Below are 91,378 nucleotides of genomic sequence, written 5' to 3'. Positions count from 1 at the left end.
GGACCAAGAGGTCCGACAGGTTGACCAGCTTGCCCACCGCGCGCCTGCGCTCCAGCCGCCCGGCGCCGTCCACCGTGGCGACCCCGGCGCTGTCATAGCCCCGATACTCCAGCCGCCGCAGCGCATCCACCAGCTGAGGCGAAACCTCGTGACGACCCAAAATCCCGATAATGCCGCACATGGAACGCCGAAAACCGAATAAAATGACAAGAGATGCTTAGAAAACACCGATACAGCCTTCAGTTCGCGCCCAGATGGAACGCATGTCAACAGACGAATGCCGGAATGGCTTACGGCCCCGACCGCGCGGGGCCATGCCGCTCAGTCGGTCTGCGACGGGCTGCCGGTTGCGCGGCCGGTGGCGTCCAGCACGGTCGGGTCGCGCAGCAGCACGGCGTGGACCGCGCAGCCCGGCGGCGGGCACAGCGCCGGGTCCTGCGGCGCGCGGGCCAGCAGATGCGTGGTCCCCACCGCCAGCCGCAGCAGGCCGTCCGCCTGTTCCACCACCCGCGCGGGCAGGACCGTGGCCCCCAGCAGGCCGGCGGGCGGCGCGGTCGCGACCATCACCTGATCGGCGGCGATGCGCAGCTGCAGCGGGCCGGTGGCGCGGGTCGCGACATGCAGCACCCCGGCGGCGGTATCGACCCATTGCCCCGGCCCCGGCCCGTCGCGCGGCGTGGCCCGCAGCGTCACGCCCGCGTCCAGGGGCAGGGGCAGCACCGCGTCGGGCGGCCCCTGGGCGATGACGCGCCCGCCCTCCAGCCGCAGGACGGTCGTGGCCAGGGCGCGGATCTCCTGGGGGTCGTGGCTGACATGGAGGATGGGCAGGTCGGTCGCGTCGCGCAGCGCGCGCAGATAGGGCAGGATCTCGGCCTTGCGGGGCTGATCCAGGGCGGCCAGCGGCTCGTCCAGCAGCAGGATGCCGGGGCGGGCCAGCAGAGCGCGCCCCAGGGCCACGCGCTGCGCCTCGCCGCCCGACAGCGCGGCGGGGTGACGCTCCAGCAGGGGGGCGATGCCCAGCAGATCGGTGATCTGCGCCAGCGTCGGCCCGCCGCCCGGCCCCGCGAACCAGCGCCCATAGAGCAGGTTCTGCCGCACGCTGAGATGCGGGAACAGCCGCGCGTCCTGAAAGACATAGCCCACGCGGCGGCGGTGCGGCGGCAGGTTCACGCCGCGGTCGCTGTCGAACAGCACCCGCCCGTCCACCGCGATCCGGCCCCGGTCGGGGCGCAGCAGGCCCGCGATGGCGCGGATCAGCGTGGTCTTGCCCGCGCCCGACGTGCCGAACAGCGCCGTGACGCCCGGCGGCGCGGTGACGTCGACCGACAGGGCGAATCCCGGCCAGGTATGGTCGATGCGGACCGACAGGCTCATGGCGCGACCCGGCGGGCTGCGGCGCGCGACAGCCATTCCGACAGGACCAGCGCCCCCACTGACAGCGCAATCGCCACCAGCACCAGCCGCCCGGCCTGCGCCTCGGCCCCCGGCACCTGCAGGCGGGTGTAGATGGCCGAGGGCAGGGTCTGGGTCTGTCCCGGAATGTTCGACACGAACGTGATGGTGGCCCCGAATTCGCCGATCGCCTTGGCGAAGGCCAGCACCGCCCCCGCCAGAATGCCCGGCAGGATCAGCGGCAGGGTGACCGTCACGAACACCCAGGCCGGGCGCGCGCCCAGGGTGGCGGCGGCCTGTTCCAGGCGCGGGTCCACGGCCTCGATCGACAGGCGGATGGCGCGCACCATCAGCGGGAATGCCATGATCGCCGCCGCCAGCGCCGCCCCCGTCCAGCGAAAGGCCAGCACGATGCCGACCTGCTCCAGCCAGGCGCCCACCGCCCCCTGCCGCCCGAAGGTCAGCAGCAGCAGATAACCTGTCACCACCGGCGGCAGGATCAGCGGTAGATGCACCAGCATGTTCAGCAGCCCCCGCCCCGGAAAGCGCCAGCGCGCCAGCGCATGCGCGGTCAGGATGCCCAGAGGCAAGCTGCACAGCACCGCCCAGAACGCGACCTTCAGGCTGAGCCGCACCGCCTGCCAGTCCGCCGGGGACAGCCAGTCAGCGGGCAAGGGTAAAGCCTTCGGCGGCAAAGACGGCCTGCGCCTCGGGGGCCGACAGCGCGTCCATAAAGGCGCGGTCGGCGGCGTCCTGCGCCTGCGCCAGCAGCGCCACGGGATAGGTGATCGGCGGGTGGCTGTCCTCGGGGAACTGGCCGATGACGGTGACGCGCGGGTCGGCCTGCGCGTCGGTGGCATAGACGATGCCCAACGGTGCCTCGCGCGCAGCGACCAGCGCCAGGGCCGCGCGCACGTTGTCGGCCTGCGCAACCTTGTCCTGCACCGCGTCCCACAGCCCCAGATGGGTCAACGCGGTATGCCCGTATTGCCCCGCAGGCACCGAATCGATCAGCCCCATCGCCAGGAACCCGCCCGCCAGCAGGCCGGGCAGGTCCAGCCCGGCGTCGATGGCCACCGGCCCCGCCTGCGGATCGCCCGACACCAGCACCAGCGCATTGCCCAGCAGATCGCGCCGGGTGCCGGGCGCCAGCAGGTCCTGATCCTCCAGCACGTCCATCCATTCGGGGTTGGCCAGCAGGATGATGTCGGCGGGCGCCCCCTGGGTGGTCTGGCGGGCCAGCAGGCTGGAGCTGCCATAGGTCAGCACCACGTCATGCCCGGTCCGGGCGGTGAAATCCGCCCCGATCCGGTCCAGCGCCGTTTGCAGCGACGCCGCGGCAAAGACCTGCACCGTCTCGGCCGCGCCCGCGCCCGGAAGGGACAGCAGAATCGCCGCAAGGGTCAGGCGGGCAGGGGGCATGGTGGGCTCCAAAGCAATATGTCCGGCCGGAAATATCGCCCGCGCCGCATCGCGGGGCAAGGCGCATCTGGTCCTCAGGCGGGTTTTTCGGTGTTTTCGCGTCCCGGGGCGGGTTTGGCAGTTGACTTCGCCACCTGCGGGACTAAAAGGCGGCTTCAACACGAATTCCACGGGGTTTGCGGCGCGCGATTGCCCCGAAGCAGGAGCGACAACCATGGCGAAGCCGACCACCATCAAGATCCGGCTGAACTCGACCGCCGGCACCGGCCACTTCTATGTGACCAAGAAGAATGCCCGCACGATGACCGAAAAGATGTCCGTCCGGAAATACGACCCGGTCGTGCGTCAGCACGTCGAATACAAGGAAGGCAAGATCAAGTAAGATCTGCCCCTTTCGGCACCCGCATGGACCGCCATCCGCAAGGATCGGCGGTCTTTTGCCGTGACGTGACGGCGGGTCCTGTGTTGGTGCATCTTGCGGGACGGCCCGGCCTGCGGCAGGGTCGCGGCATGGAACTGATCGTCAATGGACAGCGCCGCAGCCTGGAGGCCGATCCGCAGATGCCCCTGCTGTGGGCGCTGCGCGATCTGCTGGGCCTGACCGGCACGAAATACGGCTGCGGCATCGCGCAATGCGGGGCCTGCACGGTGCATGTGGACGGCATGGCGGTGCGCGCCTGCCAGATCCGCTTGGCCGATGTGACCGGAGAGGTCACCACCATCGAAGGCCTGGGCACCCCCGACGCGCCCCATCCCGTCCAGACCGCCTGGATCGGCGAACAGGTCGCGCAATGCGGATACTGTCAGTCGGGCCAGATCATGCAGGCCGCGGCCCTTCTGTCGCTGAACGGTGACCCCACCGATGAGGATATCGACCGCGCCATGTCCGGCAACCTGTGCCGCTGCGCCACCTATCCGCGCATCCGCGCCGCGATCCGGGCTGCGGCCCTGCGCATGGGCGGGGTCTGATGAGCCGGGCCGGGCGCATCGCGCGGCGGGGCTTTCTGATCGGGTCGGTCGCGGTGGCGGGGGGCGTGGCCTTTGGCGCCTGGCGCTATACGCGGCCCTTGCCCGACCCGTTCGCGGGGACCGATGCCGGGGCGCTGAACCCTTACGTCCTGATCGACGCGGATGGCGTCACGCTGGTCGCGCCGCGCGCGGACAAGGGGCAGGGCGCGCGCTGGCTGCAGGCCGCCCTGATCGCCGAAGAGCTGGACATCGACCCCGCCACCGCTCGCATCATCCCCGGCCCGGTCAGCGCCGCCTATTATAACCGCGCGCTGATCGCGGATTTCATGCCCTTTGCGCCCACCGACACGGGCTGGCTGGCCGAAACCGCGCGGGGCGCCGCCGACATTCCCGCGCGTCTGCTGAGCTGGCAGATGACCGGCGGCTCCAGCTCGACCGCCGATGGGTTCGACAAGCTGCGCGAGGCGGGTGCCGTCGCGCGAGAGACGCTGAAGCAGGCCGCAGCCACGCGTCACGGCCTGTCCCGCGCCGATCTGAACACGGCGGACGGCGCGGTGATCCTGCCCGACGGCACGCGCATCCCCTATGCCGATCTGGCGGTCGAGGCCGCGCGGCTGGAGCCCGTGACCGACATCGTGCTGCGCGACCGGTCGCAATGGCGCTGGTTGGGTCAGCCGATGCAGCGCGCCGATGTGGTCGCCAAATCGACTGGCACGCAGGTCTATGGCATCGACCTGGTCCTGCCCGAGATGCTGCACGCCACCGTGCGGATGGCGCCCTGGGGCGGCACGGTCGCCCGTCTGGACCCGGTCGCCGCCGAAGGCATGCCGGGCGTGCTGCGCGTGCTGCCCATCACCGGGGGCGTCGCGGTTCTGGCCCGCGACACCTGGTCGGCGATGCGCGCGGCAGCGGCGCTGGATGTGGCGTTCACGACACCCGACACGGCGGGCGATCAGGACGCCATCTGGGCCGCGCTGGAGGCGACCCATGACGCGGGCGCCATCGACACGCGCCGCCGCGACGATGGCGATGTGGACGCGGCCATCGCACCCGGCGATTTCGCCGCCGAATACCGCGTGCCGTTCCTGGCCCATGCGCCGTTGGAGCCGATGAACGCCACGGTTCTGGTCACCGATGACGCCTGCACCATCTGGGCCGGAACGCAGGTGCCCGATTTCGCCGTGGCCCGCGCCGCCGCCCTGACCGGCCTGCCCCAGACCGCGATCCGGCTGGAGAACCAGATGATCGGCGGCAGCTTTGGCCGGCGGCTGGAGATCGACTTCATCGCCCAGGCCGTAGAAATCGCGATGGCCGTCCCCGGCCGCCCGGTCAAGCTGACCTGGTCGCGCGAGGAGGATTTCGCCCATGACCAGCCCCGCCCCGCCCAGATCGCCCGCGTCCGGGGGCGCGTGACCGCCGATGGCGTGCAGGCGCTGGACCTGACCGTGGCCAGCCCCTCGGTCATCGCCTCCTGGTTCGGCCGCGTCAGCAGCGCGCCGCCGGGCGGCGATGTCAGCATCACCACTGGGGCCTGGGACCAGCCCTTCGCCATCCCGCATTTTCGCGTGACCGGCCTGCGCGCGCCCGAAACCGTGCCGGTCAGCAGCTGGCGGTCGGTCGGCGCGTCGTCGAACGGCTTCTTTTTCGGCACCGCCCTGGACGAGATGTTCGCCACCGCAGGCATCGACCCGATGGAGGGGCTTTTGCGCCTGTGCGACCACGCCCCCTCGCGCGCGGTGCTGGAGGCGGTGCGCGACCTGTCGGGCTGGACCGGGCGCGCGGGGGGCCAAGGGCGCGGGCGGGGCGTGGCGTTCTGCCTGTCCTTCGGCGTGCCCTGCGCCCAGGTGGTCGAGGTTGAGGACACCCCGCAGGGCATTCGCCTGACACAGGCCTTTGCGGTGGCCGATGTGGGCATCGTGCTGGACCCGGTGAACGCCGAGGCGCAGCTTTCGGGCGGCATGCTGTTCGGGCTGGGCCATGCGATGAACTGCGAACTGACCTATCGCGGCCACGCCCCCGACCAGACCAATTTCCACGCCTATGAGGGGATGCGCATGCACCAGACCCCCGCCGTGCAGGTCCGCCTGCTGGAGAACGGCCCCCTGCGCGGCCTGGGCGAGCCCGGCGTGCCGCCCGCCGCCGCGGCGCTTGGCAACGCGATCTTTGCCGCGACCGGCCAACGGCTGCGCCAGATGCCGTTCTCGCGCGCGGTGCGGTTCGCATGATCCGGGTCCTGGCACTGTTGCTCATGGCCGGGCCTGCGGGCGCGGAGGTGATGCCCTCGATCGTGGCCCCGCCCGAGGAGGGCTCGGTCAGCCCCGCCGACGGGCTGGCGGCCTGGGACCGGGTGCATCAGGTCGTCTCGCATCCGCGCTGCGCGAATTGCCATGTGGGGTCCGATCACCTGCCCATGTGGTCCGGCCCCGAATTTCCCGAACCCCGCCCGCATGGCATGGCCATCAGCGGCGGCGACAGCCGCATGGGCATCGAGACGCTGCCCTGCGCCACCTGCCATGTCACCGCATCGACGCTGGACTCGGACCCGCGCCAGGCGCCCAACGCGATGATCCCCTGGCAGCTGCCCCCGGTCGAGATGGCCTGGTTCGGCCTGGACAGCGCCGCGATCTGCCGCCAACTGCGCGACCCGGCCCTGAACGGTGGGCGCGACTGGGTCGAGCTGGCCCAGCATCTGCAGGAGGATGCCGGTCACGGCGGCTTTGTCGCCTGGGGTTTCGCCCCCGGAGGCGGTCGCGAAGCTGCGCCACTCGGGCTGCAGACCCATATCGACGACGTGCTGAAATGGGGGGCAGCCGGGCAGCCCTGTCCGGAATGACCGGACCCGTCGCTTTTCTGGCATCCAAATCGCCCCGGCCGCGTTACGCTGCCAGAACCGATTGCCGAAAGCCTGCGCCATGTCGATCTCCTCGCCCATCACTGCCCCCACCGACTGCCCGGTCAAGGCGCTGCTGCGCCGCCCCGGCGGGTCTCTGGCGCTGTTGACCGACGCGCAGGGGGGCTTTCCGCGCCGCCCCGGCGCGATGATGGCGCTGTGGCCGGATGGCGTGCGGGTCGGGCGGTTGGGCGCGGGCTGCATCGACGCGGATATCGCAGCCCATCTGGACGCGCCCGGCCCGGTGACGCGGCTGACCTATGGCGTGGGCGGCCCGCTGGACCTGCCACTGCCCTGCGGCGGCACGGTGCAGATCGCGCTGATCCACAGGCCCGACCCCGACTGGCTGGGCGCCATCTGGGACGACCGCATCCGCCGCCGCACCGGGCAGTGGTGCGTGAACCTGCGCACCGGCGCACCCTGCCGCGCGGGCGACCCCGATGCCGATGACTTTGCGCTGACCCTGCCGCCGCCCCCCGCTTTCCAGATCCACGGAGAGGGGGACGAGGCGCAGGCCCTGGCCACGCTGGTCGCCGCGATGGACCTGCCCCTGATGGGCCGCGACGCGCGCCCGGACGCCCATACCGCCGTGGTGACGCTGTTTCACGACCACGACCGCGAACTGCCCGCGCTGGCGGCGGCGCTGCGGTCGGACGCGTTCTACATCGGCGCCTTGGGGTCGCGCCGGGCGCAGGCCGCGCGGCTGGCGGCCCTGTCTGAGCAGGGCTTCGATGACGCGACGCTGCGGCGCCTGACCGGCCCAATCGGCGTGACCCAGCAGGGGCGCGACCCGCGCCTGATCGCGGCCTCCGCCCTGACCCAGATCCTGGCCGCCTACGAGGCGCTGACCGCGTGATCCGCACCGGCCTGCTGCTGGCCGCCGGAGCCTCACACCGCTTCGGCCCCGAGGACAAGCTGCTGGCCCCCGTGGTTGGCCTGCCGCTGGTGGCCCATGCCGCGCAGGCCATGCGACAGGTCGCCCTGGATCACCGCATCGCGGTCATCACGAACCCCGCGCTGCGCCCGCTGCTGCAGGGCTTCCGCATCGTGATGATCGCTCAGGGTCAGCAATCCGACAGCCTGCGCGCTGGTCTGGCCGCGGCGGGCAACCCCGACCGCCTGCTGATCGCCTTGGGCGACATGCCCGACGTGACCGCCGCGCATCTGACGCAGGTGGTGGCGATGGCAACCGCCGACCTGCCGTCCTGCAGCTACGATGGCGCGGCGCCGCTGCCTCCGGCCTGCTTTCCGCGCGCCTGGCTGCCGGCGCTGGCTGCGCTGACCGGCGATCAGGGCGCCGGACGCCTGCTGCGCGATCTGCCCACCCGGCAGCACCTCGCCGCCCCCGGCCTTCTGCGCGACATCGACCGCCCCGATCAGATCACGACCGTGCTCCGTCAGGACGACGCCACAGGGGGGTGCGGGGGGACGTGAAGTCCCCCCGCCGTCGCGGGACGCAATTCAGCCCAGCACCTCGGCCAGCGCCTCGGCCGTCACGTCGACGATCCGGTCGGCCTCTTCGCGCGTCAGGCACAGCGGCGGGGCAAAGCCCAGGATGTCACCCTGCGGCATCGCCCGCGCAATCACGCCGCGCTTCAGCATCGCCGCCACGACCTTGGCGCCCTTGCCCTCGGACGCGTCAAAGAACCGCCGCGTGTCGCGGTCCGCGACCAGCTCGACCGCGCACAGCATGCCCTCGCCGCGCACCTCTCCGACATGGGCGTGATCCCCCACGGCCGACCGCATCCGGTCGTTCAGATAGGCGCCCACGGTCCCGGCATTCTCGACCAGGCCCAGGCTGTCGATCAGCTTCAGGTTCGCCACCCCGGCCGCCGCCCCGATGGGATGCGCGGAATAGGTCCAGCCGTGGCCCATCACGCCGTTCTCATCCGTGCCGCGCGTCAGCACGTCCCAGACCCGCGTGCCGACGATGCTGGCCGATAGCGGCGCATAGGCGCTGGTCAGGCCCTTGGCGCAGGTGATCAGGTCGGGGCGCATGCCGTAATGGTCCGACCCGAACATCGTCCCCAGACGCCCGAAACCCGTCACCACCTCATCCGCGATCAGCAGGATGTCGTGGCGGTCCAGAACCTCCTGGATGGCGGGCCAGTAGCCCGCGGGCGGCGGCACGATGCCCCCGGTGCCCAGCACCGGCTCGCCGATGAAGGCTGCGATGGTGTCGGCGCCATGTTCCGCGATCAGCGCCTCCAATTGCGCCACGCAATGGGCCACGAAATCGGATTCCGACATGGCCGCATCGGGGCGGCGGAAGTAATAGGGCGCCTCGGTATGGATCACCTGCTCCAGCGGCAGGTCGAACTTGGCATGAAACAGCTGCAACCCGGTCAGGCTGCCGGTCATCAGGCCCGACCCGTGATAGCCCCGCCAGCGGCTGATGATCTTTTTCTTCTTCGGGCGGCCCAGGATGTTGTTGTAATACCAGACCAGCTTGATGTTCGTCTCGTTCGCATCCGACCCCGACAGGCCGAAATAGACCCGCGCCATGCCCTGGGGCGCGCGGTCCATGACCATCTGCGCAAGCGTGATCGCGGCCTCGGACCCGTGGCCGGCATAGGCGTGGTAATAGGCCAGCTGATGCGCCTGATCGGCGATGGCCTGCGCGATTTCCGGGCGGCCATAGCCGACGTTCACGCAGTACAGCCCCGCAAAACCGTCCAGCAGGCGGTTGCCGTCGCGGTCGGTGATATGACAGCCCTCGCCCCCGGTGATGATGCGCTGCGGCGCCTCGCCCCGCGCGAATTGCCCCAGATGGGTCGAGGGGTGGAAAAAGCTCTCGCGGTCCCAACGGGCCAGTTCGTCATTCGTCAGCATCATCGCTCCTGTTCCTGCTGGGGGCAGGATAGGGCGGCGGGACCCGAGGATTCCTCTGATCCGATGGCTCCTGCCCGAGGAAATCCCTGAAGTTCAGCCCTCAAGCCGATGATGTTCCAGCATTGCGCCCAAGGCGGGCTGATCCTTGACCGGCTTGGTCACGATATAGCTGAAATAGCGCCGCACCCCCGCGCCGCTGTCCAGCAGCGCATCCATGACGCCTTGGAACGCCGCCACGTCCGGGGCGATCACCGACATCAGATAGTCGAACCCCCCGCCGATGGCCCAGCAGCCGGTGACGGCGTCCATACGCGCGATCACCGCCTCGAACCGCTGAAAGCTTTCGCTGCGGTGCTGGTCCAGTTCGACGGTGACAAAGACCTGCACATGCGGACCCAGCAGGCCCAGGTCGATCTGCGCGCGGTAACCGCGGATCAGGCCCGCTTGTTCCAGCCGCCGCATCCGGTCCCAGCAGGGCGTGGGCGACAGGTTCACGCGGGCGGCCAGGTCGGTCTTGGTGATGCGCCCCTCGCGCGACAGCACCGCCAGGATGGCGATGTCGCGGTCGTCCAGGCGCAGGCTGCGGGGCGGGATCATGGGGCGCATGTTCCCCCGCGCGGGCCGCTTGTCAATCCGCCCGCGCCGCGCGATCCTGCGCGCCATGTCCCATTGGCCCCTGAGACGCACCGACATCACGCGCCCGGCCTATCGCAGCCTGGCCCAGGGCATCGCCGCGGCCATCGACGCGGGCAGCCTGGCGCCGGGTGCGCGCCTGCCGCCGCATCGCGACCTGGCGTGGCAGCTGGGCGTCAGCGTCCAGACCGTCAGCCGCGCCTATGAGGAGCTGATCCGCGCCGATCTGATCTCGGGTGAGGTCGGGCGCGGCAGCTTTGTCCGGTCCGGCCCGCGCGAGACGATCGAGGTGCCGTGGTTCCGCGCCCCCACCGACCGGCCGCCGATCGACCTGTCGATGATGACCCCCGTGGCGCTGCCCCAAATCCGCGCGGCCTGGGCCGACACGCTGATGCGGCTATCGGGCACGCTGCCGGACCCCGCCATGCTGTCCTTTCGCCCGCGCCAGACGATGGCGCTTTACGGCGGGATGGCGGCGGCCTGGCTGGCGCGCTGCGGGATGGTGGTGCCGGCGCAGCGCATCCTGATCACCAACGGCACCACCCCCGCCATGTTCGTGGCGCTGCAATGCGTGGCCCAGCCCGGCGACATCATCGCGACCGAATCCGTCACCTGCCACACGCTGCGGCCCGCCGCCCAGCACCTGCATTTGCGCCTGCAGGGCATCCCCGACGACGATCAGGGCATGGACCCCGACGCGCTGCTGAGGGCGGCGCGGGCCTCGGGCGGGCGGATGAAGGCGGTGTTCCTGCTGCCCTCGGGCGGGGGGCCGCGGGCGCGGGTGATGGACCGCGACCGGCGTGCGGCGCTGGCCCGCGCCGCGACCCAGGCCGGGCTGATGATCCTGGAAAGCGACCCGACCGGGCCGATGCCGCCGCGCCGCCCGCCCGCCCTGTCGGGGTTCGCCCCGGACCGCAGCTTCTATTTCACCGGCCTGTCGAAATGCCTGTCGCCGGGCCTGCGCCTGGGTTTTCTGGCGATGCCCGAAAAATTGGCAGAGGCCGCGCTGAACCGGCATCTGTCGATGGCCTGGATGGCCACCCCCCTGATGGCCGAGATCGCGCAGGACTGGATTACCGGCGGCACCGCCGACGCGCTGCTGGCCGCGCAGCGCGCCGAGCTGGCCGCGCGCAACCGGCTGGCGGTGCGCGTCCTGGGCCAGCGTGCGCAGGGGTTTCTGCACGGTTTGCACCGCTGGATGCCGCTGGCGCCGGGCACGGATGAGGGCGCGGCCCTGGCGCAGGCGCTGTCCCATCAGGTGGCGCTGGCCCCCGGCGCGGGCTTTGCCGTGCTGCCCCAGGGACCGGCGCTGCGGCTGTCCCTGGGCGGGCCGCCGATGCGCGATCTGGAGCAGGCGCTGCGCATCGTATCGGCAATACTGCCCGGCTGACGGGCGGCCGGGGGCGGGACAATTGGGCGACCTGTTTGACTTCTGCTGACCAAATTGTCATGATTTAATACATCAATTGACTTGGAATCCGCTTGTCCCGAACCATCGGGCCCAACCGGAACGGTCCGCAAGGTCCGAATCCTGCCGCAGAAGGGCCCGCGCGATCCCCGTGCCAGGCCCGCCCCAACAGGAGGTATCATGACCCACACGACCCGCCCCGCCTTTCGCCTGGCGACCGCCAGCCTGACCGCCCTGATCCTGGGATCGGGGGCAGCCATGGCCGACACCTGGCGCTATGCCTTCGAGGAGGCGCTGGACGAGGTTCAGGGCGTCTTCGCCCAGAAGTTCAAGGAAGAGGTCGAGGCCAATTCCGACCACGAGGTCCAGCTGTTCCCGTTCGGCACGCTGGGGGAATCGGACAACATCCTGGAGCAGACCCAGTCGGGCATCCTGCAATTCGTGAACCAGTCGCCCGGTTTCACCGGCGCGCTGATCCCCGAGGCGCAGGTGTTCTTCGTCCCCTATCTGCTGCCCGAGGATGACGACCAGCTGTTCGCCTTCTTCCGCAATTCCGAGGCGATCAACACGATCTTCCCCGAGCTTTATGCCCAGCAGGGGCTGGAGCTGCTGACCATGTATCCCGAGGGCGAGGTGATGGTCACCTCCGACCGCCCCATCGCCGCACCCGCCGATTTCAACGACGTCAAGGTGCGCGTCATGACCAACCCGCTGCTGGTCGAAAGCTATCGCGCGTTCGGCGCCACGCCCACGCCGCTGCCCTGGGGCGAGGTCTATGGCGGTTTGCAGACCGGCATCGTGGACGCGCAGGAAAACCCGGCCTTCTTCATCGAATCGACCCGCATGTACGAGGTCCAGGACCACATCACGCGCCTGGGGCACAACAACTTCACCACCGCGCTGATGGCTAACCAGGACTTTTTCGCGGGCCTGTCCGAGGAGGATCAGCAGGTCATCCGCGACGCCACGCAGGCCGCCTTCGATCACATCATCGAATACCAGCAGGGCCTGACCGAGGCCTCGCTTGAGGCGATCACGGCGGCCAAGCCGTCGATCACCGTGACCACCCTGACCGAGGAGGAGCGCGCCCCCTTCCGCGACACGGCCGAGCGGGTCGAGGCGACCTTCCTTGAGATCGGCGGCCCCCGTGCCCAGGAGGTGCTGGACCAGATGAAGGCCGACCTGGACGCTGCCGCGAACTGATCGCGCTGACGGGAACCGGCCCCGCCGCGGGCCGGTTCCGCTGACGACACAAGATCTGGACAGGTGGCCATGACGCCCAACACCCCTGCAGACCGGCCCCCGCGCCTGTCCGACGACGATCAGATCCTGGCCACCGCCGAGGCGGTGCAGGCCCAGGACGACATCGACGACAGCCTGTATCAATCGGGCCTGCCCGGGCCCCTGGGCCTGTTGGACCGCGCCATCGCGCGGGTCGAGGCCGTGGCGCTGGCCTTGGGCGTGCTGGCCATGGCGATCAACACGGTCGCCAATGTCGTGGGGCGGTTCGTCTTTGGCCGATCGCTCTATTTCGCGGAGGAGGTGAACCAGGCGCTGATCGTGCTGATCACCTTTGCCGGCATGTCCTATGCGGCGCGCCACGGGCGGCACATCCGCATGTCGGCGCTGACCGACGCGCTGCCGCATGCGGGCCGCAAGGCGATGATGGTCGCCATCTCGGCGCTGACGGCGGCGCTGCTGCTGGGGCTGGCCTGGTTTGCGCTGTCCTATGTGATGACCCAGGCCAGCCGGGGGCGCGTGCTGCCCGCGCTGAGCATTCCGCAATGGTGGATCATCGTCTGGGTTCCGGCGGGGTTCTTTCTGACCGGCCTGCAATACGCGCTGACCGCGCTGAAGAACCTGACCGAACCCGACATCTGGCTGTCGACCGCGACGCGCGACGGCTATGACCTGCCCGCCAAGGACCCCGACGCATGACGACCGCCATTCTGGGCACGATGATCGTGCTGCTGCTTTTGGGCTTTCCGATGATGGTGCCGCTGATCCTGGGCGCCGTCGTGGGGTTCATCGGTCTGTTCGGTGGCATCGGCCAGCTGGACACGCTGGTGGCGCAGGTCATCGCGGGCATCCAGCCCGCCAGCCTGATCGCGGTTCCGATGTTCATCTTTGCCGCCGAGATCATGACCCGCGGCCAGTCCGCCAGCCGCCTGATCGACCTGGTGATGGCCTTTCTGGGCCATATCAAGGGCGGGCTTGCGATTTCCACGGCCGGGGCCTGCACGATGTTCGGCGCGGTGTCGGGCTCGACCCAGGCGACGGTGGTGGCCGTGGGCGGGCCGCTGCGCCCGCGCCTGCTCAAGGCGGGATACAGCGACCGCTTCACGCTGGCGCTGATCATCAACGCCTCCGACATCGCCTTCCTGATCCCGCCGTCGATCGGCATGATCATCTATGGCGTGGTGTCGGGCACCTCGATATCCGAGCTGTTTCTGGCGGGTATCGGGCCGGGGCTGCTGATTTTGCTGCTGTTCTCGATCTATGCCTATATCTATGCGGTGCGGCACAATGTGCCGACCGAGCCGCGCACGCCTTGGCCGCTGCGCCTGCGGGCCATGCGCCGCGCGATCTGGCCCCTGGGGTTTCCGGTCATCATCATCGGCGGCATCTATGGTGGCGTGTTCTCTCCTACCGAGGCGGCGGCGGCCTGCGTTCTGTATGCCGTGGTGCTGGAGATGATCGTCTTCCGCGAGGTCTCCCCCCGCCAGCTGTTCGCGACCGCGAAATCGACCGGGCTGATCACGGCGGTGGTCTTCATCCTGGTCGGCGCGGGCGCGGCCTTCAGCTATATCATCAGCTTTGCCCAGATCCCGCAGGAGATCCTGTCGGGCATCGGCATCGACGCGATGGGCCGATATGGGGTGCTGTTTACCATCTCCATCGCGTTCTTCATCGGCTGCATGTTCGTGGACCCCATCGTGGTGATCCTGATCCTGGTGCCGATCTTTGCGCCCGTGGTGCAGGCCACCGGGCTGGACCCGGTGCTGGTCGGCACCATCGTCACCCTGCAGGTCGCCATCGGCAGCGCGACCCCGCCCTTTGGCTGCGACATCTTCACGGCCATCGCGGTGTTCAAGCGGCCCTATTGGGAGGTGATCCGCGGCACGCCGCCCTTTGTCTGCATCCTGCTGTCGGTGTCGGTGGCGCTGATCTTTTTCCCGCAGATCGCGCTGTTCCTGCGCGATCTGGCGGTGGGGGGCTGATCCATGACACGTGATGCCCTGACCCGGTTCGGGTTGATCGCGCTTGCGACCGACATGACGATTGAGGCCGATGCCGCGCGCCTGATGCCCCATGGCACCCGCCTGCACGTCACCCGCATCGCCTTTGACAACCCCACGACCGAGGCGAACCTGCGCGCGACCGGCCCCCGGCTGGCCGAGGCCGCAAACCTGATCGTGCCGGGCGTGCCCCTGGCCGGGATCGCGTTCGGCTGCACATCCGCATCGGCCGTGCTGGGCGAGGGGTTGGAGGCGCTGACCGGCGACCGCGCGCCTGTGACCGCGCCTGCCGGGGCGGCGCTGCGAGGCTTTGCGGCCTTGGGGGTGTCGCGGGTCGCGCTGATGACGCCCTATCTGGCCTTGACCACGGCGCTGGTCGCGGACCGCTTTGCCGCGCAGGGCATCGACGTGGTGCGCAGTGTCTCGATGGGCCATGCCGACGACCGCGAGATGGCGCTGCTGTCCCCGCCCGAGATCACCGAGATGGCGCTGGCCGCCGATCACCCCGACGCGCAGGCGCTGTTTCTGTCCTGCACCGCGCTGCCGCGCTGGAGCTGATCGACGCGCTGGAGGCGCGGTTGGGCAAGCCCGTCCTGACCGCGAACCAGGCGCTGTTCTGGGCCATGCTGGACCGCGCGCGCATTCCTGCCCACGGCCCCGGCGCGCTGTTTCGCACCCGAAGCTGGTAACATCACCCCCCTGCAAGGTTCACGCCCATGCCCGAACTGCAACGCACGCCCGAACGATTTGCGACCGAGGAATATCAGGCCCGCCTGAGCGGCACCCGCGCCCGCATGGCGCGTCAGGGGCTGGACGTGCTGATCGTCAGCGATCCGTCCAACATGGCCTGGCTGACCGGCTATGACGGCTGGTCTTTCTATGTGCATCAATGCGTGATCGTGGGGCCGTCCGGCCCGCCCGTGTGGTTCGGGCGCGGGCAGGACGCGCAGGGTGCGCTGCGCACCGTCTGGATGCCCGAGGACGCGATCATCGGCTATCCCGACCATTACGTGCAGTCCGAGGTCCGCCACCCGATGGAGTATCTGGCCGCCCGGCTGACCGACATGGGCTGGAACCGCGGCACCATCGGGGTCGAGATGGACAATTACTGGTATTCCGCCAAGGCGCATGGCTGTCTGGTCGCGGGCCTGCCGGACGCGCGGCTGACCGACGCGGTGTCGCTGGTCAACTGGCAGCGCGCCGTCAAGACCGAGAAAGAGCTGGAATACATGCGCAAGGCCGCGCGCATTGTCGAACGCATGCACCGCCGCATCGCCGACAAGGTCGAGGTCGGCATGCGCAAATGCGATCTGGTGGCCGAGATCTATGACGCGGGCCTGCGCTATGACGAATGGTCGGGGCATGGCGGCGACTATCCGGCCATCGTGCCGCTGCTGCCATCGGGGCCCGATGCGGGCGCGCCGCACCTGACCTGGGACGACCAGCCGATGAAGCCCGAGGAGGGCACGTTCTTCGAGATCGCGGGCTGTTATCAGCGGTACCACGTGCCGCTGTCGCGCACGATTTTCCTCGGCACGCCCCCCGACGCGATGCTGGAGGCCGAAAAGGCCGTCCTGGAGGGCATGGAAGAGGGGCTGGAGGCCGCCCGCGCCGGCAATACCTGCGAGGATGTTGCCAACGCCTTCTTCCGGGTGCTGGACCGCCACGGCATCGTCAAGGACAACCGCACCGGATACCCGATCGGCCTGTCCTATCCGCCCGACTGGGGCGAACGCACCATGTCGCTGCGCCGGGGCGACAAGACGGTGCTGCAGCCGGGGATGACGTTCCATTTCATGACCGGGCTGTGGATGGACGACTGGGGATACGAGACCACGGAATCGATCATCATCACCGATGGCGCGCCCGACCTGTTCTGCACCCTGCCGCGCCGGATGCTGGTGAAGTCGTGACGGCGATCACCCCCACCATCCCGCTGGACGCGCCCGGCAAGCATCACGGGTTCCTGCGCCTGCCGCACAGCCGCAATGACAGCGCCTGGGGCAGCGTGATGATCCCGCTGACGGTGATCCGGGGCGGCGACGGTCCCACCGCGCTGCTGACCGGGGGCAATCACGGCGACGAATACGAAGGCCCCCTGGCGCTGCAGCAGCTGGCCTGGGAGCTGGAGCCCGCGCAGGTGATGGGCCGCGTGATCATCCTGCCCGCGATGAACGCGCCCGCGGTGGCGGCGGGCACGCGGGTCAGCCCGGTGGACGGGGTCAACATGAACCGCGCCTTTCCGGGCCGCGCGGACGGCACGGTGACGCAAAAGATCGCGGATTATCTGGCGACGGTTCTGGTGCCTGCGGCGGATGTCGTGCTGGATTACCATTCGGGCGGCAAGACGCTGGATTTTCTGCCCTATGCCGCGGCGCATTACCTGGACGATGCGGATCAGCAGGCGGCCTGCGTTGCCGCGATGCGGGCCTTTGGCGCGCCCTGGTCGATGATGATGCGGGAAATCGACGCGGTCGGCATGTTCGACACCACGGTGGAACAGCAGGGCAAGGTCTTTGTCACGACCGAATTGGGCGGCGGCGGGACGGCCACGGCGGCCTCGGTCGCGATCGCGCTGCGGGGGGCGCGCAATGTGCTGCGCCATGCAGGCATCCTGTCCGGCCCGGTCGAGGGCGCCGCGGCCGGCCGCATGCTGGACATGCCCGACGACGCCTGCTTCCATTTCGCGCCGCAGGGCGGGCTGATCCATCCGCTGGTCGATCTGGGAGAGGCCGTGGCTGAGGGACAGCCTTTGGCCTGCATCTGGCCCGCCGACCGCACCGGGGTTGCGCCGGTCACCGTCCATGCGAACCGCCCCGGCCTGCTGGCGGCGCGGCATTTCCCCGGGCTGGTCCAGACCGGCGATTGCCTGGCGGTTGTGGCCGTGGCGGTGGACTAACGCGCGATGCGGTCCACCAGATCGGCCAGCCCCTGCGGATCGGTGAGGAAAGGCGAATGATCCCAATCGGCTTCATGGAGATGCTGGACCGGGGCGCGGGCCAGCATGGCGCGTTGCAGCGCGGGCGCGATGGCGCGGTCCTGTCCGCAGAGCACATAATGGCGCGCCACCGCCGCGCGCGGCCCGGGCCAGCGATCGCGCAAAGGCCCGACCGGCTGGGGGCGCAGGCTGGCGATGGCCTGCATCGCCTGCGCGTCCGACAGCCCGTGCAGCATCAGCGCCCGCGCCGCATCGGGGGGCAGGATCAGGCGGCCCTCGGGGTCGCGCGGCCAGGCGCGGGGCGGTGCGGGGATCAGCCGGTCCAGCGCGGCCAGGCTGTCGCCGGGCAGGGGTAGATAGCTGCACAGGTGGATCAGCGCGCAAGGCGGGTGGCGGCTGGCCAGCGCCTCGGCCAGGATGCCGCCCATCGAATGGCCCAGGATCACGCGGGCCGGGGGCAGGGCCGCCACCGCCTGCGCCAGCGTCGTGTCCGCCGCATTGGGCAGGTCGGGGCAGGCCACGCGCCAGCCCCGCGCGCGCAGGGCCGCCGCCGTGGCGTCCCAGCACCAGCCGCCATGCCAGGCCCCGTGGATCAGCAGGATGTCGTCCATCGCCTGACCCTGCCCGGGCGAGGCGCGCGCGGCAAGGCTTGACCCCGCAGGCCCATGCGCGCCTGATGCGCCGCAAAGGAGGCGCCATGATCGACAAGCTGGAGATGTTCCTGGCCGTGGCCAAGGAGGGTCATTTCGGACGCGCCGCGGCCACGCTGGGCATCACACAGCCCAGCCTGTCGGCGGGCATCAAGCAGCTGGAGGCGCAGCTGGGCGTCCTGCTGATCTTTCGCGGCGCGCGCTATGGCGGGCTGACGCCCGAGGGGCAGGCGGCGCTGGTCTGGGCGCGGCGCATCGTGGGCGACGCCCGCCAGCTGCGCGACGAGATGCGCGCCACCCGCCACGGGCTGACCGGCCAGCTGCGCATCGCGGTGGTGCCGACCGCGCTGACCTGGGCCGCGCGGCTGGCGGCCCGGTATGGGGCGGCGCATCCGAATGTCGGGCTGACGATCCTGTCGCGCGCCTCGGTCGAGATCCTGAAGATGATCGAGGACCTGCAGGTCGATGCGGGCATCTCTTATCTGGACAACGAGCCGCTGGGCCGGGTCAGCGCGGTGCCGCTGTATGACGAACGCTACAGCCTGGTGGTGCCGGCGGATCATGCGCTGGCGGGGGCCGGGGTGCTGGACTGGGCGGGCTTGGACGGGCTGCGGCTGTGCCTGCTGACGCCCGACATGCAGAACCGCCGCATCATCAACCGCCGCCTGGCCGATGCGGGCGTCACCCCCCTGGCCATGGTCGAGAGCAATTCCACCGTGGTGCTGGTCTCGCAGGTGCTGGCCGGGGGTTGGGTCACGATCCTGCCGCAGGACATCGCGGGGTTTCTGGCACAGGGCAAGCCGCTGGCGCTGGTGCAGCTGGCCCCCGAGGGGCCGGGCCATGCCGTCGGCCTGATCGCGCCTTGGCGCGAGCCCCACACACCCGTGCTGGAGGCCCTGCTGACCGAGGCGCGGCGCATGGTGTCATAGGCGCAGCCTATCGTATGACGGAACTGCGATATTGATTTGTGATCATTCCGGGCGTTGACTGGGGGGGAACGACAGAAAGGCCAGCCATGCGTGACCCCGCGCCAGCCAACTTAGCCGCAGCCACCCCCTCAGCCGAGGATATCCGCCAGATCGTGGCGCCCCTGACCGCGCTGGAGGGGCCACTGCTGCCCATGCTGCATGCGATCCAGGCCGAATGGGGGCATGTGCCCCAGGCGGCGGTGCCGGTGCTGGCCGATCTGCTGAACCTGGGCCGGGCCGAGGTTCTGGGCGTCATCAGCTTTTACCACGATTTCCGCGACCATCCTGCCGGGCGGCAGGTCCTGAAAATCTGTCGCGCCGAGGCCTGCCAGGCGATGGGCGGCACCGGCGTCGCGGCGGAGACCCTGGCGCGGCTGGGCGTGGACTGGCACGGCACCACCCCGGACGGCGCGGTCACGGTCGAGCCGGTCTATTGCCTGGGCCTGTGCGCCTGCGGCCCTGCCGCGATGCTGGACGGGCGGTTGCTGGGGCGGGTCGATGCCGACCGGCTGCTAGCCGAGACGGGGGCGGGCGCATGAGGATCTATGTTCCCCTGGACAGCGCGGCCAAGGCGCTGGGCGCGGATGCGGTCGCCGATGCCATCGCGCACGAGGCGGCACTGCGCGGTCTGGACGTGCAGATCATCCGCAACGGATCGCGCGGCATGGTCTGGCTGGAGCCGCTGGTCGAGATCGAGGCGGACGGGCGCAGGCTGGCCTATGGCCCGGTATCGGCGGCGGATGTCCCGGCGCTGATGGACGGGCGGCTGAACAGCCTGGGCACGGTCGAGGATATCCCCTTCTTCGCGCGCCAGACGCGGCTGACATTCGCACGCTGCGGGCTGATCGACCCGCTTGATCTGGACGATTACGCGGCCCATGGCGGGCTGGTCGGCCTGCGCCGGGCCGTGGCGATGGACAGCGCCCAGATCGTGGCCGAGGTCACCGCCAGCGGGTTGCGCGGGCGCGGCGGCGCGGGGTTTCCGACCGGCATCAAGTGGAAGACCGTGGCCGAGGCCGTCGCCGATCAGAAATACATCGTCTGCAATGCCGATGAGGGCGACAGCGGCACCTTTGCCGACCGGATGATCATGGAGGGCGACCCCTTCACGCTGATCGAGGGGATGGCGATTGCCGCCCTGGGCGTGGGGGCCACGCGCGGCTATGTCTATATGCGGTCGGAATATCCGGTTGCCATCGCGGTGCTGGAACAGGCGGTCGCGATCGCTCGCGCGCGCGGCGTGCTGGGGCCGGACGTGCTGGGCTCGGGGCGCGCCTTTGACATGCAGGTGCGGGTCGGCGCCGGCGCCTATGTCTGCGGAGAGGAAACCAGCCTGCTGAACAGCCTGGAGGGCAAGCGCGGCACGGTCCGCGCGAAACCCCCGCTGCCCGCGCTGGAAGGGTTTCTGGGCAAGCCCACGGTCGTGAACAACGTGATCAGTCTGGCGACCGTGCCGGTGATCTTTGAGCGCGGCGCGCAAGCCTATGCCGATTTCGGGCTGGGCCGGTCGCGCGGAACGGTCACGCTGCAGATTGCCGGCAATGTCGCGCGGGGCGGGCTGTTCGAGACCGCGTTCGGCCTGTCGCTGGGCGAGGTGGTCAACGATATCGCGGGCGGCACGGCGACGGGGCGTCCGGTCAAGGCGGTGCAGGTCGGCGGGCCGCTGGGCGCCTATATGCCGGTGTCGAAATTCGACACGGCGATGGGCTACGAGGATTTCGACGCGGCGGGCGGGCTGATCGGCCATGCGGGGTTGGTCGTGTTCGACGACAGCGCCGACATGCTGCAGATGGCGCGGTTCGCGATGGAGTTCTGCGCCATCGAATCCTGCGGGAAATGCACGCCCTGCCGGATCGGCGCGGTTCGGGGCGTCGAGACCATCGACCGCATCGCCGCGGGCGACCCTGCTGCCGCCGCCCTGCTGACCGACCTGTGCGAGACGATGAAGGATGGCTCTCTCTGTGCGCTGGGGGGGTTCACCCCCTATCCGGTCATGTCCGCGCTGACGCAATTTCCAGACGATTTCGCCACCCAAAGGGAGGCCGCCGAATGAAAGACTTCATCATCCCCCAATTCGCCCCGGGCGACGAGCGTGACATGGGCACCCCCGCCCGCCACGGCCCGCCCGTCTGCCTGACCATCGATGGGGTTCAGGTGACGGTGCCTGAGGGCACGTCGGTGATGCGCGCGGCCATGATGGCCGAGGTGCAGATCCCCAAGCTGTGCGCCAGCGACAACCTGGAGGCCTTCGGGTCCTGCCGGTTGTGCGTGGTCGAGATCGAGGGCCGGCGCGGCACGCCCGCCAGCTGCACCACCCCCGTGGCCGAGGGCATGGTCGTGCGGACCCAGACCGACAAGATCCGCAAGCTGCGCCGCGGCGTGATGGAGCTGTATGTCAGCGACCACCCGCTGGATTGCCTGACCTGCGCGGCCAATGGCGATTGCGAGTTGCAGGATGCGGCAGGGCAGGTGGGATTGCGCGATGTGCGCTATACGCCCGGCGCGAACCATTTCGACGTCTCGGGGCAGGGCGCGCGGTCTCAGGCCGAGGCGCGGCTGCGTGGTGGGCATGACAACCCGCTGTTCATCCCCAAGGACGACAGCAATCCCTATTTCACCTATGATCCCAGCAAGTGCATCGTCTGTTCGCGCTGCGTGCGGGCCTGCGAGGAGGTGCAGGGGACATTCGCGCTGACCATCGAGGGGCGGGGCTTTGACAGCCGCGTGGCCGTCGCCGGAGAGAATTTCCTGGCCAGCGATTGCGTCAGCTGCGGGGCCTGCGTGCAGGCCTGCCCGACCGCGACCCTGCAGGAGAAGTCGGTGGCCGCGCTGGGTACGCCGACGCGGTCGGTCATCACCACCTGCGCCTATTGCGGCGTCGGCTGCAGCTTCAAGGCCGAGATGAACGGCGACACGCTGGTGCGCATGGTGCCGTGGAAGAACGGCAAGGCCAACCGCGGCCACAGCTGCGTCAAGGGGCGCTTTGCCTATGGCTATGCCGCGCACAAGGACCGCATCCTGTCGCCGATGATCCGCGACAGCATCGACGAGCCCTGGCGCGAGGTCGCCTGGGACGAGGCGCTGGCCTTTGCGGCCCGTCGCATGCACGCCATCCAGGAGCGGCACGGGCGGCGGTCGGTGGGGGTCATCACCTCCAGCCGTTGCACCAATGAGGAAACCTATCTGGTCCAGAAGCTGACCCGCGCGGTGTTCGGCAACAACAATACCGACACCTGCGCGCGCGTCTGTCATTCGCCCACGGGTTACGGGCTGGGCAAAACGTTTGGCACATCGGCCGGGACGCAGGATTTCGATTCCGTGGAACAGACCGACGTGGTGCTGATCATCGGCGCGAACCCCACGGACGGGCACCCGGTTTTTGCCAGCCGGTTGAAAAAGCGCCTGCGGGCGGGGGCGCGGCTGATCGTCGTCGATCCGCGCCGCACCGACATCGTGCGTTCCGCCCATGTCGAGGCCGATCACCACCTGCCGCTGCGTCCGGGCACCAATGTGGCTGTGGTCAGCGCGATGGCGCATGTGATCGTGACCGAGGGGCTGATGGACGAGGCCTATATCCGCGACCGCTGCGATTGGGACGAGTTCCAGCATTACGCCGAGTTCATCGCCGACCCCCGCCACGCCCCCGAGGCTGTCGAGGCGCTGACCGGTGTTCCCGCCGCCGATCTGCGCGCGGCGGCGCGGCTGTTCGCGACGGGCGGCAATGGCGCGATCTATTACGGGCTGGGCGTGACCGAGCACAGCCAGGGATCGACCACCGTCATGGCCATCGCAAACCTGGCGATGCTGACCGGCAATATCGGGCGGCCCGGCGTGGGGGTGAACCCGCTGCGCGGTCAGAACAACGTGCAGGGCGCCTGCGACATGGGGTCGTTCCCGCACGAGCTGCCGGGATACCGCCACGTCAAGCTGCCGGATGTGCGCGCCATCTTCGAGGCGGCCTGGGGGGTCAAGATCGACCCCGAGCCGGGCCTGCGCATCCCGAACATGCTGGATGCGGCGGTCGAGGGGACGTTCAAGGGGCTGTATTGCCAAGGAGAGGACATCCTGCAATCGGACCCCGATACCCATCACGTGGCCGCGGGCCTCAAGGCGATGGAATGCGTGATCGTCCATGACCTGTTCCTGAACGAGACCGCGAATTACGCGCATGTCTTTCTGCCCGGGTCCAGTTTCCTGGAGAAGGACGGCACATTCACCAATGCCGAACGCCGCATCAACCGCGTGCGCCGCGTGATGGCGCCCCGCAACGGATACGAGGATTGGGAGGTCACGCAGATGCTGGCCAATGCCCTGCTGAAGGAGACGGGCAGGGCGGGCTGGCACTATACCCATCCCAGCCAGATCATGGACGAGATCGCGGCCACCACGCCCAGCTTCGCGGGCGTCAGCTATGAGCGGCTGGAGGAGCTTGGCTCGGTCCAGTGGCCCTGCAACGAGGCCGCGCCGCAGGGCACGCCGCTGATGCATGTGGACGGGTTCCAGGCGGGGCGGGGTCATTTCATGATCACCGAATACGTGGCGACGGATGAACGGACCGGCCCGCGGTTCCCGCTGTTGCTGACCACCGGGCGCATCCTGTCGCAATACAATGTCGGCGCGCAGACGCGGCGGACCGAAAACAGCATCTGGCACGACCAGGACGTGTTGGAGATCCACCCCCATGACGCGGAGGTGCGGGGCGTCAACGAGGGCGACTGGGTGCGGCTGGCCAGCCGGGCCGGAGAGACGACGCTCAGGGCGGTGCTGACCGACCGGGTGTCGCCGGGCGTGGTCTATACGACCTTTCACCATCCGATGACGCAGGCTAACGTGGTGACGACCGATTTTTCGGACTGGGCGACCAATTGCCCGGAATACAAGGTCACCGCCGTGCAGGTCAGCCCCTCGAACGGTCCCTCGGACTGGCAGCGGGACTATCAGGCGCAGGCCGAAAGGTCGCGGCGGGTCCTGTCAGCCGCGGAGTGACCGATGACCCTGCCGACCCCTGCCCAGACCGCCCGCGCGACCCATGTCCGCGCGGGCAGAACCAGCGCCGTGACCCGCACCCTGCCCGAGGAGACGGCGGTGGCGATGGTCTATGGCGGCTCGACCCAGGCCGTGATGATGGCCACGCCCGCCGACCTTGAGGATTTTGCGGTGGGGTTTTCCCTGACCGAGGGGATCGTGACGCACCCCGCCCAGATCGAGCGGCTGGAGGTTCTGGCCCATCCCAAGGGGCTGGAGGCGCAGATGTGGATCGCGGACGACCGCACCGAGGCCCTGGCCGCGCGGCGTCGGTTCATGGCCGGGCCGGTGGGCTGCGGGCTGTGCGGCATCGACAGCCTGGACGAGGCCGTGCGCGCGCTGCCCCAGCTGGGCGATGCGGGGCCGGTGCTGGATGCGGGCCAGATCGCCGGGGCGACCGAGGCTCTGCGGGCCTGGCAGCCGTTGCATGACCAGACGCGCGCCGTCCATGCGGCGGGGTTCTTGGTGCCCGGGCGGGGCATCGTGCTGGCGCGCGAGGATGTGGGGCGGCACAACGCGCTGGACAAGCTGATCGGCGCGATGGCGCGGCAGGGCGTCGATGCGACGACCGGCGCGTTCGTGCTGACCAGCCGCGTGTCGACCGAGATGGTGCAGAAATGCGCCATTGCCGGGGGCGCGGTCATCATCGCCGTGTCGGCCCCCACCGCCCATGCGCTGCGCCTGGCGCAGGGGGCGGGTATCACGCTGGCGGCCTTTGCCCGCGGCGACGGGTTCGATCTGTTCTCTCACCCCCAACGGCTGCGCGCCGAGGTATCCCATGTCGCCTGACAAGATGGTCCTGATGGCCAACCAGATCGCCACGTTCTTTGACACTCAGCCCGGCGATGCGCCCGACAAGATCGCGGCCCATCTGCGCGATTTCTGGGAGCCTCGGATGCGGGCACAGCTGCAGGCATTCGTGCAGGAGGGCGGGCAGGGGCTGAAACCCTCGGCACTGGCGGCGGCGCGGCTGATCTGAGGATGCAACCCGGCGCGGGCTTTGGGTGTTTGGTCCCGACACATGACCGCTGTCCCGGGAGACCCCTTGTCCATGCAAAGCACCACGGATCGGCTCGATCTGGCCGACGCGAACGTCTGCGTCGTCATGAATCGCGGATCGGGCAAGAAAAAGCATGCCGAGCTGCGTGCCCTGCTGAAGGAACGGCTGGCACCCGCCTGCGGCAGCTATCGGCTGCGCGAAAGCCGCAAGGGCAGTGATCTGCCCGCGTTGGCGCGCCAGGTGGCGGCTGAGGGCTATGACCTGGTGATCGCCGCGGGGGGGGACGGCACGCAATCGGCGGTCGCTGGCGCGTTGACCGGCACGGATGTGATCATGGGCGTGCTGCCCGGCGGCACGTTCAACTATTTCGCGCGCGATCTGGGCGTGGGAGAGACCATCGACGACGCGCTGGACACGATCCTGGACGCGCGGGTCGAGGCGGTCGACGTGGGCGATGTCAACGACCTGATCTTTCTGAACAACGTCAGCCTGGGCGCCTATCCGCAGATCCTGAAGACGCGCGAGGGGATCTATCGCCGCTGGGGGCGGTCGCGGCTGGCGGCCTATTGGTCGGTGCTGGTCGCGCTGCGCCGGTTGCGCCGCCCGATGCAGCTGGTGGCCCGCGTCGACGGGCAGGAGACCCGGCATACCAGCGCGTTGGTCTTTGTCGCGCGCAGTGCCTATCAGCTGGACAGTTTCGGGCTGGAGGGGGCGGCGCAGATCCGGCGCGGCGAATTCGCGGTGCTGATCGCCAAGGCCAAGCGGCCCCTGCCGCTGATGCGGTCGGCCCTGCGCATGGCGATGGGCAAAAGCGCCAAGAACGACGATTTCGAGCTGATCCTGACGGATGCGCTGACCATCGAGACGCCCAAGCGCCGCCAGCTGGTCGCGCATGACGGCGAAAAGACCGTGCTGAACAGCCCGTTCCGCATGCAGGTGCGCCATGACGGGCTGCGCGTGCTGCTGCCGCGCGACGGGGTCAGCAAGACCGACCGGCCCGGGGACTGAGCCGTCGTGACGCGCATTCTGCATCTGACCGACCTGCATTTCGGATTTCACCGCCAGGCGCTGGTCCAGCCGCTGCTGGCGCGCATCGCGGCCCTGCGCCCCGACCTGGTGGTGGTGGGCGGCGACATCACCCATCGCGGGCTGGAGGCGCAGATGCGCGAGGCGCGCGCCTTTCTGGACCGGATCGAGGCGCCGCTGATCTGCATGCCCGGCAATCACGATGTGCCGCTGTGGAATCCTCTGGCGCGGATGTTCTGGCCCTTTGCGGGCTATCGGCGGCATTTCGGGCCGGTGCTGACGCCCGTGGCGCGGGCCGATGACGTGCGCGTCATGGCGATCAACAGCGCCGATCCCTATGCCTGGCAGCGCGGCAAGATCCGCGACGGAGAGATCGGCCGCGTGATCGGCAATGTCGATCCGATGGGCACCAACATTCTGGCCCTTCACCACCCGCTGCAGCAGTTGCCAGAGGTGACCAAGGCCCCGGCGCGCCGCGCCGAGGAGGCGCTGTTCCGGCTGGAGGCGTCGGGCGTGCAGGTGGTCCTATCGGGGCACCTGCATCGCTGGGCGGTGGATGCGCTGCTGCAGACGGGGCGGCATCCGCGCGTGCTGCAGATCCAGTCGGGCAGCGCGCTGTGCGCGCGGATCAGCGACGGGCAGAACGAATTCGCGCTGATGCGCATCGAGGGACCGGAGTTGTGCCTGGAGCGGCATGTCGCGCCGATGGCGGAGACGGATTTCCGCGAACCCGAGGTCAGCCGCTATAGCCGGGCGTCGGGCGTGTGGCGGCGCGTTTAGGCGTTGAATTTCACGCCGATCCGGCGTAAGGGGACCGCAGTCACACGGGCGACATGGTCAGAACAGACCGCTTTCCATCGGGTCGGGCGTCACGCCGCGACCCTTTGGCGTTGCCCCACGGGCATCATAAAGACCGGCGGAGCCAACCGTCAGGCCGGAAAACAGACACAAAGGATACTGCATACGCATGTGCGCTAAAGCGACTATGGAGGAGTTCGAGGCCCTTCTGAATGAAAGCCTCGAGATTGACACCCCCGACGAGGGCAGCGTTGTCAAAGGCCGCGTCATTGCCATCGAGGCAGGCCAGGCCATCATCGACGTCGGCTACAAGATGGAAGGCCGCGTCGATCTGAAGGAATTTGCCAATCCCGGCGAAGAGCCCAACATCAGCGTCGGCGACGAGGTCGAGGTCTATCTGGACCGCGTCGAGAACGCCCGCGGCGAAGCGTCGATCAGCCGTGAAAAGGCCCGCCGCGAGGAAGCCTGGGACCGTCTGGAGAAGGCCTACGAGAGCGAAGAGCGCGTCGAAGGCGCCATCTTTGGTCGCGTCAAGGGCGGCTTTACGGTCGATCTGGGCGGCGCTGTCGCCTTCCTGCCGGGTTCGCAGGTCGATGTGCGCCCCGTGCGCGATGCCGGCCCGCTGATGGGTCTGAAGCAGCCGTTCCAGATTCTGAAGATGGACCGTCGCCGCGGCAATATCGTCGTGTCGCGCCGCGCCATTCTGGAAGAGAGCCGCGCCGAACAGCGCGCCGAAGTCATCGCGAACCTGACCGAAGGTCAGTCGATCGACGGCGTGGTCAAGAACATCACCGAATATGGTGCGTTCGTTGATCTGGGCGGCGTTGACGGCCTGCTGCACGTCACCGACATGGCCTGGCGTCGCGTCAACCACCCGTCCGAGATCCTGGCGATCGGCGAGACCGTCAAGGTCCAGGTCATCAAGATCAACAAGGACAGCCACCGCATCAGCCTGGGCATGAAGCAGCTGCAGGCCGATCCGTGGGATACGGTTGCCGACAAGTTCCCGATCGAGTCGGTCCATCAGGGCCGCGTGACCAACATCACCGACTATGGCGCCTTCGTGGAGCTGGAAGCCGGTGTCGAGGGTCTGGTCCACGTGTCGGAAATGAGCTGGACCAAGAAGAACGTCCACCCGGGCAAGATCGTCTCGACCTCTCAGGAAGTCGAAGTGATGGTTCTGGAGATCGACGAGGCCAAGCGCCGCGTGTCCCTGGGCCTGAAGCAGACGATGCGCAACCCGTGGGAAGTGTTCGCCGAAACGCACCCGACCGGCACCGTCATCGAAGGCGAGGTCAAGAACATCACCGAATTCGGTCTGTTCGTGGGTCTGGACGGCGACATCGACGGCATGGTTCACCTGTCGGACATCTCTTGGGATGCCCGTGGCGAGGATGCGATCCAGGACTTCCGCAAGGGCGACACGGTCAAGGCCGTCGTTCAGGACGTGGACGTCGAGAAGGAGCGCATCAGCCTGTCCATCAAATCGTTGGAAAACGAGAACATGGCCGAGGCCGTTGATGGCGTGAAGCGTGGCACCATCGTCACCGCCGAAGTCACCGCGATCGAAGAGGGTGGCATCGAGGTCGAGTTCAACGGCGTCAAGTCGTTCATCCGCCGCAGCGACCTGGCTCGCGACCGTGCCGACCAGCGCCCCGAGCGCTTCAATGTCGGCGACAAGGTCGATGCCCGCGTGACCAACGTGGACACCAAGACCCGCCGTCTGGGTCTGTCCATCAAGGCCCGCGAGATCGCCGAGGAAAAAGAGGCGATCGACACCTATGGCAGCTCGGATTCGGGCGCGTCCTTGGGCGACATCCTGGGTGCGGCGCTGAACCGCAACAGCTGATCGGGTCCGCCCCATCAGACCTTGGCCCGTCCCGGTTCGTCCGGGGCGGGCCTTTTCTTGCCGCCGCCCGATCACGGCTGCGCCAAGCGTCTTGCGCCTCTGCGACAAAGCTGGCAACGCTATGAAACCAGTGACTTCTGTCGGGCGTTGATCGTGACTTGCAAGGACGGTAAGGCGCTGTCCTGTCATCTGCGCGGCCTGACGGCCACGGCAGGAAAGCCCGTCCATTTGGGGGAAAGCATGATCCGGTCCGAACTGATCCAGAAGATCTCCGACGAAAATCCCCACCTGTTCCGGCGCGATGTCGAGCGGATCGTGAACACCATCTTTGAGGAGGTCATCGACGCGATGGCCCGCGGAGATCGGGTCGAGCTGCGCGGCTTTGGTGCCTTCTCGGTCAAGAAGCGCGATTCGCGCACGGGGCGCAATCCGCGCACCGGCGAATCCGTCGAGGTCGAGGAAAAGCACGTGCCCTTTTTCAAGACCGGCAAGCTGTTGCGCGACCGCCTGAACGGCGATGCGTGACCATCTGAACCGGCCCGCTGCAACCGAGGAACCCTCATGCGCTTCATCCGTCTGATCTTTGTCGCAGCGCTTGCGCTGGTGCTGGTGGCCGTGGCCCTGGCGAACCGCGAGGCGGTCGTGCTGTCGGCCTTTCCGGCCAATTTCGGTCAGTATCTGGGCGGCACCTGGTCGGTGACCCTGCCGCTGTTCCTGGTGATCTTTGTGGCCTTTGCCTTGGGGATGCTGGCGGGGCTGATCTGGGAGTGGCTGCGCGAGGGGCATATCCGCCGTGAGGCGCGCCGCCACAGCGCCGAGGTCGCCCGTCTGGAGGGCGAGGTCGGGCAACTGCGCCAGCGTCACGCTGCCCCGCGCGACGAGGTTCTGGCCATTCTGGACGAGCCAAGCGCCGCACCGGCCACGACGCTGCCTGCGGTGCGCTGACCTTGGCCGAGGTCAAGATCTGCGGGCTGCGCGAGGCTGAGCATGTGGCGGCGGCCGTCGAGGAGGGCGCCCGGTTTCTGGGGTTCGTGTTCTTTCCGAAGTCGCCGCGGGCGGTGACGCCGCAGCAGGCCGCGCATCTGGTGGCCGATGTGCCGCCGGGTGTGGCGCGTGTCGGACTGTTTGTCGATCCGAGCGATGCGCTGTTGTCCGAGGTTCTGGAGTCAGGGGCGCTGGATGTGATCCAGCTGCACGGCCATGAGTCCGCAGCGCGGGTGGCCGAGGTCAAGGCCCTGTCCGGCCTGCCCGTGATGAAGGCCGTGGGCCTGTCCGGCCCCGATGATCTGGCGCAACTGGTCGATTACGGGGTCGTGGCCGACATGCTGCTGGTTGATGCCAAGCCGCCCAAGGGGGCCGATCTGCCGGGCGGAAACGGGCTGGCCTTTGACTGGCGTCTGCTGGTCGGGCGGCGGTGGTTGCGGCCCTGGATGCTGGCGGGCGGGCTGACGCCGGACAACGTGGCCGAGGCCGTGCGCCTGACCGGGGCGCCCGTGGTCGATGTCAGTTCAGGCGTGGAATCGGCGCCGGGGGTCAAGGATGTTGCGCTGATCCGCGCCTTTGTTGCCGCCGCGAAGGGGTGATTCCCGGGGGTGTTGCGCGGCGTGCGCAGGGGGTGTTGCACGTATCAGGCCTTTGTTCCGACAGGGTTTTTCGCCAGAGTGATGCACGCCCAGGTTTAGTCGTTGACTTTGCGAACGGCCCAAGGTAGAACTTATACATGCTGGAAGAGGTGGGCAAGCGGCCGGGGGGTGACCCTTAGGGCCGCTTTTTCGTTTCTTGGCTCGTGCGGACAGGACACGAGGCGGGGCAGATCGCATGAACGATATGGAGTGGGGCGGGGTCGGGGAAACCGAAGGACCTTTCGTGACTGGCACCCAGCCTGACAAGGCGGGGTTCCGGATGCCCGAGATAGCCGAGGGCGAGGACGAGATTGACGTCCTGCGCTGGCTGTTCTGGGATTACGTCAAGGACCTGCGGGGACATCAGGCCGAGCTTGAGACGCTGAAATCGGGGGACTTGGACCCCGCCAAGCTGAAAAAGGCCATGGAGACGGCAAAGACGGTCCGCGAGGCCGTCCAGCTGCTGATGGCGGAAAGGATCAAGGTTGACAAACTTCGCAAGGACATCGCGGGCGGCGTCGGAGGGGGGAGCCTTGACCTTGGCGCAGCAAGAGACGAGATCGGGCGCCGCCTGGCTTGCCTCCGCCGGGCCGGATGAGGTCGAGGACTTTCTGGGCAGTCTGTCGGAGAATGCGCTGATGAGCCTGCCCTGGCTGTTCGAGTTCTGGGCATTGCCACACCAGTTGCCCCCCGAGGGCGACTGGAAGAGTTGGGTCATCATGGGCGGACGCGGCGCGGGCAAGACCCGCGCCGGGTCGGAATGGGTGCGCGGCCTGGTCGAGGGGCCCACGGCCGCGGCGCCCGGCAAGTGTCATCGCGTGGCCCTGGTCGGAGAGACCTTTGACCAGGTGCGCGAGGTGATGGTGTTCGGCGAGAGCGGCATCCTGGCCTGTTCGCCCCCCGATCGTCGGCCCATCTGGGAGGCCGGGCGCAAGCGCCTGGTCTGGGCCAACGGCGCCACGGCCACCGTCTATAGCGCGCATGAGCCGGAGGCTTTGCGCGGGCCGCAATTCGATGCGGCCTGGGTGGACGAGCTGGCCAAGTGGAAGAAGGCCGAGGATGTCTGGGACATGCTGCAGTTTGCGCTGCGGCTTGGAGAGCATCCCCAGCAGGTCGTCACCACCACGCCGCGCAATGTCGGCGTGCTGAAACGCATTCTGGGGAACGCCAGCACGGTCGTGACCCATGCGCCGACGGATGCGAACCGCGCCTATCTGGCGGAGAGTTTCCTGGCAGAGGTGCAGACGCGGTATGGCGGGACCCGGTTGGGGCGGCAGGAGCTGGACGGCGTGTTGCTGGACGATGTCGAGGGGGCGCTGTGGACGACCGCGATGCTGGAAGGCGCGCGGGTGGCCACGGTTCCCAAGCTGGACAGGATTGTCGTCGCGGTCGACCCCTCGGTCACCGGGGGGCGGGCCAGCGACGAATGCGGCATCGTGGTGGCGGGCGTCGTCACCGAGGGCGAGCCCAAGGATTGGCGCGCCTATGTGCTGGAGGATGCCAGCGTCCGGGGCGGGCCGACCGATTGGGCCCGCGCCGCGATTGCCGCGATGGACCGCCACGGCGCCGAGAAATTGGTGGCCGAGGTGAACCAGGGCGGCGATCTGGTCGAGAGCGTGGTGCGCCAGATCGACCCGTTGGTGCCGTTCAAGGCGCTGCGGGCGTCGCGGGGCAAGGGTCTGCGGGCCGAGCCTGTCGCGGCGCTGTACGAGCAGGGTCGCGTCAAGCACCTGAAGGGCGCGTTGGGCGCGCTGGAGGACCAGCTGTGCCAGATGACGGTGCGCGGGTTCGAGGGGCGCGGCAGCCCCGACCGGCTGGATGCCTTGGTCTGGGCCATCCACGAGCTGATGATAGAACCTGCCGCCGGGTGGCGCAGGCCGCAGATGCGGCGATTGTAACCGGGTCCGAGAGGTCGGACCGACGAAGGGCCGTCCCGCAGGGGGCGGCCCTTTCGCATGGCTGAGGCATGGAGGCGAGCATGGCGTTTCGATTGTTTTCGCGGGAGGAGAAGTCATCCCCCGCACCGGAGAGGAAGGCCAGCGCCACGGGCCGGGTCGTGGCATTCGCCAGCGGGTCGGGGCGTCCGGTCTGGTCGGCGCGCGACCCCGGCACGCTGACGCGCAGCGGCTTCATGGGCAACCCGGTCGGTTTTCGCAGCGTGCGTCTGATCGCCGAGGCGGCAGCGGCGGTGCCGATGATCTGCGCGGATCGCGACCACCGCTATGAGGTGCATCCGGTGCTGGACCTGCTGCGCCGGCCCAATCCGGGCCAGGGCCGGGCCGAGCTGTTCGAGGCGCTGTTCGGGCAGATCCTGCTGTCGGGCAACGGCTATCTGGAGGCGGTCGGCCTGGACGGGTCGGGCATTCCCGAAGAGCTGCACGTGCTGCGGTCGGACCGCATGAGCGTGGTGCCCGGCGCGGATGGCTGGCCGGTCGCGTATGAATACGCGGTGGGCGGGCGCAAGCACCGGTTCGACATGACCGGCAGCCCCGATCCGATCTGTCACGTCAAGGCGTTCCACCCCCAGGACGACCATTACGGTCTGTCGCCGCTGCAGGCGGCCGCCGTGGCACTGGACGTGCATAACAGCGCCAGCGCCTGGTCCAAGGCGCTGCTGGACAATGCGGCGCGGCCCAGTGGCGCGATCATCTACAAAGGCGTCGACGGGCAGGGGGTGCTGAGCCCCGAGCAGTACGACCGCCTGGTGGGCGAGATCGAGATGAACCATCAGGGCGCGCGCAATGCGGGCCGCCCGATGCTGCTGGAAGGGGGGCTGGACTGGCGGCCCATGGGCTTCAGCCCGTCCGACATGGAGTTCCACGAGACCAAGCTGTCGGCGGCGCGGGAGATTGCGCTGGCCTTTGGTGTGCCGCCCATGCTGCTGGGGATTCCTGGGGACGCGACCTATGCCAATTACGCCGAGGCGCATCGGGCGTTCTATCGCCTGACGGTGCTGCCGCTGGTGACGCGGGTCACGGCCTCGGTCGCGTGGTGGCTGTCCGAGCATCTGGGCGCCGAGATCGAGCTGCGGCCCGATCTGGACCAGATCCCCGCCCTGGCCGAGGAGCGCAACCAGCAATGGGCCCGCATCAGCGGCGCCGGCTTTCTGACGGATGCGGAAAAGCGCGCGCTGCTGGGCCTGCCGCCCCTGGATGGGGCGTGAGGCATGGAAGGGTCGCGTTTCGTCAAGGACGGGCTGTGGCACGACACGCGTCTTGAGGCGCAGGAGCGGATCATGGCGCTGCAATTCGGCCAGGTCGAGAAGCGCCTTGAGCGCATCGAGGCCATGATCGAGGGCCTGGAGCGGCGGTTGTGGATGACGGTCTATGGCGTGGTCGCCGTGATCCTGACCCAGGCCATCCAGGGAATTTTGGAATTTGCGCCGAAGGGAGTGTGACGAATGGTTCCGGGACTTGAGGTGAAGTTCACGGGCGGGCCGCCGGTCCTGTCCGATGGGCAGGTGATCGAGGGCTATGCCAGCCTGTTCGGCCTGACCGATCAGGGCGGCGACGCGGTGCTGCCGGGGGCGTTTGCAGCGTCCCTGGCGCGGATCGCGGGGCGCGGCGACAAGGTGCGGATGCTGTGGCAGCACGACCCCACCCGCCCCATCGGTGTCTGGGACGAGGTCGGCGAGGACGGCAAGGGCCTGTGGGTCAAGGGCCGCCTGCTGCCCGACGTGGCGCAGGCCCGCGAGGCCGCGGCTCTGATCCAGGCGGGCGCGATCGACGGGCTGTCCATCGGCTATCGCACGCTGCGGGCCGAGCGGGACAAGGCCGGGCGGCGCGTTTTGGCCGAGGTCGAGCTGTGGGAGGTGTCGCTGGTGACCTTTCCGATGCTGGCCGAGGCCAAGGTGGGCCGCAAGGACACGGACGAGCTGCGCGAGGTCGCGGCCCTGTTCCACCAGGCGGCCCAGGCCCTTCGGGGCGCATGAGATTTCGGACCGGGTGCGCCCGGTCCGTCCACAGGTTCGGACCCGCCCCGAGGGGCTGTCCGGCAACAGGGGCGCGGCCCCGATCACCAAACGAGGAGACGACCATGACCGAGGTGAAGGCCGCGGGCGGGGGCGACATGCCCGCCGACCTGAAGGGAGCCATGATGGGGTTCGTGAACGAACTCAAGGGCTTTCGTGACGACATTCAGACCAAGCTCAACGCACAGGAACAGCGCATGACCATGATCGACCGCAAGACCGCCATCCGGGGCCGCGCGCCCCTGTCCGCCACGGCCGAGGTCGAGGTGCCCCATCAGAAGGCGTTCAACGCCTATCTGCGCCATGGCGACGACGACGGCCTGCGCGGCCTGGCGATCGAGGAGAAAGCCCTGTCGGTTGCCGGTGACGGCGGCTTTCTGGCCGCACCCCAGGTCGCGCAGACGGTGCAGAACTCGCTGTTCTCGACCACCTCGCTGCGCCGCCTGGCCAATGTGGTGACCATCGAGGGCAGCGTCTATGAGGTGCTGGTCGAGAAGGGCGAGATGGCATCGGGCTGGGCCACCGAGGCGGCCAGCGTCGAGACCGCGAATTCGCAGCTGGACCGCATCGCGATCCCCGTCCACGAGCTGTCGGCCATGCCCAAGGCCAGCCAGCGCCTGCTGGACGACGCCGCGTTCGATGTCGAGGGTTGGCTGGCCGAGCGGATCGCGGACCGCTTTTCGCGGGCCGAGGCATTCGCCTTTGTCCGCGGCGACGGCGTGGACAAGCCGCGCGGCTTTTTGTCCTATCCCACCGCTGCCGATGCGACCGCCACCGGCGCGCAGATCGGGTTCGTGAACACCGGCCTGTCGGGCAACTTCCCTGCGGCGGCGCCGATGGATTGCCTGATCGACCTGATCTATGCCCTGGGCGCACAGCATCGCGCGAACGCCTCGTTCATGATGAACTCCAAGACCGCCGCCCGCGTCCGCAAGATGAAGGACGCCGACGGCCGCTTCCTGTGGAGCGACGCGCTGACCGCGGGCCAGGTGCCCCAGCTGCTGGGCTATCCGGTGGTGATCAGCGAGGACATGCCGGACATCGCCGCGAACGCCTTTGCGGTGGCCTTCGGCGATTTCCGCGCGGCCTATACGATCGTCGAGCGTCCCGACCTGCGGGTGCTGCGCGATCCGTTCAGCGCCAAGCCGCATGTCCTGTTCTACGCCACCAAGCGTGTCGGCGGCGGGGTCACCGACTTCCGCGCCGTCAAGCTGCTGCGCTTCGCCTGATCTCCGCGGGGATCAGGTGAGGAAGGGGCGCGTCAGGTGCCGGGCATTCCGGTTTAGCAACTGTCCGCGCGCGCTGATGGCTGGCGCGGGGCGCGCCCTGATTCCGCAGGCTTGAAACGCAGGAGGGGCCCCGTTCGGGGGCCTCGCACCAGGTGGAACATGCGGACGGCACGACGGGAGGTTCGCAACATGATGCTGATAGAGGAAACGGCGCCTGCGGCAGAGGCGCTGCCGGTGGCCGCCCTGCGCGCGCATTTGCGTCTGGCCCAGGGGTTCGAAGGACCGGAGGACGCCGCAGAGACCGCGGCGCTGGCGGGCTTTCTGCGTGCCGCGATCGCCACGATCGAGGGCCGCACCGGCAAGGTGCTGCTGAAACGGCGGTTCCGGATGCAGCTGGACGACTGGCGCGACAGGTTGGGCCAGTCGCTGCCGCTGGCCCCGGTGCATTCGGTCGAACGCATCGAAATCGACGACGGCAACGGGATCGTCACAGCCCTGCCGGTCGAAGGGTGGCGGCTGGTGCCGGACGTACAGCGGCCGATGATCCTGCCCACGGGCGTGATCCTGCCGCATGTGCCGCGTCGGGGGTCGGTCACGGTGACCTTCCTGGCGGGGTTCGGCGATGGCTGGGCGCAGGTGCCCGCGGATCTGGCGCAGGCGGTGATCCTGCTGGCCGCGCGGTATTATGACGATCGCAGCCAGGACAGGGGCAGCCATGCGATGCCCTTTGGGGTCAGCGCGCTGATCGAGAAATGGCGCGCTGTCCGCACCTTGGCGGGGCGCGGCAACCGGGAGTGGCGCTGATGGCGGTTCCCGATCTGAGCACCCGTCTGGCATTGGAGACGCCGGATCGGGCAGCCGATGGGCTGGGCGGTTTCGCGGTGTCCTGGCGACGATTGGGGTGGCTTTACGCGCGGATGGATGCCCGGTCGGCACGCGAGACCGGCACCGGCGCGGGCATGATCAGCGTGGTGCAGTGGCGCATCACGGTGCGCGGCGCCCCCGTTGGCGACCCGCGCCGCCCGCGTCCGGGACAGCGGTTCCGCCATGGCCCGCGGCTGTTTGTAGTCGAGGCCGTCGCCGAGAGCGACGCCACGGGCCGGTTCCTGGACTGCTTTGCCCGCGAGGAGGATCTGACATGAGCTATGGGGCAGGGGTCGCCTTGCAGGCGGCGGTCTATCAGCGGCTGCGGGCCGATGCGGCGCTGGCCGATCTGGTGGGCGACGCGATCTTTGATGCGATGCCTGTGTCGGCGCCGAGCGGGATCTATGTCTCGCTTGGGCCCGAAGAGGTGCGAGAGGCGGGGGATGCCACCGCGCGGGGGACGCGACATGACTTCGTGATCTCGGTGATGGCGGGCAGCGACAGCGGCGCGGGGTTTGGCGCGGTCAAGGCCGCAGCCGCCGCCGTGTCCGACGCGCTGGAGGCGGGCGGCCTGGAGCTGTCGCGCGGGCGTCTGGCCGGGCTGTGGTTCCTGCGCGCATCCGCGCGCCGGATGAAAAGCGGCGCGGCGCGGCAGGTCGATCTGACCTTTCGTGCGCGCGTCGATCTGAACTGAGGAGACAGGATTATGGCAGTGCAAAGCGGACGTGATCTGCTGATCAAGATGGACATGACCGGCGACGGCGCGTTCGAGACCGTGGCGGGCCTGCGCGCGACGCGCCTGTCCTTCAACGCGGACAGCGTCGATGTGACCAGCCTGGACAGCACCGGCGGCTGGCGCGAATTGCTGGCGGGTGCCGGGGTGCGCAGCGCCTCCATCGCCGGGTCGGGCGTCTTTCGCGACATGGCGACCGACGGGCGGGCGCGCCAGGTGTTCTTTGACGGCGAGATTCCGCGCTGTCAGGTGATCATTCCCGATTTCGGCCGGGTCGAGGGGCCGTTCCAGATCACCGGTCTGGAATATGCGGGCAGCTATGATGGCGAGGCGACCTATGAGATGTCGCTCGCCTCGGCGGGCGCGCTGACCTTCGTGGCGCTGTGATGGTCAACCCGATGCGCGGCGAGGTCGCGCTGGTCCTGGACGGTCAGCCGCATGTCGCGCGGCTGACCCTGGCCGCGCTGGCCGAGCTGGAGACGGAGCTGCAGGCGGATGGTCTGACTGGGCTGGTCGCGCGCCTGGACGAGGGGCGCATCTCCAGCCGGGAGATCCTGGCGGTTCTGGTCGCGGGGCTGCGGGGCGGCGGCTGGACCGGTCAGGCGGGCGATCTGCTGGCGGTCCAGATCGAGGGCGGCCCGCTGGAGGCCGCGCGGATTGCCGCGCGGCTGCTGGCGCTGGCGTTCCGGGCACCGGCATGACCGGGGGGCAGGCGGGGCTGGACTGGGCCGGGCTGATGCGTGCCGGGCTGCAGGGGCTGCGGCTGCATCCCGACCAGTTCTGGGCGCTGACCCCGGCCGAGCTGGCGCTGATGCTGGGGATCGGCCCCGCCAGCCCCCGGATGGACCGTGAACGGCTGGCCGATCTGGCGGCCCGATATCCCGACGCGCCCGCAGCTGCGGACGCGTCCTTGGCAGAACCGACGGGGGAGCACCGAGATGACGACACGTGAGGGGGCTGGCGCGATCCTGGACCAGCTGGACGACGATCTGGGCCGCAATGCGCGCATGACCGGAGAGTTCCAGGCGGAGCTGGGCCGTCTGCGCCAGTCGATGATGTTCACCAGCCGCGAGGTTGGCACGCTGTCCTCGGGGCTGGAGCGAGGCTTGGGCCGGGCCATCGACGGGCTGGTCCTGGACGGCGGCAAGCTGTCCGATGCGCTGAAGTCCATTGGCCGGTCGCTGGCCGACACGGTCTATGGGATCGCGATGAAGCCGGTGGAGAATGCGCTGGCGGGCTCGATCGCGGGGGGCCTGGGCGGCATGCTGCTGGGTGGGGTGACTCCCTTTGCCAAGGGCGGGGCCTTTGCGGGCGGCCGTCCGATGGCAGGCGGTGTGGTCGACGGCCCGACGGGTTTCCCGATGCGCGGCGGGCCCGGCCTGATGGGCGAGGCGGGCCCCGAGGCGATCATGCCCCTGCGCCGCGGCCCCGACGGCAAGCTGGGCGTGGCCGCGGCCGGAGGCGGGGGCGCGGTCAACGTGACCTTCAACATCCAGACGCCGGATGTCGCCGGGTTCCAGCGCAGCCAGTCGCAGATCGCGGCCCAGATGTCGCGCGTTCTGGCGCGCGGCGACCGCAACAGCTGAAAGGAGGCATGCGATGGCCTTTCACGAGGTAAGATTTCCCACCACGCTGTCCTTCGGTGCCATCGGCGGCCCCGAGCGGCGCACCGAGATCGTGGCGCTGGCCAGCGGTTTCGAGGAGCGCAACACGCCCTGGGCCCATGCGCTGCGCCGTTTTGATGCCGGGATGGGGCTGCGGTCGCTGGACGACCTGTCGGCCGTGATCGCGTTCTTTGAGGCGCGGGCCGGGCAATTGCACGGGTTCCGCTGGAAGGACTGGTCGGACTTCAAGAGCTGCCTTCCCTCGGCCGCGCCCGCCTTTGGTGACCAGGTCATCGCCGTGGGCGACGGGCAGACGCGCATCTTTGCGCTGCGCAAGGCCTATCAGTCGGGGGCCACGGTCTATCACCGCCCGATCACCAAGCCGGTCGCAGGGTCCGTCCGGGCCGGGATCGGCGGGGACGAGGTCTTTCCCGACATCAACTACACGGTGGATCACGCGGCCGGGCGCATCATCTTCAACGAGGCACCCGAGGCGGGTGCGGATATCAGCGCGGGCTATGAGTTCGACGTGCCGGTGCGGTTCGACACCGACCGGATCGCGGTGTCCGTCGCGTCCTTTCAGGCGGGCCAAGTCCCCGATATTCCTGTGGTGGAGGTGCGGGTATGACCGTCACGACGACGCTGGCGCGCGCTTGGTCGATCCGCCGCGCCGACGGGTTGACCCTGGGATTTACCGACCACGACATGCGCCTGACCTTTGGTGGGGTCACCTTCCGCCCCGACCGGGGTCTGAGCGCGCGGGCGCTGGTGCAGGCGACCGGTCTGTCGGTCGACAATTCCGAGGCGGTCGGTGCCCTGAACGACGACGCGATCACCGAGCGCGACCTGATGGCGGGCCGGTGGGATGACGCGTCACTGCGCCTGTGGGAGGTGGATTGGACCGATGTCTCGGTCCGTCGGCTGGTGTTCCGCGGCTCTCTGGGCGAGGTATCGCGGGCGAATGGCGCATTCCGGGCCGAACTGCGCGGATTGTCCGAGGCGCTGAACGCGCCGCAGGGGCGGGTCTATCACCCGCGTTGCAGCGCGCGGTTGGGCGACGGGGCCTGCAAGGTCGATCTGGGCACCGAGACGCTGAGCGTTCAGCGCCAGGTGCAGGTCATGGAGGAGGGCCGGGTCTTTACCTTTGCGGCGTTTCCGGCCTTTGACGCCGCCTGGTTCGAGCATGGCCGCCTCGAGGTCCTGACCGGCCCGGCCCAGGGTCTGTCGGGCACCGTCAAGAACGACACGGCGCGCCCGGATGGTCGTCGGATCATCGAGCTGTGGTCCGCATTGGGCATTATGCCAATGCAGGGCGACCAGATCCGACTGACGGCGGGCTGCGACAAGGCGGCCGGAACGTGCCGGTTGAAATTCGCCAACTTCCTCAACTTCCGGGGCTTTCCGCATCTGCCGCCCGAGGATTGGCTGATGGCCCCGCAGGTGGGCGGGCGCCGTGTCTGAGGCGATCGTCGATGCCACGCGGCTGTGGCTGGGCACGCCCTATGTGCATCAGGCCAGCGTTCGCGGGTGCGGCGCGGATTGCCTGGGCTTGATCCGCGGCGTCTGGCGCGACCTCTATGGGGCCGAGCCGGAGACGCCCCCCGCCTATACCGCCGATTGGGCCGAATGCGGCCCGTCCGAAGTATTGATGCGCGCGGCGATGCGCCATCTGGCCGCCGTCGATCCGGCAGACCCCTGGCATCCCGGCCAGGTGCTGCTGTTTCGCATGCGGCAGGGCGCGATCGCCAAGCATCTGGGCATCCTGTCCCAGGCGGGCGAGGCGCCGCAGTTTCTGCATGCCTATACCTCTCATGGTGTCATCGAAAGCCCGCTGACGCCGCCGTGGCGGTCCCGGATCGTCGCGCGGTTCCGCTTTCCCTGACCAAATCGAACGAAGGAGGCCCTTATGGCCACGATTGTCCTGTCTGCCGTGGGTGCATCGCTTGGGGCGGGCTTTGGCGGCGCCGTGCTGGGCCTGTCAGGGGCCGTGCTGGGGCGCGCGGCCGGGGCCATGCTGGGCCGCGCGATCGATCAGCGCCTGCTGGGCGGGGGTGCCAAGGCGGTCGAGACCGGGCGCATCGACCGCCTGCGCATCCAGACCGCCGGAGAGGGCATGGCCATTCCCCGCATCTGGGGCCAGATGCGGGTGCCGGGCCATGTGATCTGGGCGTCCCCTCTGGAGGAGGTGACGCGCAGCGAGAGCGTGGGCGGCGGCAAGGGCGCGCCCTCGACCCAGGTCACGCAGATCAGCTATCGGCTGTCGGTCGCGCTGGCGCTGGCCGAGGGGCGCATCCTGTCGGTGGGGCGGGTCTGGGCCGATGGAGAGGAGATCGCGCAGCGCGATCTGAACATGCGCATCTATCGCGGGGGCGACGCGCAGATGCCCGATCCGGTGATCGCCGCGATCGAGGGGGATCAGGCGCCCGCCTATCGCGGCACCGCCTATGTCGTGCTGGAGAACCTGAGCCTGGAGCGGTGGGGCAACCGGATGCCTCAGCTGAGCTTCGAGGTGACCTGCCCGGCCCGTGACGGGAGCGGTCTGTCGCGCGACGTACGGGCGGTGGCGCTGATTCCCGGGACGGGGGAATATTCGCTGGCCACGACGGCGGTGACCGAGGGCGGCGACCTGGGCGAAAGCCGCAGCTTCAACACCAACACGCCCATGGGCGGCACAGATTTCCACGCGTCGCTGGACGTTCTGGGGCGCGAATTGCCGAATGTGGGGTCGGTGTCGCTGATCGTGTCGTGGTTCGGCAGCGATCTGCGCATCGGTCAGTGCAAGGTCGAGCCCAAGGTCGAGTTCAAGGAGGTCGACGGGTCCGAGATGCCGTGGCGCGCCGGGGGCGTCACACGCGGCCAGGCGGCCGAAGTGTCGCGCAAGGATGGCCGGCCGATCTATGGCGGCACGCCGTCGGACCGATCGGTTATCGAGGGGTTGCGGGCGCTGTCGGCCTCAGGGCGCAAGGCGATCTTTTATCCGTTCATCCTGATGGAGCAGCTGGCCGGCAATGGCCTGCCCGATCCGTATGGCGCGGCGGAGCAACCGGTCATGCCCTGGCGCGGTCGGATCACCACCAGCGTCGCGCCGGGCCGTCCGGGCACCACCGATGGCACGACGGCGGCCGTGTCTCAGGTGGCCACGTTCTTTGGCAGCGCGATGCCCGAGCATTTCACGCGCGATGGCGAGACCATCAGCTATTCCGGCCCGGCGGAATGGTCCTATCGCCGGTTCATCCTGCATTACGCGCATGTCTGCGCGGCGGCGGGGGGCATCGACGCGTTTCTGATCGGCTCGGAGATGGTCGCGATGACCCAGATCCGGGGGCCGAACAACAGCTATCCCGCGGTGGCGGCGCTGCGCCAACTGGCCGCCGATGTCCGCGCCATCCTGGGGCCCGAGGTCGAGATCGGCTATGCCAGCGACTGGTCCGAGTATTTCGGCCATCACCCCGGCAATGGGGAGCTGTTCTTTCACCTCGACCCGCTGTGGGCCGATCCGAACATCGATTTCATCGGTATCGACAACTACATGCCGCTGTCGGACTGGCGCGACGGAGACGATCACCTTGATGCGTCCTGGGGGCGCATCGACAACATCGACTATCTGAGGGCCAACGTGGCGGGCGGCGAGGGCTATGATTGGTACTATGCCAGCGACGCCGACCGCGATGCGCAGATCCGGACCCCGATCACCGACGGGTTCTATGACGAGGCCTGGGTCTGGCGCTACAAGGACCTGAAGGGGTGGTGGCAGAACCTGCATTACAACCGCCCCGGCGGCGTGCGGCAGGTGCAGGCAACGGCGTGGGTGCCGGGTTCAAAGCCCATCTGGTTCACGGAATTCGGCTGCGCGGCGCTGGACAAGGCCAGCAACCAGCCCAACAAGTTCCTGGACGCGATGTCGTCCGAGAGCATGCTGCCGCATTATTCCAACGGCACGCGGAACGATGCGATCCAGGCTGCCTATGTCGAGGCGACCATGGCGCATTGGCAGGACCCTGAGAACAACCCGGTCAATGCCGACGGCATGCGGATGCTGGACGTGGACCGTGCGCATGTCTGGTGCTGGGATGCGCGGCCCTATCCGGCGTTTCCGGGGCGGTCGGACCTGTGGTCCGATGGTCCGGCCTGGGATCGCGGCCACTGGTTGAACGGACGCGCCGGGGCGGTCACGCTGCGCGCGGTCGTGCGCGACATCTGCCGGGCGGCGGGGGTGACGGCGGTTGACGTGTCGCGCCTGTCTGGGGTCGTGCGCGGCTATGCGTTGCAGGGGTCGGAATCGGGGCGCGCGGCGCTGCAGCCGCTGATGTTGGCGCATTGCTTTGACGCGGTCGAGCGTGACGGCATGTTGCGCTTTGTCGCGCGGGACGGGCTGGTGCGGGCCGAGATCGGTCCCGACGATCTGGCCGTGGCCGGAGAGGTGCGCGGCTTTGAGGCGGTGCGCCAGGTCGAGGCCTCCAATGTCGGCCAGCTGCGTCTGAGCCATGTCGCGGCGGGCGGCGATTATGCGGTGGCCACGGCCGAGGCCAGCCTGACCGATGCCGGGCGCCGCGCCGTCTCTGAGAGTGAGTTCGCGATGGTGCTGACACGTCCCGAGGGTCGCGCCATTGCCGACCGCTGGATCGCCGAGGCCGAGGTCGCGCGTGATACGGCGCGGTTCGTGCTGCCGCCGTCGCGGGCCGATCTGGGGCCGGGCGATGTCGTCCTGTCGCGGGTGCCGGGGCAGGAGGCCCGCCGCTGGCGGATCGACCGCGTGGAGCGCGCGGGTGCCATCACCGTGGATGCAGTGCGGGTCGATGCGGGCCTCTATGCCCCGCGTCTGAGCCATGAGGATCAGGGCGGCATCGGGCGGTATCTGCCGCCGATGCCGGTCTTTCCGGTCTTCATGGACCTGCCGCTGCTGCGCGGTGACGAGGTGCCGCATGCGCCTTGGCTGGCGGTCGCGGCGCATCCGTGGCCGGGTTCCGTCGCAGCCTATGGGTCGGCCGAGGCCGAGGGCGGGTTCGAGCTGAACCTGATGCTGCAGCGTCGCTCGCTGATCGGACGGACGCTGACGCCGCTGATGCGCGCAAGGCCCGGCGTGATCGACCGTGGCGCACCGCTCAAGTTGCGGCTGATCACCGATCCGCTGCGCTCGGTGACGGAACGCGCCCTGCTGTCGGGGGCGAATGCGCTGGCCATCGGCGATGGCAGCATCGACCGGTGGGAGGTGATGCAATTCGCCCGCGCCGAACTGGTCGCCCCCAACGTGTGGGAGGTCAGCGGGCGCCTGCGCGGCCAGGCCGGGACGGATGGCATCATGCCAGATGTCTGGCCCATGGGCAGCCTGGTCGTGCTGCTGGACGGCGGGCCGCGGCAGGTGGATCTGCCGCCATCGTCGCGGGGCGCCGAGCGGTTCTGGCGGGTCGGTCCCGCGCTGCGGTCGCCGGATGATGCCAGCTATCGCAGCCGCGTGACGGTCGCGCCGGGCATCGGCCTGCGTCCTTATGCGCCCTGTCATCTGCGCATGAACGGGCGCGACATCACCTGGGTCCGGCGCAGCCGGATCGAGGGAGATGGCTGGGACGGCCCCGACATCCCCCTGGGAGAGGAGTCCGAGCGCTATCTGCTGCGGCTGGTCCAGGCCGGGCGTCTGGTGACCGAAGTCCAGACCGCGACGCCGTCCTGGACCATGCCGGACGCCATCCGGTCGCAGCTGCAGCCCGGCCCCGTCACGGTCGAGCTGGCCCAATTGTCGCAGACCTTCGGGCGCGGCCCCTTTGCAAGGAGAGACTTTGATGTCCAGTGAAACCACCCGCCTTCAGATGTCGCTGCTGCAGCCCGCTCAGGCGCAGAAGCACGTCACCGTCAACGAGGCGCTGATGCGGCTGGACGGCATGGTGAACCTGGTCCTGCAGAGCGTGTCGGAGGCCACGCCGCCCATCACCGTTCTGGACGGTCAGTGCTGGGGCGTGCCGGTCTCGCCCCAGGGTGCCTGGGTTGGACAGGCAGGGCGCATCGCGGTCGGCGCCAATGGCGGCTGGATCTTTCTGACGCCGACGCCGGGGATGCGCGCCCATGTGACCGATCGCGGGCTTGGGGCGATTCATGACGGCACCTCCTGGGCGGTCGGCGCGCTGAGCCTGGGGGTCGGCGGATCGGGTCTGATGGCTGGCATGGTCGAGGGCGAGGTGACCTTGGGCACGGGCAGCACGGCGACGACGACCATCTTCATCCCCGCGGGCGCATTGGTCATCGGCGCCGTGGGCCGGGTGACGGCGCCGCTGACCGGGGCGCTGACCGGCTGGCGTCTGGGGACGGCAGGGGCGCTGAACCGCTTTGGTCAGGGACTGGGCAAGCAGGAAGGCTCCTGGGCGCGGGGCCTGCTGGGCAGCCCGATGGCCTATTACGCCGCCGAGCCGTTGATCATCACCTCCGAAGGCGGCACATTCACCGGTGGCCGCATCAAGCTGGCGGTGCATTGGCTGGAGCTGCGCCTGCCGTCGTGATGATCGGGCCCGCCCGTCTTTTCCCGGAGGACATTCTGTCCTATGTAGGGGGTCTGACAGATCGGGCGGGCCCTTTGATGAACATGCAGCAGACCGACAAGATACCGTTGTCGCTGGATCGCGACGCCATCTGGGCGCAGCTTCGCGACGAGGGCCGTGCCGCCGCCGCTGCCGAGCCGCTGCTGGGCGCGCTGATCCATGCCGGTCTGCTGCATCACCAGAGCCTGGAGGCGGCGCTGGCCTATCGGCTGTCGCTGAAGCTGGCCTCGGGCGAGATGAGCGAGCAGATCCTGAGAGAGATCGCGGATCACGCCTATGCCCATGCCCCGCATCTGGGCGATGCGGCCCGGGCGGACCTGATGGCCGTCTATGACCGCGACCCGGCCACGCATCGGCTGATCCAGCCGCTATTGTTCTTCAAGGGGTTCCAGGCGCTGCAGGCCTATCGCATGGCGCATTGGCTGTGGGAGCAGAACCGCAAGGACCTGGCCTATTTCGTGCAGATGCGGTGCTCGGAATGCTTTGGCGTGGACATCCATCCGGCGGCGCGCATCGGCACGGGGGTGATGATCGACCACGCCCATTCCATCGTCATCGGAGAGACCGCGACCGTCGGCAACGACGTGTCCATGCTGCACTCCGTCACCTTGGGCGGCACGGGCAAGGAGGATGGCGACCGCCATCCCAAGATCGGCGACGGCGTCCTGATCGGGGCCGGGGCCAAGGTGCTGGGCAATATCCGCATCGGCCACCATTCCCGCATCGCGGCCGGCTCCGTGGTTCTGCACGAGGTCCCGTCCTGCAAGACCGTCGCGGGGGTTCCGGCGCGCGTGATCGGGGATGCGGGTTGTCCTGAGCCGTCACACAGCATGAACCAGCTGCTGGGGTTCGAGGATTATCGTTAAAGCCAGTCGCCCGTACCGCTGCCGGTCAATTCCGGCAGGGTGATGCGCTCATCGGCCAGTCGTTGGTCGAGGGCCCGCGCAAGGCGCGGTGCCAGCGACAGGCCCTGATAAATCATCGCGGAATAGACCTGCACCGCCGTCGCACCGGCCCGCAATTTCTGCCACACATCCTCGGGCGCCGAGATGCCCCCCACCCCGATCAGGGGGATCGCGCCGCCTGTCTGGCGATGCAGCAAGGCCAGCACGCGGGTCGAGCGGTTGAACAGCGGCCGCCCCGACAGGCCGCCCGCCTGCGCGGCATGAGGGCCGGTGATACCGTCCCGCGACAGGGTCGTGTTGGTGGCGATGATCCCGTCCAATCCCGCATTCAGGGCGACCGCGGCGACCTGCGCGATCTCGGCGTCGGTCAGGTCCGGCGCGATCTTGACGAAGACCGGAACGCGGCGTGGCAGCGCATCGCGCGCCCGCAGCACCCGGTCCAGCAGCGCGGCCAGCGCATCCGCCCCCTGCAGGTCGCGCAGCCGCTCGGTATTGGGCGATGAGACGTTCACCGTCACGAAATCGGCCGATTGTCCCGCGACGCGCAGCACCTGGGCGAAATCCTCGGCCCGGTCCTCGCTGTCCTTGTTCGCGCCCAGGTTCAGGCCTACGGGGACGCCTGCGGGCCGATCCGCCAGCCTGCGGCCGACCACTGCTGCCCCCTCGTTGTTAAAGCCGAAGCGGTTGATGATCGCCTGCTGTTCGGTCAGCCGAAACAGGCGCGGCTTGGGGTTGCCGGGCTGCGCGCGGGGCGTGGCCGCACCGATCTCCAGAAAGCCGAAACCGGACCGCATCAGCGGCGCGATCACGCGCCCGTTCTTGTCATAGCCCGCCGCCAAGCCGATCGGGTTGGGCAGCACCACCCCCGCCAGCCGCACGCTCAGCCGATCGGACGTGACCGGCCCGCCATGCAGCGACACCAGCCCCCGTTCCAGCGCCCTGATCGACAGATCATGCGCGCGTTCCGGATCCAGGCGGTGCAACGCAGCCAATCCCAGCCTTTCGATCACGCTCATTCCAGCACTCCGAGGTCATGGCCGGTTTCGGTCAAGGGCAGCGGGCGCGACCAGGCGATGTCGTCCAGCGTCAGCGCCCGATAGAGATGCGGGAACAGCGCGCCACCGCGCGACGGCTCCCACCGCAGGGCGGGGGCCAGTCTATCGGCGTCGCAGGCCAGCAGGATCAGGCCGTCCTCCCCCCCGAAATGACGCGACAGGGTGACCGCCAACTGCTGGGCGGTCGAGAAATGGATGTAGCCATCGGCCAGATCGACGGGCGCGCCGTGGGTGCGGCCGTCCTGCTGCATCTGGGCCCATTCGGCCTGTCGGAACACCTTGTAGATCTGCATGCGCGCATTTGCCGTGTTCGGGTGCATCCGGTCAAGGCGTCATCGTTCCGCAGCGTTCCTCTGCCATGATCGGGCCCGGATGATTTGACCCGGTGACATGGCTGCGCCAAGCTGGTCGGGTTGACCAACAGGGCCACATAGGGAATCAGGCATGACCAGACGCCTTCTTGCCGCCGCTTCTGCCATCGCGATGTTCGCTGGAACCGCGCAGGCCGAGACCGTGCTGCACATCCTTCACACCAACGACGTCCACAGCCGGATCGAACCGATCAGCGACCGCGACAGCACCTGCGACGCAGAGCAGATCGCGGCGGGCGAGTGTTTCGGCGGAATGGCGCGGATCGCCCACAAGATCAACGAATTGCGCGACCAGATCACCGCCGAGGGCGGCAATGTCATCGTCCTGGATGCGGGTGATCAGTATCAGGGGTCGCTGTTCTACACGACCTACAAGGGCGCCGATGTCGTCGAGTTCATGAATGCCATCGGCTATGACGCCATGGCTGTGGGCAATCACGAATTCGATGACGGACCCGAGGGGCTGGCCGTGCTGGCGGACGGGGTCGATTTCCCGGTCCTCTCCAGCAATATCGACGTGTCGCAGTCGAACGTTCTGGCCGACAAGATCGGCAAGCACACCGTGATCGAGCTGGGCGACCAGCGCATCGGCATCGTCTCTGCGCTGGCGATGGACACGCCGGAAACCGCCTCGCCCGGCCCGAACGTGATCTTTCAGGACGACGCCGACAGCCTGGCCGCCGCCGCCGCCGAGCTGGCCGATCAGGGCGTCGACAAGGTCATCGCGCTGACCCATGTCGGCTATCTGCGCGATCTGGAACTGGCGGCCGAGGTGCCGGGCATCGACGCGGTCATCGGCGGTCATTCCCACACCCTGCTGGGTGACATGGAGGGGGCTGCGGCCGCCTATCCGACGATGGTGGACGGGCCGGACGGGGCGCAGGTGCCGGTCGCGCAGGTCTATGCCTATGGCAAGTATCTGGGCCATCTGACGCTGACCTTCGACGATGCCGGCGTGCTGACCTCGGTCGAGGGGCAGCCGATCCTGCTGGATGCCTCGGTCCCCGAGGATGAGGCCATCGCCGCCCGCGTGGCCGAGATGGCCGCCCCCATCGCCGACATGCGCAACGAGGTCGTGGCCAGCACCGCCGCTCCGATCAACGGCGACCGCGACGTCTGCCGCGCCCAGGAATGCGAGATGGGCAACCTGGTCGCCGATGCCATGCTGGCCCGCGTGGCCGATCAGGGCGTGACCATCGCCATCCAGAACGGCGGCGGCCTGCGCGCCTCGATCGACGCGGGCGAGGTCACCATGGGCGAGGTCTATACCGTCCTGCCGTTCCAGAACGTGCTGGCCACGTTCCAGCTGACCGGGGCCGACGTGATCGCGGCGCTGGAGAATGGCGCCAGCCAGTATGAGGAGGTCGCGGGCCGCTTTGCCCAGGTCGCCGGGCTGAAATACACCGTCGATCCGGCGGCGGAATCCGGCGCCCGCATCAGCGACGTGATGGTCCAGCAGGACGGCGAATGGGTGCCCATCGACGAGACCGCGACCTATGGCGTGGCCACCAACAACTACATGCGCGGAGGCGGCGACGGCTATCAGGTCTTTGCCGCAAACGGCCAGAATGCCTATGATTTTGGCCCCGACCTGGCCGAGGTCGTCGCCGACTATCTGTCGGCGCAGGAGGGTGGCTATACCCCCTATACGGATGGCCGCATCACCATCCGGTGACACGGCCGCGATGCCGGGCCGCGCGCCCGGCATCGCGATCCGACCCATTTTCCCCATTCCCTTGCTTGGCCTGCGCGCCGGGTTGCGCTAATCGGACCGGATGCGGACGGGCTTTCCCCTCGCGCGGCCTGGGCAGCGCATCGGCATTCTGGGCGGGTCCTTCGATCCGGCCCATGACGGCCATCTGCTGATCAGCCGCGTCGCGTTGCGCCGTCTGGACCTGGACCGGGTCTGGTGGCTGGTCTCTCCGGGCAATCCGCTGAAAACGCGCGGCCCTGCGCCCTTGGACGGGCGGTTGGCGGCGGCGCGCGCCATGCTGCACGATCCGCGCATCATCGCCACCGACATCGAGGCGCGGCTTGGCCTGCGCAAGACCGCCGACACGCTGGCGGCGCTGGCCCCGTTGTATCCCGGCGTTCGGTTCGTCTGGCTGATGGGGTCGGACAACATGGTCCAGTTCCACCACTGGGACCGCTGGCGCCAGATCGCGGATCAGGTGCCGCTGGCGGTGATGGCGCGGCCGGGATCGCGGCTGGCGGCACGCCAGTCGGTTGCGGCCACCGTGCTGCGCGACGCACGCCTACCTGAGGGTCGCGCCCCTCTGCTGGCCGGGATGCCCGCGCCGGCCTGGGTGCTGCTGAACCTGCCGATGTCCGGCCTGTCCTCCACCCGGTTGAGAGAGGGGGCCGCCCCATGACCCTCCACCGCCGCCGATTTCTGGCGCTGCTGGGGGCCGCGCTGGCCCCGCTGCCCCTGTCCGCGCAGGGGTTGGACCTGCGCCCGCTTGCGCGTCCCGTGCCTGACCCGCGGTCCATCGTGGCGCGTGCAGCACTGCCCGGTCGCGTGGCCTATGCGCTGTCTGACGGGCGCGAGGCCCTGGCCCTTGGGCAGGCCGCCGCCCCCCTGGCGCCCGCCAGCACGATGAAGGCGATCACCGCCGCCTATGCGCTGGACCGGCTTGGGCCCACGCACCGGTTCCGCACGCGGATCATCCGTGACGGCGACATGCTGATCCTGGCGGGCGGGGGCGATCCGGTGCTGGCCACCGACGATCTGGCGCGGCTGGCCGATGATCTGGCCGGGCTGGGCCTGCCCGCGCCCGCGCGCTTTGGCATCTGGGGCGGCGCGCTGCCTGCCATTCCCGAAATCGCCCCCGAACAGGCCGATCATCTGCCCTACAACCCCTCGGTCTCGGGGATGATGCTGAACTTCAACCGGGTCCATCTGGGCTGGACACGCGTCGGGGTCGAGCATCAGATGAGCGTCGAGGCCCGCGGCACCTCCCTGTCGCCGCGCGCCTATACGGTGACGGCCATGCCCGGCGATCACCCCGACCTGTTCCGCTATCGCCAGGATCTGGAGCGGGAATACTGGACCGTGTCGCGCGCCGCGATGGGCCGGACCGGCAGCCGCTGGTTGCCCGTGCGCCTGCCGGAGCTGTATGCCGCCGACGTGTTCCAGACCCTGTGCCGGGCGCGCGGGCTGGTCCTGCCGTCGCCCGAGGTGCTGGACCGCCTGCCCGAGGGGCCGGTGCTGGCCCATCACGACAGCCCGCCGCTGCAGATGCTGCTGCGCGACATGCTGCGCTATTCCACCAACCTGACGGCCGAGGCGATCGGCCTGTATGCCAGCGGTGCGGCCGATCTGGTCGGATCGGGCGAGGCGATGCGGGTCTGGCTGGGCGATGCGGGGCAGGGGGTGCGGCTGGCCGATCATTCGGGCCTGTCGGGTGACAGCCGCATCAGCCCCTGGGCGATGACGCGCATCCTGTCCGGGCCGGGGCGCGACCTGGACCTGGCGGGCCTGATGCGCGACCAGCCGCTGTCCGATGCCCCGGACGCGCCGCGCATCGCGGCCAAGACGGGGACGCTGAACTTCGTGTCGAACCTGGCGGGCTATGTCACCGCGCCGTCGGGGGCGCAGGGGGTCTTTGCGATCTTCTGCACCGATCCCGCCCGCCGCCAGGCCGCCATCGGGCAAGAGCTGCCCGCAGGCGTCAGCACCTGGACCGCGCGGGCCAAGGCGGTGCAGGCCGACCTGCTGGGCAGCTTTGCCGCCCGGCTGGCCTGATCAGACGGTCATGTGTCGCACGCGGGCCGACAGCTCGATCGCGGCGGCATGCAGGCGGCTGATGTTCAGCTGGTCGCGGATCTCGGCCAGCATCACGACCTCGCCCTCGTAGAGGCGGCCATCGGCGGCGCCCACGTCGCAGGCCAGCGCATAGGCGGTCTCGTACAGCTTTTCGGGCAAAGCGTCGCGGATCAGGCCGAACAGCGCGTCGATGCCGTCCTCCTCATCGAACAACGTCATCACGGTCTGGCTGATCGCGCGGATGCGGTCGTCGTCATAGGCCGCAAAGACCGGCGCATGATCGACCATGCGCTGGATCGCGACCAGCTCGGAGGTGCGGATCGTGCTGTCCGACGCGGACACGGCCACCATCACCGCGACCAGCGCGTCGCAGGGGGACAGGGAAGGCAGGTCGATGGTCATGGGGGTCTCCGCTTCGTTCGGGTGCAAATTATTGACGATCGGTGGCGCTTTCAATAAGCGTTCCGGACCCATGACAGGAGATCCGCCCATGACCACCCTGCGCGAAGCCGCGATGACCTCGAAGGCCTGGCCGTTCGAAGAGGCGCGCCGGGTGCTCAAGCGGTACGAGAAACAGCCCCCTGAAAAGGGCTATGTCCTGTTCGAGACGGGCTATGGCCCCTCGGGGCTGCCCCATATCGGCACCTTCGGAGAGGTCGCGCGCACCACGATGATCCGCCGCGCCTTTCAGGAGATCAGCGACATTCCGACCCGTCTGATCTGTTTCAGCGATGATCTGGACGGCATGCGCAAGGTCCCCGAGAACGTCCCGGATCAGGAGATGCTCAAGCAGCATCTGCAGCTGCCGCTGACTGCGGTGCCCGACCCGTTCGGCGAATATGACAGCTTTGGCGATCACAACAACGCCATGCTGCGCCGCTTTCTGGACACGTTCGGGTTTGACTACGAATTCGTCAGCGCGACGGAGTTCTACAAGTCGGGCCAGTTCGATGCCGTGCTGCTGCGCGCCGCCGAGCGCTATGACGACATCATGGCCGTGATGCTGGCCAGCCTGCGCGAGGAGCGTCAGCAGACCTATTCCTGCTTCCTGCCGATCAGCCCCAAGACCGGGCGCGTGCTGTACGTGCCGATCAAGCATGTCGACGCCAAGGCCGGGACCATCACCTTTGACGAGGACGGCGAGGAGATCACCCTGCCGGTCACCGGCGGCAACGTGAAGCTGCAGTGGAAGCCCGATTTCGGCGCCCGTTGGGCCGCGCTGGACGTGGATTTCGAGATGTATGGCAAGGATCACAGCACCAACACCCCCATCTATGACGGCATCTGTGAGATCCTGGGCGGGCGCCAGCCCGAGCATTTCACCTATGAGTTGTTCCTGGATCAGGACGGCCAGAAGATCAGCAAGTCCAAGGGCAACGGCCTGTCGATCGACGACTGGCTGAAATACGCCTCGACCGAGAGCCTGTCCTATTTCATGTATCTCAAGCCCAAGACGGCCAAGCGGATGCATCTGGACGTGATCCCCAAGGCGGTGGACGAATACCACCAGCAGCTGCGCGCCTATCCCGACCAGACGCCTGAGCAGAAGCTGGCGAACCCGGTCTGGCACATCCATGGCGGCGACGTGCCCGCATCCGACATGGCGATCCCGTTCCAGATGCTGCTGAACCTGGCGTCCGTCGCGGGGGCCGCGGACAAGGAGGGGCTGTGGGGCTTCATCCGGCGCTATGCGCCCGATGCCAGCCCCGAGACGCATCCGGGTCTGGATCAGGCGGCGGGCTTTGCGCTGCGCTATTTCACCGACTTCGTGGCGCCCTCGCGCCAGTTCCGCGCCCCCACGGATGTCGAACGCGCGGCGATGCAGGACCTGGCCGACCGCCTCGCCGCATGGGACCAGCCCGCCGACCCCGAGACGCTGCAGTCGATGGTCTTTGCCGTCGGCAAGGAGCACGGGTTCGAGCCGCTGCGCGACTGGTTCGCGGCGCTGTATCAGGTGCTGCTGGGCGCCGATCAGGGTCCGCGCTTTGGCGGCTTCATCGCGCTTTACGGGGTCGATGAGACGCGCGGCCTGATCCTGGATGCGCTGGACGGCAAGCTGGTGTTCAACCAGGGCTAAGGTGCACCGGTGCGACCCGCGATGTTGCGGATCGCGCCGTTGCAGCGCGCGCTGTCTTCAGGCCCCGTTAACCTTTCATCAACTATTCCTTCGGACATCACGGCGGGTCATCGCAGGCCCGCCCGCCATGCCGTTACGGAGGGATAGCCGATGAACATTGCCATCACCAACGGGCTGCTGCTGATGCCACCCGCGTTCCGGGCGGGCCTGGGCGCCTGGTCGCGCAGCACCGGCGTGTCGGGCAGCCCGACCTGGGACCAGGCCGCCAATGCCGCCCTGGTGCCCGCCGACCAGGATTTCGGCGCCTGCCTGGAGATCGTCAAGCAGCAGACCACCACCAGCGTCCGCTTCATGGGCGAGACGCCGATGATCCCGGGCGTCTATCTGCGCGTGTCGGCGCGGGTCAAGGCGGTGGCGGGCGCGCTGGCGGGGGTGCAGATCGCGGGCTGGGCGGGCGACGGGTCGCGCAACGCGGTGACGGGGCTGATCACCGTGGGCCGCACCGTGTCCCTGCGCAACTATGGCGAGGTGGTCGAGGTCAGCGCCATTGTGGGGGTCGGCAACCGCGCGGGCGTGGACATGCCCTGGGGCACGCGTCCCGTCTATGGCCATTTCGGGCTGGATCTGGTGGGCGCGAATGGCGGTGCCTTCCGCATCGAATCGATCCGCATCGAGGATATCACCGCGGCCTTCGTGCCCTCGCTGCTGGACTGGGTCGATGTGCGCGATTTCGGGGCGGTGGGCAACGGTGTCACGAATGACCGTGCGGCCTTTCTGGCGGCGGATTCCGCGGCGGGCGGCGGGCAGATCGTCGTGCCGTCGGGCAATTTCTTCATCTCGGGCGATATCTCGATCAACAGCCGCATCCGGTTCAAGGGCCGCATCAGCACCCCCGCCGCGACCCGCGTGGTCTTTCTGCGCAGCTTTGATTTCCCGACCTATGCCGATGCCTTCGGGGACGAGACCCTGGGCATGAAGAAGGCGCTGCAGGCGCTGATGGGCTTTACCGACCACATCTCGCTGGACCTGTGCGGTCGCCGTGTCGACCTGGACGAGCCGCTGATCCTCGCCGACCTTGCCCCCACGCTGGAGGGGTTCTCGAACCGTCGGGTGATCCAGAACGGCTCGATCCAGGCCAAGCCGGGGCCTGCCTGGGAAACCGGCCGCACCACCAGCGTCGCGACCTATACCCCGAACCAACCCTTCCTGCTGAGCAACGTGGCCAATGTCGCCGCGATCGAGGTCGGCAGCCGCGTGAACGGCAACGGCGTCGGCCGCGAGGTCTATGTCAACAGCAAGAACGTGACCCAGGGCACCCTGACCCTGTCACAGCCCCTGTTCGGCGGGGCGGGCACGCGGACCTATAATTTCGAACGCTTCCGCTATCTGTTCGACTTTTCCGGGGTGCGAGAGCTTAGCCGCCTGAACTTCTCCAAGATCGATTTTGGCTGCGACCGCATCTCCAGCGCCGTCCTGCTGCCCCCGCAGGGCGAGATGTTCCAGTTCTCGGACTGCTACTTCACCCGGCCCAAGGATCGCGGCATCACCTCGATCGGGCGCGGCTGCCAGGATCTGCTGGTCGACAACTGCCAGTTCCTGTCCAACGACATGGACCTGCCCGCCCAGCAGCGCACCACCGTCGCGATCAACGTGAACGCCAACGACATCAAGATCCGCAACAACCGCTTTGTCCGGTTCGCGCATTTCCTGGTGGCCAATGGCGGCGGGCACATCATTACCGGCAACCACTGGTTCCAGGGCGACGGCTCGGGCGAGGGGCTGCGCTATGCGGGGCTGGTGCTGACGCAGCCCAACGTCCAGACCACCGTCACGGGCAATTACGTCGACAACGCGTCGATCGAATGGACGAACGAGCACAGCGCCTTTCCGAACTTCACCGGGTCAGAGTTCAGCTTTGGCGGCCTGACCCTGACGGGCAACACGTTCCTGTGTTCGAACACCGTGCCCTGGTTCACCTGGATCACGGTCAAGCCCTATGGCACCGGGCATTTCATCCAGGGTCTGAACGTCGTTGGCAACGTCTTCAAGGCGCTGTTCGGCAATATCGAGCGGATCGACCGGGTCGACACCTCGATTGCGGATCTGAACTATAACGGCATGCGCAACCTGCAGTTCGAGGCCAACACCTTCAACGGGGTCAACACCTATGTCGCGAACCCGCTGATGATCCAGATGACCCAGAACACCGCGGCGGCAACCTGGTCGTCACCCGATCTGACCGGTCTGCCGTTCCAGGGATGGGCGCGTTCGGTGCAGTCGGTGGTGACCGAGACCAACCTGCTGACCTCCAATGGCACGCGGCTGGATGCCAGCCCCGTGGTGCAGGTCGAGCAGGGCAACACAAAGCGCCAGATCCGCCTGAACTGGTCTCAGGGCGTGCGCGGACGGGTCTGCGTCTATGCCCGGATGGACCGCCCGCAATAGGCGGCGGTCATTGACAAGGGGCCGGGGCCGGGGGCAACCTCGGCCCCGGCCATGCAAGGATGTCCCATGGGCTATCGTCCTGCTTTTCTGGATGTTTCCATCGATCTCAGGGATCTGCAGGCGGGCCTGACCGTCGCCATCGTGGCCCTGCCGCTGTCCCTGGCCATCGCCATCGCCAGCGGGGTCGGCCCCGACCGGGGGTTGGTCACGGCCATCGTCGGCGGTTTTCTGGTCAGCGCCATGGGCGGCACCCGCCACCAGATCGGCGGGCCTGCAGGCGCCTTCATCGTGCTGGTCGCGGGCTGCGTGGCGGCCATCGGCGTGGACGGGCTGATCCTGGCCACGATGCTGTCGGGATTGATGCTGGCCGCCCTCGGCGTGCTGCGCCTTGGGGGCGTCATCCGGCTGGTGCCCTATCCGGTGATCGTGGGCTTTACGGCGGGCATCGCGGTGATCATCGCGGCCAGCCAGCTGCGCGACCTGCTGGGCCTGACCCCCGCCGCGCCCGAGCCGGGCCTGCTGATCCCCAAGCTGGCCGCGCTGTGGCAGGTCCGCGACACGCTGACCCCCGCCGCGGCGGCCATTGCGGCCCTGACCATCGCCGTCATCCTGGCCTGCCAGCGGTTCGCACCGCGCGTGCCCGCGATGCTGGTCGGCATCGTGGCCGCGACGCTGATGGCGCAGATCCTGCCCGCGCCCTCGGTCTTTGACCGGTTCGGGGCGCTGCCCTCAGGCCTGCCCATGCCGATCCTGCCGATGCCGGACTGGGCGGCGGTTCAGGCCGCGCTGCCCTTTGCGCTGGCCTTCACGCTGCTGGGGGCCATCGAATCGCTGCTGTCGGCGATGGTCGCCGACCAGATGTCGGGCAGCCGCATGCGCCCCGATGACGAGCTGATCGGCCAGGGCTTGGCCAATATCGGCGCGGGTCTGTTCGGCGGCTTCTGCACCACCGGCACCATCGCGCGCACCGCCACCAACGTGAAGGCCGGCAGCCGCGGCCCCGCATCGGGCATGATCCATGCGGGCCTGCTGCTGGGGTTCCTGATGCTGGCCGCGCCGCTGGTGGGCGCTATTCCCCTCGCCGGGCTGGCGGGCCTGCTGATGCTGGTCAGCTGGAAGATGATCGAATGGCACGCCATCGCCAGCCTGATCCGCATCGACCGGGCCGAGGCCGGGATCATGGCCGCGACCTTTCTGGGGGTGATCCTGCACGACCTGATCATGGGCATCCTGATCGGCATGGCGCTGACGGGGCTGCTGTTCATCGCGCGGATGGCGCATCAGGGCATGGCCCATCCGCCCGCCACGCTGCCCGCGGAGGACCCCGACCGCATGGTGATCCATCTGTCGGGGCCGGTCTTCTTCGGCTCGGTCGCGCGGATCGAGGGGGTTCTGGCGCGCATCAACGCGCAGCCCCGGCTGCTGGTGCTGGACATGGCGCAGGTGACCCTGATCGACCGCAGCGGCGCGCAGATGATCCGCGATCTGTCCGACCGGATGGGGCCGCGCGGCACGCGGGTTCTGGCGATGGGTGCGTCGCCCGCAGTGCGGGCCGCCCTGGCCGACAGCGTGGCCCTGGCCGAGCCTTGTGAAAGAATTTACAAAACCGACTAATCATCGGTCAACGTATTTACAAAATTTCCGTTTATAAAAAATGACTTAACAGAATTAAGGAAATGTGATTAACATACCCCCAAGGGCGGCCTGCATCCCATGGATGCGCATCTGGCCGCATCACTGCGACGACGAGGGGGGATCTCATGACCGCTGAAAACATTCGCAAACATCCCATTCCGGCAGGTCTGGAACAGGCGCATGCGGGGCCTGCGGACTATGTGCGGCTGTATGACGAATCGATGCGCGACCCCGAGGGCTTCTGGGCCCGCGAGGGCATGCGCCTGGACTGGCAGACGCCCTTCACCAAGGTGAAGAACACCGACTTCACCCTTGGCCAGGTCAGCATCAAGTGGTTCGAGGATGGCGTCCTGAACGCCAGCGTCAACTGCATCGACCGCCATCTGGCGACCCGCGCCGACCAGACCGCGATCATCTTCGAGCCCGACGACCCCGCGACCCCGGCCGAGCACATCACCTATGCCCAGCTGTCCGAGCGCGTGAACCGCATGGCCAACGTCCTGCTGGCGCAGGGCGTGATGCGCGGCGACCGGGTGGTTATCTATCTGCCGATGATCCCCGAGGCGGCCTATGCCATGCTGGCCTGCGCGCGGATCGGGGCGATCCACTCGATCGTCTTCGCAGGCTTTTCGCCCGATGCGCTGGCCAACCGCATCAACGATTGCGGCGCCAAGGTGGTCATCACCGCCGACAGCGCCCCCCGCGGCGGTCGCCGGACGGCGCTGAAATCGAACGCCGACGCGGCCCTGCTGCATTGTTCGGACAAGGTGCGCTGCCTGGTGGTCAAGCATACCGGCGACCAGACCACCTGGGTCGAGGGCCGCGACGTCGACGTCAAGGCGATGATGGCCGAGGTCGCGCCCGATTGCCCGCCGCGCCCCATGGGGGCCGAGGACCCGCTGTTCATCCTGTACACCTCGGGGTCCACCGGCAAGCCCAAGGGCGTGGTCCACACGACCGGCGGCTATCTGGTCTATGCCGCGATGACGCATCAATACACCTTCGACTATCAGGAGGGCGACGTCTTCTGGTGCACGGCGGATGTGGGCTGGGTCACGGGCCACAGCTATATCATCTATGGCCCGCTGGCGAATGGCGCCACCACGATCATGTTCGAGGGCGTGCCGACCTTTCCCGATGCCGGCCGCTTCTGGGAGGTCTGCGCCAAGCACAAGGTCAGCCAGTTCTATACCGCGCCGACCGCGATCCGCAGCCTCATGGCCAAGGGTCCGGAATGGGTCGAGAAACACGACCTGTCGTCCCTGCGCATTCTGGGCACCGTCGGAGAGCCGATCAACCCCGAGGCGTGGAACTGGTATAACGAGCATGTCGGCCAAGGCCGCTGCCCCATCGTCGACACCTGGTGGCAGACCGAGACCGGCGGCCACCTGATCACGCCGCTGCCCGGCGCGACCGAGACCAAGCCCGGATCGGCGACAGTCCCCTTCTTCGGGGTCAAGCCGGTGATCCTGGACGCGGCCACCGCCGAGATCCAGCAGGGTGACCCGGCCGAGGGCGTGCTGTGCATCGCGGACAGCTGGCCCGGCCAGATGCGCACCCTGTGGGGCGATCACGCCCGCTTTGAGGAGGCGTATTTCCAGCAGTATCCGGGATACTACTTCACCGGCGACGGCTGCCGTCGCGACGAGGACGGGTATTACTGGATCACCGGCCGCGTCGATGACGTCATCAACGTCAGCGGCCACCGCATGGGCACCGCCGAGGTCGAATCGGCGCTGGTCGCCCATGAAAAGGTCGCCGAGGCCGCGGTCGTGGGCTATCCGCACCCGATGAAGGGGCAGGGCATCTATGCCTATGTCACCCTGATGAACGGCGTCGACCCCACGGACGAGCTGCGCGCCGACCTGGAGAAATGGGTCCGCACCGAGATCGGCCCCATCGCCAAGCCGGACCTGATCCAGTGGGCGCCGGGCCTTCCCAAGACACGCTCGGGCAAGATCATGCGCCGCATCCTGCGCAAGATCGCCGAGAACGACCACGGCACCTTGGGCGACACCTCGACCCTGGCCGAGCCGGAGGTCGTGGACGATCTGATTGCCAACCGCATGAATCGCGGCTGACGACGGGCCGGGGGGCGTCCGCGTCCCCCGCAAGCCCGCCCGGACCCGCCGCCGGGGTCGGGCAGGAACAAGACAAGGGCGGAGTGACAGACATGTCTGAACAGGGAGGGACCTAGGGACATGAGTGACAGACAATCCTCGAATGCCTATTGGCAGGCCAATCTACGCATCATCTACATCTGCCTCGCGATTTGGGCGCTGGTGTCTTACGGCTTCGGCATCATTCTGAGGCCGCTGCTGTCGGGCATCTCGGTCGGTGGTACCGATCTGGGCTTCTGGTTCGCGCAGCAGGGGTCGATCCTGTGCTTTATCGCGCTGATCTTCTTCTACACCTGGCGCATGAACCGCCTGGACGCCGAACACGGCGTGGACGAGTGAGGAAACAGCCATGAGCCAGTTTACCCTGAACCTTCTGTTTATCACGGCGTCCTTCGCGCTGTATATCGGCATCGCCATCTATTGCCGGGCGAAATCCACCGCAGAATTCTACGCCGCCAACCGCGGCGTGGGTCCCGTCATGAACGGCATGGCGACCGCGGCCGACTGGATGTCGGCGGCGTCCTTCATCTCGATGGCGGGTCTGATCGCCTTCACGGGCTATGACAACTCGACCTACCTGATGGGCTGGACTGGCGGCTATGTGCTGCTGGCGCTGCTGCTGGCGCCCTATCTGCGCAAATTCGGCAAGTTCACCGTGCCGGAATTCATCGGCGACCGCTTCTATTCGCCGACCGCGCGCATCATCGGCGTGATCTGCCTGCTGATCGTCTCGATCACCTATGTGATCGGCCAGATGACCGGCGTGGGCGTCACCTTCTCGCGCTATCTGGAGGTGTCGAACTCGACCGGTCTGTGGATCGGCGCGGGCCTGGTGTTCTGCTATGCCGTTCTTGGCGGCATGAAGGGCATCACCTACACGCAGGTCGCCCAGTATGTCGTCCTGATCATCGCCTATACGATCCCGGCGATCTTCATCTCGCTGCAGCTGACCGGCAACTTCCTGCCGCAGCTGGGTCTGTTCGGCACGCATGACGCGTCGGGCGTGGCCTTCCTGGCGCAGCTGGACGGTCTGGTGACCGACCTGGGCTTCCGCCAGTATACCGAACACCACAACAGCACTTTGGACATGGTCCTGTTCACCATGGCGCTGATGATCGGCACCGCGGGTCTGCCGCATGTCATCATCCGCTTCTTCACCGTGCCCAAGGTGTCGGATGCCCGCAAATCGGCGGGCTGGGCGCTGGTCTTCATCGCGCTGCTGTACACGGTCGCCCCGGCGGTCGGTTCGATGGCGCGCTTCAACCTGACCGCGACCATGTGGCCGGGAGCCGAGCAGGGCGACACGTTCAGCATGCCTGCCGTCTCGCTGGCCGATATCGAGACCTCGCCGGATCTGGCGTGGATGCGCAACTGGCAGGTCACCGGCCTGCTGAACTGGGAAGACAAGAACGGCGACGGCCTGATCCAGTATTACAGCGAGGCGGGCGCGGCCAACGCACCCGTCGCCGCCGTGATCGAGGAGCAGGGCCTGGTGGGCAACGAGCTGACCACCGTGAACAACGACATCATGGTGCTGGCCAACCCCGAAATCGCCAATCTGCCGGGTTGGGTCATCGCCATCGTCGCCGCAGGCGGCCTGGCGGCGGCACTGTCCACCGCGGCGGGTCTGTTGCTGGCGATCTCGGGCGCCGTGTCCCACGACCTGATCAAGGGCACCTTGATGCCCAACATCAGCGAAAAGGGTGAACTGATGGCGGCGCGCATCTCGATGGCGGCGTCGATCCTGGTGGCCACGATCCTGGGCCTGAACCCGCCGGGCTTTGCGGCGCAGACCGTGGCGCTGGCCTTTGGCCTGGCGGCCAGCTCGATCTTCCCGGTGCTGATGATGGGGATCTTCTCCAGCCGCGTCGGCAAGGAAGGCGCCATTGCGGGCATGATCGCGGGCATGCTGTCCACGATCCTCTACATCTTCGCCTACAAGGGGATCTTCTTCGTGGCGGGCACCAACTTCCTGCCCGACACGCCCGATGCCTGGCTGTTCGGCATCTCGCCGGCCTCGTTCGGGACCATCGGCGCGCTGATCAACTTTGCCGTCGCCTTCGGCGTCTCGGCGATCAGCAAGCGGCCCCCGGCCCATGTGCAGGAGCTGGTCGAATCGATCCGCGTCCCGCGCGGTGCGGGCGGCGCGATCTCTCACTGACACCCTTGCCGCGTCCCCATCCGGGGGCGCGGCACCCCCTTTGCACAAGGTCAGCCCGGATGCCCGACGCCACCGTCGACTTCATCGCCACCGTGCATCCCTATGACAGCCTGAAGCGGGACGAGCTGGCGCGGGTCGCCGGTTCCTTCAGCCGCAGGTCCTTCGCCGCGGGCGACGTGATCTATGAATTCGGCGACCGCCTGCCGGGCCTGTATCTGATCGAGACCGGCCGCGTGGCCGTCACCGACCGCAACGGCGACAGCGTGTCCCAGCTGGGCCCCCGGAATTCCTTTGGCGAACGCGGGCTGTTGCGCGACGGGGTGGCCGTCACCTCGGCCCGCGTGATTGAGCCTGCGGTGATCCTGATGCTGCCCCGCGCCGAGGTGATCCGCCTGATCGCCGAACATCGCGCGGTGGGCCGGTTCTTCGACCGGGGCCGGGGCCCGGTCGATCGCGGCAGCGACCTCGCCCGCCTCAAGGTGGGAGAGCTGCTGTCAGGCAAGCCCGTCAGCTGTTCCCCCGACACCCCCATCATCGAGGCCGCCCGCCTGATGCGCGAGGCCCGCGTCAGCAGCCTGGGCATCACCGAAGGCACGCGCCTCATCGGGCTGGTCACCATCCGCGACATGTCGAACCGCGTCGTGGCCGAGGGGCGCGACATGCGCCAGCCGGTGTCCCAGGTGATGACGCCCGACCCGATCACGCTGGCGCCGCAGGCCCTGGGCTATGACGTGCTGAACGCCATGCTGGAGCGGCGCATCAGCCACCTGCCGGTGGTCGAGGATGGCCGTTTCGTCGGCATGGTCAGCCAGACCGACCTGACGCGGGTGCATGCCATATCTGCCGCCGGCCTGATCCGCGAGGTCGCCAAGGCCCGCGACGTGGGCCAGATGGCCGCCGTGACAGCCCGCATCCCCGAGCTGATGGTCCAGCTGGTGCAGGCCCGCCAGCGCCATGAGATTGTCACCCGCATGATCACCGACATCGCCGATGCGGTGACGCGCCGCCTGCTGGACCTGACCGCCGCCGATCTGGGTCCCGCGCCCGCGCCCTGGTGCTGGGCCGCCTGCGGCAGCCAGGGCCGGCAGGAGCAGACCGGCGTCAGCGATCAGGACAACTGCCTGATCCTGGGGCCGGGGGCGGACCCACGCGATCCGTGGTTCACGCGCCTGGCGCGGCGGGTCAGCGACGGGCTGAACGCCTGCGGCTATGTCCATTGCCCCGGCGACATGATGGCCACCAACCCGCGCTGGTGCCAGCCGGTCGAGGTCTGGCAGGACTATTTTGACGACTGGACCCGCCATCCCAGCCCCGAGGCGCAGATGCTGGCCTCGGTCATGTTCGACCTGCGCGCGATCGGGGGCGATGCGTCGCTGCTGGACGGATTGCAGACGGGGACGCTGGAGGCGGCCTCGAAGAATTCGATCTTTGTCGCGCATATGATTGGTAATTCATTAAAACATCGGCCTCCGCTTGGGTTGATCGGGGGCTTTGCCACGATCCGCCACGGAGAGCATCGCCACCATATCGACATGAAGCATAACGGCGTGGTCCCGGTGGCCGATCTGGCGCGGGTCTATGCGCTGCAGGGGCGGATCGCCGCCGTGAACACCCGCGCCCGGCTGGAGGATGCCGAGACGCGCGGCGTCATCTCGGCCACGGGGGCGCGCGATCTGATCGCGGCCTATGACCTGATCCAGACGGCGCGGCTGGAGAACCAGGCGCATCTGGTGCGCGCGGGGCGCAAGCCTGACAATTACCTCTCACCGGCGGATCTGTCGGATTTCGAACGCAGCCATCTGCGCGACGCCTTTGTCGTGGTGCGGGGCATGCAGTCGGCGGTGGGACATGGCAAGGGAATGCTGGGATGAGTGGGATCGGGGCCGATATTCTGGGGGTGATCGCGGTGGCGGTCGGCGCCTTTGCGGTGCTTTACGCGGGCATGCATGCGGCGCGCAAGGCGGGGCTGTCGCCGCCGCCCTGGCTGCTGACGGCGGGCATCGGCCTGTCGATGGTCAGCTATTCGGTGTGGAACGACTATGCCTGGTTCGACCGCGCCCGCGCCGCTTTGCCCGAGGGGGCGCAGGTGCTGGTCGTGGGCCGCGCCTCTCAGGTCTGGGCGCCCTGGACCTATCTGGCGCCGGTCGAGGTGCGCTTTGCCGCGCTGGACCCCGGCCAGATCACCGATGCCGCCGACGGCACCCGCAGCGCGCCGATCATGCTGGTCGAACGGCGCGGCCAGACCGTGATCGTGCCGCAGGATTTCGACTGTTCGGGTGCCCGCATCCGGCCCGCCCGCGGCGACTGGATGCCCGCAGGCGACGACGCCGCCTTTGCCACCGTTTGCCCCGCAGGAGGTTCCAATGGCTGACATCCTGGTGATCGAGGATGAGGACAACATCGCCACCGCGCTGGATTTTCTGCTGACGCGGGACGGCCACCGCCATGATCGCCTGGCCACCGGCAAGGGGGCCGTCGCCCGCATCCGCGACACCCGGCCCGACCTGGTGCTGCTGGACGTGATGCTGCCCGATGTCTCGGGCTATCAGATCGTGCAGGACGTGCGCGCCGACCCCGATCTGGCCGGGGTGCGGGTGCTGATGATGACCGCGCGCGGATCGGTCGTCGAACGCCGCAAGGGCCTGGCCCTGGGGGCCGACGGGTTCATCGCCAAGCCGTTCGAACTGGCCGAACTGCGGGCCGAGATGGCCCGGCTGCTGTCCTGATGCGCAGACGCGTCCTGGCGCTGTTCGCGGGCACGCTGGCGCTGGCGTTGGTGGTGGCGGGGCTGGCGCTGTGGCGGGCGGCGCAGGGGACCGACGGGCTGGTGCAGGCGGTGATGCTGCTGGGGTTCGGGCTGACCGGCCTGCTGACCGGGCTGTGGTTCCTGTTCGACCAGAATGTCGCCCGCCCCATCGAGACGCTGGCCGGTGCCCTTCGCACGGGCGGCGTGCCCGATCAGCAGCAGGCCCGCTATCTGGCCGATCTGGGGCCCGCCGCGCGCGACGCGGCGCTGGCCCGGCAGCGGTCCGATCACGCGCTGGCGCTGGCGCTGGACCGGCACGCGGCCGAGATTATGCGAGAAAAGGCCAGCCTCGAATCGATCCTGGCGGATTTCGGGGCGGGCGCGGTCATGGCCGATGCGCGCGGGCGGGTGGTGTTCTACAACGCCAGCGCGGCGCGGCTGCTGCCCGGGCTGGCGCTGGACCGCGATCTGGGCGGGCACCTGTCGCCCGGCGCGCTGATCGCCGCGCAGATGCGGCTGGCGGCGGGGGCGCAGGCGACCGACCTGTCGTGTCTGACAGCGCAGGGGGTGCGCCTGCAGGGCCGCCTGCGCCCGGTCGAGGGGGGGCTGCTGCTGATCCTGCGCGACCGCGCCGTCGAACGCCCCGCCCCCCGCGCGACGCTGGAGGCGCTGCGCCGCCATGCCGCGACCCTGGTGCCGATGCTGGACGCGCTGGACGGGCCGATCCCGCCGGCCCTGGCCGCAGCCATCCGGGCCGAGGGGCAGGGGCTTGCCCAGGCCACGCGCACCCTGTCCCAGATCCTGGCCACGGATGCGCCGGGCGACACGGCCACGCTGGCCGAACTGACCGCCGGCCTGACCTGGGCCGAGCCCCTGCTGCCGCTGGTCTTTCAGGCCGAGGCGGCGGGCCTGAACGCGCTGCTGTTGATGCTGGACGCGCAGGTGCGCGCCCTGGGCCATGTGCCGCGGATGGCGGTCCATCCCGATCAGCCGGGGCAGATGCGGCTGGCCCTGGAATGGACCGGCGCGCCGGTGCCCATCGGCCAGCTGGAGGGCTGGCTGGAGGAGGCGCCCGATCCCGGCCAGCCCGGCCTGACCGGGGCCGAGATCCTGGCGCGGCACGGCACCGGCCTCTGGCCGGAGGCCGAGGGGGCCACCGCGCGTCTGGTCATGCCGCTGCCCCTGGCGCAGGGGCATGCGGATGGCGTGGGCGTCACCTATGATTTCGCGTTGGCGGCGCGGGGGGCGGCGTCGTCGCGGCTGTCCGATCTGACCTGCGTGGTTTTCGACACCGAGACCACCGGGCTGGAGGATCGCGACCGCATCGTCCAGATCGCCGGCCTGCGCCTGGCGCGCGGCCGCCTGACCGGAGAGCGGTTCGAGACGCTGGTGAACCCCGGGCGGCCGATCCCGCCCGCTTCGACCGCGATCCACGGCATCACCGACGCGATGGTGGCGGATGCGCCCGATCTGACGGCGGCGCTGACCGCGTTCCGGCATTTCTGCGACGACAGCGTGCTGATCGCGCATAACGCGCCCTTCGACATGGGCTTTCTGCGCCGGGCCGAGGCCGAGACGGGGGCGCGGTTCGACAACCGCGTGCTGGACACGGTGGTTCTGTCCGCGATGGTCTGGGGCCAGTCCGAGGTGCATTCGCTGGACGCGCTGACCGAACGCCTTGGCATCGTGATCCCGCCCGAGGCCCGCCACACCGCCATGGGGGACACCATCGCCACCGCCGAGGCGTTCCTGCGCCTGATCCCCGCGCTGGAGGCCAAGGGCATCACCCGCTTTGAGGAGGCGCTGACCGAGGCCCGCCGCCATCGCCGCCTGATCGAGGATGCGAACCGCTAAAGCGCGATCTGGGGCTGGTCGGGGTCGGGCTGCAGCGTGTCGCCCAAGGGGGGCGGCGGGGGCGCGCCTTCGCGGCGGCGGATCAGGATGTCGCCGTTGGGCTGCCGTTCGGGGGCGTGGTAATGGCGAAGATCATCCACCTGGGCCGCCAGATCCTGCAGAACCGGTCCCATGCCGCGCAGGGCATCGGCCAGGGGCGCGGGCTCCTCTCCGCCGAACAGCTGGTCCATGATCGCGCCCAGACCGCGTTCGAAAAAGCCCGGCGGCTCGGCGTCCTGCGCCAAGGCAGGGCCGGAGATCAGCGCCAGTGTCAGGGCAAGGGGCAGATGTCTCATGCCCGCAAGATGGGCAGGGGCGGCCCGCCGCGCAAGGGTCAGGCCGCGCCCAGATGCAGATTGCGGCGATAGAGGTCGCGATAGCTTTCCCAGGCCTCGTTCAGGCGGCGGGTGCGGGCCTCGGCCAGGCGGATAGCCTCGGGGGGCAGGCCTCGGCCGATGGCCTGGTCGGGGTGGTTCTCGCGCACCAGCTGGCGCCAGCGGCGCTTGACCTCGGGGAGGGGGGTGTCGGGGGCCACGCCCAGAACCTCGCAGGGGGGGCAGCCCGCGCCGCTGTCATGGCGGCGCCGGATCGCGGCGATCTGCTCGGGCGCCAGCCCGAAGATGCGCCCGACCTCGTCCAGAAACTGGATTTCGGCCTCGTGCAGCGCGCCATCGGCGACGGCGATGACGAACAGCCCCTCCATCACGTCCAGCAGCACCGGGTCGCCCGGCTGGAACATCGACGCCATCTTGCGCGCCCAGGCATCGAAGCCCGCCACATCCTGACGCGCCAGGTCAAAGACGCGGGCGGCGTTCTTTTCCTCGGAGCGGGGGATGATGAACACCCGGCGAAAGGCCGCGACCTCGGACCGTTCGACGGTGCCGTCGACCTTGGCCAGCTTGGCGCCAAGCGCGATCACGGCGATGGTGAAGGCGACCGATCGTTCAGGGGGTGTGGCCGGACGATTGGTCCACAGAAAGGCCGTGATTCGGTCGGCCATGCGCTGCCAAAAGCTGCGCGGACGCGGCAGTTCGGGGCAGGGGCCGGTGCAGGTCTCGGGGGTGGTGCAGCAATTCATGGGCCAAGGTTAGCGCCGAAACACCCCAAGCGATAGGGGCGCAATGCCGCCCCCGCGCGCCCCTAGCACGAAAGATCGCGACCCATCAGCACAAGGTCGTGATACTGCCCGAATTTCCAGCCTGCCGCAGGAATGCGGCCCCATTCGCCGTAGCCCATCGCCCGGTGGAAGGCGATCGACCCTGTGTTCGACCCGGTGATGCCGCCGATCAGGATGCGGTGGCCGCGGTCGCGGGCGTGATCCTCCAGCCCGCGCAGCAGGGTCCGGCCCAACCCGCCGCCCCTGCGATCAGGGGCCAGATAGATGGTGTGTTCCTGGCTGCGGGCATAGCCCAGCCCACCCCGGAACTGGCTGTAGGTGCCAAAGCCCGCAATGCCGTCGGCCTCCAGCACCAGAAAGGCGTGACCTGTGGCCTGCCGGTCGGCAATTAAGGCCGCGATCTGGTCGTGGCTGCGTTCGGTGGGCCAGAAGGTGATCGTGGTGTCGCGCACGATGGGGTTCCAGATCGCGGCGATCAGGGGCACGTCGTCGGGCGTCGCATCGCGCAGGATCACAGCGTCACGTCTCCGGTGGGGGTGGTCAGGGTCAGGGTCATCGGCGTGCCGGCGCCGGTCAGCATCAGGCGGCGGTCGTCCAGCGCCAGCGCCTCCAGCGGCAGGGTCAGGCGCGACAGGCGCACGCCGCGATCAGGCAGGCGGTCCGAGGGGTGCGGCCCCTGGCCCCAATCGATCCGCATGGGCTGCGCGCCGCCGCGCGGCATCTGGCCCGCATCGGGCAGGGTGATGGTCCAGGCCAGATCGCCGCGCCGGGCCTGGGCGATCTGCGTGCCGGGCGGCGCGGTCAGCGGCGACATGCGCGCCACCCAGCCCGCGACGCAAGGCGGCCCATCGAACCCGTCCAGGCCGAACCAGCGGGGCGGGCCGTCCTGATCGGGGTCGCGGGCGATCAGCTCCAGATATTCGCCCGGTCCCAGGGACAGCAGCATGTTCTGCGTGCCCAGGCCCGGATGGCGGCCGCCGGGTTCCGGGTGCAGGCCCCGGGCGCGCAGCCATGCGGCCCCTTCCGCAAGGGTGCGGGCGGCGATGGCAACGTGGTCGAAGGTCAGCGTCACCCGCGATGGGCCCCCGCGGCCAGGGCGCGGACAAAATCCAGGATCTCGGGGACGGGGCGGCCCTCGCCGATCTGCTTGACGATGGCGCTGCCCACCACGACGCCATCCGCGACCGAGGCGATCTGCTGCGCGGCCTCGGGGGTCGAGATGCCGAAGCCCACCACCACCGGCAGGCCCGCGCCCGCGCGGATGCGCGCGACCTCGGGGGCGACGTCGGCGGCGTTGGCTGCGGCGCCGCCGGTGATGCCCGTCACGCTGACGTAATAGACAAAGCCCGAGGTGTTCTTGATCACCGCGGGCAGGCGCTTGTCATCGGTCGTGGGGGTCGCCAGGCGGATGAAGTTCAGGCCCGCGGCGCTGGCGGGAATGCACAGCTCGCTGTCCTCCTCGGGGGGCAGGTCGACGACGATCAGGCCGTCCACGCCCGCCTCGACCGCGTCGGTCAGGAACTGGGTCACGCCGCCGGGCCGCGCATAGATCGGGTTGTAATAGCCCATCAGAACGACCGGCGTGGTCGTGTCCTCGCGCCGGAACGCGCGCAGCATGTCCAGCGTGCGGCTGACGCTGCCGCCATTGGCCAGGGCGCGCTGGCCCGCCGCCTGGATGGTGCCGCCATCGGCCATCGGGTCGGTGAAGGGCATGCCCAGCTCGATGATGTCCACGCCCGCCTCGGGCAGGCCGCGCATGATCTGCAGCGCGGTGGCGTCATCGGGGTCCGAGGCCATCATATAGGCCACGAAGGCCTTTTTGCCCTGCGCCTTGAGTGCCGCAAACCTGTCGTCGATTCTGGTCATGTCATCCCCGCCTTTTCTGGCCCCGCAGTCTTTGCGCCAATCCCTAGCCCGCATGGGCCCTGGGCGCAATCGGGCCAAGGCTGGACTTGGCCGCGCGGGGCGCGTAACAGGCGCGGGATATTCAGACGGGAAAGGGTGCTGTCATGGGCTTTCGCATGGGGATCGTGGGCTTGCCGAACGTGGGCAAGTCGACGCTGTTCAACGCATTGACGAAAACCGCCGCCGCACAGGCCGCGAATTTCCCGTTCTGCACCATCGAGCCCAATGTGGGCGAGGTCGCGGTCCCCGATCCGCGCCTGGACACCCTGGCCCAGATCGCGGGCAGCAAGCAGATCATCCCGACGCGCATCACCTTCGTGGACATCGCGGGCTTGGTGAAGGGCGCCTCCAAGGGCGAGGGGCTGGGCAACCAGTTCCTGGCCACGATCCGCGAGGTGGACGCCATCGCCCATGTCCTGCGCTGTTTCGAGGATGGCGACATCACGCATGTCGAGGGCCGCGTCGACCCGCTGGCGGATGCCGAGGTGATCGAGACCGAGCTTATGATTTCCGACATGGAATCGATCGAGCGTCGTCTGGCCAACCTGTCGCGCAAGCTGAAGGGCGGCGACAAGGACGCGGCCGATCAGCAGCGCCTGTTGCAGCAGGCGCTGGCCGTGCTGAACGAGGGCCGCCCCGCGCGCACCATCGCCGTGTCGGATGACGACCGCCGCGCATGGGACATGCTGCAGCTGCTGACCGCGAAACCGGTGCTGTTCGTCTGCAACGTGGCCGAGGACGAGGCCGCCAACGGCAACGCCCTGTCCGAGAAGGTCCGTGAGATGGCCGAGGCGCAGGGCGCGGGCCATGTCGTGATCTCGGCCCGGATCGAGGAGGAGATCAGCCAGCTGGACGCCGAGGAGGCGCAGATGTTCCTGGGCGAGATGGGGCTGGAGGAGCCGGGCCTGGACCGGCTGATCCGAGCAGGATACACCCTGCTGGGCCTGCAGACCTATTTCACCGTCGGCCCCAAGGAGGCGCGCGCCTGGACCATCACCAAGGGCACGCTGGCCCCGCAGGCGGCGGGCGTGATCCATGGCGATTTCGAAAAGGGCTTCATCCGGTCGGAAACCATCGCTTATGACGATTACGTCGCGGGCAAGGGAGAGGCCGGGGCGCGCGAGGCGGGCAAGCTGCGCGTCGAGGGCAAGACCTATGAGGTCAAGGACGGCGACGTCCTGCATTTCCTGTTCAGCGGCTAATATCGGAAAGGCGGGCCCCGGGGCCCGCCTTTTTCGTTCAGTAATAGGTCAGTTCGGTCGCCTTGCCGCGGAACACCGTATAGGCAAGGATCGAATAGGCGATGATGATCGGCAGCACGACCATCGTGCCCACCAGGATGATGATCAGGCTTTCGGGGGCCGCAGCCGATTCATAGATCGTCATCTGCTCGGGGACCACATAGGGGTAGAAGCTGTAGGCCAGCCCGCCAAACGCCATCACGAACAGTGCCGAGGCCATCCAGAACGGCGCCCAGGCCAGCCGGTCGCCATCCAGCGGCAACCGGTGCAGCACCCGCCACAGCGTCAGCACCAGCACCGCCGAAAGGATCGGCAGCGGCGCCAGCCAGACGATCTCGGGCCAGCTGAACCACTTGCCCCAGATCCGCGCGCTGACCAGCGGAGAGGCCGCCGAGATGGCCACGATGCCCGCGATCAGCCCCCAGATGCCGCGCCGCGCCCAGAGGATCGCCTTGGCCTGCAGCGCGCCTTCGGTCTTGCCGATCAGCCAGACCGCGCCGATGAAGCTGAAGCCCACCGTCAGGAACACTGCCGTCAGCGTCGCAAAGGCGATGTTCGCCCAGGTGAACTGCAGCCCGGTGATGTACATCCCCAGCATGAAGCCCTGCGACAGGGTCGAGGCCAGGCTGCCGCCAAAGAACGCCTTGTTCCAGGCGCCGCGATGGCGCGTGGGGGCCTTGACGCGGAACTCGAACGCGACGCCGCGCAGGATCAGGCCGACCAGCATCACCGCCACCGGCAGGTACAAAGCGGTCAGGATCACCCCATGCGCCACCGGGAAGGCCACCAGCAGGATGCCGATCGCCAGCACCAGCCAGGTCTCGTTCGCGTCCCAGAAGGGGCCGATCGAGGCGACCATGCGGTCGCGCTCGGTCGGTGTTGCAAAGGGGAACAGCAGCCCCACGCCCAGGTCGAACCCGTCCAGGATCACATAGACCAGGATCGCGGTGCCCATCAGGCCGGCAAAGACAAAGGGCAGCCAGACGGCGGGGTCTCCGAACAGGTCCATCATCGCTTACTCTCCGGGCTGCAGGACGCGGATGCCCGCATCGGGTTTCGGGACATCGGGGGTCAGCGGGTCGTGGCGGGCGGCCTTGCGCGCCAGATAGGTGAGCGTGCCCAGATAGGCGGTCATCAGACCCGCATAGACCAGCAGATAGGCCGCAAGCGTCGAGGCGACCATGCCGCCCGTCACCGAACCGACGGCCTCCCTGGTGGTCAGCACGCCGGTGACCAGCCAGGGCTGGCGCCCGATCTCGGTCACGTACCAACCGGCCAGGGTCGCGATCCAGCCCGAAAAGGCCATGCCGACGAAGGCATAGATCCACGGACGGGGCAGCCCCTCGACACCGCGGCCGCGGCGCATCAGCCACACAGACGACCAGGACAGCGCCAGCATCGCAAAGCCCAGGCCCACCATCACGCGGAAGGCGTAGAAGACCGGCGCCACGGGCGGGTGTTCGATCGTGCCGTCCTCGGCCACAAAATCGTTCAGGCCGGGCACCTCGCCGTCGAAGCTGTGCGTCAGGATCAGCGAGGCGACACTGGGGATGGCGATCTCCATCCGGTTCTCGCGCGCCTCTTGGTCGGGGATCGCGAACAGCACCAGCGGGACGTTGCCCTGGGTCTCCCAGTTGCCTTCCATCGCGGCGACCTTGGCTGGCTGATGCTCCAGCGTGTTCAGGCCGTGCATGTCGCCGGCATAGATCTGGATCGGGATCAGGATCGCGCCAAGTGTCGCGCCGAAGCGCAGCGTCGCGCGGACCTCGTCGCTGCGGTCGCCCCACAGCCAGCGCATGGCCGAGAAACCGGCGATCAGGAAGGACACCGTCAGACCCGAGGCCAGCAGCATATGCGCCAGCCGGTAAGGCATCGACGGGTTGAAGACGATGGCGAACCAGTCGGTCGCATGGACGACGCCGTCGCGCAGCTCATACCCCGCGGGGGTGTGCATCCAGCTGTTCAGGACCAGGATCCAGAAGGCCGACAGGGTGGTGCCAAAGGCCACCAGCGCCGTCGCCGTCGTGTGCAGCCAGCCGGGCACGCGGCGAAACCCGAACAGCATGATGCCCAGGAACGCGGCCTCGAGGAAGAAGGCCGTCAGGATCTCATAGGCCAGCAGCGGTCCCGCGACATTGCCCACGGCCTCCATGAAGCCGGGCCAGTTGGTGCCGAACTGGAACGACATGGTGATGCCGGACACGACGCCAAGCGCAAAGGACAGGGCGAACACCTTCACCCAGAAGCGATAGGCGTCCATCCATTTCTCGGCGCCGGTGGCGTTGAAGCGCAGCTTGAAGAACAGCAGCACCCAGCCAAGCGCGATGGTGATGGTCGGAAACAGGATGTGGAACGAGATGTTCGCGGCGAACTGAATCCGTGACAGGATCAGCGGGTCCATCTGAGGGCCTTTCTGTTCAGGATTTGGTGCGGCGTATCGGGATCAGCTTGCCCGCGCCGTCGACCAGGCGACCGATCCGGGCACCCATGTTCAACAGGGCGACCAGGCGCTCGGTCTCGAACCGGGCCAGGTCGTCGTGAAAGGCGGTCATCTGCTCGATCAGCTGGCGCAGCTCGGCGATGCGGGCATGCGCTGCGCGGTCCGCCGGGTCGGGTTCGGTCATCGACAGCTCGCGCAGCTTGGTCAGCGTGGGGTCGATCTCGCGCTTTTTGCGTTCCGCGATGAGGCAGCGGACGATCTCCCACAGGTCGTCGGGCGTGGTGAAGAATTCGCGCCGGTCGTCGGGCCGGTGGCGCAGGCGGACCAGGTTCCAGCTCTGCAGCTCCTTGAGGGCCATCGACACGTTCGACCGCGAGAACCCCAGGGCGCCCACGATGTCATCGGCGCAGAGCGGGTCATCGGCCAGAAACAGCAGGGCATAGACCTGGCCCACGGTGCGGTTGATCCCCCACCGCGAGCCCATCTCGCCAAAATGCAGGATGAAATCCTGGCGCAGTGCAGAGATCGGCATTCGCGTCTTCCCGTCATTTCAGAAATTACTGAAACAAAAATAGGGAAAAGCGCGCCGGACCCAACCGGGCGGGTTGTCGCACCTTAGTCCTTGCGGGACATGCAAAAAACCCCCGCCGGTGGGCGGGGGTCAAGGTCGGTGCCGATGGGAGGCGATCAGTTCGCGATGACGGAACAGGGCTGAGACCGGCTGCCCATGCGTTCGCAGGCCAGCTGGGCATGCCCCTTGCTGAGGTTCACAAAGCGCGGCTCGAACCCGCGATTGGTGTTGGCGACATGGCGGCGGGCCGCGCCGAACAGGTTGCCGTCCTGCAGAGCCAGGCTGAGCAGCAGCCGGTCCGCCTCGGCTTGCGTGGTATAGAGGCCCAGAGACACACCCCAGTTCCGACCGCTGTCGGTGGGCCTGCGCACGACCTCCAGCGCCTCGGGGTTGCCCAGATCGCCTTCGCCCATGGCGGCCAGAATCACGGTTTCCGACCGGGGCCGGGGCGCGGCCGAACTGTTCAGCGACAGCGCGCCTTCGGTTGCGGTCGGTGTGGGTTCGGGGGCTGCGGCAGGCGCCTCAGGCTGGGCCACGGCGGCGATGCTGGCACTGCGCCGCGGCGAGGGTGCGGGACGGGCCGAGGCCGCCAGCACCGGGGCCGCCAGGCTGGCCGAGGCCGCCGGGGCCGCGTCGGAGGCGACCGCCGTCGCGATGGCCTGAGCGATCTGATCGGCCTGATCGGGCGCGGGCGCGGCGCTGCCCGGTCTGCTGCGGGGCCGCGCGCTGCGCGCCAGGGCCACGCCGGGCGGCACGGGGGCGGTCGCGGTGGCGCCCGCTTGGCGCAGGGCCTCGGTCAGATCGACGGGGGGCGTTGCGGCGGCGACCAGGCTGGAGGCCTGGGCCGGGCGCGTCGATGGCGGCGGAGAGGCCTGCAGCACCATCCGCTGCGGCTCGGCCTGGGTGGCGGCGGGGCTGGCGGGCACTTGGGCGCGCCGGGTCGTGGCCTGGACCAGCATGCGCGGGCGCTGCGGCTTGACCTCGCGGACGCGGTCCGGGATGCGGGTGAAGCTGCTGTCCAGCAGTTCGGTCATGACCTGGTTGCGATGCGCGGTCGAGGTGCCGCCAAAGACGGTCGCGATCAGGCGGCGGTTGCCGCGCTGTGCCGAGGCCGTCAGGTTGAAGCCCGCCGCCCGCGTATATCCGGTCTTGATCCCGTCGGCGCCCGAATAGGCATCCAGGAAACGACGGTTGGTCGAGGCGACCTGCGCGATCCCCGCATCGGCCGAGCGGCGCGAGAACAGGTTGTAATACTGGGGAAAATCGTAGAACAGGTGCCGCCCCAGGATGCTCATGTCATGCGCGGTGGAAAAATGCCCCTCGCGGGTCAGGCCGTGGGCGTTGCGGAACTGGGTGTTGTTCATGCCCAGGGCGCGCGCCATCTGCGTCATCTGCTGGGTGAACGCCTCCTCGGAGCCAGCCAGCCCCTCGCCGATGGCGGTGGCGGCATCGTTGGCGGACTTGATCGCCGCCGCACGCAGAAGATAGCGCAGCTCGATCTGCTGTCCGGCCCGCAGTCCCAGCTTGGAGGGGGGCTCGTTCGCGGCCTTGGTGGAGATGGTGAAGCGCGAATCCAACCGGACGCGACCGCTTTCGATGGCATGGAACGCCATGTAGAGGGTCATCATCTTGGTCAACGACGCCGGATGCAGCCGCGTGTCGGCGTTCTGTCGATAGATGGGCTGGCCCGTGCGGGCATCCATGACATAGGCCGCAAAGGGCGCCGCCGCAGCCGGCATGGCCAGCAGGGTCATCGCCAGAACGGCATGACGGATCAGCCGGAAGGCTTTGGGAAATCGGATCACTGTCGCTGTCTCTCTGCCTCAAGCGGGCGCGTCATTTGTCGCACACCCGTCGTTAATCAACCTATAATAGCACGGGTGTTTTATCCATGAAACCGGGCATTCCAGTTAATTTTGTCTGCCGTTTCGACACGGGGCGGGCGCGATGCCGCGGCAGGGGGGGCTTTCATCCCGGCGCGATTGCGCTATATTTCAACCGAAGCCCGATGGTCGCCCCACCGTCGCCGCAGCATTCAGGAACGACCGCAGCCCGATGACGCACTGGATGACCGACCCCCGGAACCCCGACGACCAATCCGACCTTGCGGTCAAGCCGCGCGCCAAGTCGCAGCGCCCCCCCATGTACAAGGTCCTGTTGCTGAACGACGACTTCACCCCGATGGAGTTCGTCGTGCATGTGCTGGAGCGTCTGTTCCACATGACCCACGCGCAGGCGATCGAGATCATGCTGACCGTGCACCGCAAGGGTGTGGCGGTCGTCGGCGTCTTTTCTCACGAGGTGGCCGAGACAAAGGTCGCCCAGGTGATGGAGCTGGCCCGCCGCCAGCAGCATCCCCTGCAATGCACCATGGAAAAAGAGTAATCGCGTGACCCAATCACGACTGGACCTGGCCTTTCCGGACGGCCATCCCGGAGGCCGGGTGCTGTTCATCGGCGCAAGCGCCGCCGATGACCTGTCCCCCCTTGACCCCGCGCAGCTGACGGTGCTGCAGGGGCATTTCCCCGACCATCAGGGCCTGACCGCGCGCGGCTTCGACGTGCGCACCGAGGCCGAGGGGCTGTTCGATGCTGCCATCGTCCGGCTGCCCCGTGCCAAGGCCGCGGCCCGCGCGCGTCTGGCCCAGGCCGCCGCCCATCTGGCGCCGGGCGCCACGATCTGGGTCGACGGGCAAAAGACCGACGGCGTCGATTCGCTGCTGCGGGAGCTGCGCGGCCTGGCGCAGGTCGATGACGTGATCAGCAAGGCGCATGGCAAGATCTTTCGCCTGACGCTGCCCCCGCAGGGTCTGCCCGCCGACTGGACCGCCACCGCGACCGAGGTCGCGCCGGGCTTTGTGACCCTGCCGGGGGTGTTTTCCGCGGATGGGATCGACCCCGGATCGCGCATGCTGGCCGATCATCTGCCGCCCAAGCTGCCCACGCGCGTCGTCGATCTGGGCGCGGGCTGGGGCTGGCTGTCGGCGCAGGTTCTGGCGCGCCCCGGCGTGACCGAGCTGCATCTGGTCGAGGCCGATCACACCGCGCTGGAATCGGCGCGGCGCAACGTCACCGACCCGCGCGTGCGATTCCATTGGGCCGATGCGCGTGATTTCGCGCTGCGCGAGCCGGTCAACGGTGTGGTCATGAACCCGCCGTTTCACGAGGGACGCCAGGCGGACCCGCGCCTTGGGGCGGGTTTCATCGCGACCGCCGCGCGCCTGCTGACCGGGGCGGGGCGGCTGTGGATGGTGGCGAACCGGCACCTGCCCTACGAATCGGTGCTGGCCCAGCATTTCGGCCAGGTCCACGAGATCGGCGGCGACACCCGCTTCAAGGTGATCGAGGCCAGCGCGGCCGGCAAGGGCAGCGCCGCACCTCGCAAGGGCGCCCGCCGATGACCATGTCGATCCAGGGCAAGGTTGCCATCGTCACCGGCGCGGGCAAGGGCGTCGGCCTGGCCATCGCCCGCCATCTGGCCGAGCGTGGCGCTTCGGTCATGTTCGCCGATAGCGACGAGGCCATGCTGCAATCGGTCGTGTCCGATTACGCCGACGACCAGAGCCAGGTGCGCCATTTCGTCGGCGCCATGTCGGAAAAGCTGGCCATGGCCAACCTGCTGTCGGCGACGCTGGACGCCTTTGACCGGGTCGACATCCTGGTCAACGCGCACCGTTTCGTGCGGGGCAGCGACCCGCTGGAAACCGACATGGACGCGTTGGAGGAGATGCTGCGCCAGAACATGCTGGCCGGTCTGCGCCTGTCGCAGATGGTGGCCAAGCGCATGATCCGTCAGGCGGAAACCGAAGGCCCCTCGGCGCAAAGCGGGGCCATCGTGAACATCTCGACCCTGGCGGCGCGGCGGCCGATTCCCTCGATGCTGGGCTATTCCATCGCCTGCGCGGCGCAGGAGCAGGCCACCCGCGGGCTGGCTTTGGCGCTGGCACCGCACCGCATCCGCGTGAACGGGGTCAGCTTCAGCAGCGTGATGTCGCACGAATTGCAATGCGCGCTGAAGGACAACCCCGACCAGCGCGCCCAGATCATCGCGGGCACCCCCCTGGGCCGCATCGCCCCCGCCGATGAGCTGGCCGAGACCGTGCATTACCTGGTCAGCGACGGCGCACGCTTTGTGACCGGCCAGATCATCACCGTGGATGGCGGGCGCAGCCTGGCCGACCCGGTCACCGCGCAGATCCTGTAGGGGCTCAGCCGGTTTCCGGATAGGCGGCGCGGCAGGCGGTGACGGCGGCCTGGGCACTGCGCGACAGGGCGTCGCGGCGCGCGATCAGACCGTCGCGCTTGCGCGCCTCGGCGACCGGGTCGATGGGCACGCGGTAGCGCTCGGAATCGACGTAGTCGCGCCAGCAGCCATAGGTCGAGACCACGGCCCGACCTTCGCGGTCGCGCGTCACGGTCTCGCATTGCGCGAACCGTGTGCGGACGACCTGACGCTCCTCCCAGGCATAACCGCGCGACAGATTGCCCTCCACATCGGCCAGCAGGCTGCTGACGGTGCGGAATTCGCTGGTGTTGCGGCTGATGCAGCGTTCCTGGGGCGTGCCGCAGGCGGCCAGGGCCAGGACGGGCGCCAGGCAGAGGGCAAGGGTGGTGTTGCGGCGCATGGCGGCTCTCTTTAAGGACGTCTGCGATGCTAGCCGCGTTGACGCGGCCAATGCAAATCACGAATGAGGCCCGCCATGGACGATCAACGCCGCCGCGCCGCCGACTGGTTCCGAACCCTTCGCGACCGCATCACCGAAAGCTTCGAGGCGCTGGAGGATCGTGCCCCCGGCGAAGCCCCCGCGGGTCGGTTCGAGGTCACGCCGACCGCCCGCGCCGATGATGGCGGCGGCGGCATCATGTCGGTCATGCGCGGCGGGCGCGTCTTTGAAAAGGTGGGCGTCAACTGGTCCGAAGTTCACGGCACGCTGGCGCCCCGCGCGCAGGCCGCGATGGCCGCGCGCGGCGTGCCCGGCATGGCGGATGATCCGCGGTTCTGGGCCTCGGGGATCAGTCTGGTGGCGCATATGCAGAACCCGCATGCGCCGGCGGTGCACATGAACACGCGCATGTTCTGGACGCCGGGCGCCTGGTGGTTCGGGGGCGGGTCCGACCTGAACCCCTGCATCGAATACGCGGACGACACCGCGCATTTCCACGACACGCTGCGCGCGGCCTGCGCGCCCCATGACGACGGCTATTACAACCGGTTCAAGGCCTGGGCGGACGAGTATTTCTATATCCCCCATCGCGGCCGGGCGCGGGGCGTCGGCGGCATCTTCTACGACGATCTGAACACCGGCGATTGGGAGGCGGATTTCGCCTTTACCCAGGCCGTGGGGGCGGCGTTCCTGCCCGCCTTCCTGCCGCTGGCCGAGGCGCGGATGACCCAGCCCTTCACCGATGCGGACCGCGACACGCAGCTGATCCATCGTGGGCTCTATGCGGAATACAACCTGGTCTATGACCGCGGCACAAAGTTCGGCCTTGAGACCGGCCACAACGCCGATGCCGTGCTGATGAGCCTGCCGCCCTTGGCGAAATGGGTCTAGGCGGTCTCAGCGCCAGGCGGCGATGACGGCGGGCAGGGCCTCGACCAGATCATCGGCGATCAGGCCGGGACCGTGCTGCCGTGCCGCTTGCCCATGCAGGCGCACGGCCAGGCAGGTGGCCGCGAACGGCGGCAGGCCGCGGGCCAGCAGGCCGGTGATCAGCCCGGCCAGTACATCGCCCGCGCCTGCGGTGGCCAGCCAGGGGATGGCCGCGTCCGAATGGATTGCCGCGCGCCCGTCGGGGGCGGCGATCACGGTGTCCGGCCCCTTGAGCAGCACCACGGCGCCGATTCTTTGCGCGGCGATCCGCAGGACCGCGACCTTGCCCGGACCGCCCGGGCGGGCCAGATCCTGGGCCAGATCGGGGAACAGCCGCGCGAATTCGCCGCCATGCGGGGTCAGCACGCAGGATGGCGGCAGTGGATGCGGCGCCTGTGCCAAGGCCGTCAGCGCATCGGCGTCCAGCACCATCGGGCGGGCGGCCGCACATGCGGGAGGCAGCAGCGCCAGCATCCGCGCGACCCCGCCGCCCGGCCCCAGGCACAGCGCCATGGCCCGGCGGTCCGCCAGCGCCTTTGCCAGGGCGGGGCCGTCATCGATGGCGCGGCGCATCAGCGCATCGGGCGGCAGGGCGTGTTCCGCCATCGCGGCCTGAGGCGGTGCCAGCGTCACCAGACCCGCGCCTGCGCGCAACGCGGCCCGCGCGGCTAGCCGGGCGGCGCCGCCCGCGCCGGGCCCCCCGGTGACGATCAGCGCCGCGCCGTGATCGTATTTATGCCCCCCCGCCGATTGCTGTTTGCGCAGCCAGGGGCCGTGACCGGCCAGCGGCCTGCGGTTGGGAATGGCGGGCCGCGGCCACAGGGCGGTCAGCCGGGGAAGGGTCGGACCCAGGACGCGGAACGGCTCCAACCCGATATCGGCCACGATCAGGGTGCCGCAGGCGGCCGGGCCATGCTCCAGCAGGTGACCGGGGCGGGGGCTGTCGAAGGTGACCGTCAGCGCGGCGCGCAGCGCATCGCGCGCGGGCGCACCACGCGGCAGGCCCAGGATCTGGCCGCTGTCCAGGCACAGCCCGCTTGGCCCGTCGACGGCCACCACGGGAATATCGGCCTGGGCCAGATGGGCCAGCAGGGCCGCGACCTCTCCCTCGGGCGGGCGGGTCAGGCCGGTGCCCAGGATCGCGTCGACGTACAGGTCCGGGGCCGGGCCGGCGCGCAACGCGACGACCGTCAGCGGATGCACGTCGCCCTGCCAGCGGGCGCGGGCCGCCGCCGCGTCGCTGCCCGGGCGGGGCGGGCCGCCCAGCACCCGCACCGACCACCCCGCCTGCGCCAGCGCCTGCGCGACCACATAGCCGTCGCCGCCATTGTTACCCGGCCCGCACAGCACGGTCGCCCGACCCGCGACCGGCCAGCGCAGGCGGATCTGGCCCGCGACCGCTCGGCCCGCCCGGGTCATCAGGTTCAGCCCCGAGATCGCGCCACTGCCCATTGCAGCGGATTCCATGGCGCGCATTTGGGCGCAGGTCACGATTTCGGGGCCTTCGATCATGGTGTCTGATTAATCCTTGTGCGTTGTGATTAAATTATCGGCATATGCATGGATCAAACCGCTTGGGGCCTTCCAAGATCGGGCTGGTCCATTTACGCGGTTCATCAAACGCGCCAATCAGTCTTCAGGCAAGCCGCGAGGAAGGATCAATTGCGATGAAGAAGATCGAGGCGATCATCAAGCCGTTCAAGCTGGACGATGTGAAGGAGGCGCTGCAGGAAGTCGGCGTGCAGGGCCTGTCCGTCACCGAGGTCAAGGGCTTCGGTCGCCAGAAGGGCCATACCGAGCTGTATCGCGGCGCGGAATATGTCGTCGATTTCCTGCCCAAGGTGAAGATCGAGATGGTGCTGCCCGACGATCAGGTCGACGCCGCCATCGAGGCCATCGTCGCCGCCGCCCGCACCGAGAAGATCGGCGACGGCAAGATCTTCGTGATGCCCGTCGAACAGGCGATCCGCATCCGCACCGGCGAAACCGGCGACGACGCGGTCTGATCGCGGCCGCCGACCAACAGGACTCCCGCGCCCGGCCGGCTTTGGCCGCCGGGCCGCAACTATGAGGAAAGGGAAGAGATGAACATCAAGGACGTCTTGAAGCTGATCGAGGATGAGGAGGTCGCCTATGTCGACGTCCGCTTTACCGATCCCAAGGGAAAGCTGCAGCATGTGACGCTGGACCGCGACCTGGTCGACGAGGACTTCTTCGAGGAAGGCTTCATGTTCGACGGCAGCTCGATCGCGGGCTGGAAGTCGATCGACCAGTCGGACATGAAGCTGATCCTGGACCCGGCATCGGCCTATATCGACCCGTTCTATGCCGAAAAGACGCTGTGCGTGCATTGCAACGTCGTCGAGCCCGACACGAACGAGCCCTATTCGCGCGACCCGCGCGGCACCGCCGCCAAGGCCGAGGCCTATCTGAAGGCGACGGGCATCGGCGACGTGGCCTATTTCGGCCCCGAGGCCGAGTTCTTCATCTTTGACGACGTGCGCTATTCGGTCACGCCGCAGAAGGTGTCGTTCCAGATCGATGCGGCCGACGCCGCCTGGAACACCGACACCGAATACGAGATGGGCAATACCGGCCACCGCGCGGCCCATAAGGGCGGCTATTTCCCGGTCAACCCGATCGACACCGCCCAGGATATCCGCGGCGAGATGCTGTCCACCATGAAGCGGATGGGCATGAAGGTCGACAAGCACCACCACGAGGTCGCGACCTGCCAGCACGAGCTGGGCCTGATCTTTGGCGGTCTGGTCGAGCAGGCCGACAACATCCAGAAATACAAGTACGTCATCCACAACGTGGCCCATGCCTATGGCAAGTCGGTGACGTTCATGCCCAAGCCCATGAAGGGTGACAACGGGTCGGGGATGCACGTAAACATGTCGATCTGGAAGGACGGCAAGCCGCTGTTCTCGGGCGACAAGTATGCGGATCTGTCGCAGGAGGCGCTGTATTTCATCGGCGGCATCCTGAAGCATGCCAAGGCGCTGAACGCGCTGACCAACCCGTCGACCAACAGCTACAAGCGCCTGATCCCCGGTTTCGAGGCGCCCGTGCTGCGCGCGTTCTCGGCCCGCAACCGCTCGGGCTGCGTCCGGATCCCGTGGACGGAATCGCCGAAGGCCAAGCGCGTCGAAGCGCGTTTCCCCGACCCCTCGGCCAACCCGTATCTGTGCTTTGCGGCCCTGCTGATGGCGGGCCTGGACGGCATCAAGAACAAGATCGATCCGGGCCCGGCCTCGGACAAGGATCTGTACGACCTGCCGCCCGAGGAACTGGCCGAGATCCCGACCGTCTGCGGGTCCTTGCGCGAGGCGCTGGAGGAGCTGGAGAAGGACATGGACTTCCTGCTGCAGGGCGACGTGTTCACCCGTGATCAGCTGGAGGGTTATATCGCCCTGAAATGGGAAGAGGTCTATGCCTACGAGCATACCCCGCACCCCATCGAATACGCGATGTATTACAGCTGCTGATCCGTCAGGGATCATCACAGGGGGCGGCCTTCGGGCCGCCCCTTTGTCATGGCGGACACGCTTTGGTGATGGGGTGCAACGGACCGGGGGTTGCCTGCGTGTGTGATGGCATGGATCGCAACGATCCCCCTGTCACCGAAAGGACCTGAGCCATGAAAACCCTTCTGACCGCCGCCGCACTGTTCGGCATGACCGCCATTCCCGCCTTGGCCGCCACCGGCATGAACGAGCGCCCCGAGCTGGCCAAGCCCGATCGCATGGTCCAGACCGTCGAACGTCGCGCGGGCGATCTGTACGAGACGCGCGACCTGGCGCGCCGCGGCCTGTCAGCCGATGACCGCGTGACGGTCACCGCGCTGCCGCGTTCGGGCCGGGCCGTGGATTACTCCAGCAGCAACGGCGGCTGAGGATCAGCCCCCCGCGACGAAGGGCAGGCGATAGCTGATCGCCTCGGCCAGGTGGCGGGTCAGGACAGGCTCCGACCCGTCCAGGTCCGCGATAGTGCGCGCGCTGCGCAGGATGCGGTGATAGCCGCGCGCCGACAGGCCCAGCTTTTCGGACGCCCTCAGGATCAGCGCGCGCCCCTCGGCATCGGGCGCCGCGATCTGCTCCAGCAGGGGCGGGGACGCGTCGGCATTGACCGTCACGCCGGGATGGTCTCGGAACCGGTGGGCCTGCACCGCGCGGGCCTGCGCCACGCGGGCGGCCACCACCGCCGAGGTGTCGCCGCGCGGCAGATCCAGATCGGTCAGGCTAACGCCCGGCACCTCCAGCCGCAGGTCGAACCGGTCCATCAGCGGCCCCGATATCTTGCCCAGATAGCTGTCCCCGCAGACCGGCGCGCGCGAACAGGCCCGCCCGGGATCGGCCAGATAGCCGCAGCGGCACGGGTTCGCCGCCGCGATCAGCAGGAACCGGCAGGGATAGCGGATATGCGCGCTGACCCGGCTGACAAAGACCTCTCCGGTCTCGACGGGTTGGCGCAGGCTTTCCAGCACCTTGCGGTCGAATTCCGGCAGTTCGTCCAGGAACAGGACGCCGTTATGGGCCAGGCTGATCTCTCCGGGCCTGGCCTTGGGGCCGCCGCCGACGATGGCCGGGGACGATGCCGTGTGATGCGGGCTTTGGAACGGCGCGCGGCGCGAGATCTGACCGTTCTTCAGCAGGCCCGCCACCGAATGGACCATCGACGTCTCCAACGCCTCGCGCGCGGTCAGCGGCGGCATCAGGCCGGGCAGGCGCGCCGACAGCATGGATTTGCCCGCACCGGGAGGGCCGACCATCAGCAGGTGATGACGGCCAGCGGCGGCGATCTCCAACGCGCGCTTGGCCCGTTCCTGGCCGCGCACGTCGGACAGGCACAGGGGCTGGGGGCCGTCGACCACCTCGCCGGGGCGGGCGGGCGTGATGGGGGCGCGGTCGGTCAGGTGATCGACCACGGCGCGCAGGGTGTCGGCGGCCAGCACGGGGACCTGTTCGATCCAGGCGGCCTCGGCGCCGCAGGCGCGGGGGCAGATCAGCGCGCGGTCCTCATCGGCGGCGGCCACGGCGGCGGGCAGGGCGCCCGCGACCGCGACCAGCCGCCCGTCCAGCGCCAGTTCGCCCAGGGCCACGCAGCGGGCCAGTTCGTCCCGGGGCACGATGTCCAGCGCAGCCAGCACCGCCAGCGCGATGGGCAGGTCGAAATGCGACCCCTCCTTGGGCAGATCGGCGGGCGACAGGTTCACGGTCAGCCGCTTGTTCGGCAGCGCGATGGCCAGCGCGCCAAAGGCCGCGCGGACGCGTTCCTTGGCCTCGCTGACGGCCTTGTCGGGCAGGCCCACGATGGAAAAGCCGGGCAGACCCGCGGCCACGGCGCATTGCACCTCGACCAGGCGGGCCTCGATGCCCTCAAAGGCCACGGAATAGGCGATGGCGACCATGTATCCCCCGTATCAGACCCCAATGGTTAACGGTCCCGGGCTTAAGAAAAGGTTAACGGGCGGGCTTTCCTTGCGGCAGGGGCGCGGCGCCGCTATCTGAGGCGCAGGACCGATGGGGGTGTGATGCAGGGCAAGCGGATATTGCTGATCGTGGGTGGCGGGATCGCGGCCTTCAAGGCGCCGGCGCTGATCCGGCTGCTGCGCGCGGCCGGTGCGTCTGTGACGCCGGTGCTGACGGCGGCGGGCGCGCAGTTCACCACGCCCATGACCCTGTCCGTGCTGGCCGGAGAGCCGGTGCACGACACCCTGTGGGATCAGGGCGCCGAGGCCGAGATCGGCCATATCCAGATGTCGCGTCGGGCCGATCTGGTTGTCGTGGCCCCCGCCACCGCCGACTTGATGGCGCGCATGGCGCAGGGGCTGGCGAATGATCTGGCCTCCACCCTGCTGCTGGCCACCGACAAGCGGGTGCTGATCGCGCCCGCCATGAATGTGCGCATGTGGGACCATCCGGCGACGCAGCGGAACCTGGCCACGCTGCGCGGCGACGGCGTGCTGGTCGTCGGCCCCGATGAGGGCGACATGGCCTGCGGCGAATACGGCCCCGGTCGTATGGCCGAGCCGGAGGCGATCCTGGCCGCGATCCGTGCGGCGCTGAGCGATGGGCCGCTGGTGGGGCGGCATGTGATCGTGACCTCGGGGCCGACGCATGAGCCGATCGACCCGGTGCGCTATATCGCCAATCGCTCCAGCGGGTCGCAGGGGGCGGCGATTGCGGCGGCTTTGCGCGATCTGGGGGCGCGGGTCAGTTTCGTGACCGGCCCCGCATCCGTGCCCGCGCCGCAGGGCGTGGACGTGATCGCGGTCGAGACGGCGCAGCAGATGCGCGACGCGGTCGAGGCGGCGCTGCCCGCCGATGCGGCGGTGATGGCGGCAGCGGTCGCCGATTGGCGCGTCGCGAACGGCAGCGACCAGAAGATCAAGAAGACCGGCGCGCTGCCCAGCCTTCAGATGGCCGAGAACCCGGACATCCTGGCCTGGATCAGCCGCGATGCGCGGCGGCCGCGCCTGGTCGTGGGGTTTGCTGCGGAAACGCAGGACGTGACGGCGCATGCGACCGCAAAACGGTTGCGCAAGGGCTGCGACTGGATCGTGGCGAATGATGTCAGCCCCGCGACGGGCATCATGGGCGGCAGCCACAATGCCGTCACGCTGATCACCCAAGATGGGCCCGAGGACTGGCCGCGCATGGACAAGCACGCGGTCGCGGCCCGGCTGGCCGCGCGCATTGCAGAGGCACTGGCATGAGAACCTATCTGGACTGGAACGCCACCACGCCGCTGCGCGCCGAGGTCAAGGCCGCGATCATCGAGGGGCTGGAGATTTCGGGCAACCCCTCCTCGGTCCATACCGAGGGGCGGGCGGCCAAGATGGCGCTGGAACGCGCCCGCGAACAGCTGGCCGTGGCTTTGGGTGCGGATGGGGCAGACGTGGTCTTTACCGCCGGCGCGACCGAGGCGGCGGCGATGGTGCTGGGGCAGGGCGGGTTCCACTGCGCGCCGGTGGAGCACAGCGCCGTCAAAGTCTGGTGCGAGGCGGATCTGGCGGTCGACGGGGATGGCATCGTGACGGTCACCGACCCCGCGCGGACCAGCCTGCAGCTGGCCAATAATGAGACCGGGGTGATGCAGGACCTGCCGCAGGGGCTGCATTCCAGCGATCTGACCCAGGCCTTCGGCAAGGTGCCGATGGCGTTCAACTGGCTGGGCGTCACGGCGGGTTTCGTCAGCGCGCACAAGCTGGGCGGGCCCAAGGGGATCGGTGCGCTGATCTTGCGCAAGGGCACCGACCTGCCCCCGTTGATCAAGGGCGGCGGGCAGGAGCAGGGCCGCCGCGCCGGGACCGAGAATCTGATCGGCATTCTGGCATTCGCCGCCGCAGCGACCGCCGCGCAGCGCGATCTGGATGCCGGGCTGTGGGACGAGGTCGCTGCGCGGCGCGACGCGCTGGAGGCACAGCTCTGCGACATCGCGCCCGGCGCGGTGATCGTGGGAAAGGCGGCGCGACGCTTGCCGAACACGACATGCCTTCTTACATCGGGATGGAAGGGCGAAACCCAGGTCATGCAGATGGATCTGGCGGGCTTCGCGATCTCGGCCGGCTCGGCCTGTTCGTCGGGCAAGGTCCGGGCCAGCGGAGCGCTGCAGGCGATGGGGTTTGACGATCAGCTTGCGCAATCGGCGATCCGGATCTCGATAAGCCCCGCTGTGGGGGGCGATCAGATCAACCGATTTGCGGATGCCTGGAAAAAGGCGTATTCACGCTGGCGCGACAGGAATGGACCGATTGCGGCCATTTGAGGAAAAGGACAGAAGGATGACGGACATCACCGATCTTGAGGTGCGCGAGGGCGTTGACCGGGAAACGGTCGAGACTGTCCAGAACATGGGCAGCTACAAATACGGCTGGAACACCGAGATCGAGATGGACTACGCCCCCAAGGGCGTGAACGAGGATATCGTCCGTCTGATCTCGAAGAAGAACGACGAGCCGGAATGGATGACCGAATGGCGGCTGGAAGCCTATCGCCGTTGGGTCACCATGACCGAGCCGAAATGGGCGATGCTGAACTATCCTGAGATCGACTATCAGGATCAGTATTACTACGCCCGCCCGGCCAGCATGACGGAAAAGCCGAAATCGCTGGATGAGGTCGATCCCAAGCTGTTGGCGACCTATGAAAAGCTGGGCATCCCGCTGCGCGAGCAGATGATCCTGGCAGGCGTCGAAGGCGCCGAGGACGCGCCCGCCGAGGGTCGCCGCGTGGCCGTGGACGCCGTCTTTGACAGCGTCAGCCTGGGCACGACCTTCAAGGACGAGCTGGCCAAGGCCGGGGTCATCTTCTGTTCGATCAGCGAGGCGATCCGCGAGCATCCCGAGCTGGTGAAGAGGTACCTGGGCTCGGTCGTGCCGCAGTCGGACAACTATTTCGCGACGCTGAACAGCGCCGTGTTTTCGGATGGCAGCTTTGTCTACATCCCGCCGGGCGTGAAATGCCCGATGGAGCTGTCGACCTATTTCCGCATCAACGCGGAGAATACCGGCCAGTTCGAGCGCACCCTGATCATCGCCGACAAGGGCAGCCATGTCAGCTATCTGGAAGGCTGCACCGCACCCAAGCGCGACACCAACCAGCTGCATGCCGCGGTCGTCGAGCTGGTGATTCTGGAAGATGCCGAGATCAAGTATTCGACTGTCCAGAACTGGTTCCCCGGCGACGAGGACGGCAAGGGCGGCATCTACAACTTTGTCACCAAGCGTGCCGATTGCCGGGGCGACCGGGCCAAGGTCATGTGGACGCAGGTCGAGACCGGGTCGGCGATTACCTGGAAGTACCCCTCTTGCATCCTGCGCGGGAATGAATCGCAGGGCGAGTTCTATTCGATCGCCATTGCGAACAACCACCAGCAGGCGGATACCGGCACCAAGATGATCCATCTTGGCAAGAACACCCGGTCCCGCATTGTTTCGAAAGGGATTTCTGCGGGTCATGCGCAGAACACCTATCGCGGCCTGGTGACCATGCATCCGCGCGCCACCAACAGCCGGAACTATACGCAATGCGATAGCCTGCTGATCGGCGACAAATGCGGCGCGCATACGGTGCCCTATATCGAGGTCAAGAACACCTCCAGCCGGGTCGAGCACGAGGCCACGACCAGCAAGGTCGATGACGACCAGCTGTTCTATTGCCGCTCGCGCGGGATGGACGAGGAAGAGGCCGTGGCGCTGGTCGTCAACGGGTTCTGCCGCGAGGTTCTGCAGGCGCTGCCCATGGAATTCGCCATGGAGGCGCAGGCGCTGGTCGCGATCTCGCTGGAAGGCTCGGTGGGCTGATATTCCGGCCGGGCCAGGGGGCCCGGCCACCATAGATGCGGCGCCCCGGTGGCGCCTTTGCCGTTTGAGGGAAATATGCTGAAAATCAACAACCTGCACGTCAAACTTGAGGAAGAGGACAAGCAGATCCTGAAGGGTCTGACCCTGGAGGTTCCCGCCGGAGAGGTCCATGCCATCATGGGTCCGAACGGGTCGGGCAAGTCCACCCTGTCCTATGTCCTGTCGGGCCGCGACGGCTACGAGGTCACCGAGGGCAGCGCCACGCTGGAGGGTGCAAGCCTGCTGGACATGGAGCCCGAGGAGCGTGCCGCCGCAGGCCTGTTCCTGGCGTTCCAGTATCCGGTCGAAATTCCCGGCGTCGGCAACATGACCTTCCTGCGCACCGCCGTGAACGCACAGCGCAAGGCGCGCGGCGAGGCCGAGCTGACCGCCGGAGAGTTCCTGAAGGTGGTCCGCGCCAAGGCCGCCGATCTGCAGATCAGCCCCGACATGCTCAAGCGCCCGGTCAATGTGGGCTTTTCGGGCGGCGAGAAGAAGCGCAACGAGATCCTGCAGATGGCCATGCTGGAGCCGCGCATGTGCATCATGGACGAGACCGATTCGGGTCTGGACGTGGACGCGATGCGCCTGGTCAGCGATGGCGTGAACGCGCTGCGCAGCCCGGACCGCAGCTTTCTGGTTATCACCCACTATCAGCGCCTGCTGAGCCACATCCAGCCCGATGTCGTGCACATCATGGCCAATGGCCGCATCATCAAGTCGGGCGGCCCCGACCTGGCGCTGGAAGTCGAAGAGAACGGCTATGGCGATCTTCTGGCGGAGGCCGGCTGATGTCCGAATCCGCCGTTCAGGAATTGCAAACCCCGCAGGTCAGCGGCACGGCGCGGCCCGCCGGGGCGCTGGATGCGCGTCTGGCGCAGCTGGATCTGCCACAGGGCGGGTTCTCGGCCCGGGCGCGGGCCGATGCGCTGTCGCGTCTGCGCGCCGCCGGGCTGCCCGGTCCGCGTGACGAATACTGGCGCTATACCGATCCGCGTCCCTTCACCGCCGCCAGCCCGCAGGCCCTGCCGGTCGATGGCGGCCCGGAATCGCCGCTGTTCGCGGCGCGCGACAAGCTGACCCTGGTCTTTGTCGACGGGCTGTTCGATGCCGCGGCGTCCGACGATCTGTCGCTGGAGGGGGTCGAGATCACCACCTTGGCGCAGGCCGATCAGGCCGGTTCGCATTGGGCCGCCGATCTGTATGGCGCGCTGGAGCTGGCGGGGCAGAGTCCGGTCAGCCGCCCCTTTGCCACGCTGAACACCGCCGCCGCCCGCGACGGGCTGCTGATCCGCGTGACGGGCAAGCCCGCGAAACCCGTGCATGTGCTGCACCGGCGCGGGTCGGAGGGCGCTGACGCCGTCTGGCACCATGTCATCCGGGTCGAATCCGGGGCCGAGCTGACGCTGCTGGAAAGCGGCGTGGTGGGCGCGCGGTCGAACGGCGTGATCGAGGCCGATCTTGCCCAAGGCGCCAAACTGCACCACATCACCGCCAAGCGGGCCAACGACCCCAAGGTCGGACTGTCGCATCTGTTCGCCCGCGTGGGCGCCGAGGCGGTGCTGAAAAGTTTCGCGCTGGTCGTGAACGGCACGACCATGCGGCACGAGGCGATCGTGGACATGGTCGGCGACGACGCGGTGGCCCATGTCGCGGCGGCGGTTCTGGGCGACGGCAATGTGGGGCCCTTCCATCACGACGACACGGTCTTTATCACCCATGGCGCGCTGCGCGGCGAAAGCCGCCAGGTGTTCAAGAAGGTGCTGAAGAACGGCGCGGTCGGCGTGTTCCAGGGCAAGATCCTGGTCAAGAACGGCGCGCAGAAGACCGATGGCTATCAGATCAGCCAGGCGCTGTTGCTGGACGAGGCCAGCCAGTTCCTGGCCAAGCCCGAGCTGGAGATCTATGCCGATGACGTGAAATGCTCTCACGGCTCGACCACCGGGGCGATCGACGAGGATGCGCTGTTCTACCTGCGCTCTCGCGGGGTGCCGCATGAGCGGGCGATCGTGTTCCTGGTGCTGTCCTTCCTGGCCGACGCCCTGGAGGAGGTCGAGGATGAGACCCTGCGCGACGAGATCAACGAACGGCTGGACGCGTGGCTGACCGACCGCCCGCGGGGCTAGGGCGCCCACGCGGCGGCATGGTGCTGCGCGTGCTGGAAAGCTGGTGGGCCCCGCGCCGGGTGGTGCGGGGCCTGCAGGCCATGCCGGACAGCGTGCAACTGGTCGTGCTGATGCTGGCGATGCTGATCACGCTGATCGGGCAGGGGCCGGGTCTGGCGCGCGCAGCCCAGCTGGACCCCTCCATCCCGCTGGACGCGCGGGTCGGGGGTGCGGCTTTGGGGACCGTATTCATGATGCCGCTGCTGGCCTATGCCGTGGCAGGGGTGACGGGTCT

At 68.5% G+C, this 91,378-nt stretch carries 93 protein-coding genes (1 of these 93 only partly in view); 71 read left to right on the top strand and 22 right to left on the bottom strand.

The features are described 5' to 3' along the window. From FA740_RS06155 to modA, 4 genes are all read right to left on the bottom strand, one after another. Nucleotides 1-181 (bottom strand): hypothetical protein (locus tag FA740_RS06155; RefSeq protein WP_136855898.1); only part of this gene is annotated, 181 nt, incomplete at its 3' end. A gap of 140 nt (nt 182-321) precedes the next feature. Continuing rightward, nucleotides 322-1,374, bottom strand: a complete 1,053-nt coding sequence (gene modC / locus FA740_RS06150) for a molybdenum ABC transporter ATP-binding protein (RefSeq protein WP_136855897.1) — start codon at nt 1,372-1,374, stop codon at nt 322-324. After that, nucleotides 1,371-2,066 (bottom strand): molybdate ABC transporter permease subunit, encoded by a 696-nt coding sequence (modB, locus tag FA740_RS06145; protein WP_246053486.1) that lies wholly within the window; start codon nt 2,064-2,066, stop codon nt 1,371-1,373. The genes modC and modB overlap by 4 nt, the downstream gene beginning before the upstream one ends. Next, entirely contained in the window at nt 2,056-2,814 is a 759-nt protein-coding gene (modA, locus tag FA740_RS20000) for a molybdate ABC transporter substrate-binding protein (protein ID WP_246053484.1), read from the bottom strand. The genes modB and modA overlap by 11 nt, the downstream gene beginning before the upstream one ends. Before the next feature lie 214 nt (nt 2,815-3,028). Here modA and rpmG point away from each other — a divergent pair, with 214 nt between their 5' ends. The 6 genes from rpmG to FA740_RS06110 all read left to right on the top strand — a co-directional run bounded on the left by rpmG (nt 3,029) and on the right by FA740_RS06110 (nt 8,107). Beyond that, nucleotides 3,029-3,196, top strand: coding sequence for a 50S ribosomal protein L33 (rpmG, locus tag FA740_RS06135; protein ID WP_042244479.1), 168 nt, complete (start codon nt 3,029-3,031; stop codon nt 3,194-3,196). A 128-nt stretch (nt 3,197-3,324) separates the two neighbouring features. Then, nucleotides 3,325-3,783 (top strand): (2Fe-2S)-binding protein, encoded by a 459-nt coding sequence (locus tag FA740_RS06130; protein WP_136855894.1) that lies wholly within the window; start codon nt 3,325-3,327, stop codon nt 3,781-3,783. After that, the gene (locus FA740_RS06125) at nt 3,783-6,008 is read left to right on the top strand and encodes a xanthine dehydrogenase family protein molybdopterin-binding subunit (RefSeq protein WP_136855893.1); all 2,226 of its coding nucleotides are present in this window, start codon (nt 3,783-3,785) and stop codon (nt 6,006-6,008) included. Before FA740_RS06130 ends, FA740_RS06125 begins: the two co-directional genes overlap by 1 nt. Next, nucleotides 6,005-6,616 (top strand): hypothetical protein, encoded by a 612-nt coding sequence (locus FA740_RS06120; RefSeq protein ID WP_136855892.1) that lies wholly within the window; start codon nt 6,005-6,007, stop codon nt 6,614-6,616. The genes FA740_RS06125 and FA740_RS06120 overlap by 4 nt, the downstream gene beginning before the upstream one ends. A 79-nt stretch (nt 6,617-6,695) precedes the next feature. Then, complete coding sequence (locus FA740_RS06115; RefSeq protein ID WP_136855891.1) at nt 6,696-7,529, top strand: XdhC family protein; 834 nt, start codon at nt 6,696-6,698, stop codon at nt 7,527-7,529. After that, a complete protein-coding gene (locus tag FA740_RS06110) occupies nt 7,526-8,107 on the top strand; it encodes a nucleotidyltransferase family protein (protein ID WP_136855890.1) in 582 nt (193 codons plus the stop codon). Before FA740_RS06115 ends, FA740_RS06110 begins: the two co-directional genes overlap by 4 nt. Before the next feature lie 27 nt (nt 8,108-8,134). Here the strand turns inward: FA740_RS06110 and FA740_RS06105 are convergent, their stop codons facing one another. Both FA740_RS06105 and FA740_RS06100 read right to left on the bottom strand, forming a co-directional pair. Further along, nucleotides 8,135-9,505: an aspartate aminotransferase family protein gene (locus FA740_RS06105; protein WP_136855909.1), complete on the bottom strand. Its 1,371-nt coding sequence runs from the start codon at nt 9,503-9,505 to the stop codon at nt 8,135-8,137. A gap of 93 nt (nt 9,506-9,598) precedes the next feature. Further along, complete coding sequence (locus FA740_RS06100) at nt 9,599-10,102, bottom strand: Lrp/AsnC family transcriptional regulator (protein WP_169306230.1); 504 nt, start codon at nt 10,100-10,102, stop codon at nt 9,599-9,601. Nucleotides 10,103-10,166: 64 nt separating this feature from the next. On the opposite strand from FA740_RS06100, the gene ehuR reads away from it, so the two are divergent. The 7 genes from ehuR (at nt 10,167) to doeB (ending at nt 17,684) form a co-directional block, all read left to right on the top strand. Next, nucleotides 10,167-11,528, top strand: a complete 1,362-nt coding sequence (gene ehuR, locus FA740_RS06095; protein WP_169306229.1) for a MocR-like ectoine utilization transcription factor EhuR — start codon at nt 10,167-10,169, stop codon at nt 11,526-11,528. Between the two features lie 198 nt (nt 11,529-11,726). Further along, complete coding sequence (locus FA740_RS06090; RefSeq protein WP_136855887.1) at nt 11,727-12,749, top strand: TRAP transporter substrate-binding protein; 1,023 nt, start codon at nt 11,727-11,729, stop codon at nt 12,747-12,749. Nucleotides 12,750-12,818: 69 nt separating this feature from the next. Continuing rightward, nucleotides 12,819-13,484 (top strand): TRAP transporter small permease, encoded by a 666-nt coding sequence (locus FA740_RS06085; protein ID WP_136855886.1) that lies wholly within the window; start codon nt 12,819-12,821, stop codon nt 13,482-13,484. Further along, on the top strand, nt 13,481-14,767 hold the full coding sequence (locus FA740_RS06080) for a TRAP transporter large permease (RefSeq protein WP_136855885.1): 1,287 nt from the start codon (nt 13,481-13,483) through the stop codon (nt 14,765-14,767). The genes FA740_RS06085 and FA740_RS06080 overlap by 4 nt, the downstream gene beginning before the upstream one ends. Before the next feature lie 3 nt (nt 14,768-14,770). Then, nucleotides 14,771-15,343 (top strand): maleate cis-trans isomerase family protein, encoded by a 573-nt coding sequence (locus tag FA740_RS06075; RefSeq protein ID WP_136855884.1) that lies wholly within the window; start codon nt 14,771-14,773, stop codon nt 15,341-15,343. 158 nt (nt 15,344-15,501) lie between these two features. After that, entirely contained in the window at nt 15,502-16,698 is a 1,197-nt protein-coding gene (doeA, locus tag FA740_RS06070; protein ID WP_136855883.1) for an ectoine hydrolase DoeA, read from the top strand. Continuing rightward, nucleotides 16,695-17,684 carry a N(2)-acetyl-L-2,4-diaminobutanoate deacetylase DoeB gene (gene doeB, locus FA740_RS06065; protein ID WP_136855882.1) on the top strand — a complete coding sequence of 330 codons (990 nt, stop codon included), beginning with the start codon at nt 16,695-16,697 and terminating at the stop codon, nt 17,682-17,684. Before doeA ends, doeB begins: the two co-directional genes overlap by 4 nt. On the opposite strand, the gene FA740_RS06060 is transcribed toward doeB, so the two are convergent. Further along, nucleotides 17,681-18,334: an alpha/beta fold hydrolase gene (locus FA740_RS06060; protein ID WP_136855881.1), complete on the bottom strand. Its 654-nt coding sequence runs from the start codon at nt 18,332-18,334 to the stop codon at nt 17,681-17,683. The two genes, doeB and FA740_RS06060, sit on opposite strands and share 4 nt — an antisense overlap. Before the next feature lie 86 nt (nt 18,335-18,420). On the opposite strand from FA740_RS06060, the gene FA740_RS06055 reads away from it, so the two are divergent. The 31 genes from FA740_RS06055 to cysE all read left to right on the top strand — a co-directional run bounded on the left by FA740_RS06055 (nt 18,421) and on the right by cysE (nt 46,454). Continuing rightward, nucleotides 18,421-19,302 carry a LysR family transcriptional regulator gene (locus FA740_RS06055; protein WP_136855880.1) on the top strand — a complete coding sequence of 294 codons (882 nt, stop codon included), beginning with the start codon at nt 18,421-18,423 and terminating at the stop codon, nt 19,300-19,302. Between the two features lie 86 nt (nt 19,303-19,388). Beyond that, entirely contained in the window at nt 19,389-19,880 is a 492-nt protein-coding gene (locus FA740_RS06050; protein ID WP_136855879.1) for a formate dehydrogenase subunit gamma, read from the top strand. After that, on the top strand, nt 19,877-21,394 hold the full coding sequence (locus tag FA740_RS06045) for a formate dehydrogenase beta subunit (RefSeq protein ID WP_136855878.1): 1,518 nt from the start codon (nt 19,877-19,879) through the stop codon (nt 21,392-21,394). Before FA740_RS06050 ends, FA740_RS06045 begins: the two co-directional genes overlap by 4 nt. Continuing rightward, nucleotides 21,391-24,327, top strand: a complete 2,937-nt coding sequence (fdhF, locus tag FA740_RS06040; protein ID WP_136855877.1) for a formate dehydrogenase subunit alpha — start codon at nt 21,391-21,393, stop codon at nt 24,325-24,327. The genes FA740_RS06045 and fdhF overlap by 4 nt, the downstream gene beginning before the upstream one ends. 3 nt (nt 24,328-24,330) lie before the next feature. Further along, nucleotides 24,331-25,155, top strand: coding sequence for a formate dehydrogenase accessory sulfurtransferase FdhD (fdhD, locus tag FA740_RS06035; RefSeq protein WP_136855876.1), 825 nt, complete (start codon nt 24,331-24,333; stop codon nt 25,153-25,155). Continuing rightward, nucleotides 25,145-25,345 carry a formate dehydrogenase subunit delta gene (locus FA740_RS06030; RefSeq protein WP_136855875.1) on the top strand — a complete coding sequence of 67 codons (201 nt, stop codon included), beginning with the start codon at nt 25,145-25,147 and terminating at the stop codon, nt 25,343-25,345. Before fdhD ends, FA740_RS06030 begins: the two co-directional genes overlap by 11 nt. A gap of 72 nt (nt 25,346-25,417) precedes the next feature. Then, the gene (locus tag FA740_RS06025) at nt 25,418-26,374 is read left to right on the top strand and encodes a diacylglycerol/lipid kinase family protein (protein WP_246053483.1); all 957 of its coding nucleotides are present in this window, start codon (nt 25,418-25,420) and stop codon (nt 26,372-26,374) included. A gap of 6 nt (nt 26,375-26,380) precedes the next feature. Next, complete coding sequence (locus tag FA740_RS06020) at nt 26,381-27,172, top strand: metallophosphoesterase family protein (protein ID WP_136855873.1); 792 nt, start codon at nt 26,381-26,383, stop codon at nt 27,170-27,172. 187 nt (nt 27,173-27,359) lie between these two features. After that, nucleotides 27,360-29,039, top strand: coding sequence for a 30S ribosomal protein S1 (gene rpsA, locus FA740_RS06015; protein WP_136855872.1), 1,680 nt, complete (start codon nt 27,360-27,362; stop codon nt 29,037-29,039). 240 nt (nt 29,040-29,279) lie between these two features. Continuing rightward, entirely contained in the window at nt 29,280-29,564 is a 285-nt protein-coding gene (gene ihfB, locus FA740_RS06010; RefSeq protein ID WP_136855871.1) for an integration host factor subunit beta, read from the top strand. A 36-nt stretch (nt 29,565-29,600) separates the two neighbouring features. Next, nucleotides 29,601-29,984: a LapA family protein gene (locus FA740_RS06005; protein ID WP_136855870.1), complete on the top strand. Its 384-nt coding sequence runs from the start codon at nt 29,601-29,603 to the stop codon at nt 29,982-29,984. Next, a complete protein-coding gene (locus FA740_RS06000) occupies nt 29,981-30,622 on the top strand; it encodes a phosphoribosylanthranilate isomerase (protein WP_136855869.1) in 642 nt (213 codons plus the stop codon). The genes FA740_RS06005 and FA740_RS06000 overlap by 4 nt, the downstream gene beginning before the upstream one ends. A 283-nt stretch (nt 30,623-30,905) precedes the next feature. After that, complete coding sequence (locus FA740_RS05995; protein ID WP_136855868.1) at nt 30,906-31,259, top strand: permease; 354 nt, start codon at nt 30,906-30,908, stop codon at nt 31,257-31,259. Continuing rightward, nucleotides 31,201-32,559 (top strand): DNA-packaging protein, encoded by a 1,359-nt coding sequence (locus FA740_RS05990; protein WP_211243649.1) that lies wholly within the window; start codon nt 31,201-31,203, stop codon nt 32,557-32,559. The genes FA740_RS05995 and FA740_RS05990 overlap by 59 nt, the downstream gene beginning before the upstream one ends. 80 nt (nt 32,560-32,639) lie before the next feature. After that, the gene (locus FA740_RS05985) at nt 32,640-33,824 is read left to right on the top strand and encodes a phage portal protein (RefSeq protein WP_136855866.1); all 1,185 of its coding nucleotides are present in this window, start codon (nt 32,640-32,642) and stop codon (nt 33,822-33,824) included. Nucleotides 33,825-33,827: 3 nt separating this feature from the next. Beyond that, nucleotides 33,828-34,058 carry a GTA head formation protein, RCAP_rcc01685 family gene (locus FA740_RS05980; protein WP_136855865.1) on the top strand — a complete coding sequence of 77 codons (231 nt, stop codon included), beginning with the start codon at nt 33,828-33,830 and terminating at the stop codon, nt 34,056-34,058. Between the two features lie 3 nt (nt 34,059-34,061). Continuing rightward, nucleotides 34,062-34,592 carry an HK97 family phage prohead protease gene (locus FA740_RS05975; RefSeq protein ID WP_136855864.1) on the top strand — a complete coding sequence of 177 codons (531 nt, stop codon included), beginning with the start codon at nt 34,062-34,064 and terminating at the stop codon, nt 34,590-34,592. Between the two features lie 104 nt (nt 34,593-34,696). Then, the gene (locus tag FA740_RS05970; protein WP_136855863.1) at nt 34,697-35,860 is read left to right on the top strand and encodes a phage major capsid protein; all 1,164 of its coding nucleotides are present in this window, start codon (nt 34,697-34,699) and stop codon (nt 35,858-35,860) included. 189 nt (nt 35,861-36,049) lie between these two features. Next, entirely contained in the window at nt 36,050-36,664 is a 615-nt protein-coding gene (locus tag FA740_RS05965) for a head-tail connector protein (protein WP_136855862.1), read from the top strand. Continuing rightward, a complete protein-coding gene (locus FA740_RS05960) occupies nt 36,664-37,002 on the top strand; it encodes a head-tail adaptor protein (RefSeq protein WP_136855861.1) in 339 nt (112 codons plus the stop codon). Before FA740_RS05965 ends, FA740_RS05960 begins: the two co-directional genes overlap by 1 nt. Beyond that, nucleotides 36,999-37,418, top strand: coding sequence for a DUF3168 domain-containing protein (locus tag FA740_RS05955; RefSeq protein ID WP_136855860.1), 420 nt, complete (start codon nt 36,999-37,001; stop codon nt 37,416-37,418). Before FA740_RS05960 ends, FA740_RS05955 begins: the two co-directional genes overlap by 4 nt. A gap of 12 nt (nt 37,419-37,430) precedes the next feature. Next, complete coding sequence (locus FA740_RS05950) at nt 37,431-37,844, top strand: phage major tail protein, TP901-1 family (RefSeq protein WP_136855859.1); 414 nt, start codon at nt 37,431-37,433, stop codon at nt 37,842-37,844. Beyond that, nucleotides 37,844-38,158, top strand: coding sequence for a gene transfer agent family protein (locus FA740_RS05945; protein ID WP_136855908.1), 315 nt, complete (start codon nt 37,844-37,846; stop codon nt 38,156-38,158). Before FA740_RS05950 ends, FA740_RS05945 begins: the two co-directional genes overlap by 1 nt. Next, entirely contained in the window at nt 38,155-38,409 is a 255-nt protein-coding gene (locus FA740_RS05940; RefSeq protein WP_136855858.1) for a rcc01693 family protein, read from the top strand. The genes FA740_RS05945 and FA740_RS05940 overlap by 4 nt, the downstream gene beginning before the upstream one ends. Continuing rightward, nucleotides 38,396-39,043 (top strand): phage tail tape measure protein, encoded by a 648-nt coding sequence (locus FA740_RS05935; protein WP_136855857.1) that lies wholly within the window; start codon nt 38,396-38,398, stop codon nt 39,041-39,043. Before FA740_RS05940 ends, FA740_RS05935 begins: the two co-directional genes overlap by 14 nt. A gap of 13 nt (nt 39,044-39,056) precedes the next feature. Beyond that, entirely contained in the window at nt 39,057-39,689 is a 633-nt protein-coding gene (locus tag FA740_RS05930) for a DUF2460 domain-containing protein (RefSeq protein WP_136855856.1), read from the top strand. Further along, on the top strand, nt 39,686-40,522 hold the full coding sequence (locus FA740_RS05925; protein ID WP_136855855.1) for a DUF2163 domain-containing protein: 837 nt from the start codon (nt 39,686-39,688) through the stop codon (nt 40,520-40,522). Before FA740_RS05930 ends, FA740_RS05925 begins: the two co-directional genes overlap by 4 nt. Next, nucleotides 40,515-40,943, top strand: a complete 429-nt coding sequence (locus tag FA740_RS05920; RefSeq protein WP_136855854.1) for an NlpC/P60 family protein — start codon at nt 40,515-40,517, stop codon at nt 40,941-40,943. Before FA740_RS05925 ends, FA740_RS05920 begins: the two co-directional genes overlap by 8 nt. A gap of 24 nt (nt 40,944-40,967) precedes the next feature. Next, nucleotides 40,968-44,849: a baseplate multidomain protein megatron gene (locus tag FA740_RS05915; protein ID WP_136855853.1), complete on the top strand. Its 3,882-nt coding sequence runs from the start codon at nt 40,968-40,970 to the stop codon at nt 44,847-44,849. Then, nucleotides 44,839-45,549, top strand: coding sequence for a DUF2793 domain-containing protein (locus FA740_RS05910; RefSeq protein ID WP_136855852.1), 711 nt, complete (start codon nt 44,839-44,841; stop codon nt 45,547-45,549). The genes FA740_RS05915 and FA740_RS05910 overlap by 11 nt, the downstream gene beginning before the upstream one ends. Nucleotides 45,550-45,626: 77 nt before the next feature. Further along, nucleotides 45,627-46,454 (top strand): serine O-acetyltransferase, encoded by an 828-nt coding sequence (gene cysE, locus FA740_RS05905; protein WP_136855851.1) that lies wholly within the window; start codon nt 45,627-45,629, stop codon nt 46,452-46,454. On the opposite strand, the gene FA740_RS05900 is transcribed toward cysE, so the two are convergent. Beyond that, on the bottom strand, nt 46,451-47,509 hold the full coding sequence (locus FA740_RS05900; RefSeq protein ID WP_136855850.1) for a quinone-dependent dihydroorotate dehydrogenase: 1,059 nt from the start codon (nt 47,507-47,509) through the stop codon (nt 46,451-46,453). The two genes, cysE and FA740_RS05900, sit on opposite strands and share 4 nt — an antisense overlap. After that, nucleotides 47,506-47,841 (bottom strand): DUF952 domain-containing protein, encoded by a 336-nt coding sequence (locus FA740_RS05895; RefSeq protein ID WP_136855849.1) that lies wholly within the window; start codon nt 47,839-47,841, stop codon nt 47,506-47,508. The genes FA740_RS05900 and FA740_RS05895 overlap by 4 nt, the downstream gene beginning before the upstream one ends. Before the next feature lie 151 nt (nt 47,842-47,992). Between FA740_RS05895 and FA740_RS05890 the strand changes: the two genes are divergently transcribed. From FA740_RS05890 to FA740_RS05880, 3 genes are all read left to right on the top strand, one after another. Further along, nucleotides 47,993-49,594, top strand: a complete 1,602-nt coding sequence (locus FA740_RS05890) for a bifunctional metallophosphatase/5'-nucleotidase (RefSeq protein WP_136855848.1) — start codon at nt 47,993-47,995, stop codon at nt 49,592-49,594. A gap of 100 nt (nt 49,595-49,694) precedes the next feature. Continuing rightward, nucleotides 49,695-50,291, top strand: a complete 597-nt coding sequence (locus tag FA740_RS05885; protein ID WP_136855847.1) for a nicotinate-nucleotide adenylyltransferase — start codon at nt 49,695-49,697, stop codon at nt 50,289-50,291. Continuing rightward, on the top strand, nt 50,288-51,664 hold the full coding sequence (locus tag FA740_RS05880) for a D-alanyl-D-alanine carboxypeptidase (protein WP_136855846.1): 1,377 nt from the start codon (nt 50,288-50,290) through the stop codon (nt 51,662-51,664). Before FA740_RS05885 ends, FA740_RS05880 begins: the two co-directional genes overlap by 4 nt. On the opposite strand, the gene FA740_RS05875 is transcribed toward FA740_RS05880, so the two are convergent. Next, nucleotides 51,665-52,087, bottom strand: coding sequence for a tellurite resistance TerB family protein (locus FA740_RS05875; RefSeq protein ID WP_136855845.1), 423 nt, complete (start codon nt 52,085-52,087; stop codon nt 51,665-51,667). Nucleotides 52,088-52,175: 88 nt separating this feature from the next. On the opposite strand from FA740_RS05875, the gene FA740_RS05870 reads away from it, so the two are divergent. From FA740_RS05870 to FA740_RS05825, 10 genes are all read left to right on the top strand, one after another. Then, complete coding sequence (locus FA740_RS05870) at nt 52,176-53,762, top strand: lysine--tRNA ligase (RefSeq protein ID WP_136855844.1); 1,587 nt, start codon at nt 52,176-52,178, stop codon at nt 53,760-53,762. 150 nt (nt 53,763-53,912) lie between these two features. After that, entirely contained in the window at nt 53,913-56,207 is a 2,295-nt protein-coding gene (locus tag FA740_RS05865; RefSeq protein ID WP_136855843.1) for a glycosyl hydrolase family 28-related protein, read from the top strand. 66 nt (nt 56,208-56,273) lie between these two features. After that, on the top strand, nt 56,274-57,821 hold the full coding sequence (locus FA740_RS05860) for a SulP family inorganic anion transporter (RefSeq protein WP_169306228.1): 1,548 nt from the start codon (nt 56,274-56,276) through the stop codon (nt 57,819-57,821). A 146-nt stretch (nt 57,822-57,967) separates the two neighbouring features. Beyond that, nucleotides 57,968-59,923, top strand: a complete 1,956-nt coding sequence (acs, locus tag FA740_RS05855) for an acetate--CoA ligase (protein WP_136855841.1) — start codon at nt 57,968-57,970, stop codon at nt 59,921-59,923. A gap of 120 nt (nt 59,924-60,043) precedes the next feature. Further along, nucleotides 60,044-60,301 (top strand): DUF4212 domain-containing protein, encoded by a 258-nt coding sequence (locus FA740_RS05850; protein WP_042244402.1) that lies wholly within the window; start codon nt 60,044-60,046, stop codon nt 60,299-60,301. 10 nt (nt 60,302-60,311) lie between these two features. Next, entirely contained in the window at nt 60,312-62,123 is a 1,812-nt protein-coding gene (locus tag FA740_RS05845) for a sodium:solute symporter family protein (RefSeq protein ID WP_136855840.1), read from the top strand. 59 nt (nt 62,124-62,182) lie between these two features. Beyond that, nucleotides 62,183-63,994, top strand: a complete 1,812-nt coding sequence (locus FA740_RS05840) for a DUF294 nucleotidyltransferase-like domain-containing protein (protein WP_136855839.1) — start codon at nt 62,183-62,185, stop codon at nt 63,992-63,994. Next, nucleotides 63,991-64,494 (top strand): hypothetical protein, encoded by a 504-nt coding sequence (locus FA740_RS05835; protein ID WP_136855838.1) that lies wholly within the window; start codon nt 63,991-63,993, stop codon nt 64,492-64,494. Before FA740_RS05840 ends, FA740_RS05835 begins: the two co-directional genes overlap by 4 nt. After that, entirely contained in the window at nt 64,487-64,849 is a 363-nt protein-coding gene (locus tag FA740_RS05830; RefSeq protein WP_136855837.1) for a response regulator transcription factor, read from the top strand. Before FA740_RS05835 ends, FA740_RS05830 begins: the two co-directional genes overlap by 8 nt. Next, nucleotides 64,849-66,723 carry a 3'-5' exonuclease gene (locus FA740_RS05825; RefSeq protein WP_136855836.1) on the top strand — a complete coding sequence of 625 codons (1,875 nt, stop codon included), beginning with the start codon at nt 64,849-64,851 and terminating at the stop codon, nt 66,721-66,723. Before FA740_RS05830 ends, FA740_RS05825 begins: the two co-directional genes overlap by 1 nt. Here the strand turns inward: FA740_RS05825 and FA740_RS05820 are convergent. The 5 genes from FA740_RS05820 to trpA all read right to left on the bottom strand — a co-directional run bounded on the left by FA740_RS05820 (nt 66,720) and on the right by trpA (nt 69,745). Beyond that, complete coding sequence (locus FA740_RS05820) at nt 66,720-67,058, bottom strand: AAA+ family ATPase (protein ID WP_136855835.1); 339 nt, start codon at nt 67,056-67,058, stop codon at nt 66,720-66,722. The two genes, FA740_RS05825 and FA740_RS05820, sit on opposite strands and share 4 nt — an antisense overlap. A 38-nt stretch (nt 67,059-67,096) precedes the next feature. Further along, the gene (locus tag FA740_RS05815) at nt 67,097-67,762 is read right to left on the bottom strand and encodes a molecular chaperone DjiA (protein WP_246053482.1); all 666 of its coding nucleotides are present in this window, start codon (nt 67,760-67,762) and stop codon (nt 67,097-67,099) included. A gap of 140 nt (nt 67,763-67,902) precedes the next feature. Continuing rightward, nucleotides 67,903-68,394: a GNAT family N-acetyltransferase gene (locus FA740_RS05810; RefSeq protein ID WP_246053481.1), complete on the bottom strand. Its 492-nt coding sequence runs from the start codon at nt 68,392-68,394 to the stop codon at nt 67,903-67,905. Beyond that, nucleotides 68,391-68,951 carry a VOC family protein gene (locus FA740_RS05805; protein ID WP_136855833.1) on the bottom strand — a complete coding sequence of 187 codons (561 nt, stop codon included), beginning with the start codon at nt 68,949-68,951 and terminating at the stop codon, nt 68,391-68,393. Before FA740_RS05805 ends, FA740_RS05810 begins: the two co-directional genes overlap by 4 nt. Then, the gene (gene trpA, locus FA740_RS05800; protein ID WP_136855832.1) at nt 68,948-69,745 is read right to left on the bottom strand and encodes a tryptophan synthase subunit alpha; all 798 of its coding nucleotides are present in this window, start codon (nt 69,743-69,745) and stop codon (nt 68,948-68,950) included. Before trpA ends, FA740_RS05805 begins: the two co-directional genes overlap by 4 nt. A gap of 143 nt (nt 69,746-69,888) precedes the next feature. Here trpA and ychF point away from each other — a divergent pair, with 143 nt between their 5' ends. Beyond that, nucleotides 69,889-70,986 (top strand): redox-regulated ATPase YchF, encoded by a 1,098-nt coding sequence (ychF, locus tag FA740_RS05795; protein WP_136855831.1) that lies wholly within the window; start codon nt 69,889-69,891, stop codon nt 70,984-70,986. Between the two features lie 37 nt (nt 70,987-71,023). Here the strand turns inward: ychF and FA740_RS05790 are convergent, their stop codons facing one another. From FA740_RS05790 to FA740_RS05775, 4 genes are all read right to left on the bottom strand, one after another. Continuing rightward, a complete protein-coding gene (locus FA740_RS05790; RefSeq protein WP_136855906.1) occupies nt 71,024-72,034 on the bottom strand; it encodes a cytochrome d ubiquinol oxidase subunit II in 1,011 nt (336 codons plus the stop codon). A 6-nt stretch (nt 72,035-72,040) separates the two neighbouring features. After that, nucleotides 72,041-73,426 (bottom strand): cytochrome ubiquinol oxidase subunit I, encoded by a 1,386-nt coding sequence (locus FA740_RS05785; RefSeq protein ID WP_136855830.1) that lies wholly within the window; start codon nt 73,424-73,426, stop codon nt 72,041-72,043. A 16-nt stretch (nt 73,427-73,442) separates the two neighbouring features. Continuing rightward, nucleotides 73,443-73,997 (bottom strand): GbsR/MarR family transcriptional regulator, encoded by a 555-nt coding sequence (locus FA740_RS05780; RefSeq protein ID WP_136855829.1) that lies wholly within the window; start codon nt 73,995-73,997, stop codon nt 73,443-73,445. 155 nt (nt 73,998-74,152) lie between these two features. Further along, nucleotides 74,153-75,841: a D-alanyl-D-alanine carboxypeptidase family protein gene (locus tag FA740_RS05775; protein WP_246053480.1), complete on the bottom strand. Its 1,689-nt coding sequence runs from the start codon at nt 75,839-75,841 to the stop codon at nt 74,153-74,155. 262 nt (nt 75,842-76,103) lie between these two features. On the opposite strand from FA740_RS05775, the gene clpS reads away from it, so the two are divergent. The 3 genes from clpS to FA740_RS05760 are packed head-to-tail and all read left to right on the top strand — an operon-like array spanning nt 76,104 to nt 78,239. Next, entirely contained in the window at nt 76,104-76,421 is a 318-nt protein-coding gene (clpS, locus tag FA740_RS05770; RefSeq protein WP_136855828.1) for an ATP-dependent Clp protease adapter ClpS, read from the top strand. Between the two features lie 4 nt (nt 76,422-76,425). Next, nucleotides 76,426-77,436: a class I SAM-dependent methyltransferase gene (locus FA740_RS05765; protein WP_136855827.1), complete on the top strand. Its 1,011-nt coding sequence runs from the start codon at nt 76,426-76,428 to the stop codon at nt 77,434-77,436. Then, nucleotides 77,433-78,239, top strand: coding sequence for an SDR family NAD(P)-dependent oxidoreductase (locus FA740_RS05760; RefSeq protein ID WP_136855826.1), 807 nt, complete (start codon nt 77,433-77,435; stop codon nt 78,237-78,239). Before FA740_RS05765 ends, FA740_RS05760 begins: the two co-directional genes overlap by 4 nt. A 4-nt stretch (nt 78,240-78,243) precedes the next feature. Here FA740_RS05760 and FA740_RS05755 read toward each other — a convergent pair whose 3' ends face one another. Continuing rightward, nucleotides 78,244-78,660: a hypothetical protein gene (locus tag FA740_RS05755; RefSeq protein WP_136855825.1), complete on the bottom strand. Its 417-nt coding sequence runs from the start codon at nt 78,658-78,660 to the stop codon at nt 78,244-78,246. 63 nt (nt 78,661-78,723) lie between these two features. On the opposite strand from FA740_RS05755, the gene hemF reads away from it, so the two are divergent. Next, the gene (hemF, locus tag FA740_RS05750; RefSeq protein WP_136855824.1) at nt 78,724-79,590 is read left to right on the top strand and encodes an oxygen-dependent coproporphyrinogen oxidase; all 867 of its coding nucleotides are present in this window, start codon (nt 78,724-78,726) and stop codon (nt 79,588-79,590) included. A 6-nt stretch (nt 79,591-79,596) separates the two neighbouring features. Here hemF and FA740_RS05745 read toward each other — a convergent pair whose 3' ends face one another. Further along, nucleotides 79,597-81,141 carry an NAD(P)H-hydrate dehydratase gene (locus FA740_RS05745; RefSeq protein WP_136855823.1) on the bottom strand — a complete coding sequence of 515 codons (1,545 nt, stop codon included), beginning with the start codon at nt 81,139-81,141 and terminating at the stop codon, nt 79,597-79,599. Between the two features lie 155 nt (nt 81,142-81,296). Between FA740_RS05745 and FA740_RS05740 the strand changes: the two genes are divergently transcribed. The 3 genes from FA740_RS05740 to FA740_RS05730 all read left to right on the top strand — a co-directional run bounded on the left by FA740_RS05740 (nt 81,297) and on the right by FA740_RS05730 (nt 83,527). Continuing rightward, nucleotides 81,297-81,635, top strand: a complete 339-nt coding sequence (locus FA740_RS05740; RefSeq protein WP_136855822.1) for a P-II family nitrogen regulator — start codon at nt 81,297-81,299, stop codon at nt 81,633-81,635. A gap of 78 nt (nt 81,636-81,713) precedes the next feature. Continuing rightward, entirely contained in the window at nt 81,714-83,120 is a 1,407-nt protein-coding gene (gene glnA, locus FA740_RS05735; protein ID WP_136855821.1) for a type I glutamate--ammonia ligase, read from the top strand. A 152-nt stretch (nt 83,121-83,272) separates the two neighbouring features. Next, nucleotides 83,273-83,527, top strand: a complete 255-nt coding sequence (locus tag FA740_RS05730; RefSeq protein WP_136855820.1) for a hypothetical protein — start codon at nt 83,273-83,275, stop codon at nt 83,525-83,527. 3 nt (nt 83,528-83,530) lie between these two features. On the opposite strand, the gene FA740_RS05725 is transcribed toward FA740_RS05730, so the two are convergent. Next, on the bottom strand, nt 83,531-85,042 hold the full coding sequence (locus FA740_RS05725; protein ID WP_136855819.1) for a YifB family Mg chelatase-like AAA ATPase: 1,512 nt from the start codon (nt 85,040-85,042) through the stop codon (nt 83,531-83,533). A 120-nt stretch (nt 85,043-85,162) separates the two neighbouring features. On the opposite strand from FA740_RS05725, the gene coaBC reads away from it, so the two are divergent. The 6 genes from coaBC to FA740_RS05695 all read left to right on the top strand — a co-directional run. Further along, nucleotides 85,163-86,350 carry a bifunctional phosphopantothenoylcysteine decarboxylase/phosphopantothenate--cysteine ligase CoaBC gene (gene coaBC, locus FA740_RS05720; RefSeq protein ID WP_136855818.1) on the top strand — a complete coding sequence of 396 codons (1,188 nt, stop codon included), beginning with the start codon at nt 85,163-85,165 and terminating at the stop codon, nt 86,348-86,350. After that, entirely contained in the window at nt 86,347-87,402 is a 1,056-nt protein-coding gene (locus FA740_RS05715) for a cysteine desulfurase family protein (RefSeq protein WP_136855817.1), read from the top strand. Before coaBC ends, FA740_RS05715 begins: the two co-directional genes overlap by 4 nt. 16 nt (nt 87,403-87,418) lie before the next feature. Next, a complete protein-coding gene (gene sufB / locus FA740_RS05710) occupies nt 87,419-88,939 on the top strand; it encodes a Fe-S cluster assembly protein SufB (RefSeq protein ID WP_136855816.1) in 1,521 nt (506 codons plus the stop codon). Nucleotides 88,940-89,014: 75 nt separating this feature from the next. Further along, a complete protein-coding gene (gene sufC / locus FA740_RS05705; RefSeq protein ID WP_136855815.1) occupies nt 89,015-89,770 on the top strand; it encodes a Fe-S cluster assembly ATPase SufC in 756 nt (251 codons plus the stop codon). Further along, on the top strand, nt 89,770-91,104 hold the full coding sequence (locus tag FA740_RS05700) for a SufB/SufD family protein (protein ID WP_136855814.1): 1,335 nt from the start codon (nt 89,770-89,772) through the stop codon (nt 91,102-91,104). The genes sufC and FA740_RS05700 overlap by 1 nt, the downstream gene beginning before the upstream one ends. Further along, a protein-coding gene (locus FA740_RS05695; RefSeq protein ID WP_246053479.1) for a hypothetical protein crosses the window boundary here: on the top strand, nt 91,077-91,378 show its 5' portion. The gene runs 217 nt beyond the window's last position; the window shows 302 of its 519 coding nt (coding positions 1-302); its start codon is at nt 91,077-91,079; its stop codon lies off the right edge, out of view. The genes FA740_RS05700 and FA740_RS05695 overlap by 28 nt, the downstream gene beginning before the upstream one ends.

Source organism: Paracoccus hibiscisoli (genome assembly GCF_005048265.1).
In the GTDB taxonomy this organism is placed as follows: domain Bacteria; phylum Pseudomonadota; class Alphaproteobacteria; order Rhodobacterales; family Rhodobacteraceae; genus Paracoccus; species Paracoccus hibiscisoli.
The sequence above is the reverse complement of the archived record's forward strand: the minus strand, read 5'-3'. Positions and strand labels throughout refer to the sequence as shown.

Coding starts and splice junctions, on each gene's coding strand:
- FA740_RS06030 (WP_136855875.1), top strand. CDS start 25,145: ATGTCGCCTGACAAGATGGTCCTGATGGCCAACCAGATCGCCACGTTC.
- FA740_RS06045 (WP_136855878.1), top strand. CDS start 19,877: ATGAGGATCTATGTTCCCCTGGACAGCGCGGCCAAGGCGCTGGGCGCG.
- FA740_RS06115 (WP_136855891.1), top strand. CDS start 6,696: ATGTCGATCTCCTCGCCCATCACTGCCCCCACCGACTGCCCGGTCAAG.
- FA740_RS05820 (WP_136855835.1), bottom strand. CDS start 67,058: ATGAGACATCTGCCCCTTGCCCTGACACTGGCGCTGATCTCCGGCCCT.
- rpmG (WP_042244479.1), top strand. CDS start 3,029: ATGGCGAAGCCGACCACCATCAAGATCCGGCTGAACTCGACCGCCGGC.
- ihfB (WP_136855871.1), top strand. CDS start 29,280: ATGATCCGGTCCGAACTGATCCAGAAGATCTCCGACGAAAATCCCCAC.
- FA740_RS05985 (WP_136855866.1), top strand. CDS start 32,640: ATGGCGTTTCGATTGTTTTCGCGGGAGGAGAAGTCATCCCCCGCACCG.
- FA740_RS05925 (WP_136855855.1), top strand. CDS start 39,686: ATGACCGTCACGACGACGCTGGCGCGCGCTTGGTCGATCCGCCGCGCC.
- FA740_RS05740 (WP_136855822.1), top strand. CDS start 81,297: ATGAAGAAGATCGAGGCGATCATCAAGCCGTTCAAGCTGGACGATGTG.
- modC (WP_136855897.1), bottom strand. CDS start 1,374: ATGAGCCTGTCGGTCCGCATCGACCATACCTGGCCGGGATTCGCCCTG.
- FA740_RS05955 (WP_136855860.1), top strand. CDS start 36,999: ATGAGCTATGGGGCAGGGGTCGCCTTGCAGGCGGCGGTCTATCAGCGG.
- FA740_RS05975 (WP_136855864.1), top strand. CDS start 34,062: ATGGTTCCGGGACTTGAGGTGAAGTTCACGGGCGGGCCGCCGGTCCTG.
- FA740_RS05745 (WP_136855823.1), bottom strand. CDS start 81,141: ATGATCGAAGGCCCCGAAATCGTGACCTGCGCCCAAATGCGCGCCATG.
- rpsA (WP_136855872.1), top strand. CDS start 27,360: ATGTGCGCTAAAGCGACTATGGAGGAGTTCGAGGCCCTTCTGAATGAA.
- FA740_RS06055 (WP_136855880.1), top strand. CDS start 18,421: ATGATCGACAAGCTGGAGATGTTCCTGGCCGTGGCCAAGGAGGGTCAT.
- FA740_RS05915 (WP_136855853.1), top strand. CDS start 40,968: ATGGCCACGATTGTCCTGTCTGCCGTGGGTGCATCGCTTGGGGCGGGC.
- FA740_RS05785 (WP_136855830.1), bottom strand. CDS start 73,426: ATGGACCCGCTGATCCTGTCACGGATTCAGTTCGCCGCGAACATCTCG.
- FA740_RS05715 (WP_136855817.1), top strand. CDS start 86,347: ATGAGAACCTATCTGGACTGGAACGCCACCACGCCGCTGCGCGCCGAG.
- FA740_RS06080 (WP_136855885.1), top strand. CDS start 13,481: ATGACGACCGCCATTCTGGGCACGATGATCGTGCTGCTGCTTTTGGGC.
- acs (WP_136855841.1), top strand. CDS start 57,968: ATGACCGCTGAAAACATTCGCAAACATCCCATTCCGGCAGGTCTGGAA.
- FA740_RS06130 (WP_136855894.1), top strand. CDS start 3,325: ATGGAACTGATCGTCAATGGACAGCGCCGCAGCCTGGAGGCCGATCCG.
- FA740_RS05870 (WP_136855844.1), top strand. CDS start 52,176: ATGACCACCCTGCGCGAAGCCGCGATGACCTCGAAGGCCTGGCCGTTC.
- modA (WP_246053484.1), bottom strand. CDS start 2,814: ATGCCCCCTGCCCGCCTGACCCTTGCGGCGATTCTGCTGTCCCTTCCG.
- FA740_RS06085 (WP_136855886.1), top strand. CDS start 12,819: ATGACGCCCAACACCCCTGCAGACCGGCCCCCGCGCCTGTCCGACGAC.
- FA740_RS05970 (WP_136855863.1), top strand. CDS start 34,697: ATGACCGAGGTGAAGGCCGCGGGCGGGGGCGACATGCCCGCCGACCTG.
- FA740_RS06025 (WP_246053483.1), top strand. CDS start 25,418: ATGCAAAGCACCACGGATCGGCTCGATCTGGCCGACGCGAACGTCTGC.
- ehuR (WP_169306229.1), top strand. CDS start 10,167: ATGTCCCATTGGCCCCTGAGACGCACCGACATCACGCGCCCGGCCTAT.
- FA740_RS05815 (WP_246053482.1), bottom strand. CDS start 67,762: ATGGCCGACCGAATCACGGCCTTTCTGTGGACCAATCGTCCGGCCACA.
- FA740_RS06005 (WP_136855870.1), top strand. CDS start 29,601: ATGCGCTTCATCCGTCTGATCTTTGTCGCAGCGCTTGCGCTGGTGCTG.
- FA740_RS05945 (WP_136855908.1), top strand. CDS start 37,844: ATGGTCAACCCGATGCGCGGCGAGGTCGCGCTGGTCCTGGACGGTCAG.
- FA740_RS05960 (WP_136855861.1), top strand. CDS start 36,664: ATGGCGGTTCCCGATCTGAGCACCCGTCTGGCATTGGAGACGCCGGAT.
- FA740_RS05910 (WP_136855852.1), top strand. CDS start 44,839: ATGTCCAGTGAAACCACCCGCCTTCAGATGTCGCTGCTGCAGCCCGCT.
- FA740_RS05845 (WP_136855840.1), top strand. CDS start 60,312: ATGAGCCAGTTTACCCTGAACCTTCTGTTTATCACGGCGTCCTTCGCG.
- ychF (WP_136855831.1), top strand. CDS start 69,889: ATGGGCTTTCGCATGGGGATCGTGGGCTTGCCGAACGTGGGCAAGTCG.
- FA740_RS05885 (WP_136855847.1), top strand. CDS start 49,695: ATGCGGACGGGCTTTCCCCTCGCGCGGCCTGGGCAGCGCATCGGCATT.
- FA740_RS06105 (WP_136855909.1), bottom strand. CDS start 9,505: ATGCTGACGAATGACGAACTGGCCCGTTGGGACCGCGAGAGCTTTTTC.
- FA740_RS05900 (WP_136855850.1), bottom strand. CDS start 47,509: ATGAGCGTGATCGAAAGGCTGGGATTGGCTGCGTTGCACCGCCTGGAT.
- FA740_RS05860 (WP_169306228.1), top strand. CDS start 56,274: ATGGGCTATCGTCCTGCTTTTCTGGATGTTTCCATCGATCTCAGGGAT.
- hemF (WP_136855824.1), top strand. CDS start 78,724: ATGAGGCCCGCCATGGACGATCAACGCCGCCGCGCCGCCGACTGGTTC.
- glnA (WP_136855821.1), top strand. CDS start 81,714: ATGAACATCAAGGACGTCTTGAAGCTGATCGAGGATGAGGAGGTCGCC.
- FA740_RS06100 (WP_169306230.1), bottom strand. CDS start 10,102: ATGATCCCGCCCCGCAGCCTGCGCCTGGACGACCGCGACATCGCCATC.
- FA740_RS05835 (WP_136855838.1), top strand. CDS start 63,991: ATGAGTGGGATCGGGGCCGATATTCTGGGGGTGATCGCGGTGGCGGTC.
- FA740_RS05840 (WP_136855839.1), top strand. CDS start 62,183: ATGCCCGACGCCACCGTCGACTTCATCGCCACCGTGCATCCCTATGAC.
- FA740_RS05780 (WP_136855829.1), bottom strand. CDS start 73,997: ATGCCGATCTCTGCACTGCGCCAGGATTTCATCCTGCATTTTGGCGAG.
- FA740_RS05830 (WP_136855837.1), top strand. CDS start 64,487: ATGGCTGACATCCTGGTGATCGAGGATGAGGACAACATCGCCACCGCG.
- FA740_RS05790 (WP_136855906.1), bottom strand. CDS start 72,034: ATGGACCTGTTCGGAGACCCCGCCGTCTGGCTGCCCTTTGTCTTTGCC.
- sufB (WP_136855816.1), top strand. CDS start 87,419: ATGACGGACATCACCGATCTTGAGGTGCGCGAGGGCGTTGACCGGGAA.
- FA740_RS05895 (WP_136855849.1), bottom strand. CDS start 47,841: ATGCAGATCTACAAGGTGTTCCGACAGGCCGAATGGGCCCAGATGCAG.
- FA740_RS05730 (WP_136855820.1), top strand. CDS start 83,273: ATGAAAACCCTTCTGACCGCCGCCGCACTGTTCGGCATGACCGCCATT.
- fdhD (WP_136855876.1), top strand. CDS start 24,331: ATGACCCTGCCGACCCCTGCCCAGACCGCCCGCGCGACCCATGTCCGC.
- FA740_RS05865 (WP_136855843.1), top strand. CDS start 53,913: ATGAACATTGCCATCACCAACGGGCTGCTGCTGATGCCACCCGCGTTC.
- FA740_RS06090 (WP_136855887.1), top strand. CDS start 11,727: ATGACCCACACGACCCGCCCCGCCTTTCGCCTGGCGACCGCCAGCCTG.
- FA740_RS05890 (WP_136855848.1), top strand. CDS start 47,993: ATGACCAGACGCCTTCTTGCCGCCGCTTCTGCCATCGCGATGTTCGCT.
- fdhF (WP_136855877.1), top strand. CDS start 21,391: ATGAAAGACTTCATCATCCCCCAATTCGCCCCGGGCGACGAGCGTGAC.
- FA740_RS06120 (WP_136855892.1), top strand. CDS start 6,005: ATGATCCGGGTCCTGGCACTGTTGCTCATGGCCGGGCCTGCGGGCGCG.
- FA740_RS05880 (WP_136855846.1), top strand. CDS start 50,288: ATGACCCTCCACCGCCGCCGATTTCTGGCGCTGCTGGGGGCCGCGCTG.
- FA740_RS06050 (WP_136855879.1), top strand. CDS start 19,389: ATGCGTGACCCCGCGCCAGCCAACTTAGCCGCAGCCACCCCCTCAGCC.
- FA740_RS05760 (WP_136855826.1), top strand. CDS start 77,433: ATGACCATGTCGATCCAGGGCAAGGTTGCCATCGTCACCGGCGCGGGC.
- FA740_RS05850 (WP_042244402.1), top strand. CDS start 60,044: ATGAGTGACAGACAATCCTCGAATGCCTATTGGCAGGCCAATCTACGC.
- FA740_RS06125 (WP_136855893.1), top strand. CDS start 3,783: ATGAGCCGGGCCGGGCGCATCGCGCGGCGGGGCTTTCTGATCGGGTCG.
- doeA (WP_136855883.1), top strand. CDS start 15,502: ATGCCCGAACTGCAACGCACGCCCGAACGATTTGCGACCGAGGAATAT.
- FA740_RS05935 (WP_136855857.1), top strand. CDS start 38,396: ATGACGACACGTGAGGGGGCTGGCGCGATCCTGGACCAGCTGGACGAC.
- sufC (WP_136855815.1), top strand. CDS start 89,015: ATGCTGAAAATCAACAACCTGCACGTCAAACTTGAGGAAGAGGACAAG.
- FA740_RS05875 (WP_136855845.1), bottom strand. CDS start 52,087: ATGACCATCGACCTGCCTTCCCTGTCCCCCTGCGACGCGCTGGTCGCG.
- FA740_RS05940 (WP_136855858.1), top strand. CDS start 38,155: ATGACCGGGGGGCAGGCGGGGCTGGACTGGGCCGGGCTGATGCGTGCC.
- FA740_RS05755 (WP_136855825.1), bottom strand. CDS start 78,660: ATGCGCCGCAACACCACCCTTGCCCTCTGCCTGGCGCCCGTCCTGGCC.
- cysE (WP_136855851.1), top strand. CDS start 45,627: ATGAACATGCAGCAGACCGACAAGATACCGTTGTCGCTGGATCGCGAC.
- FA740_RS05825 (WP_136855836.1), top strand. CDS start 64,849: ATGCGCAGACGCGTCCTGGCGCTGTTCGCGGGCACGCTGGCGCTGGCG.
- FA740_RS06060 (WP_136855881.1), bottom strand. CDS start 18,334: ATGGACGACATCCTGCTGATCCACGGGGCCTGGCATGGCGGCTGGTGC.
- FA740_RS05950 (WP_136855859.1), top strand. CDS start 37,431: ATGGCAGTGCAAAGCGGACGTGATCTGCTGATCAAGATGGACATGACC.
- FA740_RS05700 (WP_136855814.1), top strand. CDS start 89,770: ATGTCCGAATCCGCCGTTCAGGAATTGCAAACCCCGCAGGTCAGCGGC.
- FA740_RS05980 (WP_136855865.1), top strand. CDS start 33,828: ATGGAAGGGTCGCGTTTCGTCAAGGACGGGCTGTGGCACGACACGCGT.
- trpA (WP_136855832.1), bottom strand. CDS start 69,745: ATGACCAGAATCGACGACAGGTTTGCGGCACTCAAGGCGCAGGGCAAA.
- FA740_RS05930 (WP_136855856.1), top strand. CDS start 39,057: ATGGCCTTTCACGAGGTAAGATTTCCCACCACGCTGTCCTTCGGTGCC.
- FA740_RS05725 (WP_136855819.1), bottom strand. CDS start 85,042: ATGGTCGCCATCGCCTATTCCGTGGCCTTTGAGGGCATCGAGGCCCGC.
- FA740_RS05965 (WP_136855862.1), top strand. CDS start 36,050: ATGATGCTGATAGAGGAAACGGCGCCTGCGGCAGAGGCGCTGCCGGTG.
- FA740_RS06075 (WP_136855884.1), top strand. CDS start 14,771: ATGACACGTGATGCCCTGACCCGGTTCGGGTTGATCGCGCTTGCGACC.
- clpS (WP_136855828.1), top strand. CDS start 76,104: ATGACCGACCCCCGGAACCCCGACGACCAATCCGACCTTGCGGTCAAG.